Genomic DNA, 110,192 nt, shown 5'->3' with positions numbered 1-110,192 from the left:
CACCGCGACGAAACCGGCCCGGCCGCCGCTCGCCCGGCGCCTGCGCCGGACCGTCGGCAGGCTCGTACGACCACTGCGCCGCCAGCCGGCGCCTCCGCGTGAGAAGAAGGTCCTCAAGGACATCGTCGTCCGCAAACCGCTGCGTCCGCTCGCCTCCTGTCGCGTCAACTCCGAGGGAGACATCGTCGTTTCGGTGGACCCGAGGGGCGTCAGCGGGGAGAACCTCTCCCTGACCGTCACACGACGCAAGGAGAACAAGCCGGCCACGGCACCCCTGACGCCGCCTGCCGAGGCGGGCGCCCCCTGGACCGCCGTCCTGAAACGGTCCGAACTCCGCCTGGGCGAGGGCCGCTGGGACCTCCACGTGGTCCGCGCCGACGACCGCGCCCGACGACGGGTGACCGCCCATCTCCCCGAAGGCCGCCGCCTGTTGGCCCTCGAACCGCTCCCGGGCGCGCCCTTCACCTGGTGGATCCCCTACTCCACCGTCGACGGCTACCTCGCGCTGCGCGCCTGGCACCGCGACGGCCACGCGGAGGCGCGCGCGCTGAAGACGACGGAGGACACGCTCACGGTCGAAGGCACCCTGTACGGCGCGGAGTTCACCGGCGGTACGCCCCTGCTCGTCGGCACCCCGCGCGGCGAGACGGCATCGGAGGTGACAGCGGAAATCGAGGTCCTGGACGCCACGGCGTTCAGGGCGACGCTGCCGTACCAGCGGTTGCGCGAGGCGCGTGCCGGAGAGGAAGCCGCCACGTGGGACCTGGCGCTACGGACGGCCCCCGACGCGGCACCGATCCGGATCGGCCGCCTCGTGGGGGACATCGTCGACCGCAACAAGACGGACATCTATCCGGTGGTGGCGGGGGTGCGGCCGTACTTCACGGTGACGAGTGATCTGGCGGTGAATCTCCCCTGACCTCGAACGCCGGAGGGGCTGAGAATCAGCCCCTCCGGCGTTCGAGGAGTGGGTTACCCCGCTCTAACAGCAACCCGCCCCGGGCAGCGACCTCTTGTTCCGCGCCGCGAGATTCCGCGCCGCGAGCTCCGAGTCCGCCGGATACCCGACCTCCTCCAGCGTCAGCCCGTGCGGCCGCACCACATGCACCGCCGAATCCCGCACACCCGCCGCGAGCACCTGCCCCGGCCAGTCCACACCCCGGTGGCCGTCGCCGACGAACAGCAGCGCGCCCACCAGCGACCGCACCATGTTGTGGCAGAAGGCGTCCGCCCGCACGGTCGCCGTCACGACACCCGACGCGTCCCGCTCCCAGCTCAGCTGCTGAAGCGTACGGATGGTCGTCGCACCCTCGCGCTTCTTGCAGTACGCGGCGAAGTCGTGCTCACCCAGCAGCACGCGGGACGCCGCGTTCATCGCGTCCACGTCCAACGGCCAGTCGTGCCACAGCACATGCCCCCGCAACAGCGGGTCCACCCCACCGACGTGGTCGACGACCCGGTAGGCGTACCGCCGCCAGATCGCGGAGAACCGCGCGTTGAACCCGGCCGGGGCCTCGGCCACACGCCAGACCCGTACGTCGTGCGACAGCCGTCCGGCCAGCCGGCGCAACAGTTTGTCCTCGTGCTCGGCCCAAACCTCCGCCGGAAGATCGACATGCGCGACCTGGCCCCGGGCGTGGACGCCCGAGTCGGTACGGCCGGCGACCGTCAGCTCGTACGTCTCCTTGGACCGGGTCACGGTCCGGATCGCGGCCTCGAGCTCACCCTGCACGGTGCGCTGGCCCTCGCGCTGCTTGGCCCAGCCGGAGAAGTCCTTGCCGTCGTACGACAGGTCCAGCCGCACCCGTACGAAACCGGGCTCAACCTCGTCACTCACCGAGTGTTTCCTCTCAGAATGCGGGACGGGCCCGCCCCCGAAAAAGGGGCGGGCCCGTCACTGACACGTCAGACGCGTCAGGCGTCCTTCGACTCCTCGGCCGGAGCCTCGGCGGCGGCCTCGGACTCCTTGACCGCACGCTTGGTGGCGGCCTCGGCCTCGGCGACGGTCGCCTTCTTGGCGATCTCACCCTCGACCAGCTCGATCACAGCCATCGGGGCGTTGTCGCCACGACGGTTGCCGATCTTGGTGATACGGGTGTAACCACCCGGACGCTCGGCGAAGCGCGGAGCGATCTCGGTGAAGAGGGTGTGGACGATGCCCTTGTCGGTGATCGTCTGCAGCACCTGGCGACGGTTGTGGATGTCGCCCTTCTTCGCCTTGGTGATCAGGCGCTCGGCGACCGGACGCAGGCGGCGGGCCTTGGCCTCGGTCGTCGTGATGCGGCCGTGCTCGAAGAGCGACTTGGCGAGGTTCGCCAGCAGCAGACGCTCGTGCGCGGCGCTGCCGCCCAGACGGGCACCCTTGGTGGGACGCGGCATGGTGTTTCTCCTTGGTGTCTGCCCCGGCCGTATCAGGTACCGGAGTCAGTATCCGAGCAGGCGGTCGCCTGTCGGAGACCCGCGCCCCCGAAGGGGCGCGGGGAACTGCGCGATCGACCGAAGTCGACCCGCAGCCAAGATCGAGCCGTCAGGCCCGAGCTCTTAGTACTGCTCGGTCTCGACGAAACCCGCGTCCGCGTCGTCGTCCGCCCCAAAGGCGTCCGCGGCGGCGGTCGGGTCGAATCCGGGCGGGCTGTCCTTGAGGGCCAGGCCCATGCCGGCCAGCTTCGCCTTGACCTCGTCGATCGACTTCGCACCGAAGTTGCGGATGTCGAGCAGGTCGGCCTCGGAACGGGCGACGAGCTCACCCACGGAGTGGATGCCCTCGCGCTTGAGGCAGTTGTAGGAGCGAACGGTGAGCTCGAGCTCCTCGATCGGCAGCGCCAGGTCGGCGGCCAGGGCGGCGTCCGTCGGGGACGGGCCCATGTCGATGCCCTCGGCGTCGATGTTGAGCTCGCGGGCCAGACCGAACAGCTCGACCAGGGTCTTACCGGCGGACGCCATGGCGTCGCGCGGGCGCATGGCCTGCTTGGTCTCGACGTCGACGATCAGCTTGTCGAAGTCGGTGCGCTGCTCGACACGGGTGGCCTCGACCTTGTAGGTCACCTTGAGAACCGGCGAGTAGATGGAGTCGACCGGGATACGGCCGATCTCCTGGCCCACCTGCTTGTTCTGGACGGCGGAGACGTAGCCGCGACCGCGCTCGACGGTCAGCTCCATCTCCAGCTTGCCCTTGGCGTTCAGGGTCGCCAGGACCAGGTCGGGGTTGTGCACCTCGACGCCGGCCGGCGGGGCGATGTCCGCGGCGGTGACCAGACCCGGGCCCTGCTTGCGCAGGTACATCACGACCGGCTCGTCGTGCTCCGAGGAGACGACCAGCTGCTTGATGTTCAGGATGAGGTCGGTGACGTCCTCCTTGACGCCCGGCACGGTGGTGAACTCGTGCAGGACACCGTCGATGCGGATGGACGTGACCGCCGCACCCGGGATCGAGGAGAGGAGCGTACGACGCAGGGAGTTGCCGAGGGTGTAGCCGAAGCCCGGCTCCAGCGGCTCGATCACGAACCGCGAGCGGAACTCGTCGACGACCTCTTCGGTCAGCGAGGGGCGCTGAGCGATCAGCATGCGATGAATCCTTCAGTCATGGACACCCACTATTTGATGTCCTCTGCTACTGCAAGGGTACGGGCGGCACGGCCCCCGAGAGAGGAGCCGTACCGCCCGAACACCTACGAACAACCGTGCGAAACGGCGCAGCGTCAGACGCGGCGGCGCTTCGGGGGACGGCAGCCGTTGTGCGGGGTCGGGGTGACGTCCTGGATGGAGCCAACCTCGAGGCCGGTCGCCTGGAGCGAACGGATGGCGGTCTCACGACCGGAGCCCGGGCCCTTGACGAAGACGTCAACCTTGCGCATGCCGTGCTCCTGCGCGCGGCGGGCGGCCGACTCGGCGGCCATCTGCGCGGCGAACGGGGTGGACTTGCGCGAGCCCTTGAAGCCGACGTGGCCGGCGGAGGCCCAGGAGATCACGTTGCCCGTGGGGTCGGTGATCGAAACGATGGTGTTGTTGAACGTGCTCTTGATGTGCGCGTGGCCGTGAGCGACGTTCTTCTTTTCCTTGCGGCGCACCTTCTTGGCAGCGCCCTGACGACCCTTGGGGGGCATGTCTTACTCCTGAATGGAGAGGGAGGTGGTCGGTCCTACAGCGAAGACCGCTGATGAGCGTCCGCTGTGGACTACTTCTTGCCCGGCTTCTTCTTACCGGCGATGGCGCGACGCGGGCCCTTGCGGGTACGAGCGTTCGTGCTGGTGCGCTGACCGTGGACCGGCAGACCGCGACGGTGACGCAGACCCTGGTAGCAGCCGATCTCGACCTTGCGGCGGATGTCGGCCTGAACCTCACGACGGAGGTCACCCTCGGTCTTGATGTTGGCGTCCACGTACTCGCGGATCTTGACCAGGTCCTCCTCGACCAGGTCGCGAACGCGGGTGTTCGGGTTGACACCGGTGGCGGCGAGGGTCTCCTTCGCCAGCGTGCGGCCGATGCCGAAGACGTAGGTGAGTGCGACCTCCACACGCTTTTCGCGCGGGATGTCAACACCGGAAACGCGTGCCATTGAATGGCTCCTGTTTGGTGTTGGGGGTCTTCCGCAGGGTCATTCCCGGCCGCCGTACCAGGTACGTTCCGGGTCCCCGGCCCCCGCCGGAGGTGTCGCCGACCCCATCAGGGCCGGACGGACTCTGCGTATGTACATGTACTGCTCGCGTCGCGCGAAGAAACTGCGGAGTGCAGGTTCTGCGATCAGCCCTGGCGCTGCTTGTGGCGCAGGTTGTCGCAGATGACCATGACCCGACCGTGGCGGCGGATCACCTTGCACTTGTCGCAGATCTTCTTGACGCTCGGCTTGACCTTCATGGGATGTGAGGTTCTCCGGGTCAGTGCCGTCGCCCCACCGGAAGCGGGGACGTCGACAAGATCTACTTGTAGCGGTAGACGATCCGGCCACGCGTCAGGTCGTAGGGAGAAAGCTCCACGACGACCCGGTCATCCGGGAGGATACGGATGTAGTGCATCCGCATCTTGCCGCTGATGTGCGCGAGGACCTTGTGACCGTTCTGGAGCTCTACCTTGAACATGGCGTTCGGCAGAGACTCGATCACGGTGCCCTCGATCTCGATGGCACCTTGCTTCTTGGCCACGCTTCGCCTTTCGAATCGGCTACCTTGATCGACTCCCCCATATGCACGCAGGCATGCGGATACACGAGAGCCGACGCATCAGTCTACGTCAGGGCAAACGAAAAGCCTAATCCAGGGTGCTTGCCCGACCACGGAGATCCTTACGCCAGCGGGTCGGGTGCGGCAGTCACGCCGTACTCCGCCAGCTTCGCCCGGCCGCCGTCCACGGCCGTCAGGACCAGCGGGCCCTGCTCCGTCAGGGCGACGGAGTGCTCCCAGTGGGAGGACCAGCTCTTGTCGTCCGTGAGGACCGTCCAGTCGTCCGCCAGGACGTGCGTCCTCGCCGTGCCCAGGCTCACCATGGGCTCGATCGCGATGCAGAAGCCCGGGACCAGCTTCGGGCCCTTGCCGCGCTTGCGGGAGACGTAGTTCAGCAGGTGGGGGTCCATGTGCATCTCGGAGCCGATGCCGTGCCCGCCGTAGTCCTCGATGATCCCGTACTTGCCGGAGGACGGACGGGGCTGGCGGCGGATGTAGCCCTCGATCGCCTTGGAGATGTCCACGAGCCGGTTGCCGTTGCGCACGGCCGCGATACCGGCCCACATGGACTCCTCGGTCACCCGGGAGAGCTCGATCAGCTCCGGAGCGTGACCGGTGCCCACGAAGGCCGTGAAGGCCGCGTCACCGTGCCAGCCGTCCACGATCGCGCCGGCGTCGATGGAGATGATGTCGCCGTCCTTGAGGACGGTCTTGTCGTCCGGGATGCCATGGACGACGACCTCGTTCACCGAGGTGCAGATCGTGGCGGGGAAACCGCCGTAACCGAGGAAGTTCGACTTGGCGCCGTGCTCGGCGATCACCTTGCGGGCGACCTCGTCCAGGTCCTTGGTGGTGGCACCGGGCACCGCGGCCTCCCGGGTGGCCGCGTGGATGGCGGCGACGACCAGCCCCGCCTCGCGCATCTTCGCGATCTGCTCGGGGGTCTTGATCTCGACCATGACGACGCCTTCCTGGCTGTTCCATCGAAACACTGCATCGAAAACTGCATCGAAATACTGCTCGGACAAACACTACGGCCGCGACGCCCCGAGGGGCATCGCGGCCGTGGCGAGAGGAATCACGCCTCCCGGGACGGGAGGGCCTCCATCGCGCGCTGAGTGACCTCGGCGACCTTGCCGAGGGCCGAGATCGTCACCACCAGGCCCTGGGCCTTGTAGTAGTCGATGATCGGCTCGGTCTCGCTGTGGTAGACCTCGAGGCGCTTGCGGACCGTGTCCTCGGAGTCGTCCTCACGCTGGTACAGCTCGCCGCCGCAGGCGTCGCAGACGCCCTCCGCGGCCGGCGGGTTGTAGATCACGTGGAAGATGTGGCTGCTGTCCTTGCGGCACATCCGGCGGCCGGCGATGCGCTTGACGACCTCGTCCTCCGGGACCTCCAGGTCCAGGACGGCGTCGAGCTTCAGCCCGTCCGCCTTGAGGACGGTGTCCAGCGCCTCGGCCTGGGCGAGGTTGCGCGGGAAGCCGTCGAGCAGGAAGCCCTCGGCGGCGTCCTCCTGCTGCATCCGGTCCTTGGCCATCCCGATGGTGACCTCGTCCGGCACGAGCTGGCCGGCGCGCATGTACTCCTGGGCCTTCTGGCCGAGGGGCGTGCCCTGGCTGATGTTCGCCCGGAAGAGGTCGCCCGTCGAGATGTGCGGGATCGCGAGATTCTTGGCGAGGTACGCGGCCTGCGTACCCTTGCCGGCGCCGGGCGGCCCGACGAGGACGATTCGCATCAGCGGAGGAACCCTTCGTAGTTGCGCTGCTGAAGCTGGCTCTCGATCTGCTTCACAGTCTCCAGACCGACACCCACGATGATCAGGATGCTGGTTCCACCGAACGGGAAGTTCTGGTTTGCGTTGAGTGTGACCAGTGCCACGGTCGGCACCAGCGCGATCAGACCCAGGTACAGCGACCCCGGCCACGTGATGCGGTTCAGCACGTAGCTCAAATACTCCGCGGTGGGACGGCCAGCCCGGATCCCCGGGATGAAACCACCATACTTCTTCATATTGTCGGCAACTTCTTCGGGGTTGAAGGAGATGGCGACGTAGAAGAACGCGAAGAACACGATCAGCAGGAAGTACGTGACCATGTAAACGGGGTGGTCACCCTTGACCAGGTTGGCCTGCACCCACTGGGCCCAGTCCGCCTTGGAGCCGGTGAACTGCACCAGCAGCGCCGGGATGTAGAGCAGCGACGAGGCGAAGATGACGGGAATCACACCCGCCTGGTTCACCTTCAGCGGGATGTAAGTGGACGTACCGCCGTAGGAACGGCGGCCGATCATGCGCTTCGCGTACTGGACCGGAATACGGCGCTGAGCCTGCTCGACGAAGACCACCAGCGCGACCATCGCGAGGCCGCACAGGATCACCAGGCTGAACTCCAGCCAGCCACCGAGCAGCTTGCCCTGCATCTTGATGGCCCACAGCGCGCCCGGGAAGCCGGCGGCGATGGACGTGAACATCAGGATGGACATGCCGTTGCCGATACCGCGGTCGGTGATCAGCTCACCGAGCCACATGATCAGCGAGGTGCCGGCGGTCATGGTGATGACCATGACGACCGTGGTGAAGATGGACTGGTTGGGGACGATCTGGTTCCCGACGGTGCAGTTGCCGAAGAGCGCACCGCTACGGGCCGTGGCCACAAGACCGGTGCCCTGGAGCACGGCGAGCGCGACGGTCAGATAGCGCGTGTACTGCGTGATCTTGGTCTGTCCGGACTGGCCCTCCTTCTTGAGGGCTTCGAGTCGCGGAATGACCACGGTGAGCAGTTGGAGGATGATACTGGCCGTGATGTACGGCATGATCCCGAGCGCGAAGATCGTGATCTGCAGCAGCGCACCACCGCTGAACATGTTCACGAGGCCGAAAAGGCCCTGCCCACTCTTGGCCTGGTCCATACACGTCTGGACATTGCGGTAGTCGACACCCGGTACGGGGATGTGTGCCCCGAGCCGGAAGAGGACCATGATGCCCAGCGTGAAGAGCAGCTTCTTGCGCAGGTCGGGCGTCTTGAACGCCCGGGCGAACGCGGTGAGCACGGTGCCTCCTGCGCCTCTCACGTGGCTGCGTGAGAGGTGACGGTCTTGAGGTTCGACGAATACGTAGAGTCAGTCAAAATCCGCGCGGGCAGAGTCCGCGCGGAAGCTAACAGTGCACGCCACCTTACCGGCGACCATGCCCCCCTTGGAACGACCAACCGGGGATGCCCCTATTGGGACATCCCCGGTTGTCAGATCAACGAACTCAGATGAGCTCGGTGACGGTGCCGCCGGCGGCGGCGATCTTCTCCTGGGCGGAGGCGGAGACGGCGTCGACCGTCACCTGCAGCGCCACGGAGATCTCGCCCTGGCCAAGGACCTTGACGAGCTCGTTCTTGCGAACAGCGCCCTTGGCGACCAGGTCGGCCACCGTGACCTCGCCACCCTGCGGGTAGAGCGCGGCCAGCTTGTCCAGGTTCACGACCTGGAACTGCTTGTGGGCGGGGTTCTTGAAGCCCTTCAGCTTCGGGAGGCGCATGTGGAGGGGCATCTGGCCACCCTCGAAGCGCTCCGGAACCTGGTAACGGGCCTTCGTACCCTTGGTACCGCGACCAGCCGTCTTACCCTTCGACGCCTCACCACGACCGACACGGGTCTTGGCGGTCTTGGCGCCCGGGGCGGGACGGAGGTTGTGGACCTTCAGCGGGTTCTGCTCCGCCATGTCAGTCGACCTCCTCGACCGTCACGAGGTGGCGGACGGTCTGCACCATGCCGCGGATCTCGGGGCGGTCCTCCTTGACAACCACGTCGTTCAGGCGCTTGAGCCCGAGCGAACGCAGGGTGTCGCGGTGGTTCTGCTTGCTACCGATGTAGGACTTGACCTGCGTGACCTTGAGGCGAGCCATTACGCACCCGCCCCTGCACGCGCCCGCAGCAGAGCGGCGGGGGCGACGTCCTCCAGCGGCAGACCACGACGGGCGGCGATCTCCTCGGGACGGGACAGTCCCTTGAGGGCCTCCACCGTGGCGTGCACGATGTTGATCGGGTTCGAAGAACCGAGCGACTTCGACAGGATGTCGTGGATGCCCGCGCACTCGAGCACCGCTCGCACCGGGCCACCGGCGATAACACCGGTACCGGGGGAAGCGGGCTTGAGCATGACGACGCCGGCCGCCTTCTCGCCCTGGATCGGGTGCGGCACGGTGCCCTGGATACGGGGGACCTTGAAGAAGTTCTTCTTGGCCTCTTCCACGCCCTTGGCGATGGCAGCCGGAACTTCCTTGGCCTTGCCGTAACCGACACCGACCGTGCCGTCACCGTCGCCCACCACGACCAGCGCGGTGAAGCTGAAGCGGCGACCACCCTTGACAACCTTGGCGACGCGGTTGATCGCGACTACGCGCTCAACGTACGCGGTCTTCTCGGCGGCAGCGCCACCGTCGCGACCCTTCCGGTCCCGCCGCTCGCCGCCACCGGCACCGCTTCCGCGGCGCTGGGGTCCAGCCATTGGAATTACCTCTCTCTGTTACGTCCGCTAGCTCCGGAACCGGGGCTTAGAACTTCAGCCCGGCTTCGCGGGCGGCGTCCGCCAGAGCGGCAATGCGCCCGGCGTACTGGTTGCCACCGCGGTCGAACACGACGGCCTCGACACCGGCGGCCTTGGCACGCTCGGCGACCAGGGCGCCAACCTTCTTGGCCTGGGCGCTCTTGTCGCCCTCGCCACCACGGATCGAAGCGTCCAGGTGCGACGCCGACGCCAGGGTGTGACCCTTGATGTCGTCGATGACCTGAGCGGTGATGCCACGGTTGGAACGCGTCACGACGAGGCGCGGGCGCTCGGCCGTACCCGAAAGGTTCTTCCGGATGCGGATGTGGCGACGGGCCTTGGCGGCGCGCTTGTACGCGTCACCCTTGGCAATCTTCACACCGTATGCCATGGCTTACTTACCCGCCTTTCCGACCTTGCGGCGGATGACTTCGCCCTCGTACTTGACACCCTTGGCCTTGTACGGGTCGGGCTTCCGCAGCTTGCGGATCTTCGCGGCGACCTCGCCGACCTTCTGCTTGTCGATGCCCTCGACCGAGAACTTGGTCGGGGACTCCACCTTGAAGGTGATGCCCTCGGGGGCCTCGATCAGGATCGGGTGGCTGTAGCCAAGGGAGAACTCCAGGTTGGAGCCCTTGGCGACGACGCGGTAACCGACACCGCTGATCTCGAGCTTCTTCACGTAGCCCTGGGTCACGCCGGTGATCATGTTCGCCACCAGCGTGCGGGACAGGCCGTGGAGGGCCTTGTTCTGACGCTCGTCGTTGGGACGGATCACCGAGAGGGTGCCGTCCTCGCCCTTGACGATCTCGATGGGGGCGGACAGGGCGATGTTCAGGGCGCCCTTGGGGCCCTTCACCTGCACGTCACGGCCATCGATGGTGACGTCCACACCAGCGGGAACCTGGATGGGCAGCTTGCCAATACGCGACATTAGCTATTCCTCCGTTCCCGATTACCAGACGTAGGCGAGGACTTCCCCACCCACGCCCTTCTTGCTGGCCTGCTGACCGGTCAGGAGACCGTGGGACGTGGAGATGATCGCCACGCCCAGGCCGCCGAGGACCTTCGGCAGGTTGGTGGACTTTGCGTAGACCCGGAGGCCCGGCTTCGAGATCCGCTTGATGCCCGCGATGGAGCGCTCACGGTTCGGACCGAACTTCAGGTCCAGGACGAGGGACTTGCCGACCTCGGCGTCCTCGACCTTCCAGCCGGCGATGTAGCCCTCCTGCTGCAGGATCTCGGCGATGTGCGCCTTGATCTTGCTGTGGGGCATAGCCACGGTGTCGTGGTAAGCCGAGTTCGCGTTCCGCAGACGGGTCAGCATGTCTGCGATCGGATCGGTCATGGTCATGTTTGGCCTTCGGCCTCTCTCGCCGTGGTTTCCTATCTGCGCCATCCCTCTCCCCGAACTGAAGTCGGGACGGGTGCGGCGCGGGGACCTACGGCGTAGTAAGACGGTCATGGGCGGCGGGCGCCCAACCCTTCAACTCTACGCGAGTGACGGGCTGGGCCCCGCCGTCCTTGATGCTTACCGAGAGCCCTGGTCAACCCAAGTGGGTTGTTACCAGGAGCTCTTGGTCACGCCCGGCAGCTCGCCACGGTGAGCCATCTCACGAAGGCACACGCGGCAGAGGCCGAACTTGCGGTACACGGAGTGCGGGCGGCCGCAGCGGTTGCAGCGGGTGTACGCGCGAACCGCGAACTTCGGCTTGCGCGCGGCCTTCGCGATCAGAGACTTCTTCGCCATCTCGGTCACGCCTCCTTGAAGGGGAAGCCGAGGTGACGGAGGAGGGCGCGGCCCTCGTCGTCGTTGGTCGCCGTGGTGACCACGGTGATGTCCATACCCCGGACGCGGTCGATCTTGTCCTGGTCGATCTCGTGGAACATGACCTGCTCCGTGAGACCGAAGGTGTAGTTGCCCCGACCGTCGAACTGCTTCGGGGACAGACCACGGAAGTCGCGGATGCGCGGCAGCGCGAGCGACAGGGTGCGGTCCAGGAACTCCCACATGCGGTCGCCACGGAGGGTGACGTGGGCGCCGATCGGCTGGCCCTCACGCAGCTTGAACTGCGCGATGGACTTACGAGCCTTGGTGACGGCGGGCTTCTGGCCCGTGATCGTGGTGAGGTCGCGGATGGCGCCCTCGATCAGCTTGGAGTCGCGGGCGGCGTCGCCCACACCCATGTTGACCACGATCTTGGTGAGGCCGGGAACCTGCATGACGTTCTCGAAGGAGAACTCCTCACGCAGCTTGCCCGCGATCTCCTCGCGGTACTTCGTCTTGAGACGCGGAGTGGTAGCCATCAGATGTCCTCACCCGTCCGCTTGGCAACGCGGATCTTGTTGCCGTTCTCATCGAAGCGGTAGCCGACGCGCGTGACGACCTTCTTGCCGTCCTTCTCCACGACGAGCTGAACGTTGCTCACGTGGATCGGGGCCTCGGTCGTGACGATGCCGCCGGTCTGGGCACCACGGGCGGTCTGGCCGGCCTTGGTGTGCTTCTTGACCCGGTTGACACCCTCGACGAGGACGCGGTTCTCGCTGGGCATGGCCACGATGACCTTGCCCTGCTTGCCCTTGTCCTTACCGGTGATGACCTGGACCAGGTCGCCCTTCTTGATCTTCATCGGTTACAGCACCTCCGGCGCGAGCGAGACGATCTTCATGAACTTCTTCTCGCGCAGCTCTCGGCCCACGGGGCCGAAGATACGGGTGCCGCGGGGGTCGCCGTCGTTCTTGAGAACGACAGCGGCGTTCTCGTCGAAGCGGATGTACGAGCCATCCGGACGGCGGCGCTCCTTGACGGTGCGAACGATGACGGCCTTGACGACGTCACCCTTCTTCACGTTGCCACCGGGGATCGCGTCCTTGACGGTGGCGACGATGACGTCACCGATGCCCGCGTAGCGGCGACCCGAACCACCGAGAACACGGATGCAAAGGATCTCCTTGGCACCAGTGTTGTCGGCGACCCGAAGTCGCGACTCCTGCTGGATCACGTCTATCTCCTGATCGTCTGCCGGTTCCCGGCAGGGGCTCCGAGGAGCCCCTGCCGAGCCTGGCGGAACTTATCTGAGGGAGATTCCCTCAGAAATTACTTGGCCTTCTCGAGGATCTCGACGACGCGCCAGCGCTTGGTCGCCGACAGCGGACGCGTCTCCATCAGGAGGACGCGGTCGCCGACGCCGGCAGCGTTCTGCTCGTCGTGCGCCTTGAGCTTGTTCGTACGGCGGATGACCTTGCCGTACAGCGCGTGCTTGACACGGTCCTCGACGGCGACGACGACGGTCTTGTCCATCTTGTCGCTGACGACGAGACCCTCACGGGTCTTGCGGAAACCGCGCTCGTTCGTCTCAGTCACATTCTTCTCGCTCATCAGGCGCTCTCCACCGTCTCGATGCCCAGCTCACGCTCGCGCATCAGGGTGTAGATCCGGGCGATGTCCTTACGGACGGACTTGAGCCGACCGTGGTTCTCGAGCTGCCCGGTCGCCGCCTGGAAGCGGAGGTTGAACAGCTCTTCCTTGGCCTCACGGAGCTTCGCGACGAGGTCCTCGTCGTTGAGCTCGCGCAGCTCGGTCGCCTTGATACCAGCGGCCATCACGACTCACCTGCCTCGCGCCGAACAATGCGGCACTTCATCGGAAGCTTGTGGGCGGCGCGGGTGAGCGCCTCCTTGGCAACCTTTTCGTTCGGGAAAGACAGCTCGAACATCACCCGACCGGGCTTGACGTTCGCGATCCACCACTCCGGGGAACCCTTACCGGAACCCATGCGGGTCTCGGCCGGCTTCTTCGTCAGCGGACGGTCCGGGTAGATGTTGATCCACACCTTGCCGCCACGCTTGATGTGACGGGTCATGGCGATACGAGCGGACTCGATCTGCCGGTTCGTCACATAGGCCGGGGTCAGGGCCTGGATGCCGTACTCACCGAAAGCGAGCTCGGTGCCGCCCTTGGCCATACCGTTGCGCTTCGGGTGGTGCTGCTTGCGGTGCTTGACCCTGCGAGGGATCAGCATGTCGGTCAGGCCTCCGTTCCGGTGGACTCAGCCGGAGCAGCGGCAGCGGCCTCGGCCTTGGGGGCCTCGGCAGCGGCGTTCTGCTGCGGCTTGCGGCCGCGGCCGCCACGCTCGCCACCACGGCCACCACGGGCCGGGCGGTCCTGAGCGCCACCACGGGACGGGCGGTTGCCCGCACGCGCGGCGGCGTTCTCGGCGCGGACCTCGGCGATGTTCTTGACGTCGCCCTTGTAGATCCAGACCTTCACGCCGATGCGGCCGAAGGTGGTCTTGGCCTCGAAGAAGCCGTAGTCGACGTTCGCGCGGAGCGTGTGCAGGGGCACACGGCCCTCGCGGTAGAACTCCGAGCGGGACATCTCGGCGCCGCCGAGACGGCCACCGCACTGGATCTTGATGCCCTTGGCGCCGGCCTTCATCGTCGACTGCATGCTCTTGCGCATGGCGCGACGGAAGGAGACGCGGGAGGACAGCTGCTCGGCGACGGCCTGGGCCACCAGCTGAGCGTCCACCTCGGGGTTCTTGACCTCGAGGATGTTCAGCTGAACCTGCTTGCCGGTCAGCTTCTCCAGCTCGCCACGGATGCGGTCGGCCTCGGCGCCACGGCGACCGATGACGATGCCCGGGCGGGCGGTGTGGATGTCAACGCGGACGCGGTCGCGGGTGCGCTCGATCTCAACCTTCGAGATACCGGCGCGCTCCATGCCCTTCGTCATCATGCGACGAATGGCGACGTCTTCCTTGACGTAGTCCTTGTACAGCTTGTCGGCGTACCAGCGGGACTTGAAGTCCGTGGTGATGCCGAGCCGGAACCCGTGCGGGTTAACCTTCTGGCCCATTACCGGGTTCCTTCCTTGCTGCTGACGACCACGGTGATGTGGCTGGTCCGCTTGCGGATCCGGTAGGCACGGCCCTGGGCGCGCGGACGGAACCGCTTCAGGGTCGGGCCCTCGTCCACGAACGCCTCGCTGATGTACAGCGACGAAGCGTCCGTGTGGTCGTAGTTGTGCGCGGCGTTGGCAATGGCGCTGTCCAGCACCTTGCCCACCGGCACGCTCGCGGCCTGCGGGGCGAAACGCAGGACCGCCTGAGCCTCCGTGGCGTCCATGCCACGGATGAGGTCCACCACGCGGCGGGCCTTCATGGGCGTGACGCGGATGTACCGCGCCTGGGCCCTGGCTTCCATGGTTGTCCCTTCGGTGTCAGTCATAGTCGTTCACACCCCGCCTTTAGCGGCGCTTCGACTTGCGGTCGTCCTTGACGTGGCCGCGGAAGGTGCGGGTCGGCGAGAACTCGCCGAGCTTGTGGCCGACCATCGACTCGGTGACGAACACCGGGACGTGCGTCTTGCCGTTGTGCACCGCGAGCGTGTGGCCGAGCATGGCCGGCACGATCATGGAGCGACGGGACCAGGTCTTGATGACGTTCTTGGTACCGGCTTCGTTCTGAGCGTCCACCTTCTTGATGAGGTGTCCGTCGACGAAGGGTCCCTTCTTGAGACTACGCGGCATCTAAACCCGCTCCTAGCGCTTCTTGTTCGTCTTGCGGCGGCGGACGATGTACTTGTTGCTCGCCTTCTTGGGAGAACGAGTACGACCCTCCTTCTGACCCCACGGGGAGACCGGGTGGCGACCACCGGAGGTCTTGCCCTCACCACCACCGTGCGGGTGGTCAACCGGGTTCATCGCGACACCGCGGACGGTCGGGCGAACGCCCTTCCAGCGCATACGGCCGGCCTTGCCCCAGTTGATGTTCGACTGCTCGGCGTTGCCGACCTCGCCGACCGTGGCGCGGCAGCGGACGTCGACCAGGCGGACCTCGCCGGACGGCATACGCAGGTGGGCGTACTGGCCCTCCTTCGCCAGCAGCTGCACGGAGGAACCGGCAGAGCGGGCGAACTTGGCGCCACCACCGGGACGGAGCTCGATCGCGTGGATCGTGGTACCGACCGGGATGTTGCGGAGCGGGAGGTTGTTGCCCGGCTTGATGTCGGCCGTGGGGCCGTTCTCAATCCGGTCGCCCTGGTTCAGCTTGGCCGGGGCGATGATGTAGCGCTTCTCGCCGTCTGCGTAGTGCAGGAGCGCGATGCGCGCGGTGCGGTTCGGGTCGTACTCGATGTGAGCGACCTTGGCCGGCACGCCGTCCTTGTCGTGACGACGGAAGTCGATCACACGGTAGGCGCGCTTGTGGCCACCGCCCTGGTGACGGACGGTCACACGACCGGTGTTGTTACGGCCGCCCTTGCTGTGCAGGGGGCGGACCAGCGACTTCTCCGGCGTGGACCGCGTGATCTCGACAAAGTCGGCGACGCTGGAGCCACGACGGCCCGGGGTCGTCGGCTTGTACTTGCGGATACCCATTTCTCAGTCCTCGTCCGATTCCGGACGATCCAGACCGCCCTTAGGCGGTCGGACCGCCGAAGATGTCGATACGGTCGCCCTCGGCGAGGGTCACGATGGCGCGCTTGGTGTTGGCGCGCTTGCCGAAACCGGTCTTGGTGCGCTTGCGCTTACCCTGACGGTTGATCGTGTTGACCCCGGTGACCTTGACCGAGAAGACCGCCTCGACGGCCTGCTTGATCTGGGTCTTGTTGGCGCGCGGGTCGACGATGAACGTGTACTTGTTCTCGTCCAGCAGCGCGTAGCTCTTCTCGGAGACGACCGGCTTGACCAGGAGGTCGCGCGGGTCCGAGAACGTCTTGCTGGTGACGACGGCCTCAGTCATCAGGCCTCGCTCCCTTCGGTCTCAACGGCCTTGGGGCCAGACACGAAGGACTCGAAGGCGGCCTGGGTGAAGACCACGTCGTCGGAGACGAGCACGTCGTACGTGTTCAGCTGGCCCGGCTCCAGGATGTGAACCTGGGGCAGGTTGCGGGCGGACAGCCACGCGGCCTCGTCGGACCGGTCGGCGACCAGGAGCAGGTTCTTGCGCTCCGAGATCTTGCCGAACAGGGTCTTGGCGGCCTTGGTGGAAGCCGTGCCCTCGACCACGCCGGAGACGACGTGGATGCGGGAGTGACGCGCGCGGTCCGAGAGGGCGCCACGCAGGGCGGCGGCCTTCATCTTCTTGGGCGTCCGCTGCGAGTAGTCACGCGGCACGGGACCGTGCACGACGCCACCACCGGCGAACTGCGGCGCGCGGGTCGAACCCTGACGGGCGCGACCGGTGCCCTTCTGGCGGTAAGGCTTGCGCCCACCACCGCGGACCTCGCCACGGGTCTTGGTCTTGTGCGTGCCCTGACGGGCAGCGGCCAGCTGCGCGACGACGACCTGGTGGATCAGCGGAACGCTGACCTTGGCGTCGAAGATCTCCGCGGGGAGCTCGACGGTCCCGGCCTTGTCGCCTGCCGGCGAAAGGATGTCAATGGTGCTCATCGGTTACCTCAGGCCCCCTTGGCCGCGGTACGGACCAGGACGAGGCCGCCGTTCGGACCAGGAACCGCGCCCTTGATGAGGAGCAGGCCCTTCTCCGCGTCAACGGCGTGGACGGTCAGGTTCTGGGTGGTGACCCGCTCGTTGCCCATGCGGCCCGCCATGCGGAGGCCCTTGAACACACGGCCCGGGGTGGCGCAGCCACCGATGGAACCGGGGGAGCGGTGCTTGCGCTGGGTGCCGTGCCCGGCGCCGAGGCCACGGAAGTTGTGGCGCTTCATGACACCGGCGAAGCCCTTGCCCTTGCTCTTGCCGGTGACGTCAACCTTGACGCCCGACTCGAACACGGCCGCGGTGATCTCCTGACCGAGGGTGTACTCGGAAGCGTCGGAGGTGCGGAGCTCCACCAGGTGGCGGCGGGGGGTCACGTCGGCCTTGGCGAAGTGGCCCTTGAGGGGCTTGTTCACCTTGCGCGGGTCGATCTCGCCGAAGGCGATCTGGACCGACTCGTAGCCGTCGGCGTCGTTGGTGCGGACCTGCGTCACGACGCAGGGGCCGGCCTTGACAACGGTGACCGGGACGACACGGTTGTTCTCGTCCCAGACCTGCGTCATGCCGAGCTTCTCGCCCAGGACGCCCTTGATCTGCTTAGCCATCTCGCGCGTCACCTCAGAGCTTGATCTCGATGTCGACGCCCGCCGGCAGGTCGAGACGCATAAGCGAGTCAACCGTCTTCGGCGTGGGGTCGAGGATGTCGATGAGGCGCTTGTGCGTGCGCATCTCGAAGTGCTCGCGCGAGTCCTTGTACTTGTGCGGCGACTTGATGACGCAGTACACGTTCTTCTCAGTGGGCAGCGGCACCGGGCCCGCGACCGACGCACCAGTGCGGGTCACCGTCTCGACGATCTTCTTCGCCGAGGAGTCGATGACCTCGTGGTCGTAGGCCTTGAGCCGGATGCGGATCTTCTGTCCCGCCATGGCTACTTCGTAGTCCTGTCTCTCGTAACGCTCTGGGACTCGGTCGGCTGCCTCCGGAGGCCTTCCGGATGCCGCCCTTCCTCACTCCACCTCCGACCCACGCGGTCGGGCGTGTCGCGCCCCTTCCAGCAGAATCCCCAAAGGGGATTCCCTGCTCAAGGGGTTTGTGGGGGAAGAACACCCACCGAGCGCCTGATTGGTACCCCGCTGACACTTCCCGGAAGATTCCCGTACTTCCGCCCCTGAGAAGGGACGACGAGTACTGCGGGACTCGCTTCCAGTCCTCCCGGCGGGAGGCGCGCAGCATCGGCACTCAACCGAGCAACCTGAACAGTGTGCCATACGGTCGCGAAGAGGCGCCAATCGAAGCCGAAGACCGTACCCCGAGCGGCGCACTTGTCAAACCACCCCGCCGACATACGGGACACTATGGTCGCGAAACGCCCGGGCCGTCCGCCTGGCGGGCCCCACGTCGCCCGGCGGGATGCTTTGTCGGGCCCCGGGCAACCTCCCGGGAGCCCGGGTCGTCCCCTATCACGTATCACGCCGGGGCACGGCCGGGACGGCGCGCCGGACGACGGGACGGAGTCATCCAGTTGAACATCTCACCGCGCAAGGGGCCCGCACGACGATCCGTACTCACCGGTATCGCCGTGGCCACGGCCGCCGCGGCCACCGGTTGCAGCAGCGGCGGCGGCTCCAGCCGGGTGGCCTCCTCCCCCGACGCCCTCCAGTCCGCCGGCGCCGGCGCCGGCGCCACGGGATCGTTCAACAACGGCGGCGACGCGCTGCTCCTCCAGGTCATGGCGCACCCCGACGACGACCTGTACTTCATGAACCCCGACGCCCGGCACATGGTCGAGGCGGGCGCCCCCGTGGTCTCCGTCTATGTGACCGCCGGCGAGTCCGTGGGGCAGAACTGGATCGAGGGCATGCCCAAGCGCAGGCCCGACAGAGCCGCCTACTCCTCCGCCCGCCACCAGGGCCTGCGCCAGGCCTACGCCGAGCTCCTCGGCAGGGACAAATTCACTCCTTGGAAGAAGTCCGTCATGGACCTTCCGGGTGGTTGCCGGGCCGAGGTGAACGAGCTCGGCGAGGGCCGGCGCGCGGTACGGCTGATCTTCCTCAACATCGCCATGTTCTCCGCCGGCGAGACCCGGCTGCCCCTGCTGTGGGACCGGCCGTACGCGGTGATGCAGACCCTGACGGCCACCGGCTCCCCGTGCCGCTCCGTCTCCACCTACCACCACCAGACCCTGGTGGACGTACTGGCCGCGATCATGGAGAAGTACCGGCCCACGGTCGTCCACACCATGGACCCCGACCCCGACTACCAGGTCCACGACGCCACCCACCCCAAGGACAACGACTACGGGGCGTGCTCGGACCACCGGGACCACACCCCCACCGCGCTCTTCACCTGGAAGGCGCTGGCGCAGTGGGTCTCCCGGCACACCCGGCGCGAGGGCCACCCGCCGCGCTTCACCACCCTCGCCTTCCGCGGCTACTACAACCAGCGCTGGCCCTACAATCTCCCCTCCGAGATCGTGGACGAGAAGTACCGCCTCATCGCGGCCTACGGCGGCGACCCCGGCTGGGCCTGCAACAACCAGGGCGGCTGCGGCGACTACGGCCAGGGCGGCGAGCGCCCCCTGAAGAACCGCAAGGGCTGGATCCGCTCCACCCACTACCGCTACCCGGGCGCCACCGCCGTCGCCGACAGCGACCGCTCGGGGCGCCTGGAGGCGTACGGCGTGCTCGGCCTCCAGGCCGTGCGCTGGCAGGAGACCTCCCCCGGCAGCGGCCGCTGGGGCGCCCCGGCGGGCCTCGGCGGCGGCCCGCTGGCCCCCGCCCTGGCCTCGGTCAAGGACGCCAAGGGGCACCGGCTGCTGTTCGCCCTGCGCTTCTCCTCCCTGGAGGGCCAGGGCCGCGGCAACTCCCGCGAGATCACCGTCCTGGAGCAGCACAGCCCGGGCGGCGCCTTCAAGGCCTGGAAGAGCCTCGGCAACCCCGAGCACAAGTCCGAGCGCGGCCGCCGCGTCGGCGTGCCCGCCGCCGTCGCCACCCCGGACGGCCGGGTCCACCTCTTCGTCCGCAACGCCGGCAAGGGCCTCTCCAGCCGGGTGCGCGAGCCCGACGGCACCTGGGGGAAGTGGCAGAGCCTCCACGGCCAGGAGATCCAGGAGGGCCTCTCCGCCGCCCTCGACCGGCAGGGCCGCGTCCATGTCTTCGGCATCGGCCGGGACACCGTGCACCACTGGGGCCAGGAGGCCCCCGGCAAGCCCGTCCGCGCCATGCCGCTGCACGGCCTGCCCGGCCCCGGCGGCAACCAGATGGGCGCCGCCCTCGACAAGGACGGCGCGCTCACCGTCGTCTACCGCACCCCGACCGCCGCCGAGCCCGTCGGCTACGGCCTGGGCCAGGACGGCACGAGCACCGAGCGGACCGGCGGCTCCGGGCTGCGCTCCTTCAGCGGCTACGGCCCGCTCGCCGCCACCACCGTCCCCCGCCGGGGCGGCCGGGACTCCCTGATGGTGCTGGGCCGCGCCCTGAACGGCGAGATACAGCTCGTGGACGCCGAGGCCGGCGACGGGCCCGTCCGCGCGCCCCGGGGCATCACCCCGGTGGGCGCCTCCGGGCTCGTCACCGACTCCGGCCACCGGGTGTGCGCCGTGGGCCTCGGCCCCGACGCCACCCCCTGGGTCTGGCGCCCGGCCCCCGGCTCGGGCGTCTGACCCCTCCTTCGTACGCGTGGCCGAGGAGACCGCCTCGCGCGCTCCCCCGGCCCCCGCGTACGTTCAACCCGCGCGAGAAGGGGCAGAGGCAAGGGGTGCGCATTCACTTCACCGGGGTCGACCTGGGCCGTGTACGGCTGGACGCCGAGCCCGATCTGTTGTGGGAGACGCTGCTGGCCGCCCATATGCTCCAGACCGGCCAGGGCCCGCTGATCTTCGACGGCTGGCGCGAGCTGGTCCGGGGCCGGCTCAGCGATCCGATGCGGCGCGTCCTCGCCCTGGCCCCGCCCCGCGGCTACTCCCCCGACTTCCTCACCCCTCCCGAGGCCACCGGGGGCCTCGCCACCGGCCTCGACGCCATGCTCTCGCTGCCCAGGACGACGCTCCGCCGCGATCTGGAGCTGCTCGCCCCCGACCGCCGCGACCTCCCCTTCGTCCGCCACCTCGCCGAGGGCCGGACCGAGGCCCTCAAAGCCCTGGGCGAAGGCCTCACGGCCTTCCACGACACGGCGGTGCGGCCGTATCTGGCCAAGGTGCGCGAGCACATCGCCGCCGACCGGGCCACCCGCTCCCAGACCCTCCTGCGCAGCGGAGTCGAACAACTGCTCTCCAGCATCCATCCGCAGGTGCGCTGGAACCCACCGGTACTGGAAGTGCTCGTAGCGGGCACGGGCGAGAACGTCTACCTCGAGGGGCGCGGGCTTCGGCTCGTGCCCTCCTTCTTTTGCTGGCGCGCCCCCACCGTGCTCCGCGATCCGGAGCTGCCGCCCGTGCTCGTCTACCCGATCGTCCACGACCCCGCCTGGCTGGGCGAGCTCCGGGGCGGCCGGCGCGAGGGCGCCGAGCCACCGCTGGCCGCCCTGCTCGGCCACACCCGGGCCGAGGTGCTGGAGGCCACCGCCCGGGGCTGCACCACCAGCGAGCTGGCCCGCCGGGTGGGGATCGCCATGGCCACCGCCAGCCACCACGCCACCGTGCTGCGCGAGTCCGGGCTGATCACCACCCACCGCACGGGCGGCCGGGCGTACCACACCCTCAGCGTCCTGGGCCGGGACCTGCTCAACGGCAACCGTCTCGTCTCGACCGGCCCCGGAAGGTAGCCGCCTACCGTAGATCCATGCAGCAGCCAATAACGCCCAGCGCGGGTCGCCGGCTCCTCGCCGTCAGCGACCTGCACACCGGTATGGCCGACAACGTGGCCATCGCCGAGTCACTGCGCCCCACCACCGACGAGGACTGGCTGATCGTGGCCGGTGACGTCGCCGAACGCTTCGACGACGTCGAACGCACCCTGCGGCTCCTGGCCCGCAACTTCCCCAAGGTCGTCTGGTCCCCGGGCAACCACGAGCTGTGGACGCCGACGGGCGACCCCGTGGAGCTGCGCGGCGAGGCCCGCTACGCGCGCCTGGTCGAGCTGTGCCGGAGCCTCGGTATCAGCACGCCCGAGGACCCCTGGCCCGTCTGGGAGGGCGAGGGCGGCCCGGTGGCGGTGGCCCCGCTGTTCACGCTCTACGACTACACCTTCCGCACTCCCACGGCCGCCACCAAGGAGGAGTCGCTGGCCCAGGCCCATGAGGCGGGCATCGTGTGCACGGACGAGTACCTGCTGCACCCCGAGCCCCACCGGGGCATCGACGACTGGTGCCGGGCCCGGGTCGCGGCCACCGAGGCCCGGCTGGCCGCCCATGACCCCGAGCTGCCGCTGGTGCTGGTCAACCACTGGCCGCTGGACCGCCGGCCCACGGACGTCCTGACCTACCCGGAGTTCGCCCAGTGGTGCGGCACGGAGCTCACGGCCGGCTGGCACACCCGCTTCAACGTCGCGGCGGTGGTCTACGGCCATCTCCACATCCCCCGGACCACCTGGTACGAGGGGGTGCGCTTCGAGGAGGTCTCCATCGGCTACCCCCGCGAGTGGCGGCGCCGGGGCCACCCCAAGGGGCTGCTGCGGCAGATCCTGCCGTACCCGACCCCTTGAGAACGACCCCTTGAGAATGCGAGAGGGCCCGCACACCTCGCGGTGTGCGGGCCCTCTTGTCGACCGTTCAGGTCAGACCGTCAAGCAAGCGAACTTACTTGTTGATCTTGGTGACCTGGCCGGCGCCGACGGTGCGGCCGCCCTCACGGATGGTGAAGCGCAGGCCCTCCTCCATGGCGACGGGCTGGATCAGGTTGACGGTCATCTCGGCGTTGTCGCCGGGCATAACCATCTCCGTGCCCTCCTTGAGGGTCACGACACCGGTCACGTCAGTCGTACGGAAGTAGAACTGCGGACGGTAGTTGTTGAAGAACGGGGTGTGACGGCCACCCTCGTCCTTCGACAGGATGTAGGCCGTGGCCTCGAACTCGGTGTGCGGGGTGACCGAACCCGGCTTGATGATGCACTGGCCGCGCTCGACGTCCTCGCGCTTGATGCCACGGAGGAGCAGACCGACGTTCTCACCGGCCTGGCCCTCGTCGAGCAGCTTGCGGAACATCTCGATACCGGTGACCGTGGTGGTGGTCTTCTCGGTCTTGATGCCGATGATGTCGACGGTCTCGTTGACCTTCAGGACACCACGCTCGATACGACCGGTGACGACGGTGCCACGACCGGTGATCGTGAAGACGTCCTCGATCGGCATCAGGAACGGCTTGTCGACGTCACGCTCGGGCTGCGGGATGTTCTCGTCGACAGCGGCCATCAGGCCGAGGAGCTTCTCGCCCCACTCCTTGTCGCCCTCCAGCGCCTTCAGCGCGGAGACGCGGACGACCGGAGCGTTGTCGCCGTCGAACTCGTACTCGGAGAGGAGCTCACGGACCTCGAGCTCGACGAGCTCCAGGATCTCCTCGTCGTCCACCATGTCGGCCTTGTTCAGGGCGACGACGATGTACGGAACGCCGGACTGGCGGGCCAGGAGCACGTGCTCCTTGGTCTGCGGCATCGGACCGTCGGTCGCGGCGACCACGAGGATCGCGCCGTCCATCTGGGCGGCACCGGTGATCATGTTCTTGATGTAGTCCGCGTGACCCGGGCAGTCGACGTGGGCGTAGTGACGCGCCTCGGTCTGGTACTCGACGTGCGCGATGGAGATGGTGATACCGCGCTGACGCTCCTCCGGGGCCTTGTCGATCTCGTCGAAAGGCGTGAAGGGGTTCAGGTCCGGGTACGCGTCGTGCAGCACCTTGGTGATCGCCGCGGTAAGAGTGGTCTTACCGTGGTCGACGTGACCGATGGTGCCGATGTTGACGTGCGGCTTAGTCCGCTCGAACTTCGCCTTCGCCACTGGGGTCCTCCTGTGGAGTGGTTCTGTACGCCTGGATTGGGTCGGCGCCAGGGATCTTTGCTGGGAAGCCGCCCGCCGGGGCAGTCCGCCATGGTTTGTGACGGAATGCCCCGACAGCCGGTGTCAAGCCTAAAGCGTGTATCACGCCCGTAGAGACGGGAGTGGGTTACTCGCCCTTGGCCTTCGCGATGATCTCCTCGGCGACGTTCCGCGGAACCTCGGCGTAGGAGTCGAACTGCATCGAGTAGCTTGCGCGACCCGAGGTCTTGCTGCGGAGGTCTCCGACGTAGCCGAACATCTCCGACAGCGGAACCAGGCCCTTGACGAGCTTGGCGCCGTGACGGTCCTCCATGGCCTGGATCTGGCCACGGCGGGAGTTGATGTCGCCGATGACGTCACCCATGTAGTCCTCGGGGGTGGTGACCTCGACGGACATCATCGGCTCGAGGAGAGCCGGGGACGCCTTGCGAGCACCCTCCTTGAACGCCATGGAACCGGCGATCTTGAACGCGAGCTCGGAGGAGTCGACGTCGTGGTAGGCACCGTCGAGCAGCGTCACCTTGACGCCGGTCAGCGGGTAGCCGGCCAGAACACCGAACTCCATGGCCTCCTGGCAACCCGCGTCCACGGACGGGATGTACTCCCGCGGGATGCGGCCACCGGTGACCTTGTTCTCGAACTCGTAGCCGTCGCCCTCGAGGGGCTCGATCGCGATCTGCACCTTGGCGAACTGGCCGGAACCACCAGTCTGCTTCTTGTGGGTGTAGTCGATCCGCTCGACGGCCTTGCGGATCGTCTCGCGGTACGCGACCTGCGGCTTGCCGACGTTGGCCTCGACCTTGAACTCACGCTTCATACGGTCGACCAGCACGTCGAGGTGCAGCTCGCCCATACCCGCGATGATGGTCTGGCCCGTCTCCTCGTCCGTGTGGACCTGGAAGGACGGGTCCTCCTCGGCGAGGCGCTGGATGGCGACACCCAGCTTCTCCTGGTCGCCCTTGGACTTGGGCTCAATGGCGACCTGGATGACCGGAGCCGGGAAGTCCATCGACTCGAGGATCACCGGGTTGCCCGCGTCGCAGAGGGTCTCACCGGTGGTGGTCTGCTTCAGACCCATGACGGCGACGATGTCGCCGGCACCCACCGAGTCGATCTCCTCACGCTTGTTCGCGTGCATCCGGTAGATCTTGCCGATGCGCTCCTTCTTGCCCTTCACGGAGTTCTGCACCTGGGTGCCGGCCTCCATGCGGCCCGAGTAAACCCGGACGAAGGTGAGCTTGCCGAGGTGCGGGTCGCTCATGATCTTGAAGGCAAGACCGGAGAACGGCTCCTCGTCGGAGGGCTTGCGCTTCACGACCGCGTCGGGGTCGTTGACCGCGTGGCCCTCGATCGCCTCGACGTCGAGCGGCGACGGCAGGAAGCGGACCACGGCGTCGAGCAGGGGCTGAACGCCCTTGTTCTTGAACGCGGTGCCACAGAACACGGGGGTGACGGTGGTGCCGCCGCCCTTGCCGGAGTTGATGGTGATGCGGCGGATGGCCGCGTACAGCTGCTCCACGGTCGGCTCCTCGCCGCCCAGGTACAGCTCCATCATCTCGTCGTCGTTCTCGGCGACGGCCTCAAGCAGCTTGCCGCGCCACTCGTCGGCGGCCTCGAGGTGCGTCTCCGGGATGTCGACGACGTCGTACATCTCGCCCTTGGCGGCCTCGGCCGACCAGACGAACGCCTTCATCGTGACGAGGTCGACGACGCCCTTGAAGTCGGCCTCGGTGCCGATCGGCAGCTGCATCACGATCGGGGTGGCGCCGAGGCGGTCCACGATCATGTCGACACAGCGGTGGAACTCGGCACCGGTGCGGTCGAGCTTGTTGACGAAGCAGATGCGCGGCACGCCGTAACGGTCGGCCTGACGCCACACCGTCTCGGACTGCGGCTCGACACCGGCGACACCGTCGAACACGGTCACGGCACCGTCGAGCACACGCAGGGAACGCTCCACCTCGACGGTGAAGTCGACGTGGCCCGGGGTGTCGATGATGTTGATCGTGTGATCGACGTTCTCGAGCGGCCAGTGGCAGGTCGTCGCGGCAGACGTGATCGTGATGCCGCGCTCCTGCTCCTGCTCCATCCAGTCCATCGTGGCAGCGCCGTCGTGGACCTCACCGATCTTGTACGAAACACCGGTGTAGAAGAGGATGCGCTCGGTGGTGGTCGTCTTGCCCGCGTCGATGTGGGCCATGATCCCGATGTTGCGGACCTTGGCCAGGTCAAGCGAAGTGGTGGCCATATGGCTCAGTCTTCTCTCGGTTCTCGATGGGGTTTGCGACTACCAGCGGTAGTGCGCGAAGGCCTTGTTGGACTCGGCCATCTTGTGCGTGTCCTCACGCTTCTTGACCGAGGCGCCGAGACCGTTCGAGGCGTCCAGCAGCTCGTTCATGAGGCGCTCGGTCATGGTCTTCTCGCGACGGGCGCGGGAGTAACCGACCAGCCAGCGCAGCGCCAGGGTGGAGGCGCGGCCCGGACGGACCTCGACCGGCACCTGGTAGGTGGCGCCACCGACACGGCGGGACTTGACCTCGAGAGCCGGCTTGACGTTCTCGAGAGCGCGCTTGAGGGTGATGACCGGGTCGTTGCCGGTCTTCTCGCGCAGACCCTCCATGGCGCCGTACACGATGCGCTCGGCGGTGGAGCGCTTGCCGTGCAGGAGGATCTTGTTGATCAGCGACGTCACCAGAGGGGAGCCGTAAACCGGGTCGATGATGACCGGGCGCTTCGGGGCGGGGCCCTTACGAGGCATTCTTACTTCTCCTTCTTGGCGCCGTAGCGGCTGCGAGCCTGCTTACGGTTCTTGACGCCCTGCGTGTCGAGGGAACCGCGGATGATCTTGTAGCGAACACCCGGCAGGTCCTTCACACGGCCACCGCGCACGAGCACGATGGAGTGCTCCTGCAGGTTGTGACCCTCACCCGGAATGTAAGCGGTGACCTCGATGCCGGAGGTCAGGCGCACACGCGCGACCTTACGGAGCGCCGAGTTCGGCTTCTTCGGGGTGGTCGTGAACACACGCGTGCAGACGCCACGACGCTGGGGCGAACCCTCGAGTGCGGGCGTCTTGTTCTTCTCGACCTTGTCCTGCCGGCCCTTCCGGACCAGCTGCTGGATCGTAGGCACCGTTTCTCCGGTTTCTGTGATCTCGATAAAACTAACCCGGGAGCGTCACCGCCGACCCACGCGGTCGGGCGTGTCGAAGCCTGCACACCCCGCCGCGAGGGCGGAATCAACGCAGATTTCGGTGTTTCCGGCCGCTGGGTCCGTCCGGCTCCGGGCCTCTCGCACGGTCTGAAGGCACGCACGAGAGCCCAGGGACACCCCAGGCACAAGGTCAGAGCGTACCTACAGCATGGGCTGCGGTCAAAACAAATGCACACGCGGAGGACACCCCGATGTGCTGCATATGTCGCAGATCAGAGCGGCCGGCCCGGTCCCGCCGGGCCCCTCCCGGCGGGACCTGGAGGCCGGCCGATACACCCCGATGGGCGCCCCACGTGCCCTCCGTACGGGCCTCTGCCCTGCTGCCACCCCGCCGGGGCAGGGCGAATCCGTTCCGCCTGGAGGACGTCTTCGCGGTCGCTGGAGGGCTCGCCCGGGTCATGGCCCTGCCCGCCGTCCTGGGCCTGCTCCAGGCCCGGCTGGACACCCTGGAGCGCGCCGCCGGCCGCCGGCGAGCGTGGCGGCGCTGACGGCCGTCGGCGGGGTGGTCCTCGCCGGGCTCCGGCTCACCGGCCGCCGAAAACGCCGCAGGGCGGCCACCCCGCGTGCGCGGGGCGGCCGCCCTGACGAGCGAACCAGAGGCTTACTGGTTGTACGGACCGTAGTCGTAGTCCTCCAGCGGGACCGCCTGGCCGGAGCCGGTGCCGAAGGGCGAGTAGTCGATGTCGTCGTAACCGACGGCCGAGTACATCGCGGCCTTGGCCTCCTCGGTGGGCTCCACCCGGATGTTGCGGTAGCGGGACAGACCCGTACCGGCCGGGATGAGCTTACCGATGATGACGTTCTCCTTGAGGCCGATGAGCGAGTCGGACTTGGCGTTGATCGCCGCGTCCGTCAGCACTCGGGTCGTCTCCTGGAAGGAGGCGGCCGACAGCCAGGACTCCGTCGCCAGCGAGGCCTTGGTGATACCCATCAGCTGCGGACGGCCGGAGGCGGGGTGACCGCCCTCGGTGACCACACGACGGTTCTCGGACTCGAAGCGCGAACGCTCCACGAGCTCGCCCGGCAGCAGCTCCGCGTCGCCGGACTCGATGATCGTCACGCGGCGGAGCATCTGCCGGATGATGATCTCGATGTGCTTGTCGTGGATCGACACACCCTGCGAGTTGTAGACCTTCTGGACCTCGCCGACCAGGTGGACCTGGACGGCGCGCTGGCCGAGGATCCGCAGGACGTCGTGCGGGTTGGTGGCACCCACGGTGAGCTTCTGGCCCACCTCGACGTGCTCGCCCTCGCTGACCAGCAGACGGGCACGCTTCGAGATCGGGAACGCCGTCTCGTCGCTGCCGTCGTCCGGGGTGACGACGAGCTTCTTGGTCTTCTCGGTCTCCTCGATACGGACGCGGCCGGCCGCCTCCGAGATCGGGGCGACACCCTTGGGCGTACGGGCCTCGAAGAGCTCGACGACACGGGGCAGACCCTGGGTGATGTCGTCACCGGCCACACCACCGGTGTGGAAGGTACGCATCGTCAGCTGGGTACCGGGCTCACCGATGGACTGGGCGGCGATGATGCCGACCGCCTCACCGATGTCCACCAGCTTGCCGGTCGCCAGCGAGCGGCCGTAGCAGAAGGCACAGGTGCCGACCGCGGACTCACAGGTGAGGACCGAACGGGTCTTGACCGTCTCGACGCCGTGGGCGACGAGCTGGCCGATGAGCACGTCACCGAGGTCGACGTTGGCCGGCGCGATGACCTTGCCGTCGACGACGACGTCCTCGGCGAGCATACGGGCGTACACGCTGGTCTCGACGTCGTCCGTCTTGCGCAGGACGCCGTCCTCGCCGCGGACGGCGATCGCCAGCTTGAGGCCGCGCTCGGTGCCGCAGTCCTCCTCGCGGATGATCACGTCCTGGGAGACGTCGACCAGACGACGGGTGAGGTAACCCGAGTCGGCGGTACGGAGGGCGGTGTCCGCGAGACCCTTACGGGCACCGTGGGTGGAGATGAAGTACTCCAGCACGGAGAGACCCTCACGGAACGACGCCTTAATGGGTCGCGGGATGGTCTCGTTCTTCGCGTTCGACACCAGACCACGCATACCGGCGATCTGCCGCATCTGCATCATGTTTCCTCGGGCACCCGAGTCAACCATCATGAAGATGGGGTTCGTCTTGGGGAAGTTCGCGTTCATCGCCTCGGCGACCTCGTTGGTCGCCTTGGTCCAGATCGCGATGAGCTCCTGCGTGCGCTCGTCCTTGGTGATCAGACCGCGCTCGTACTGCTTCTGGACCTTCTCGTCCTGCGCCTCGTAGCCCTTGACGATCTCCTTCTTCGCCTCGGGAACGACGACGTCGGAGATGGCCACGGTGACGCCGGAACGGGTCGCCCAGTGGAAGCCGGCCGCCTTCAGGTTGTCGAGCGTCGCCGCCACGATGACCTTGGGGTAGCGCTCGGCCAGGTCGTTGACGATCTCGGAGAGCTGCTTCTTGCCCACCGAGTAGTCGACGAACGGGTAGTCCTCGGGCAGCAGCTCGTTGAAGAGCGCGCGGCCCAGGGTGGTGCGCAGGCGGAACGAGTCGCCCTGCTGCCACTCCGGCTCGCCCTCTTCACGGACCGGCGGGGTCCAGCCACGCGGCGGGACGGTGCCGATCGGGAAGCGGATGTCGACCTTCGCCTGGAGCGAGAGCTCCCGGGCGTCGAACGCCATGATCGCCTCGGCGACCGAGCCGAAGGACCGGCCCTCACCGATGACCTTGCGCTCTTCCTCGTCGGTGGTGAGGAAGAACAGGCCCAGCACCATGTCCTGGGTCGGCATGGTGACCGGACGGCCGTCGGCCGGCTTGAGGATGTTGTTCGAGGACAGCATCAGGATGCGGGCCTCGGCCTGCGCCTCCGCGGAGAGCGGCAGGTGGACGGCCATCTGGTCACCGTCGAAGTCCGCGTTGAACGCGGTGCAGACGAGCGGGTGGATCTGGATGGCCTTGCCCTCGACCAGCTGCGGCTCGAAGGCCTGGATGCCGAGGCGGTGCAGCGTGGGCGCACGGTTCAGCAGCACCGGGTGCTCGGCGATGACCTCTTCGAGGACGTCGTACACCACGGTGCGGCCGCGCTCGACCATGCGCTTGGCCGACTTGATGTTCTGCGCGTGGTTCAGGTCGACCAGGCGCTTCATCACGAACGGCTTGAAGAGCTCCAGCGCCATGGCCTTGGGCAGACCACACTGGTGCAGCTTCAGCTGCGGACCGACGACGATGACGGAACGGGCCGAGTAGTCGACACGCTTACCGAGCAGGTTCTGACGGAATCGACCCTGCTTACCCTTCAGCATGTCGCTGAGGGACTTCAGCGGACGGTTGCCGGGGCCCGTGACCGGGCGACCACGACGGCCGTTGTCGAAGAGGGCGTCGACCGCCTCCTGGAGCATCCGCTTCTCGTTGTTCACGATGATCTCGGGGGCACCGAGGTCGAGCAGACGCTTCAGACGGTTGTTGCGGTTGATCACACGGCGGTACAGGTCGTTCAGGTCGGAGGTCGCGAAGCGGCCACCGTCCAGCTGCACCATCGGACGCAGGTCCGGCGGGATCACGGGGATGCAGTCCAGCACCATGCCGCTGGGGCTGTTGCGGGTCTGCAGGAAGGCGGAGACGACCTTGAGGCGCTTGAGCGCACGGGTCTTCTTCTGGCCCTTGCCGGTCCGGATGATCTCGCGGAGGCGCTCGGCCTCCTCGTCGAGGTCGAAGGACTCCAGGCGCTTCTGCAGCGCGGCGGCGCCCATCGCACCCATGAAGTAGGTGCCGAAGCGGTCGCGCAGCTCGCGGTAGAGCAGCTCGTCGCCCTCGAGGTCCTGGACCTTGAGGTTCTTGAAGCGGCTCCACACCTCGTCGAGGCGGTCGATCTCGCGCTGCGCACGGTCGCGCAGCTGCTTCATCTCACGCTCGGCGCCCTCGCGCACCTTGCGGCGCACATCGGCCTTGGCACCCTCGGCCTCGAGCTCGGCCAGGTCGGACTCGAGCTTCTTGGCGCGGGCCTCGAGGTCGGCGTCGCGACGCTGCTCGATCTGCTGACGCTCGACGGAGACGTGGGCCTCCAGCGAGGGCAGGTCGCGCGTACGGCGCTCCTCGTCCACCCACGTGATCATGTAGGCGGCGAAGTAGATGACCTTCTCGAGGTCCTTCGGGGCCAGGTCGAGCAGGTAGCCCAGGCGCGACGGGACGCCCTTGAAGTACCAGATGTGGGTGACGGGAGCGGCGAGCTCGATGTGGCCCATCCGCTCACGACGCACCTTGGCGCGCGTGACCTCGACGCCACAGCGCTCACAAATGATGCCCTTGAAGCGGACACGCTTGTACTTGCCGCAGTAGCACTCCCAGTCCCGGGTCGGACCGAAGATCTTCTCGCAGAAGAGTCCGTCCTTTTCGGGCTTCAGGGTGCGGTAGTTGATGGTCTCCGGCTTCTTGACCTCGCCGTGCGACCAGGTCCGGATGTCGTCCGCGGTCGCCAGGCCGATCCGCAGCTCGTCGAAGAAGTTGACGTCGAGCACTGTTCGTCAATCCCTCTTTCAGGGTCGTGCCCCTCGCGTTAGCGATTTATGGGCTCTACATCAGTGGTCTGGGGGTCCGGATGGGGGTCCCACCCATGCCCGTTCAGGGCTATGGGGGAGGTGGGGGCCTCCTACGAGGCCCCCACCAGACCCGTCAGACCTCTTCGACGCTGCTCGGCTCGCGCCGGGACAGGTCGATACCGAGCTCCTCCGCCGCGCGGAAGACGTCCTCGTCGGTGTCCCGCATCTCGATGGACATGCCGTCCGAGGACAGCACCTCCACGTTGAGGCAGAGGGACTGCATCTCCTTGATGAGCACCTTGAAGGACTCGGGGATGCCGGGCTCGGGGATGTTCTCGCCCTTGACGATCGCCTCGTAGACCTTCACTCGGCCGGTGACGTCGTCGGACTTGATGGTCAGCAGCTCCTGGAGGGCGTACGCGGCGCCATAAGCCTCCAGCGCCCACACCTCCATCTCACCGAAGCGCTGGCCACCGAACTGAGCCTTACCACCCAGCGGCTGCTGGGTGATCATGGAGTACGGACCGGTCGAACGGGCGTGGAGCTTGTCGTCGACCAGGTGGTGCAGCTTGAGGATGTACATGTACCCGACCGAGATCGGGTCCGGGAACGGCTCGCCGGAGCGGCCGTCGAACATCCGGGCCTTGCCGGACGGGAGCACCAGGCGCTCGCCGTCGCGGTTGGGGATCGTGGACTCGAAGAGACCGGCGATCTCGTCCTCGCGGGCGCCGTCGAAGACCGGGGTCGCGACGTTGGTGCCGGCGGCGACGTCGTCGGCGCCGATCGCCTGGAGGCGCTTCATCCAGTCCTCGTCGCCCTCGACCTTCCAGCCGCGGCTGGCGAGCCAGCCGAGGTGGATCTCGAGGACCTGTCCCGGGTTCATTCGGGACGGGACACCGAGCGGGTTGAGGATGATGTCGACCGGGGTGCCGTCCTCGAGGAAGGGCATGTCCTCGACCGGGAGGATCTTGGAGATGACACCCTTGTTGCCGTGGCGGCCGGCGAGCTTGTCACCGTCGGTGATCTTGCGCTTCTGGGCCACGTAGACGCGGACCAGCTGGTTCACGCCCGGGGGCAGCTCGTCGCCCTCTTCGCGGTCGAAGACGCGGACGCCGATGACCTTGCCGATCTCACCGTGGGGGACCTTCAGCGAGGTGTCACGGACCTCACGGGCCTTCTCACCGAAGATCGCGCGGAGCAGGCGCTCCTCGGGGGTCAGCTCGGTCTCACCCTTCGGGGTGACCTTGCCGACGAGGATGTCGCCGGCGACGACCTCGGCACCGATGCGGATGATGCCGCGCTCGTCGAGGTCGGCGAGGACCTCCTCGGAGACGTTCGGGATGTCCCGGGTGATCTCCTCGGGGCCCAGCTTGGTGTCACGGGCGTCGACCTCGTGCTCCTCGATGTGGATCGAGGAGAGGACGTCGTCCTGGACGAGGCGCTGCGACAGGATGATCGCGTCCTCGTAGTTGTGGCCCTCCCACGGCATGAACGCCACGAGGAGGTTCTTGCCGAGCGCCATCTCGCCCTCGTCCGTGGACGGACCGTCGGCGAGCACCTGGCCGGTGACCACGCGGGCGCCCTCGTCCACGACGACCTTCTGGTTGAAGGACGTGCCCTGGTTGGAGCGGGAGAACTTGGCGACCCGGTACGTGTTGTACGTGCCGTCGTCGTTGGCCACCGTGACGTAGTCGGCGGAGACCTCCTGGACGACACCGTCCTTCTCGGCCTTGATGACGTCACCGGCGTCGACCGCGCAGCGGTACTCCATGCCGGTGCCGACCAGCGGCGCCTCGGCCTTGATCAGCGGAACGGCCTGGCGCATCATGTTCGATCCCATGAGCGCGCGGTTGGCATCGTCGTGCTCGAGGAACGGGATCATGGCGGTCGCGACCGACACCATCTGGCGCGGGGAGACGTCCATGTAGTCGACGTCGTCGCCGGCGATGTAGTCGATTTCGCCACCACGGCGGCGGACCAGGACGCGCGACTCGGCGTAACGCATGTCCTCGGTGAGGGGGGCGTTCGCCTGGGCGATGACGAAGCGGTCTTCCTCGTCGGCCGTCAGGTAGTCGACCTCGTCGGTGACGACACCGTCGACGACCTTGCGGTACGGGGTCTCGACGAAACCGAACGCGTTGACGCGACCGTAGGAGGCGAGCGAGCCGATCAGACCGATGTTCGGGCCTTCGGGCGTCTCGATCGGGCACATACGGCCGTAGTGCGACGGGTGGACGTCTCGGACCTCGAAGCCGGCCCGCTCACGGGAGAGACCACCCGGACCCAGCGCCGACAGACGACGCTTGTGGGTCAGACCCGACAGCGGGTTGGTCTGGTCCATGAACTGGGACAGCTGGCTGGTGCCGAAGAACTCCTTGATGGAGGCGACGACCGGCCGGATGTTGATCAGGGTCTGCGGCGTGATCGCCTCGACGTCCTGGGTGGTCATCCGCTCGCGGACGACGCGCTCCATACGGGCCAGACCGGTGCGGACCTGGTTCTGGATGAGCTCGCCGACGTTGCGCAGACGACGGTTGCCGAAGTGGTCGATGTCGTCGGTCTCGACGACGATGTCCGTGCCGTTCTCGCCGACCGTCTCCAGCTCACCGGCGTGGAGCTTCACCAGGTACTTGATCGTCGCGATGACGTCGTCGACCGTGAGCACACCGGCGTCGAGCGGGGCGTCCGCGCCCAGCTTCTTGTTGACCTTGTAGCGGCCGACCTTCGCGAGGTCGTAGCGCTTCGGGTTGAAGTAGAGGTTCTCGAGCAGCGTCTGCGCGGCCTCACGGGTCGGCGGCTCGCCCGGGCGCAGCTTGCGGTAGATGTCGAGCAGCGCGTCGTCCTGGCCCTGGGTGTGGTCCTTCTCCAGGGTGGCGCGCATGGACTCGTACTCGCCGAACTCCTCGAGGATCTGCTCGGTGGTCCAGCCGAGAGCCTTCAGGAGGACGGTGACGGACTGCTTGCGCTTGCGGTCGATGCGGACGCCGACCATGTCACGCTTGTCGACCTCCATCTCCAGCCAGGCACCCCGGGACGGGATGATCTTGGCCGTGAAGATGTCCTTGTCGGACGTCTTGTCGATGGAGGAGTCGAAGTAGACACCCGGCGAACGGACCAGCTGCGAGACGACGACACGCTCGGTGCCGTTGATGCAGAAGGTGCCCTTCGGCGTCATGAGCGGGAAGTCGCCCATGAAGACCGTCTGGGACTTGATCTCGCCGGTCTCGTTGTTGGTGAACTCGGCGGTGACGAAGAGCGGGGCCGCGTACGTGAAGTCGCGCTCCTTGCACTCGTCGATCGAGTTCTTCGGGGGCTCGAAGCGGTGGTCACGGAAGGTCAGCGACATCGACCCGCTGAAGTCCTCGATCGGGGAGATCTCCTCGAAGATCTCCTCCAGACCGGACTTGGTGGGGACGTCCTGACCACTTTCCAGCGCAGCCTCGACGCGAGCCTTCCAGGCGGCGTTGCCGAGCAGCCAGTCGAAGCTCTCGGTCTGAAGCGCAAGAAGGTTCGGAACCTCGAGGGGCTCCTTGATCTTCGCAAAAGAGATGCGCAGCGGGGCGGTGCTGGCGCCGGTGTTCGTATTGGCGGTCGAGGCGTTGCGCGAGGCGGCCAAGAGGGGGTCCTTCCGAGGGCTCGGACTCACTACGCGCGTACCGGTCCCACTCGTCGCGTACGAGAGAAATCCCAGCTCAGGGGGTTTCCATCAGCTGTGCTCGAGAGTGGGCATGCCCCTGGTGACGGGCAGGGAGCAGCTAACAGGCAGCGCAAAGGGTCAGTGTAGCCACTTGGCCCACTGATGTCCAGAGCGGATTTCCGGAGACCGGTGCGATACCAATCTCTCCCTCCGGGATCCTGTTGTTCCGCATCGCCTGGCGTCCTGCCCGACGCAAGCCATGCGCGGGAAGCGCATGACGTTACTTCCCGCTCCGCCTTCGATCCATGCCTCGGACGGAGGATCGATGTGGCGGCGCGCCCGTAGGACGCGTCCTGAGAATCGCGCGCGGCGTGCCGTTCGTCAAGGCCCCTCGGCCCCCGGCGGCCGCTCGGGGCGCCTTCCCGCCCTGCTGGGAGCGGGTCGCCGCCTCGGCGAGGCGGCGAAGATCACCATACTCGTCTCCGGGCCGCCGTGCGCGCATCCGTCCCGGGAACGCCCAAGGGCGACCACCCGTGCGGGTGATCGCCCTTGGTTGATTCCGGCCGTGAAGGCCGGAGGGAGAGTCGGCAGACTCCCGAGGTACTTACTTGACCTCGACGGAGGCGCCGGCGCCCTTGAGGGCCTCGGCGGCCTTCTCCGCGGCGTCCTTGGCGACCTTCTCGAGGACCGGCTTCGGGGTGCCGTCGACGAGGTCCTTGGCCTCCTTCAGACCCAGGGAGGTCAGCTCGCGCACGACCTTGATGACCTGGATCTTCTTGTCACCGGCGGCGGTGAGGATGACGTCGAACTCGTCCTTCTCCTCGACCTCGGCGGCAGCGGCGCCACCGGCGGCACCGGCCATGACGACCGGCGCGGCGGCGGCGGCGGTGACGTCGAACTTCTCCTCGAAGGCGGAGACGAACTCGGAGAGCTCGATGAGGGTCATCTCCTCGAACTGCGCGAGCAGCTCGTCCTTGGTGAGCTTCGCCATGATGGCGGTCCTTCCACTAAGTCGGCAGGTGCCGGATGTACATGTCGGCGGGCGTACGGCCCGCTGCGATCAGCGCCGAGTGGCGCCGATCAATGCGCGAGCCGAATTACTCGGCACCGCCCTGCTCGGCGAGCTTGGCGCGCAGCGCGTCCGCGGTGCGGACGAGCTTCGTCGGCAGCGCCTGGAAGAGCGAGGCAGCCTGGGACTGCTTGCCCTTCATGGCACCGGCCAGCTTGCTGAGCAGAACCTCGCGGGACTCGAGGTCCGCAAGCTTCTTGATCTCATCGGCGGACAGCGCCTTGCCATCAAGGACACCGCCCTTGATGATCAGGTTCGGGTTCTCCTTGGCGAAGTCACGAAGACCCTTCGCCGACTCCACCGGGTCACCGGTGACGAAGGCGACAGCCGTCGGACCAGCGAAAAGCTGGGCGTCGAGCTGGTACCCGGCCTCTGCGGCCGCGATCTTGGTCAGCGTGTTCTTCACCACGGCGTACTGCGCGTTCTCACCGAGCGAACGGCGCAGCGTCTTGAGCTGCGCCACGGTGAGCCCGCGGTACTCGGTCAGCACAGCGGCGTTGGAGCTGCGGAACTTGTCCGTCAGCTCGGCAACCGCGGCGGCCTTGGCGGACGTCGCCATGAGCCTCGGCCTCCTTCCGGGTGATTCGGACCGCTTAGGCGCGAGAAGGGGGCTTGGGCAAAACGAAACGCCCCGGCGCAGGCGCTCGGGGCGTGACTCGACCGCGGGGACGTAATCCTCTTACGTCTCGGCGGGAGTGCAATCCTCTTGACACCTGCGCAGGTCGCCCGCAGCTAGCGGATCCTTCGGCCGCCACACCCCCGGATGGAGGCGCGACAACGACCAGCGGTCTTTGGCTTCTCCAGGAGATTACGCGATAGGTGCGTATGGATGCAAATCGAGCCGGGCCCCGCACCTTGGAATCAGGTGCGGGGCCCGGCCCGTACTGCTCAGAGCGCCACTACGCGCCCGCGGGAGGCCGTCCTCAGATGGCCTCGTCCTCGACGAGGAGGTTGCGGGTGCGGTTCGGGTCCAGGGCGATGCCCGGGCCCATCGTGGTGGTCAGGGTCGCCTTCTTGATGTAGCGGCCCTTCGCGGCGGACGGCTTGAGACGGGTGATCTCCTCAAGCGCGGCGGCGTAGTTCTCCACCAGCTTGGTCTCGTCGAAGGAGACCTTGCCGATGATGAAGTGGAGGTTCGAGTGCTTGTCCACTCGGAACTCGATCTTGCCGCCCTTGATCTCGGTCACGGCCTTGGCCGTGTCCGGGGTGACCGTGCCGGTCTTCGGGTTCGGCATCAGACCACGCGGACCGAGCACGCGGCCGAGGCGGCCGACCTTGCCCATGAGGTCCGGGGTGGCGACGACGGCGTCGAAGTCCAGACGGCCCTTGGCGACCTCGTCGATGAGCTCGTCGGCACCGACGATGTCGGCGCCCGCGGCACGCGCGGCCTCGGCACGGTCACCGGTCGCGAAGACCAGGACCCGGGCGGTCTTACCGGTGCCGTGCGGAAGGTTCACGGTGCCACGGACCATCTGGTCGGCCTTGCGCGGGTCGACACCCAGGCGGAAGGCAACCTCGACGGTCGCGTCGAACTTGATGGAGGAGGTCTCCTTGGCGAGACGGACGGCCTCGAGCGGGGCGTACAGGCGCTCCGCATCGATCTTGGCGTCCGCAGCGCGGAGAGTCTTGCTGCGCTTCACTTCTGCTCCTGAAAGGTTGAGCGTGGAGTCGTGGTCCGGGCCAGCGCTTGGCCCTGCCACTGAGGGGTCAGCGGGAGCTGATCAGCCCTCGACCGTGACGCCCATGGAACGGGCGGTGCCGGCGATGATCTTCTCGGCGGCGTCCAGGTCGTTGGCGTTCAGGTCGGGCATCTTGGTGGTGGCGATCTCGCGGACCTGCTCGCGCGTCAGCTTCGCGACCTTGGTCTTGTGCGGCTCGCCGGAGCCCTTGTCCACGCCCGCGGCCTTGAGGATCAGCTTCGCGGCCGGCGGAGTCTTGGTGACGAAGGTGAAGGAACGGTCCTCGTAGACCGTGATCTCCACCGGCACGACCATGCCACGCTGCGACTCGGTCGCGGCGTTGTAGGCCTTGCAGAACTCCATGATGTTGACGCCGTGCTGACCCAGCGCGGGGCCGACCGGCGGGGCCGGGTTGGCGGCACCGGCGCTGATCTGGAGCTTGATAAGCCCCGTGATCTTCTTCTTCTTGGGAGGCATTGCTCTCTCCGGGTCCTAGTGAGAGTTTTTTTGCCTGCGCACAGTGCGCGCAGGCATACCGCACCACGATAACGGGTAACATGCTGCGGCCAAAAACCGAGCAGGTCAGACGGGCTATGAGCAGCCGGTCTGACCTGTTCGGAAGCGTATGTCCCAGAGGGAACCAGTTCTGAACTAGTTCTTCTGGATCTGGTCGAAGCTGAGCTCGACCGGGGTCTCGCGACCGAAGATCTCGACGAGGCCCTTGACCTTCTTCGAGTCGGCGTTGATCTCGTTGATCGTGGCCTGGAGGGTCGCGAACGGACCGTCCGTGACCGTGACCGAGTCGCCGACCTCGAAGTCCAGCACCTGGACCTCGACCTTGCGGGACGGGGCCGGACGGCCCTCGGCCTCGGCGGCCTCCTTGGCGGCCTTCGCCTCGGCCTCCGGGGCGAGCATCTTGACGATCTCGTCCAGGGTCAGCGGGTACGGGTCGTAGGCGTTGCCGACGAAGCCGGTGACGCCCGGGGTGTTGCGGACGACGCCCCAGGACTCGTTCGTCAGGTCCATGCGCACCAGGACATAGCCGGGGAGCTTGTTCTGGCGGACGGTGCGGCGGTCGCCGTTCTTGATCTGGACGACCTCTTCCTGCGGCACCTCGGCCTGGAAGATGTAGTCCTCGACGTTCAGCGAGACGGCGCGCTGCTCGAGGTTGGTCTTCACGCGGTTCTCGTAGCCCGCGTAGGTGTGGATGACGTACCACTCGCCGGGCAGGCCACGGAGCTCGTCGCGGAGCGCGGCGACCGGGTCGACCGGAGCGGCGTCCTCCACGGACTCCGCCTCCTCGGACTCGGCGTCGGCCTCGGCGGCCTCCGCGTCGGCCTCGGACTCGACGTGCAGCGCGGCCTCCTCGGCCGGCTCGCCCGCGGCGGCGTCCTCGGCGTCGAGCTCGTCGACGTTGTCGGCGTTCTCGACGATCTCCTGCGGGGTGTCGTCGCCCTGCACCTCGGCCGAGACAGCCTCGTCAACGTTGGCCTCGGCCGCGACGGGCTCGCCGGCGTCGTTCAGGTTCGGGTCAGACACGTGGCTGCTTCTTCCTGGCTACAAGGGGTGGAACGAGCGAAGAGGCGGCTCTCTACGAGGGCCGCCTTGCGCACGGGGGCCGGCTCAGCCGAAGACGTACTTGACGGCCTGCTCAAACCCATAGTCAATCACGGTCACCAGTCCAATGACGATGACAACGAAGACGATCACCACAGTGGTGTACGTCGACAGCTGGCTCTTGGAGGGCCAGACAACCTTGCGGAGCTCGGCGACTACCTGCCGGTAAAACAGCGCGAGGCGGCCCAGAGGGCCCTTCTTCCCGCGCTTCCCGCCGCGGCGCTTGGTGGGCGCCTCGTCCTCGGGACGACCGCTCTCAGGCGTCGCGGTGGAGCCAAGGGCTTCCGTCACTACGTCCTCACCTGAATCCCGGTCGTGGCCGTGCCGCGCCCGGGTGAGCCGCACGGCGGTGCATTTCAGTACGTACGCATGCACGCAACCTGGCGGTGCGTGTAGCAGGGCCGAAGGGACTTGAACCCCCAACCGCTGGTTTTGGAGACCAGTGCTCTACCAATTGAGCTACGACCCTTTGTGGTTCCCCCAACGTACCGCATCCGCCCGGAAGCACGGTGTGCCCGGGAGCGGATTCGCCGGTGGAGGCCAACGAGGCATGAGTGTACGTGCTGAAGCGGCCGACGTCGAACAGCTATCAGCGACGACGCGCGTGGGGGCCTCCCGGGGACGCGCGCGGGGGCCTCCCGGCGAGGGGCCGGCGGGGGGCCCGGACGGCCGGTAACCCCTTGGCGGTACCACCTGCCGGAATCGGCGCGCACGCGTTCCCACGGGTCTGGGACGATGCCCCTATGACCGCTGCGACTCCTCCCCAGTCCCCCACCGAGCGCCGGGTCTCCGCCCGCGTCGGTGCCATCTCCGAGTCCGCCACCCTGGCCGTGGACGCCAAGGCCAAGGCCCTCAAGGCCGCCGGGCGCCCGGTCATCGGCTTCGGCGCCGGCGAGCCCGACTTCCCGACCCCCGGCTACATCGTCGAGGCGGCGGTGGAGGCCTGCCGTGACCCCAAGTACCACCGCTACACCCCGGCCGGCGGCCTCCCCGAGCTGAAGGCCGCCATCGCCGCCAAGACCCTGCGCGACTCGGGCTACGAGATCGACGCCTCCCAGGTGCTCGTCACCAACGGCGGCAAGCAGGCCATCTACGAGGCGTTCGCCGCGATCCTCGACCCGGGCGACGAGGTCATCGTCCCCGCCCCGTACTGGACCACCTACCCGGAGTCGATCCGTCTCGCCGGCGGTGTGCCGGTGGAGGTCGTGGCCGACGAGACCACCGGCTACCGGGTGTCGGTCGAGCAGCTGGAGGCGGCCCGTACGGAGCGCACGAAGGTGCTGCTCTTCGTCTCCCCGTCCAACCCGACCGGCGCCGTCTACACGCGCGAGCAGGTCGAGGCCGTCGGCCGCTGGGCCGCCGAGCACGGCCTGTGGGTGCTGACGGACGAGATCTACGAGCACCTGGTCTACGGCGACGCGGAGTTCTCCTCGCTGCCGGTCGTCGTGCCGGAGCTGCGCGACAAGTGCGTCGTGGTCAACGGCGTCGCCAAGACCTACGCCATGACGGGCTGGCGCGTGGGCTGGGTCATCGGCCCGAAGGACGTCGTCAAGGCGGCCACCAACCTGCAGTCGCACGCCACGTCGAACGTGTCGAACGTCGCGCAGGTCGCGGCGCTGGCCGCCGTGTCGGGCGACCTGACGGCCGTCGAGGAGATGAAGGTCGCCTTCGACCGCCGCCGCCGCAAGATCGTCGCGATGCTGAACGAGATCGACGGCGTCTTCTGCCCGGAGCCGGAGGGCGCGTTCTACGTCTACCCGTCGGTCAAGGAGCTCCTCGGCAAGGAGATCCGCGGCAAGCGGCCGCAGACGTCGGTGGAGCTGGCCGCGCTGATCCTGGACGAGGCCGAGGTGGCCGTGGTGCCGGGTGAGGCGTTCGGCACGCAGGGCTATCTGCGGCTTTCCTACGCGCTGGGTGACGAGGACCTGGTGGAGGGTGTCTCGCGGATCCAGAAGCTGCTGGCGGAGGCGAAGTAGCCTGCTGCTCGCTCGCGCGAGCTGTTCGGGGTTCCGGCCGGTGCGGCCGGAACCCCGTATTCGTTTTCGGGTCGGTCCCCGATCAGGGAAAACACCTTCCGGTCCGGTGGCGCTTGAGGCAGGATCGGGCAATGGAACGCTCGCGTGACCTCCGTCTGCTGCCCAAGGCCCATCTGCACCTGCACTTCACCGGGTCCATGCGCCCCTCGACCCTGCTGGAGCTGGCCGACAAGTACGGCGTGCACCTGCCCGAGGCGCTGAGCAGCGGCCGGCCGCCGAAGCTGCGGGCCACGGACGAGCGGGGCTGGTTCCGCTTCCAGCGGCTCTACGACATCGCGCGCTCCTGCCTGCGGTCCGAGGAGGACATCCGGCGGCTGGTGCGCGAGGCCGCGGAGGAGGACGTCCGGGACGGTTCGGGCTGGCTGGAGATCCAGGTCGACCCCACCTCGTACGCGCCCCGGCTGGGCGGCCTGATCCCCGCCCTGGAGATCATCCTGGACGCGGTGGAGGACGCGTCGAAGGAGACCGGGCTGGGGATACGGGTCCTCGTCGCCGCCAACCGGATGAAGCACCCTCTGGACGCCCGTACGCTCGCCCGGCTCGCGGTGCGCTACGCCGACCAGGGCGTGGTCGGCTTCGGGCTCTCCAACGACGAGCGGCGCGGGCTCGCCCGGGACTTCGACCGCGCCTTCGAGATCGCCAGGGAGGGCGGTCTGCTGGCCGCTCCGCACGGCGGCGAGCTCGCGGGGCCGAGCAGCGTCCGCGACTGCCTGGACGACCTCCACGCGGCCCGGGTGGGGCACGGCGTACGGGCCGCGGAGGACCCGCGGCTGCTGCGGAAGCTCGCGGAGCGGGGGGTGACGTGCGAGGTCTGCCCGGCGTCGAACGTCGCCCTGGGCGTCTACGACAAGCCGGCCGACGTCCCGCTGCGGACGCTGTGGGACGCGGGCGTGCCGATGGCGCTGGGCGCGGACGACCCACTGCTGTTCGGCTCGCGGCTCGCCGCCCAGTACGAGCTGGCGCGGGAGCACCACGGCTTCACCGACGCCGAGCTGGCGGAGCTGGCGCGGCAGTCGGTACGGGCGTCGGCTGCGCCGGCCGCCGTCCGGAAGGGGCTGCTGGACGGCATCGACGACTGGGTCGCTCACCCCAGCCCGTCCGGCGTTTGAGGACCGGGGGTCCGGGGGCGGAGCCCCCGGGAAACGGTGAAAGGGCGGGACTGGGGCCCAGCCCGCCGCAGGCGCCCCCCTACAGCGCCACGCCCACCGTCACCGGCTCGTTCACCAGCGTCACCCCGAACGCGGCGTGAACGCCGTCCCGCACTTCGCGGGCGAGGGCCAGGAGGTCCTCCGTCGTGGCCGAGCCCCGGTTCGTGAGGGCGAGCGTGTGCTTGCCGGAGATCCGGGCGCGCCCCTCGCCGTAGCCCTTGGTGAAGCCCGCCTTGTCGATGAGCCACGCGGCCGACGTCTTGACCGTGCCGTCGCCCGCCGGGAAGGCGGGCGGCATGACGTCCGGCCCGAGCCGCTCGGCGACACGGGCGAGGAACGCCTCGTGCTCGGCGGTGGTGAGGATCGGGTTGGTGAAGAAGGAGCCCGCCGACCAGGTGTCGTGGTCCTCGGGGTCGAGCACCATGCCCTTGCCGGCGCGCAGCTTGAGCACGGTCTCCCGGGCCTGGAGGGCCGGTACGCGGTCGCCCTGCTCGACGCCGAGGGTGCGCGCGGTCTCGGCGTAGCGGATGGGGGCGGAGAGCCCGCCCGCGTCCTCCAGCTCGAAGCGGACGCGCAGGACGACGTAGCGCGAGGGGTCCTGCTTGAAGCGGCTGTGGCGGTAGGAGAAGGCGCACTCGGCGTTGGTGAGGGTGACCGTCTCGTCGGTGCGGCGGTCGTAGGCCACGACCTCGGTGATCGTCTGGGAGACGTCCTGGCCGTAGGCGCCGACGTTCTGGATGGGGGTGGCGCCGGCGGAGCCGGGGATGCCGGCCAGGCACTCGACGCCGGCGAGGCCGGCGTCGACGGTGCGGGCGACGGCGTCGGACCAGTTCTCGCCGGCGGCGAGCTCGAGGCGGGTGCCCTGGAGGTCGAAGCCGGTGGTGGCGATGCGCAGGGCCGTGCCGTCGAAGCCCTTGTCGGAGATGACCAGGTTGCTGCCGCCGCCGATGATCAGCAGCGGGGTGCCGGTGCGGTCGGCCTCGCGGACGGCCTCGACGACCTCGGCGTCGGTGACGGCCGTGATGAGTCGGGTCGCGGGGCCACCGAGACGGAAGGTGGTCAGGGGGGCGAGGGGGGCGTCGTGTCGTTCCTGCACGGGCACCAGGGTACGGGGGCGCCGGCGCTGGGCCTTCCGGGTGCCGCCGGTTTGCGGGTCGGGGGCGGGGCGGGTGGGGCAGAACCGCGCCGGAGGCACGGAAAAACCCCGGCGGCCGAGTGGGAGCAAGAGGGAGAGTAAGGGGCGTCCGCCAATTGCGGGCGCCCCTTACGGAAGGCTCAGGAGAGCGCGACCACCGCGCGGGCCATGCCGAGGACCTTCTGGCCGTCGCAGACGGCCGTGAGGTCCACGCGGACCGTGCGGGCCTCGTCGTCGAGCTTGGCCGCGACCTTGGCGGAGACCTCGATGACCGCGCCCTTGTCGTCGTTCGGCACGACGACCGGCTTGGTGAAGCGCACCCCGTAGTCGACCACCGCGGCCGGGTCGCCGGCCCAGTCGGTCACCACTCGGATCGCCTCGGCCATGGTGAACATGCCGTGTGCGATGACGTCCGGCAGGCCCACCTCCTTGGCGAACTTCTCGTTCCAGTGGATCGGGTTGAAGTCGCCGGAGGCACCCGCGTAGCGGACGAGCGTGGCGCGTGTCACAGGGAAGGACGCGGCGGGCAGCTCGGTGCCGACCTCGACCTCGTCGTACGAAACCGTGGCCGCCATCACGCCTCCTCGGCGGCGCGCGCCACCAGCTTCGTGTGCGCGGTCACGACGTGCTCGCCGGCCGCGTCGTGGACCTCGCCGCGGACCATCAGCACGTCGTTGCCCGCCAGCGACTTGATCGACTCGATCGTGGACGTGACCGTCAGCCGGTCGCCCGCCCGCACCGGGCGGGTGTACGCGAACTTCTGGTCGCCGTGCACCACTCGGGAGTAGTCCAGCCCCAGCTGCGGATCCTGGATGACCAGTCCGGCGGCCTGGAAAGTGATCGCGAACACAAAAGTGGGCGGAGCGATCACATCGGGGTGGCCGAGCGCCTTGGCGGCCTCGGGGTCGGTGTACGCCGGATTGGCGTCGCCGATGGCCTCGGCGAATTCGCGGATCTTCTCCCGGCCGACCTCATAGGGGTCGGTGGCCGGATAGGTCCGTCCGACGTAGGACTGGTCGAGCGCCATGGCCCGGCACCTCCTGAGTGGACTGGTCCTTTGAGGGGACTGGAATCTCTTTACACGGGTCGGAATATGCCATGAGGCCGCCCCCAGAAGCTGGGGACGGCCTCATGAACGACCTGTGCGCTGTTAGCGCGTCTCGCGGTGCGCCGTGTGGGCGTTGCAACGCGGGCAGTGCTTCTTCATCTCAAGTCGGTCCGGGTCGTTACGCCGGTTCTTCTTGGTGATGTAGTTCCGCTCCTTGCACTCCACGCAGGCCAGCGTGATCTTCGGGCGGACGTCGGTGGCAGCCACGTGAGTGCTCCTTGACGGAATGGACGGATACAACGCATAAAAGAGTAGCCGATCGGAGGACCGACCCCACAATCGGCTACTGTGTGTAGCGGCGACCGGACTTGAACCGGTGACACAGCGATTATGAGCCGCTTGCTCTACCGACTGAGCTACGCCGCTTTGATGAGGTCGACTCCCCCGTCCGAAGACGGGGGAACCTTCCACACCAGAGCCCCAAAACGGAATCGAACCGTTGACCTTCTCCTTACCATGGAGACGCTCTGCCGACTGAGCTATTGGGGCGAGCGAGGAAGACATTACACGGTCTGCGGCCGAAGGTGAAATCCGTATGCGGCCGCCCCCGCCAGGGCGTTCTCCCAGGCCGTCACCGGCGTGGCCGCCGGCGCCCTCCCGGCCTTCCCGAGGGCCACACCAGTACGACTATTCGGCGGTTCCGCCGACCGGCTCCGTACGCGGCCTACGCTCGAAGCGCTGCGTGATCATGCCCGCCCCGGCCTACCGGAGGATCGTGATGCCCGACAGTCAGCCGCAGCCCGCGAGAAGCCCCGACGGCGACGCCGCCGCCCCGCCACCGGGCGAGGGCGCGCTGGTGCTCTGCGGCGCCCGGCTCGCCGACGGGCGCGTGGTGGACGTACGCCTCAGCGGCGGACGCATCGAGGCCGTCGGCACGGCGGGCAGCCTGGCCCCCGGCCCGCGCGTCGACCTCACCGGCTATGTGCTGCTGCCCGCGCCCGCCGATCCCCACGCCCACCTGGACACCGCGCTCACGGCCGACTTGGGCGGCCCGGTGCCGCACGGCGTCGAGGACGTCCAGCGCCGTACGACGGAGGCCGCCCTGCTGCAACTGGGCCACGGCGCCACCGCCGTGCGCACCCACGTCCGTATCGGCGACGTGGCGGGGCTGCGCGCCCTGGAGGGCGTCCTGGCGGCGCGGCGCTCGCTGCGGGGGCTCACGGAGCTCAGCGCGGTGGCCGTGCCCCGGCTGCTGACCGGCGCCGCCGGGGCCGACGGGCTCGCCATGCTGCGGGACGCCGTCGGGATGGGCGCCACCGTCATCGGCGGCTGCCCCGACCTCGACCCCGACCCGACCGGCTACGCCGAGACCGTCCTCGCGCTGGCCGCCGAGCACGGCTGCGCCGTCGACCTCCACACGGACGGCGCCGAACCGGCCCGGCTGGCCCGGCTGGCCGCCATGGCGGGCGGGCTGCGCCCCGGCGTGGCCGTCGGCCCGTGCGGGGCCCTCGCCCGGCTCCCCCGCGACCAGGCCGCCCGCGCGGGCCAGCAACTGGCGGCGGCCGGGGTGACGGTGGTCTGCCTGCCCCAGGGCGACTGCGGGGTCTCGGGCGGGGCCCGGGGCGGCGGCGCGTGGTGCGCGCCCGTACGGCTGCTGCGCGCGGCGGGCGTCAGAGTCGCGGCGGGCAGCGGTGCCCTGCGCGACGCCGCCAACCCCGTGGGCCGCGGCGACCCCCTGGAGGCCGCCTACCTGCTCGCCTCGCACGGCGAGCTCGCCCCCGAGCAGGCCTACGAGGCCGTCAGCGGGTGGGCCCGCGCGACGATGGGCCTGCCCGAGGTCCGGGTGGAGGCCGGCTTCCCGGCGGAGCTGCTGGCCGTCCGGGGCCAGGCCGTCGCGGGCGTCCTGTCCCTCGGCTACAGCCGGCTCGTCGTGCACCGTGCCCGGGTCGTCGCCCGGACCAGCGCGGTCCGCGAGTACGGCGACGTCCAGGCCACGGTGGCCCTGGACCTGCCCCGGCAGGCGCCGCGCGGCGGCGATCCCTCGTGAGGGGCCGCGGCGTACGGTCGGATCATGCGCATTGTCATCGCTGGAGGACATGGTCGGATCGCGCTGCGGCTGGAGCGGTTGCTCGCCGCGCGCGGTGACGAGGTGGCGGGGATGATCCGCCGCCCCGGGCAGGCCGGGGACCTGCTGGCGGCGGGCGCCGAGCCCGTCGTGTGCGATCTGGAGACGGCGGCCGTGGCGGACGTCGCCCGCCATCTGGAGGGCGCCGACGCGGTCGTCTTCGCGGCCGGCGCGGGCCCGGGCAGCGGGGCCGCCCGCAAGGAGACCGTGGACCGGGCCGCCGCGGTCCTCTTCGCCGACGCGGCGGAGGCGGCGGGCGTACGGCGCTTCGTCGTCGTCTCGTCCATGGGCGCCGACCGCGAGCCGCCGGAGGGCACGGACCCGGTCTTCGCCGCCTATCTGCGGGCCAAGGGCGCCGCCGACGCGGACGTCCGCTCCCGGGCCGGGCTCGACTGGACGATCCTGCGCCCGGGCCGGCTGACGGACGAACCGGGCACGGGCCGGGTGACGCTGGCGGCGGGCACGACGGGCCGGGGCGATGTGCCCCGGGACGACGTGGCGGCGGTGCTGGCGGAGCTGCTGGCCGAGGACGAGCGGGGGGCCGTCGGCCTGACGCTGGAGCTGATCGGCGGCGACACGCCGGTGTCCGAGGCCGTGAAGGCGCTGGGCGGGGCCTCCTGAAACGAAAGAAGCCCCTGATCTTCGCAGATCAGGGGCCTCGTTCCGTGGCGGCGCCAGGATTCGAACCTGGGTAGGCTAAGCCGACGGATTTACAGTCCGCTCCCATTGGCCACTCGGGCACACCGCCATGGGTCGTCACCTCGGTCGCTCTTTCGAGCGCTCCGTGGCAACGACGTAAACAATACCCGATGACCTGGGGTGCTCCGCCACTCGGTTCACAGCCCCTCGTCCGGGCCCCGGGTGACTAGGCTGGCCACGCGGCCCTCGGGCCGCGTCCCCTGACGGATCTACGCACGAGGAGCCAACTCAATATGGCCGACTCCAGTTTCGACATCGTCTCGAAGGTCGAGCGGCAGGAGGTCGACAACGCCCTCAACCAGGCCGCCAAGGAGATCTCGACGCGCTACGACTTCAAGGGCGTCGGCGCCTCGATCGCCTGGTCGGGCGAGAAGATCGAGATGCGTGCCAACTCCGAGGAGCGAGTGAAGGCCGTTCTCGACATCTTCGAGACCAAGCTGGTCAAGCGCGGCATCTCCCTGAAGTCCCTGGACGCGGGCGAGCCGCAGGCGTCCGGCAAGGAATACAAGCTTTTCGCGTCCATCGAGGAGGGCATCTCCCAGGAGAACGCGAAGAAGGTCGCGAAGATCATCCGCGATGAGGGCCCCAAGGGCGTCAAGGCCCAGGTCCAGGGTGACGAGCTGCGCGTCTCCTCCAAGAGCCGCGACGACCTCCAGACCATCATCGCCCTCCTCAAGGGCAAGGACCTGGACTTCGCGATCCAGTTTGTGAACTACCGCTAGCGCGCACCCGGAAGGGGCGCGTCAGGAGCGGCGGCGAAGCCGCTCCTGACGCGCCCCTTCCGTCTTTCCGGAGCTTTCCTGCGAGCTTTCCTGCGAGCGATCAGCGCGTCGCGAAGGGCGCGTCCGTCGGGACGATCTCCCGGCCCAGCGGCATCAGCGAGATCGGGATCAGCTTGAAGTTGGCGATGCCCAGCGGGATGCCGATGATCGTGCAGCACATGGCGATACCGGTGACGATGTGCCCCAGCGCCAGCCACCATCCGGCGAAAATGAACCAGATGACGTTCCCGATCAGCGAGCCCGCGCCCGCGTCCCGGCGTTCGACCGTCGTCCGGCCGAACGGCCACAGCGCGTAGCCGGCGATCCGGAAGCTCGCGATGCCGAAGGGAATCGTGACGATGAGGACGCAACAGATCAGACCGGCGACGACGTAGCCGAGCGCCATCCACAGTCCACAGAGGACCAGCCAGATGACATTCAGGATGAACCTCATGATTTATAGCCTCCCACGCGACCGGTTCTCCAGCGAATGAGACGCCGGAAGGGCCGCGTACGGTTGCCGCTTCCGCAGGTGGGAGGCCCTGAGCGGACCCCTAGGGGGTGAGTCGGGGGCATCCGGAGGAGATGCCCCCGCATGGGCGTCAGTCGCCGTCGCCCCCGCAGATGAGGACGCTGAGTCCGCTGTCGTCGCTGGCGCCCAGGTCCAGCCTTCGCGCTTCGCTCATCTCGGGTTCCATGCCTTGCAGATCGAGGAGAACCATCCCCCGCCACCTCCCGCCTCCGGGCCTGACCGCACTTCTACTCCCTTCTGGGATTACGGCGTTGTGCGTAGCGCTGTCAACTGACCCGTTGTACCGGCAACTTGAGGGCGACGTGAGCCGTATGGGGGATGCCCGGCACCCCGACGGCCGTGTCGTGACCCTTCCGGCGCAGCCCAGCGCGCCGTGGCGTCCGGGGCGTGGTCATGTGGCTGGACCGGGCCGCACCACGCGGACGTACGGACAGGACGACAGGACGAGGAGTCGGAGTCCCATGCACACGTACCGAATCGCAGGACTGGCGGTCGCGGCGGTGGCGGTCGTCGCCGTCAGCGCGCCCAGCAGCGCCCGAGCCGCCGCTCCTGCCGCCCCTGCCGCTCCCGCCGATGTCGACATCCTGGGGTGCGTCACCGGGGGCGGTTGGCCCAGCTACCCCGGCAACGACGACGGGCTCGGAGTCCTCGACGACGACAACAACTCGATGGTGTGCCAGGGCGGTTCGCACAACGGCGAGACGATCACCCTGGCCAGCAGCGGCGGACGGGGCGACCGGCCGTACCCCGGCCACCGGCCGCCCGGTGGTCACCGGCCGACTCCCGGGCACCTGCCGGGGCTCGGCGACCGGCCGTCCGGCGGGGACCGGCCGACCAGCGGACATCTGCCGGGCCTCGGCGAGCGGCCGTCCGGTGGTCACCGGCCGACTCCCGGGCATCTGCCGGGCCTCGGCGAGCGGCCGTCCGGCGGCCACCACCGCCACTAGGCGCTCCGCTGGGAGTCCGGTACGTCATCTGCTGGTGCGTCGTGGCTGGTCGCGCCCACGCGGCGGTAGCCGCATATCGACGCTGCCCCGCGCCCCTTCGGGGCGCCGTTCCCGACGACGGGCGCGTAGCCGCTGTCAGGCGCCGAGCCGGCCGCCCGGGCCCGCCATCCGCTCCAGTCGCGCGATGCGCTCCCCCATCGGCGGGTGCGTCGAGAAGAGCTTGGACATGCCCTCGCCCGGGCGGAACGGGTTCGCGATCATCATGTGGCTGGCCGTCTCCAGGCGGGGCTCCGGCGGCAGCGGCAGCCGCTGGGTGCCGAGCTCCAGCTTGCGGAGGGCGGCGGCCAGGGCCAGGGGGTCGCCGGTGAGGCGGGCGCCGGAGGCGTCGGCCTCGTACTCGCGGGAGCGGCTGACGGCGAGCTGGATGAGGGAGGCCGCGATGGGGCCCAGCAGCATGATCATGATCATGCCGACGATGCCGGGGCCCTCGTCGTCGTCGGAGCGCCCGATGGGGATCAGCCAGGCGAAGTTCACCAGGAACATCACCACCGAGGCGAGGGCGCCGGCCACCGAGGAGATGAGGATGTCGCGGTTGTAGACGTGGCTGAGCTCGTGGCCGATGACGCCGCGCAGCTCGCGCTCGTCCAGGAGGCGCATGATGCCCTCGGTGCAACAGACGGCGGCGTTGCGCGGGTTGCGGCCGGTGGCGAAGGCGTTGGGGGCCTCGGTCGGGGAGATGTACAGCCGGGGCATCGGCTGGCGGGCGGCCGTGGAGAGTTCGCGGACCATGCGGTAGAGGTGCGGGGCCTCGAACTCGCTGACCGGCCGGGCCCGCATCGCACGCAGGGCGAGCTTGTCGCTGTTCCAGTAGGCGTAGGCATTGGTGCCGAGGGCCACGAGGACGGCGACGATCAGACCGCCACGCCCGAACATGCTGCCGATGACGATGATGAGCGCGGACAGGCCCCCGAGGAGCGCGGCTGTCCTGAGCCCGTTGTGCCGGCGGTGCACGGTACGCCCTCCAAATGGTGCGGCAGGGGAACCCTTGAACCAGTGGAACCTTTCGAACTGGTCAACGCCAGACGAGGGCCGCTAGTTCCCTTGTGCACCCCGCAGGGGCCGCGGGAGGCCGCGCCATTCGGGTGAAAGACGGTGATACCGCTACAGGAGTGCCTGCGAGGCGAAGCGCAGGACCAGCTGGGGCGCGCCGGAGAGGGCCACTCCGAGGGCCGTGGCCAGGGCGATGGCCGCCCCGAGGGTGGCCGGAACGCGCACCACCGGTTCGGCCACCGGGGCGGCTGTCGAATCGGCCGCCGAACCGGTCGGCAGCGTTTCCCCCGCCTCCTCGCGGCCGCCCTTGAAGAGGACCGCTGTCCACTGGAGGTAGTAGTACAGCGCGATCACGACGTTGACGGCCATGACGACCGCCAGCCAGCCCAGCCCCGCGTCGACTGCCGCCGAGAAGACGGTGACCTTGGCGAAGAGCCCGATGACGCCCGGCGGCAGCCCGGCGAGGCACAGCAGGAAGAAGGCGTGCGCGAGGGCGGCGAGCGGGTTGCGGGCGTACAGGCCGCGGTAGTCGGTGATCCGGTTGCCGGGGCGGGTGCGGGCCACGAGGGCGGCGACGGCGAAGGCGCCGAGGTTCACGGCCGCGTACATCAGGGCGTACGCGACGGTGGAGCCGATGGCCCGCGAGGGGTCGTCGGCGTAGCCGGCGGCGGCGAGCGGGACGAGCAGATAGCCCGCCTGACCGACGGAGGACCAGGCCAGCAGGCGTACGGCGCTGTGCTCGCGGTCGGGGCGCTGGCGCAGCGCGGCGACGTTGCCGGCGGTCATGGTGACCGCGGCGAGCACGGCCAGGGCCGGGCCCCAGACGTCGGCGTACGAGGGGAGGGCGACGACCGTCACCAGGGCGATGCCGGTGAAGCCGACCGCCTTGCCGACCACCGACAGGTACGCGGCGACGGGCAGCGGCGCGCCCACGTAGGTGTCGGGCACCCAGAAGTGGAAGGGGACGGCGGCGGTCTTGAAGGCGAAGCCGACGAGGGTCAGGGCGACGCCCGCCTTGGCGAGGACGGCCAGGCGCGGGTCGATGTGGCCGAGGCCGTCGGCGATCTCCGTGAGGTGGAGGGTGCCGGTCGCGGCGTAGAGGAAGGACACGCCGAGGAGGGTGACGGCGGTGGCGGTCACGGACGACAGGAAGAACTTCAGGGCCGCCTCGGAGGAGCGGCGGTCGCCGCGGCGCAGGCCGACGAGGGCGAAGGCGGGCAGCGAGGCCACTTCCAGGGCCACGACGAGGGTCGCCAGGTCACGGGAGGCGGGCAGCAGCGCGGCGCCGGCGGCCGACGACAGCAGCAGGAACCAGTACTCCCCCGCGGGAAGTTTGGAATCGGCGATCGTGCCAACGGACAGCAGGGCCGTCAGCAGGGCGCCGCCCAGTACCAGCAGCTGGATGACGAGGGTGAAGCGGTCGGCCGTGTAGCTGCACGCCGTGACGGCGACGTCGGGTCCGGTGAGGCAGAAGGTCGAGCGGTCGCCGCGCAGCAGCGGGAGGAGGGAGAGCCCGGCCAGGGCGAGACCGCCGAGGGCGATCCGGCCGAGGAGGGCTTTGCGGTCCTCCGGGAGGAAGAGGTCGACGACGAGGACGACCAGCGCCACGGCGGCCGTGACGGTGGGCGGGGCGATGGCGAGCCAGTCGACGGACTGGACCAGGGAGCCCATCACTTGCCTCCTGCGAGGAGCTGCTGAACGGCCGGGTCGGTGAGGCCGAGGAGGGCCGCGGGCCAGAGTCCGGCGAGGACGGTGAGGGCGACGAGCGGGGACCAGGCGGCGAACTCGTGGCGGCGGACGTCGGGGAGGGCCGGGCCGTCGGGCATCTCGCCGGCCCGCTCGGCCGCCGGGTCCACGTCGCCGCCCATGCACACGCGGCGCACGACGACCAGCAGATAGGCCGCGGTGAGCAGGGTGCCGAGGCCGGCCAGGGCCATGAAGACGAGGAACGCGGGGCGGCCGAGCCCGTCGGCGGGGCGGAAGGAGGCGAACATCGCCAGCATCTCGCCCCAGAACCCGGCGAGGCCGGGGAGCCCGAGGGAGGCCACGGCGCCGAAGGCGAGCAGGCCGCCGAGGCGCGGGGCGCGGCCGTAGAGCGCGGCGCCGGTGGTGCCGGCGAGGCTGTCGAGGTCGCTGGTGCCGTAGCGGTCCTTGATGGCGCCGACGAGGAAGAAGAGGAGGCCGGTGATGAGGCCGTGGGCGATGTTGGCGAAGAGGGCGCCGTTGACCCCGGTGGGGGTGAGGGTGGCGATGCCCAGGAGGACGAAGCCCATGTGGCCGACGGACGAGTAGGCGATCAGCCGCTTGAGGTCGCCCTTGGCGCCCTTGCGGGCGAGGGCGAGGCAGACCAGGGAGCCGTAGACGATGCCGACGGCCGCGAAGGCGCCGAGGTAGGGCGCGAAGGTGTGGGCGCCGTCCGGGGCGATCGGCAGGACGATGCGCACGAACCCGTACGTGCCCATCTTCAGCAGGACGCCCGCGAGGAGCACCGAGCCGACCGTGGGGGCGGAGGTGTGGGCGTCGGGCAGCCAGCTGTGCAGCGGCCACATGGGGGCCTTGACGGCCAGTCCGACGCCGATGGCCAGAACCGCGATGACCTGCGTGGTGTGGCTCAGCGAGGACCCGTTGTCAGTGGCGAGTGCCACCATGTCGAACGTGCCGCCGTCGATGCCCACGAGGAGGAGGCCCAGCAGCATCACGACCGAGCCGAGCAGCGTGTAGAGGATGAAGCGCCACGCGGAGCGCTCCCGGCCCTCGCCGCCCCAGCGGGCGATGAGGAAGTACATCGGGACGAGCACCGTCTCGAAGGCCAGGAAGAACAGCATCAGGTCGAGGACGGCGAAGGACGCCAGGGTGCCGGCCTCGAGCACGAGGAGCAGCGCGACGAACGCCTTGGGGGACGGGCCCACGGGCGGCTTGAAGTAGCTGTACAGCGCGCAGAGGAAGGTCAGCAGCGCGGTCAGGACGAGGAGGGGGAGCGAGATGCCGTCGACGCCGAGGTGGATCCGGATGCCGAGGGCGGGGATCCAGGGGAGGTCGGTGGTGGCCTGCATCCGCGCCGGGTGGCCGTGGTCGAAGCCGGCGGCGAGGGCGACGGACAGCGCGAGGACGACGCCCGTGACGGTCACGCCGTGGCGGAGCACGGCCTGCTCGGGGCTCTTCCCCTTGAGGCCGGGCGGGGCGGGGAGCAGGGCGGCGACGGCGCCCAGGAGGGGGAGGACGACGGTCGCGGCGAGGAGGAGCTGCATGACGGTGTGACTCATGGATCAGGCTCCGGTGGCGACGAGGACGGCGGCGACGGCCAGGACGACGGAGCCGGCGAGCAGGGCGCCGAGATAGGTCTGCACATTGCCGGTCTGGGCGCGGCGGACGGCCGCGCCGAGCAGCCCGGGCGCGGTGGCGGCGCCGCGCACGTACGCGTCGACGACCTCGCGGTCGAGGAAGCGGGCGAGGCGGGCGGCGGCGCGCGTGGGCCGGACGAACAGTGTGGAGTACACGGCGTCGAGGTGGAATCCGGTGACGGCGTGGCGGTGGAGGGGGCCGAGGAGCAGCCTGCCCGGGTCGGCCGGGTCGGGGGCGGCGGCGATGGTGCCGTAGGCGGGCTCGTGGCTGGCGATGGCCTCGATCTCGGAGACGGCGGGGGCCGCTTCCGGGTCGGCGGCCACGGCACCGAGGGGGGTACGGGCGGTGAGCGCGGCGGTGCGGCGCCAGGCGGCGTACATGACGAGCGCGCCGGCGGCGGCGCAGCCGGTGGAGAGGACGGAGGTGGCGAGGCCGGGGGTGAGCGAGCGGCCGTCGAACCAGTCGGGCAGCTTCCAGGCGGCCAGGCCGAGGGCGGCGGTGGGCAGGAAGAGGACCCAGAGCACACCGTTCATCGCGGCGGGCTCGCGGCCGTGGTCGGGGGCCTCGGCGCCCTTGCCGTGGAAGGCGAGCAGCCACAGGCGGGTGGCGTAGCCGGCGGTGAGGACGGCGGTGAGCAGGCCCGCGATCAGGACGGTCCAGCCGGCCGGGCCGGCCGCGGCGGCGGGGATGCCGTGGGCGGTGCCGGTGGCGGCGTGCTCGGCGGCGCCGAGGACGGCCTCCTTGGAGAAGAAGCCGCTGAACGGGGGGATCGCGGCGAGCGCCAGGAGGGCGACGGTCATCGTCCAGTAGGCGTCGGGGATCCGCTTGGCCAGGCCGTTCATCCGGGCCATGGCGGCCAGCGAGTTGGTGCCGGCGGCGTGGATGATCACGCCTGCCCCGAGGAAGAGGAGGGCCTTGAACGCGCCGTGCGAGATGAGGTGGAAGACGGCCGCGCCGCGGTCGCCGACGGCCAGGGCGCCGGTCATATAGCCGAGCTGGCCGACGGTGGAGTAGGCGAGGACACGTTTGATGTCGTCCTGGGCGAGCGCGGCCAGGGCCGAGCCGACCATGGTCACCGCGGCCATCACGGCGAGCACGACGAGCGCCGCCGCGGAGGCGGCGAAGACGGGGAGGAGCCGGGCGATGAGGTAGACACCGGCCGCGACCATCGTCGCGGCGTGGATCAGCGCGGAGACGGGCGTCGGGCCGGCCATCGCGTCGGGCAGCCAGGTGTGCAGGGGGAACTGCGCGGACTTGCCCGCGACGCCCGCCAGGAGCAGCAGCGCGACGAGGGTGGGGTGGTCCAGCCCGCCGGAGGCGGCGGTGCCGACGATGCCGTTGATGCGGAACGTTCCGGCGTCGGCGGCCAGCGCGAAGATGCCGATCAGGAAGGGGACGTCGCCGAGCTTGGTGACCAGGAAGGCCTTGAGGGAGGCGGACCGGGCGGCCTCGGTCTCCCAGTAGTGGCCGACCAGGAAGTACGAGCAGATGCCCATGATCTCCCAGCCGACCAGCAGCACCATCAGGTCGCCGGTGTAGACGACGAGCAGCATCGCGGAGGTGAAGAGGGAGACGAGGGCCGCGTACGAGGGGTAGCGGGGGTCGTCGCGCAGATAGGCCGTCGAGTACAGCTGGACGCAGGCGGCCACGACCCCGACGAGCACGGCCACGAGGACGGCGAAGCCGTCGAGGTGGAGGGCGAGGTCGATGGGGAGGGAGCCGGTGGGCGTGAGCCGGGTGGCGGCGTCGAGCGACGCTCCGCCGCCCTGCCGGCAGGCGACGACGATCGCGAGCACGGCGGCGGCGAGCGTCGGCAGCACGGCGAGCGGGCGGACGAGCCCGGGGACGCGGCGGCCCGTGAGGAAGCCCGCGAGGGCGGCGAGGAAGGGCAGCAGGGGGACGAGGACGGCGGTGGTCGTGGTGCTCACGCGGCGGCCTCGGCCTTCTCCTCGCGGTGCTCATGGGCGGTGTCGGGGGCGTCCTCGGCGAGGTCGCGGAGCCGGTCGACGTCGGCGGTGCCGCGGTTGCGGTGGACCTGGAGGACGATCGCCAGGCCGATGCCGATCTCGGCGGCGGCGATGGCGATGGTGAAGAGGGTGAGCGCCTGGCCCGCGTGGAGCGTGTCGCGCAGCCACACGTCGAAGGCGACGAGGTTGAGGTTGACGGCGTTGAGCATCAGCTCGACGGACATCAGGACCAGGATCGCGTTGCGCCGGGCGAGGACGCCGTAGAGGCCCACGCAGAAGAGGAGGGCGGCGAGGACGGCCGGGTAGACGAGATGCATCAGCGCTCCTCCTTCTTCGCGTCGGGCTTCCGTCGGGAGAGGACGATCGCGCCGACGAGCGCGGCGAGCAGCAGGACGGACAGCGCCTCGAACGGCAGCACCCAGTGCCGGAAGAGGATCTCTCCGGAGACCTCGGTGGAGCCCTGCGGCGCGCCGCCCAGATCGATCCACGTCGTACGGAAGGCGTCCACGACCACCCAGACGAGGGCGGCCGCGGCGGCGCCGGCGACCCCGAGGGCGACCCACCGGTTGCCGGAGTCGGCGTCCGGGGAACGGCCGATGGGGGCCCTGGTGAGCATGAGCCCGAAGAGGAGGAGGACCACGACGGAACCGACGTAGATCAGCACCTGCACCCAGGCGATGAACTCCGCCGTCAGCAGCAGGTACTCCACGGCGAGCCCGCCGAGCGCCACGACCAGCCAGAGGGCGGCGTGCACCAGCTGCCGGGTGGTGACGGTAATGACGGCCGCGCCGAGGGTGACGAGGCCGACCAGGAGGAAGACGATCTCGACACCGGAGGTGGAGAGGAAGCCGTGCGTGACCGCCTGCGCGGCTGTGCTGATCCCGGTGCCGGTCACGCCTCTCCCTCCTTCCCCTGCTGCTCCGCTTCGGCCGCCTGCTGGGCGGCCAGTTTCTCGGCCGTCTTGCGGGCCGCCGCGATCTCCTTGGGCTCCTCGGCCGCCGGGTCGAGCGCGGGCGGCTCGGGCACGGTCCACATCCACTCGCGCAGCTTGTCGCGCTCATGGGTGAGCTCGTGGATGTCCGTCTCGGCGTACTCGAACTCCGGCGACCAGAACAGCGCGTCGAAGGGGCACACCTCGATGCAGATGCCGCAGTACATGCACAGCGCGAAGTCGATCGCGAAGCGGTCGAGGACGTTCCGGCTGCGCTCGCGGCCGCCCGGGGCGGCCGGGGGCACGGTCTCCTTGTGGGAGTCGATGTAGATGCACCAGTCCGGGCACTCCCGGGCGCACAGCATGCAGACCGTGCAGTTCTCCTCGAACAGCCCGATCACGCCGCGCGTCCGGGGCGGCAGCTCGGGCTGGGCGTCCGGGTACTGCGCGGTGACCGAGCGCCGGGTCATGGTGCGAAGGGTGACGGCGAGGCCCTTGGCCAGGCCGGAACCGGGGATGCCCATGGTTACTGGATCACCACCTTGACGACGCCGGTGACGGCGATCTGCGCGAGGGCGAGCGGGATGAGGACGGTCCAGGCCAGCTTCTGGAGCTGGTCCTCGCGAAGGCGCGGATAGCTCACGCGGAGCCAGATCACGACGAAGGCGAGGACGAGGGTCTTCAGCAGCGTCCACAGCCAGCCCAGCCCGTCGGCCCCGAACGGGCCGTGCCAGCCGCCCAGGAACAGCACGGTCGTCAGACCGCACAGGACGACGATGCCCGCGTACTCGGCGAGCAGGAACATCGCGAACCGCAGACCGGTGTACTCGGTGTACGCACCGAAGATGATCTCCGAGTCGGCGACGGGCATGTCGAACGGCGGCCGCTGGAGCTCGGCCAGACCCGCCGTGAAGAAGACCAGGCCGCCGACGATCTGCCACGGCACCCACCACCAGTGGAAGGCGTCGACGATCCCCGGGAGCGACACGGTGCCCGCCGCCATCGCGACGGACGCCGCCGCGAGCAGCATCGGCAGCTCGTACGCGAGCAGCTGCGCGGCGGTGCGCAGGCCCCCGAGCAGCGAGAACTTGTTGGCCGACGCCCAGCCGGCCATCAGCGACCCCAGGACGCCCACGCCCATCACGGCGAGCACGAAGAAGATGCCCGCGTCGACGGCCTGCCCGACGGCGTTGCCGGGACCGACCGGGATCACGAGCAGCACGAGGAGGTACGGCAGCAGCGCCACGGCGGGGGCGAGCTGGAAGATCCGCCGGTCCGCGTCGGCCGGGACGACGTCCTCCTTCTGCGCGAACTTCACACCGTCCGCGACGAGCTGCGCCCAGCCGTGGAACCCACCGGCGTACATGGGGCCGAGGCGGCCCTGCATATGGGCCATCACCTTGTGCTCGGTCTGACCGATGACCAGGGGCAGCACGAGGAAGCAGACGAAGACGGCGAGGAGCCGCAGCACGACGTCGAGAGTGTCGCTGCTCATGCGGGGTCGCCTCCGGCGGGGTTCTGATCGTTCTCGGGCTCGCCCGTACGGGGTTCGGCTGCGCCGGGCTCGGGTGCGGTCGGGCTCGCGCCCGTGCCGCCCGCGCCGCCCGTGCCGGGGGCTTCGGGTGCGGGTGAGTCCGGCACCGCCGGGCTACGACGTTCGGGCCGGGCGCCGTCGCGGCGGGGAGACACGGGCTCGCCCGTGCGGGCCGGGGTCGCGGACTCGTCGGCCGGGGCGGCGGGCTGCGCCGGGGCGGAGCTCGCGGCCTCGCCTGCGGCCGCCTCATCCGGCACCGCCGGGCCGCCGCGCTCGGGCTCGGCGCCGTCGCGGCGGGGAGACACGGGCTCGCCCGTGTGACCCGGGGTCGCGGGCTCCTCGGCCGGGGTCGCGGGGGTCGTGCCCTTGCCGGTGATCTTCTCGTCCGGGGTTTCCCGGGGCGTGGAGTCCGACGGCGTTTCGTCGAAGGCCGGGCGGGCGTGGTGCCAGGGGGCGTCCGAGGAGCGGGTGGGCTGAGCGGCGGCGTCCTGCTGCCGGCTCGCCGAGCCGTCCGCCGAGCCGCGGGCCTCCGCGCCCGCCTGGCTCGCGGAACCTTCCGCCGCACTGCGGGTGCGGCGAGGCGTCGCCTCCGCGCCCGCCTGGCTTGCCGAGCCGTCCGACGCGCTCCGGGTACGGCGCGGGGCCGGGGTCGCGCTCTCGGGTGTCTGGCTCGCGGAGCCGTCCGCCACGCTACGGGTACGGCGGGACGCCGCCTCCGCGCCCGGCTGGCTCGCCGAGCCGTCAGCGGCACTGCGGGTGCGGCGCGGGGCCGCTTCGGCACCTGCCTGGCTCGCCGAGCCGTCCGCCACGCTACGGGCGCGGCGGACCGGGCGGTCCGTGCCGGCGCCTGCGGCGGCCGCGCGAGGGGTGCGGGCCGGGCGGGTGGGGGCCGGGGGGAGCTGGCCCTTGAGGGGGCCCCATTCGTTGGGGTCGGGGACGCCCGGGGGAAGCATCTGGCGGCGCTTGGGGCCGCCCTCCGCCGCCTCGCCGGGCTCCTTCGCGCCCGGCCAGGCCTTCACCACCCGTGCCGCGAGGACGAAGTCCTTGCGCAGCGGGTGGCCCTCGAAGCCCTCGGGCAGCAGGAGCGGCACGAGATGGGGGTGGCCCGGGAAGTCGATGCCGAACATCTCGTGCGTCTCGCGCTCGTGCCACGCCGCGCCCGCGTAGACGCCCACCGCGCTGGGCAGCGCGGGGGCCTCGTGCGGCACGGTCGTACGCAGGAGCAGCCGGCGCGTCGCGCTGTCCGCGCCGCCCGGCAGCGCCGCCACGTGCGCGCAGACGCGGAAGCCCGTGCCGGGCTCGTCGACGGCGCTCAGCCAGTCGAAGAACGTGCAGCCCAGCACATCGCGCGCGGTCTCCAGCGCGGTCAGCCACTGCTCCGCCGGGACGTCGACCGTCAGCAGGTCGTACGCCTCCTCGGCGGTCGCGTCCGCGCCGAAGAGGTCCGTCACGGCGCCCGGGAGCCAGGCGACAGGCTCGCTCATCGGTCCGTCTCCTCGGAAGCCGACGCCGCAGCCCCCGCGGGAGGAGGCGGCGGCGTCACCAGGCCGCTGCGCAGCGCCGCCGTGGACGCCCGCCCCCCGCCGGAGGCGTACCGCTCGCCCAGCGACTCCTTGGCGATCTTCTCCTGAAGCTTGATGATCCCCTGGAGCAGCGCCTCCGGCCGCGGCGGGCAGCCCGGCACATAGACGTCCACGGGGATGATCTGGTCGACGCCCTTGGTCACCGAGTACGAGTCCCAGTAGGGCCCGCCGCAGTTGGAGCAGGCGCCGAAGGAGATCACGTACTTGGGCTCGGGCATCTGCTCGTACAGCCGCTTCACGGCCGGGGCCATCTTGTCCGTGACCGTGCCCGAGACGATCATCAGGTCGGCCTGGCGCGGGCCGGGCGCGAAGGGGATCACGCCCAGGCGGATGAAGTCGTGCCGCGCCATGGACGCCGCGATGAACTCGATCGCGCAGCAGGCGAGCCCGAAGTTGAAGACCCACAGGCTGTAGCGGCGGCCCCAGTTCAGGACGACCTTCATGGGCTCGGGGGCCAGGCGCGCCAGCGGGCCGAGCCGACGGGGCTCGGGCAGGTCGACCGGGGGTGTCACGTCCATTCCAGGACGCCCTTCTTCCATGCGTACAACAGGCCCACGGCGAGGAAGCCGAGGAAGACGAACATCTCCACGAGCGTCGCCCCGCCGAAGCCCGGCGCGGCGAACACCGTGGCCCAGGGGAACAGGAAGATCGAGTCCACTGCGAAGATCACGTACAGAAACGCATAGACGTAATAGCGGACCTGTGTGTGCGCCCAGCCCTCGCCGACCGGGTCCACGCCGCACTCGTACGTGAGCAGCTTCTCGGGCGTCGGCACCACCGGTCGCAGCAGCCGTCCGGCTCCGAAGGCCACGGCGACGAAGAGCACGCCGATGACGGCGAGCAGTCCGACGACCGAATAGGCGTGGAAGTAGTCCGCCGCGAGCTGGACATCGGCGCCACTGGTGCGCACGGTCGCCTCCGGCACGTCCGCCCCTCGCTCCCTGTCCTGTTTGTTCGACGATCTGTACGCACGCGAGTCTAGGCCCTATGGCGCCCCGGATGAGCCGCCCCGGCAGCCGTGGGGTGGGGTTATCCCCACCCCACGGCTGCCACGGCCCCCATGGCGGCAGCGGCCCTGACCAGGGCACGCTTGCCGTATGACCGCCCGTACCCACGCCCGTTCCCGCGCCGTCCCGGTCGCCGCCGAGGACGACGACCGGCTGCCTCCCGCGCGCTTCGCCTTCGGCTCCGCGACGTGGAAGGAGATCGCGCACCTCCTCCTCAATCTGCTGGAGGGGATCCTCGGTTTCGTCTACGTCTCCCTCTGGCTCTACGCGGGCGCGCTGCTGTCGGTGACGGTCGTCGGGCTGCCGCTGCTGGCGGCCGGCCTGATGGGCGCGCGGGTGCTGGGCAGGGCCGAGCGGTGGCGGGCGCGGGTGCTGCTGGGCGTACGGATCGAGGAGCCGAGCCCGTTCCCCCGGCACCGCGCCGGTGGCTTCCTCGGCCCGATGTGGATGACGCTGAAGGACCCGGTGGCGTGGCGCGGCACGCTGTACGCGTTCATACGACTGCCATGGGGCGTTCTCACGTTCGGCATCACGCTGGCGTCCCTCTTCGTCGCGTGGCCCGTACTGGGTCACATCGCGCGCGGGCTGACCAATGTGGACCGGGCGATGGTGCGCGGGCTGCTGTCGCCGTCGAGCGAGCTGGAGCGGCGGATCGCCGAGCTGGAGGAGGACCGGGGGGTGGTCGTGGACACGGCCGCCGCCGATCTGCGCCGTATCGAGCGCGATCTCCACGACGGCGCCCAGGCCCGTCTCGTCGCCCTGGCCATGGGGCTCGGTCTGGCGAAGGAGCGGCTGCTGGAGGACCCGGAGGCGGGCGCGCGGATGGTCGGCGAGGCGCACGGCGAGGTGAAGCTGGCCCTGCAGGAGCTGCGCGACCTCGCCCGCGGCATCCACCCGGCGATCCTCACCGACCGCGGTCTCGGCCCGGCGCTGACATCGGTGGCCGGGCGCTGCACGGTGCCGGTGGACGTGGCCGTCGACCTGGACTCCCGTCCGGCGCCCGCGATCGAGGGCATCGCCTACTTCACCGTCTCCGAGCTCCTCCAGAACGTCAGCAAGCACAGCCGGGCGCGGACGGCGGAGGTCGAGCTGTGGCGCGCGGAGGACCGGCTGCTGATCCGGGTCGTCGACGACGGGCAGGGCGGTGCCTCGACCGCCCGGGGCAGCGGGCTGGCCGGGCTCGCCGAGCGGCTGGGCTCGGTGGACGGGCTGTTCGTCGTGGACTCCCCCGCCGGCGGCCCGACGGTCGTCACGGCCGAGCTGCCCTGGCGGAGCCGCGCGGACGGCCCCAAGGACGGGCGTACGGACGGGCGTCCCTAGCCGGAGGGTGGGGCTTTCCCCACCCCCAGGACACCCACCCGCCTCATGGTCCCCGGGCCCCCGGCCGGAGAGCCTTGCAGGGACAAGCGACACGGACAGGACGGCAAGGACAGGACCCCCATGGCCATCGACCACGCAACCCGGCTCCACCGGGTGCCCGCCGCGCTGCGCGCCCCGCTGGAGGGCCGCACCTGGCGGGAGTTCCTCTACCTGCTGACGAGCCTGCCGATCGCGGCCGTCGCCTTCTCGTTCGCCATCACCCTGACCGCCGCGGGCGTCGGCACCCTGGTCACCTTCATCGGGGTGCCCCTGCTGGCCGCCACCCTCGCCGCCGCGCGCGGGCTGGGCGTCCTGGAGCGGGCGCGGGCGCGGGGGCTGCTGCGGCTGGAGATCGCCGAGCCCGAGCCGGTCCGCCCCCGGCGGCGCCGCGACGGGCGGGGCGCCGGCCCGATGGCCTGGGTGGGCGCGCTGTTCAAGAGCGGCACGTCCTGGCGTCACCTGCTCTACGCGGTGGTGCACTTCCCGTGGGCGCTGTTCACGTTCGTCACGTCGCTGGTGCTGTGGTCGGTCGGCTGGCCCCTCTTCCTCTACCCGCTCTGGCAGTGGACGCTGCCCACGTTCGCGCACCAGCCCGGGATCCAGATCTACGGCGAGACCGGCGGCCGGCACTTCTACGTCGACAGCCCGTTCACGATCGGCATCACCTGCGGCATCGGGCTGCTGCTCGTCCTGTTCACGCCGTGGGTGATCCGGGGCCTGGCCCATGTCGACCGGCTGCTGGTGCGCGGGCTGCTGGGGCCGTCGCGGCTGGCGGAGCGTGTCTGGGAGCTGGAGGAGGACCGGGGCGTGGTCGTGGACACCGCCGCCGCCGACCTCCGCCGTATCGAGCGCGATCTCCACGACGGCGCCCAGGCCCGGCTCGTCTCCCTCGCCATGGAGCTGGGCCTGGCGAAGGAGCTGGTGGAACGGGACCCCGAGAAGGCCGCCCGCATGGTCGACGAGGCCCACGGCGAGGTGAAGCTCGCCCTCCAGGAGCTGCGCGACCTCGCCCGCGGCATCCACCCCGCGATCCTCACCGACCGCGGCCTCGGCCCCGCGCTCGCCTCGCTGGCCGGGCGCTGCACCGTCCCGGTGGCGACCGAGGTGGACCTGGACTCCCGTCCGGCGCCCGCCATCGAGGGCATCGCCTACTTCACCGTCTCCGAACTCCTCCAGAACGTCAGCAAGCACAGCCGGGCGCGCTCCGCCCAGGTGGACGTCTGGCGCGCGGGCGACCGGCTGATGCTGCGGGTGTGGGACGACGGGCGCGGCGGCGCCGGGACCACGAGCGGCAGCGGACTGGCCGGGCTCGCCGAGCGGCTGGACTCGGTGGACGGGCTCCTGGTGATCGACTCCCCCGCCGGCGGCCCCACGACCGTCACCGCCGGGCTGCCCTGGCGCGACCGGGGCTAGCGCCCCTCGACGTCGCCCGGCGCCGCACCCCGCCCCGGCCGCCCTGGCCGCGCGCCGCAGGCGCCACCCCCGGATGCTGCGATGCTGACGCGGTACGAACCACGTCGGCAAACGCCAGGGGGCAGGAGAAAACGTGATCGTGGACGACAGGGTGCGGGTGGTCATCGCCGAGGACTCGGTGCTGCTCAGGGAGGGCCTGACCCGGCTGCTCACCGATCTGGGGCACGAGGTCGTGGCGGGCGTGGGCGACGCGGAGGGGCTGCTCAAGACGATCGCCGAGCTCTCCGCGGCCGACGCCCTCCCCGATGTGGTCGTCGCGGACGTCCGGATGCCCCCGACCCACACCGACGAGGGCGTCCGGGCGGCGGTGCGGCTGCGCCGCGACCACCCGGAGCTGGGGGTGCTGGTCTTCTCGCAGTACGTGGAGGAGCAGTACGCGACGGAGCTGCTGGCCGGCAGCACCCGGGGCGTCGGCTATCTGCTGAAGGACCGGGTCGCCGAGGTGCGCGAGTTCGTGGACGCGGTGGTCCGCGTGGCGCGCGGCGGGACCGCGCTGGACCCCGAGGTCGTCGCCCAGCTGCTGGGCCGCAGCCGCAAGCAGGACGTACTGGCCGGGCTCACCCCGCGCGAGCGGGAGGTCCTCGGCCTGATGGCGGAGGGCCGGACGAACTCCGCCATCGCCAAGCAGCTCGTGGTCAGCGACGGCGCGGTGGAGAAGCACGTCAGCAACATCTTCCTGAAGCTGGGGCTCTCCCCGAGCGAGGGCGACCACCGCCGGGTGCTGGCGGTACTCACGTATCTGCGGTCCTGACGATCCGAACAGGCCGGGGATCTCGAACAGTCCGAACAGTCCGCTGTTGATTCGTTGATCCCCCCGGGGAAGGCTGCCCTTGCCCACGTACGATGGCCGTGGGATCGCCGGTCGGCGCCATCGTCCGGCCGGCGCCGCCACGAGGGAGGTCCGAAGCAGTGACCAGCCAGGTCAGCAGCCCGGCCGAACAGGCCGCATCAGACGGTCCGGGCGGCGAGGCCGACGCCCGTGAACGCCTCGCCGGACAACGCGGCCCGACCGAGGGCCCGGACACCGGCGGCCCGGACGGCGCCAAGGAAGTCCGGCGTCTGGACCGGGTGATCATCCGTTTCGCGGGTGACTCGGGTGACGGCATGCAGCTCACGGGAGATCGTTTCACTTCCGAGACGGCGTCGTTCGGCAACGACCTCTCCACCCTGCCGAACTTCCCGGCCGAGATCCGGGCTCCCGCCGGCACCCTTCCGGGCGTGTCCTCGTTCCAGCTCCACTTCGCCGACCACGACATCCTCACCCCCGGCGACGCGCCGAACGTGCTGGTCGCGATGAACCCGGCCGCGCTCAAGGCCAATATCGCGGACGTGCCGCCCGGCGCGGAGATCATCGTCAACACGGACGAGTTCACCAAACGCCCCATGGCCAAGGTGGGTTACGACAGCAACCCGCTGGAGGACGGCTCCCTGGACGCCTACAACGTCCACCCGGTGCCGCTGACGACGCTGACCATCGAGGCGCTCAAGGAGTACGGCCTCTCCCGCAAGGAGGCGGAGCGCAGCAAGAACATGTTCGCGCTCGGCCTGTTGTCGTGGATGTACCACCGGCCGACGGAGAGCACCGAGGCGTTCCTGCGGAAGAAGTTCGCCAAGAAGCCTCAGATCGCGGAGGCCAATGTCACCGCCTTCCGGGCGGGGTGGAACTTCGGTGAGACGACGGAGGACTTCGCGGTCTCCTACGAGGTCGCCCCGGCCACCGCCGCGTTCCCGCCCGGCACCTACCGCAACATCTCCGGCAACCTCGCTCTGTCCTATGGTCTGATCGCCGCCGCCCGACAGGCGGACCTGCCGCTCTATCTGGGCTCGTACCCGATCACCCCGGCCTCGGACATCCTCCACGAGCTGTCGAAGCACAAGAACTTCGGCGTGCGCACCTTCCAGGCCGAGGACGAGATCGCGGGCATCGGCGCGGCGCTGGGCGCGGCCTTCGGCGGCGCGCTCGCCGTGACCACCACCTCCGGCCCGGGCGTGGCCCTGAAGTCCGAGGCCATCGGCCTGGCCGTGTCGCTGGAACTGCCGCTGCTGATCGTCGACATCCAGCGCGGCGGCCCCTCCACCGGTCTGCCCACCAAGACCGAGCAGGCCGATCTGCTCCAGGCGATGTACGGGCGCAACGGCGAGGCGCCCGTACCGATCGTGGCCCCCCGGACGCCCGGCGACTGCTTCGCCGCCGCCCTGGACGCGGCCCGGATCGCGCTCACCTACCGGACGCCGGTGTTCCTGCTGAGCGACGGCTATCTGGCCAACGGCTCCGAGCCCTGGCGGGTCCCCGAGCCGGACGAGCTGCCCGACCTGCGGGTGCAGTTCGCCTCCGGGCCCAACCACGAACTGGCCGACGGCACCGAGGTCTTCTGGCCGTACAAGCGCGACCCCCGCACGCTGGCCCGCCCCTGGGCCGTGCCCGGCACCCCCGGCCTGGAGCACCGCATCGGCGGCATCGAGAAGCAGGACGGCACGGGCAACATCTCCTACGACCCGGCCAACCACGACTTCATGGTCCGCACCCGCCAGGCCAAGGTCGACGGCATCGACGTCCCCGGCGTCGAGGTCGACGACCCCACCGGCGAGGCGCGTGTCCTGGTCCTCGGCTGGGGCTCGACGTACGGGCCGGTCACGGCGGCGGTACGGCGCGTACGGGCGGGCGGGGGTGCCATCGCCCAGGCCCATCTGCGCCACCTCAACCCCTTCCCCGGGAATCTGGGAGAGGTCCTCGGGCGTTACGAGAAGGTGGTCGTACCGGAGATGAACCTCGGTCAGCTCGCCACTCTGCTGCGGGCGAAGTACCTCGTCGACATCCGCTCGTACACCCAGGTGAGCGGAATGCCGTTCAAGGCCGAGCAACTCGCCACCGTGCTCAAGGAGGCCATCGATGACTGAGGCGCTGAAGCTGGTGCCCAAGGCCGAAGCCCGGCAGACGATGAAGGACTTCAAGTCCGACCAGGAGGTGCGCTGGTGCCCCGGCTGCGGTGACTACGCCATCCTCGCCGCCGTGCAGGGCTTCATGCCCGAGCTGGGGCTGGCGAAGGAGAACATCGTCTTCGTCTCCGGCATCGGCTGCTCCTCCCGCTTCCCGTACTACATGAACACCTACGGGATGCACTCCATCCACGGCCGCGCCCCGGCCATCGCCACCGGCCTGGCCACCTCCCGCCGCGATCTGTCGGTGTGGGTCGTCACGGGCGACGGCGACGCGCTGTCCATCGGCGGCAACCACCTGATCCACGCCCTGCGGCGGAACGTCAACCTGAAGATCCTGCTGTTCAACAACCGGATCTACGGGCTGACCAAGGGCCAGTACAGCCCGACCTCCGAGGTCGGCAAGATCACCAAGTCCACGCCCATGGGCTCCCTGGACGCGCCCTTCAACCCCGTGTCACTGGCGCTCGGCGCCGAGGCCTCCTTCGTCGCCCGCACGGTCGACTCCGACCGCAAGCACCTCACCGAGGTCCTGCGACAGGCCGCCGACCACCCGGGCACCGCGCTCGTGGAGATCTACCAGAACTGCAACATCTTCAACGACGGCGCGTTCGAGGCCCTCAAGGACAAACAGCAGGCCGAGGAGGCGGTGATCCGCCTGGAGCACGGGCAGCCGATCCGCTTCGGCGTGGACGGCGCGAAGGGCGTCGTACGGGACGCGGCCACGGGCGATCTGAAGGTCGTCGCGGTGACGCCGGAGAACGAGGCGTCGGTGCTGGTCCACGACGCCCACACCGCGTCCCCGACCACGGCCTTCGCCCTCTCGCGCCTCGCCGACCCCGACACCCTCCACCACACGCCCATCGGCGTCTTCCGCAGCGTGGACCGGCCGGTCTACGACACGCTCATGGCGGACCAGCTGGAGGCCGCGGTCGAGCAGAAGGGCAAGGGCGACCTGGCCGCCCTGCTCGGCGGGAACGACACCTGGACGGTCGTCGGGTAGCTCCGCCAGATCCGCGCCAAACGCCGGACGGGCTGTTTTCGGCCCGTCCGGCGGGGCGTCTGACGCCCCGGCGGCTGGGCAGCCGCTCTCATATGAACATGGCCGAGCCCGAACCACCCGTCGTCCGCGACCGCCTCGCCTACCGCCTCAAGCGCGCGTTCCTCGGCCCGCCCCTGGTCACCGAGCGGCTCTCCCAGGAGAAGCTGTCCAATCCGATGGCGCTGGGCGTGCTCGCCTCCGACTGCATGTCCTCGACCGCGTACGGCAGCGAGGAGATACTGCGGATCCTCGTCCCCGTCGTCGGGGCCGCCGCGTTCACCCTGCTGATGCCGGTGACCGGCGCGATCCTGTTCGTCCTGCTGCTGGTGACCCTCGCCTACCGCGACGTCGTCTCCCTCTACACCCGCGCCGGCGGCTCGTACGTCGTCGCGCGCGAGAACTTCGGGCCGCGCGTCGCGCAGATCGCGGCCGTGGCACTGCTCGTCGACTACATCGTCACGGTCGCCGTACAGACCTCCGCCGGCACCGACGCCCTCATCTCCCTCGCCCACCTCGCCGGCAACGGCTACACCGGCCTCGACCACCTCAAGCTCCCCATCACAGCGGGAGTGGTGGTGCTGCTGATGTACGGGAATCTGCGCGGGGTACGGGAGGCGGGACGGGCATTCGCCGCGCCCGCGTATCTCTTTATGCTCGCCGTGGCGGCCATGCTGGTCGTGGGGCTGCTCCGGGCGCTGGACGGCGGGCTGCCGCACGCGGACATCCACGCCCACGGCGCCGTCCCCCTCGGCGAGCCCGGGCACGGCTGGCTGTACGGGGCGTCGCTCTTCATGGTGCTGCGCGCCTTCGCCAACGGCGGCTCCTCCCTGACCGGCCTGGAGGCCATCTCCAACGGGGTCTCCGCCTTCCGCCGCCCCCAGGGCGCCAACGCCCGGCGGACGCTCACGACGATGAGCTGCGTCCTGGGCGTCATGGTCTTCGGCGTCTCCGCGCTCGCCCACTTCACCCACGCCACCCCCTACACCGACGGCAACCCCACCGTCATCGCCCAGGAGGCCCATCTGGTCTTCGGCGACAGCTGGGCGGGCACCGCCGGGCTCGTCTACGTCCAGCTCGCGACGGCGCTCATCCTCTACACGGGTGCCAACACGCCCTTCACCGGCTTCCCCTTCCTCGCCAGCTTCGTCGCCGAGGACCGCTTCCTGCCCCGGCAGCTGATGCGGCGCGGACACCGGCTCGCCTTCTCCAACGGGATCATCTGCCTCACCGTCGTCTCGATGGCGCTGCTGCTGGTGACGCGCGCCAGCGTCGACAAGCTGGTCGCCCTGTACGCCATCGGCGTCTTCACCGGCTTCACGATGGCGGCGGCCGGGATGACGGCCCACCACTGGCGACGCCGGCAGTCCCACTGGAAGACGGCGGTGAACCTCGCCGCGGCGGTGGTCTCCGCGCTGGTGGTCGCGATCTTCGCGATCACCAAGTTCACGGAGGGCGCCTGGCTGGTCGTGGTGGTCTTCCCGCTCGGGGTCTGGGCGCTGATCCGTATCAACCGCCAGTACCGGGAGGAGGCCGTGGCCCTGGAGAACATCCCCGCCCTCACCTCGGACCGCCCCCACTGGCGGCGGCACGTGGTGCACGTCCTCGTCGACAGCCTCGACCTGGCCACGATGAAGGCCCTGCGGTACGCCCACGAGCTGCGCCCCGACGAGGTGCGCGCCCTCCACTTCGTCATCGACGAGCCCCGGGCGCGGCGGCTGGTGGCCCGCTGGGACGAGTCGTCCGGCACGACCGTCCCGCTGGAGCTCGTGGACTGCCCCGACCGGCGGCTGCGGCACACCGTGGCCGCGCTCGCCGCCCGGACGACGGCCGACGGCACGACCGCGCTCACCCTGCTGATCCCCCGCCGCACCTACTCCTCGCCGCTCGGCCGGCTGCTGCACCGCGGCACGGCGGAGGAGATGGCCCGGGTCCTGGGGCAGCTGCCGAACGTCGCGGTGACGATCCTGCCCTTCCACGTCACCACCGCGATGCAACATGTCCGTGAGGAGCACGCACCACGACCGTAATGCGATACGGGCATGACAGTGCCGCGCGCCGGGGTCTACCGTCGCAAGGTCGCCGTCGCCGTACCCCAGGGAGGGACCCCGTGTCATCCGAGCCAGCACGAACCGAAACCCGGGCAGGACTGCTCTACGGGGTGGCCGCCTATGGGATCTGGGGGCTGTTCCCCCTCTTCTGGCCGCTGCTGGAACCCGCGGGGGCGATCGAGATCCTCGCGCACCGCATGGTGTGGTCGCTGGTCACGGTCGGGGCCGTACTGGCCCTGACCAAGCGCTGGGGCTGGATACGCCCGCTGCTGCGGCAGCCGAAACGACTGGCGATGGCGGCGGTGGGCGCGGCCGTCATCTCCGCGAACTGGTGGGTCTACATCTGGGCCGTGAACTCCGGCCATGTCGTGGAGACCTCCCTGGGGTACTTCATCAACCCCCTCGCCACCATCGCCCTGGGCGTCTTCGCACTGCGCGAGCGGCTGCGCCCGGCGCAGTGGACGGCGGTGGGCGTGGGCGTCGCCGCCGTGATCGTGCTGGCCGTGGGCTACGGCAAGCCGCCGTGGGTCGCGCTCGCCATCGCGGCGACCTTCAGCACCTACAGCCTGGTCAAGAAGAAGGTGGGGCTGGGCGGCCTGGAGTCGATGGCCGTCGAGACGGCCGTGCAGTTCCTGCCGGCGCTCGTGGTGCTGATCGTGCTCGGCGCCCAGGGGCACTCGACCTTCGCCTCCGAGGGCGGCGGGCATGCCGCGCTCCTGCTGTGCACCGGTGTGATCACCGCGATTCCGCTGGTCTCCTTCGGCGCGGCCGCGGTGCGGCTGCCGCTGTCGGTGCTCGGGATGATGCAGTACTTCGCACCGGTCTTCCAGTTCGCGCTGGGGCTCTTCGTCTTCCACGAGGCGATGCCCGCGGAGCGCTGGGCGGGCTTCGCGCTCGTCTGGCTCGCGCTGGCCGTGCTCACCTGGGACGGACTGCGGACGGCCCGGCAGGCCCGGGTGGAGCTGAAGCAGGCCAAGGAGCGGGCGACCGCAACTGGCAACACAGAAAACACAATTGCCCCTGAGGCCTCTCAGGCCACAGAAACCACAGCTCAGCGCGGGTGAGCGGACGACCGATATCCGGAAACCGGTGATCGGTGTCCGAAAAGCGCTCTTGACGCACCTTCGGGGGGCCCTGAACATCATGGCCACGTCAAACAGAGTTGGAGCCCCCCATGCTTGCACTCAACGGACCAGCCCTGCCCGCGCCCCGAAGAGCACGTACCGCCGCCGCTCTGCTCGCCTCGGGCGCGGCCGTCACAGCGGCCCTTCTGGGCGTCTCCTCCGTCCCGGCGACCGCGGCTCCCACCACCGCGGCCGCCGGGCGGACCACCACCGCCAAGTCCGTGGCGGTGCCCGACATATCCGGGGCCAACGTCAAGGCCCATCTGAACCAGCTCCAGTCGATCGCCACCGCCAACGGCGGCAACCGCGCCCACGGCCGCGCCGGCTACAAGGCGTCCCTCGACTATGTGAAGGGCAAGCTGGACGCGGCCGGCTTCACCACCACCGTCCAGCAGTTCACCTCCTCGGGCTCGACCGGCTACAACCTCATCGCCGACTGGCCCGGCGGGGACGCCAACCACGTGGTCTTCGCCGGCTCCCACCTCGACTCCGTCACCCGGGGCCCCGGCATCAACGACAACGGCTCCGGCTCGGCGGGCATCCTCGAGGTCGCCCTCACCGTCGCCAAGCAGAACTACAAGCCCGACAAGCACCTCCGCTTCGCCTGGTGGGGCGCGGAGGAGCTGGGCATGGTCGGGTCGAAGAGCTACGTCAACAACCTGCCCGCGGCCGAGCGCGCGAAGATCGACGGCTATCTGAACTTCGACATGATCGGCTCGCCCAACCCGGGCTACTTCGTCTACGACGACGACACGCGGCTCGAAGGCGTCTTCAAGGACTTCTTCGCCACCCGCAACATCCCCACCGAGATAGAGACCGAGGGCGACGGCCGCTCCGACCACGCGCCCTTCAAGAACGCGGGGATAGCCGTCGGCGGCCTCTTCAGCGGCGCGGACTACATCAAGACCGCCGAGCAGGCCCAGAAGTGGGGCGGCACGTCCGGCCTGGCGTTCGACCGCTGCTACCACGCCTCGTGCGACACCATCTCCAACATCGACGACAAGGCGCTCGACAACAACAGCGACGCGATCGCCTACGCCATCTGGAACCTGAGCGGCGGCTCCACCACCCCGCCCGGCGGCGGCACCGTCTTCGAGAGCAAGTCGCGGGTCGCCATCCCCGACGCGGGCCCGGCCGTGGAGTCCCCGCTCACCGTCTCCGGCGTCACCGGCAACGCGCCCGCCGCGCTCAAGGTCGGCGTCGACATCAAGCACACCTACCGGGGCGACCTGGCGATCGACCTCGTCGGCCCGAGCGGGCGCGCCTACCGGCTGAAGGACTCCAGCAACTCCGACTCGGCCGCGGACGTCACCGAGACCTACACCGTCAACGCGTCCACGGAAACCGCGAACGGCACGTGGAAGCTGCGCGTGCAGGACGTCGCCGCGCAGGACGAGGGGTACGTGGCGGGCTGGAAGCTCACGTTCTGACCCGGGGCTCCGCCCCGGACCCCGGTCCGGGGCGGAGGCTCACACCGTCACGTCCCGCGACGTGAACCGCGCCCACGCCGCCGAGCCGAACACGGCCACGTACAGCCCCTGCAACCCCAGGTTGCGCAGGATCTGATCCCAATAGACGGGCTCCCGCAACAGGTCCGCGAAACTCAGCCAGTAGTGCGGGAACAGATACGGCTGAACAGCCGCCAGCTGCGGAAACTGATCCAGGATCTGCACCGTGATCAGCAGCCCCACCGTCGTGGCCATCGCCGCGATCCCACTGTTGGTGAGCGTCGAGACGAACAGGCCCAGCGCCGCGAGCCCGGTCAGCGACAGGGCGACCACCCCGGCGATCGCCAGCGCGCGCAGCAGCCCCTCGCCGAACGACACCGTCGTCCCGCTGATCAGCGTCACCTCGCCGACCGGGAAGAGCAGCGCGCCCACCGCCAGCGCCGAGGCGGCGACGACGAGCGTGGCGGCGAAGGCGAAGAGAACGGTCGTCGTGAACTTGGCGAGCAGCAGCCGGGTCCGCCCGGCCGGGGCGACCAGCAGATACCGCAGCGTGCCCGCGGAGGCCTCGCCCGCCACGGCGTCGCCCGCGATCACCCCGATCGCCATCGGCAGGAAGAACGGCAGGGTCGCGGCGAGCGAGGCGAAGACGAGGAAGAGGCCGTTGCCGGCGACCTGCCCGATGAACGCCGGGCCGCCACCACCATCACGTCCGCCCGACCCGCCGCGTCCCGTCTCGATCCGCACCGCGATACCGACGAGAACCGGCACGGCCGCCAGCACGCCCAGCAGGGCGAGCGTGCGCCAGCGCCGGAAGGTCGTCGTCACCTCGCTGCGGTACAGGGACAGCGACAGCGACGGCCTCCCGAACGGCAGTGTCTCAGCCCGCGACATCGAAACCCTCCCCGGTCAGTGCGACGAACGCGTCCTCCAGTGAGGCCCGCTCGGTGCCGAAGGACCGTACGCGCACCTCCGCCCGGACGAGCGCGGTGTTGAGGTCGGCGAGATCCACCGCCGGGCCGCCGGGCGGGAGTTCGCCGGTGACGCGGTCGTCGGTGACCGTGAGGTCGTGCACTCCGTGCTCCTTGAGGACCCGTACGGCCTCCGCCGTGTCGGGAGTGGTGACGGCCAGCCGGCCGCGGGCCGAGGCGGCCAGTTCCCGGACCGTGCCCTGGGTGAGGAGCCGGCCCTGGGCCATGACGGCGGCGTGGGTGCAGACCTGCTCGATCTCGTCGAGGAGGTGGGAGGAGAGGAAGACCGTGGTGCCCTCCGCCGCCAGCCCGCGCACCAGGGCACGGATCTCGCGCATGCCCTGCGGGTCGAGGCCGTTGGTGGGCTCGTCCAGGACGAGGAGTTCGCGCGGCCGGAGCAGGGCGGCGGCCAGGCCGAGCCGCTGTTTCATGCCGAGGGAGTAGGCGCGGGCCTTCTTGCCCGCCGCGCTCGTCAGCCCCACCCGTTCCAGCGCGGCGGCGACCCGCGCGGCGCGGGTGCGGGGGTCGGCGGTGGGGTCGGCGGCGTCGAACCGTACGAGGTTGTCGCGGCCGGAGAGGAAGCCGTAGAGCGCGGGGCCCTCGATCAGGGCCCCCACCTTGGGCAGGACGCGCCGCCCGGCGCGCGGCATCTCCTGGCCGAGCACCCGGGCGGCACCGGAGGTGGGCTCGATGAGGCCCATGAGCATCCGGATGGTGGTGGTCTTCCCGGAGCCGTTGGGGCCGAGGAAGCCGAAGACGCTGCCGCGCGGCACGACGAGGTCGAGCCGGTCGACGGCGAGCTGGCCGCCGAAGCGCTTCGTCAGCGCGACCGTCTCGATCACGGCGCCCTCCACGGTGTCTCCTCTCGCCCTGCGCCCCAGGGCCACTTGGCGGCCCGGAGGCGCCGTGTGCACGCGCGTTCCGGGCCTCGGCCGGGGCGGCAGCCCGCCTACTTCGCGTGCTGCTTCGCGTTCGCGGCCTTGACCAGCGCGTCCTTGGTGACCGCGCCGGCGTAGACCTTGCCGTCGTCCGTCATCAGGACGTTGACGATCCGGGTGCTGTAGACCCGACCGGAGCCGAAGTCGCCCGAGACCTTGGTGCCGAAGCCGTCCAGCAGCGTCTGGGCGTCCGCGCCGCCCTTGCCGCCGGCCTTCTTCTTCCCGGCGCCGGCGTCCTTGCCGTTCAGCGCGGCCGAGGCGTCCTTGCCGGCGTCGAACTCGGCGATGGAGCTCCAGCCCTTGCCGATGACCTTCGACTTGCCGGCGGCGGCGCCGTCGGCGCCGGGCATGCCCAGCATCCCGGGGAGACCGCCCTGGTGGTCGGCCTTGTGGTCGGCCTTGGGCTTCTCCGCGTCGCCCTCGGTCACCTTGGCGCCCTTGGGCGGGGTGAAGTCGAACGTGCCGGCACCCGGCTTGCCGAAGTCGACCTTGGTGAAGGCCGCGTCGACGACCGCCTTGCCGCCGCCCTTGGGCGCGAGGGTGAACTTCAGCGGCACACCGTTCTTCGCGTCGACCGCGATCCGGATCGAGCCGACCGTCGTGTCGTCCGCCTTGGGCTTGATCAGCAGCTGGTAGGCGTCCCGGCCGGCCACCTTGGCCGTGCCGTCGACGGTGACGGCCGTCGTCCCGTCGGCGGCGGCGAGGACCTTCTTGGCCAGCTCCTGCGGCGAGGCGCCGCCCAGGTCCTTCGGCAGCACGTCGCCCTTGGCGTCCTTGGCGTCCTTGCCGTGGTCGCGCTGTGCCTCGGGCGCCTTGGAGTGGTGCACCGTGTTGCCGGCGCTGTCGTACGCCCAGACGTCGGCGCCGTTGCGGACGACGCTGTACTCGGCGGCGCGCTCGACGATCGACACCCGCTGCTTGTCGGGTCCGTCCACGGCCAGCCGGAGCGTGTGCGAACCGGCGGCGAGCTCGGTGAGCTTGGATTGCGGGGACGGCGCGGAACCGTCCTTCTTGCCCTCGCCCTTCTTGTCCCCGTCACCGAAGGAGAGGCCCGACGGCAGCGAGGGCAGACCCAGATCCGTGTTGATCTTGATGGATCCGGACATCCGCTGGGTGTCCGACTGGGCCATCTTGGCTATGAGGTCCTGCGCGCTGATCTTCGGCAGATCCGGGTCACCGGTGCTGGCGAGGGCCGACCCGATGCCGATCGTGGCCGCCGCGACGCCCGCCACCGCGACCGGCACGGCGTAACGGACGGCCTTGCGACGGCGCCGGGCCGGTCCCTCGAAGTCCTGCGCCTCTGGTGTCGGCTGGTTCTCTGCCATGTGCTCTACCCTCCGTCGTCGGCAGCGGCCTTACCCTTCGATTCCATCAGGGCGGCGGCTTCCCGTCGTCAGCCGACGGGATCAACTGCCCGTACGCCTTGGGTATGACGCGCCGGCCGCGTGGCGGAGTTCCCCGGGCCGTCAGGGCAGGTCGCTAGCCCGCGCGGTGGACCACGGCGTCGCACAGCTCTTCGAGCGCCGTCTTCGCGAAGCACTCGGGCAGCGGGGCCAGGGTCGCGCGCGCCTCCTCGGCGTAGCGGATGGTGTCGCGGCGGGCCTGCTCCAGCGCCGGGTGGGTGCGCAGCCGGCGGAGCACCTCGGCGTGGAGGGCGTCGTCGGCGAGGTCGCCCTCGAGCATCCGGCACAGCTCCAGGTCCTCGGGGTCGCCGGTGGCGGCGGCCCGGGCCCGCAGGTGGAGGACGGGCAGGGTGGGGATGCCCTCGCGGAGGTCGGTGCCCGGGGTCTTGCCGGACTCGTGGGAGTCGCTGGCGATGTCCAGCACGTCGTCGGCGAGCTGGAAGGCGATGCCCAGGCGCTCGCCGTAGTGGGTGAGGATCTCGACGACGCGCTCGTCGGCGCCGGACATCATGGCGCCGTAGCGGCCGGCGACGGCGACCAGGGAGCCGGTCTTGCCGGCGAGGACGTCGAGGTAGTGCTCGATGGGGTCGCGGCCGTTCTGGGGGCCGGCCGTCTCCAGGATCTGGCCGGTGACCAGGCGCTCGAAGGCCTCGGCCTGGATGCGCACGGCCTCGGGGCCGAGGTCGGCGAGGATCCGCGAGGCGCGGGAGAAGAGGAAGTCGCCGGTGAGGACGGCCACGGAGTTACCCCAGTTCACATTGGCGCTGGGCACGCCGCGGCGGACGTCGGCCTCGTCCATGACGTCGTCGTGGTAGAGGGTGGCCAGGTGGGTGAGCTCGACGACGACGGCCGAGGGCACCACACCGGGGGCGTAGGGGTCGCCGAACTGCGCGGCGAGCGTCACCAGCAGGGGGCGGAACCGCTTGCCTCCGGCCTTGACCAGGTGCTGGGCGGCCTCGGTGATGAAGGGGACGCCGCTCTTGGTGGCCTCGATGAGGCCCTCCTCGACAGCGGCCAACCCGGCCTGGACATCGGCTTCAAGAGCCTGGTCCCGCACGCTCAGCCCAAAGAAAGGCCCGACGACGGTCACGAGGGTTACTCCTGTCTGCCTGCGAACACGGGGATTGTCGATGTGTCGCTGTCTTCACCAAAAGTCAGCGTATCCGGTCGGCTGTCGATCACCGTGGGCACCCTCAGTCCCCACAGCAGGACAGTGGCCCCGGCGCTGCCGTGCGGCAGCGCCGGGGCCACTGTCTTTTTTCCGGCCATAATCCCCTAAAAGGCACAGCCCCCTAGAACACAGCCCCTCACTCCTGTCCCACCACCGCCCTGGCCAGCCGCGGAGAGGCGTACTCGGTGCCGCAGACAAAGCGCATGACGGGCCCGTAGCTGGCGGCGGAGGGCAGTCCGGTGAAGTACAGGCCGGGTACGGAGGAGTGATATCCGGCCATCAGCCGGGGGCCTCCGGCGCTCACCAGGAGGCGGGTGCGCAGCCCGGCGCCGAGGAAGTCCATGGCCGCCACATCCATCCGGTAGCCGGTGGCGGCGATGACATGGTCGGCGCGGAGCTCGCTCTCGGCGCCGTCCCGGTCGGGGCCGTCGCCCGACGCTGTCAGCGTAAGAACTGGACGGCCCGATTCCACTCGGGCGCGGACGATCCGCTTCCCCTCGGTGACCTGCACCCGGCCCACAAAGCGCTCGCGCAGCCACCACGCGCCCAGCGGCCCCAGCACCCGGCGCACCAGATACTGCCGGGTGGGCGCGGGCAGCCGGCGGAAGCCGTCCGCGTAGTACGAGAAGGCGTACAGCGACCAGGCCCGTCCGAAGGGGGTGTCGGGCTTGAGCAGCGACTGCCCGTCGGGCGCCGCGCCGAAGCGGACCGCGCCCCGGCGCCGCGCCAGCACCCGCACCGACGCCGCGCCCGCCTCGGCCAGCAGCACGGCGCTCTCCAGCGCCGACTGCCCTGCGCCCACGACCACCACGTCCTTGCCCGCGAGGAGGGAGAGGTCACGGTGCTGGGAGCTGTGCGAGACCGGCCCGCTCGCCGAGGGCCCGCCCGGGACGGCCGCCGCGAGCTCGGGCGGCAGCTGGGCCAGCCCGCTCAGCCCCGTGGCGACGACCACGGCCCGCGCCGCGAACTGCTCCCCCGAGTCCAGCTTCAGCTCGAAGCCCCCGCCGGGGCCGCGCCGGTCGACCGACACCACCCGCTCCCGCTCCAGCTGGGGCACCAGCCGCTGCTGGAACCACATCCCGTATCCGGCGAAGGTCTCCACCGGAATGGCGTCCCAGTCGGACTCAAAACGGCGTTCGCCGACGTCCTGGCAGTAGTCGAAGAGGGTGTGCCCGGGTTGGGGGGCGTCGATGTCGGAGGCCGCGGGAGTGGATTTCAGCAGCATCCCGGCGGGCATGTGCTCCCGCCAGCTCACCATCGGCGAGCCGAAGACGCGCGTCGGCACGGCACGCGCTTTGAGGTGGGCTGCGGTCGAGAGGCCGTACGGACCGGCCCCGATGACGGCTACGGGAAGTGTCACGGATCCCCTCCCAGGGCACGCGGGGTGTTCGGCGTGGCGAATACGGGCGTTATCGGTACGGGCGTTATCGGTGGTGCGGGGCGGCCGAGGCGGCGCGGCGCCGGGTGCGCCACAGCTGCCACAGATGCCGGGCGCCCGGCCGTACAAGCCGGGCGAGCATGGTGAAAAAGGGCTTCATGTCGTCGCGGGCGGCCCACGCCAGCTCGGTGCCGCTGGCCCGGGCGGGGGCGTGCGGGGTGGTGTAGCCGCTGCGCCGGTAGGCGGCGAAGGCGGGCAGGTCGATGTTCTCGACGATGAAACGGCGGCCCGTGAGCTGCTCGGCCTCCGGAACGGGACGGCCGGTGAGGTCCAGGTGCTGGGCCCGGACGACGTCGATGCCGGCCTCGTTCTCGAAGAGCCGGAACTGGGCGCCCATGCGGGGGTTGAAGTCCAGCAGCTTGTACCGGCCGTCACGCCGGTCGAAGCGCCAGTCCAGGTCGATGATCCCGCAGAAGCCGATCTGTTTGATGAACTGCGCCGCCATGGCGGCCAGTTCCGGATTGTCGACGACATAGGCGTTGGCGGTCATGCCCGCGTGCGGCGGCCAGGAGCGCACCTTGACGCCCGTGAACATCGCCAGCGGGGTGGACTCCGCGTCGAAGTAGGCGTGGACGATCCAGTCCTCGGCGTGCTCGCGCGGCAGGTACTCCTGGAGGATCACCCCCGGGGAGGGCCCCCAGCCGCGCGCCAGCTCCAGCAGCTCCCGGGGCCCGCCGATCCGGGTGGTGCCGAGCACCGCGGGACGCCGCCGCCGCTCGAACGCCTCCCGGTTCTTGGCGACGACCGGGAACGCGGCGACCGAGGCGTACTTCTCGATCTCCTCGAACGACGCGGGGAACAGCGTCGCCGGGGCGGGCACCCCGTGCTCCACGCACAGCTCATGGAGCCCCTGCTTGCTGGCCAGCCGGCGCGGCAGCGTGCGCTCCACCGGCGGGAAGAGGAAGGAGCCCGCGAGCGACTCGGCGTTCTCGGCGATCAGGACCGCCGCCTCCTCGTCGGTGGGGATCAGCACGGCCGGGCGCCCGATCCGCCGCCCGATCCCCAGCAGGCCCGCCACCAGCTCCTCCGCCCGCTCCGTGCCGGTCGTCGGCCAGACGAACCCGGAGCGCAGATAGCGGGAGACGGCGGCGGGGGTCCATCTGTCCTCGGTGACGGCGTACATCGGAACGCCCAGCCTGCCGAGGCTGCGGATGGCGCCGACGCCGCCATGGTGCAGGGGATAGTCGCCGATCTTCACCATCAGCCCGGGTACGGACCGGTCCGCCGCCACGGGCGCGATCCTGCTCGCCACCAGCACCCCCCTCGGCCACCCAGCCTCAGCGGCCCCCCACTGTGTGTGACCCGACTTAGGACGCTACTTCGGAATCGACCCCTCCAGCAAGGAGTTACCGGACATTGCCCTCCCTTTAGCCAGCGGTCGGACACCTGTCGGACACCTCTTGCCCGGACGGCTTCACCCTTGCTGTGTCTTCCGGGGGACAACCCCCGGACCCCCGGCCGGAACCGCAGGCCCACGGGGGCTGCCGAACCTATATCGCGGAGAGAAACGTAAGTACTGTGTGGATCAGGTCACCGGGCCCATCAGGCCCCCTGAGCTCACCGGAAGGCGAGGCAGCGTCCCATGCCCCAGAACCGCCCCGAGCTGCCCGAAGGCGACCCCTTCGGCGCGGACACCCTCCCCTACGGCGTCTTCACCACCGCGGACGCTCCCGACCGCCCCCGGATCGGCGTGCGCTACGGCGCGTACGTCCTGGACGCCGCCGCGGCCGCCGCCGCCCACGGCTCCGCCTACGCCGGGCTGCTGGAGGCGCCCACCCTCAACCCCCTGCTGGCCGCCGGCCGCCCCACCTGGCAGGCCGTGCGCGCGGAGCTCCGCGGCTGGCTGGACGGGCCGCACTTCCACCCGCTGGAGGAGGTCACGCTGCGGCTGCCCTTCGAGGTCGCCGACTACGTCGACTTCTACGCCAGCGAGCACCACGCCTCCAACGTGGGCCGCATCTTCCGCCCCGACGCGCCGGAGCCGCTCACCCCGAACTGGAAGCACCTGCCCATCGGTTACCACGGGCGCGCCGGCACGATCGTCGTCTCGGGCACCGACGTCGTACGCCCCCAGGGCCAGCGCAAGGCTCCCACCGACACCACCCCCACCTTCGGCCCCTCCCTGCGCCTCGACATCGAGGCCGAGGTCGGCTTCGTCGTCGGCACCCCCGCCCCCGAGAACACCCCCGTGCCGCTCGACGCCTTCCGCGAGCACGTGTTCGGCGTCTGCCTCGTCAACGACTGGTCGGCCCGCGACCTCCAGGCCTGGGAGTACGTGCCGCTGGGCCCCTTCCTCGGCAAGTCGTTCGCCACCTCCGTCTCCGCGTGGATCACCCCGCTGGACGCCTTCGACACGGCCCGCACGCCCGCGCCGGAGCGCACCCACCCGCTGCTCCCCTATCTGGACGACGCGACGGCCGAGCCCGGCGGCATCGACCTGCGCATCGAGGTGCGGATCAACGGCGAGGTCGTCTCCCGGCCGCCCTTCTCCGCCATGTACTGGACGGCCGCCCAGCAGCTTGCCCATATGACCGTCAACGGCGCCTCGCTGCGCACCGGCGACTTCTACGCCTCCGGCACGGTCAGCGGCCCCGAGCCGGACCAGCTGGGCTGCCTGCTGGAGCTCACCCAGGGCAAGGGCCCCTGGCTGGCGGACGGCGACGTGGTGACCATCACCGCGTGGGCGCCCGGCGCGAACGGCGCGCGCGTCGGCCTGGGCGAGGTCACGGGGCGGATCGCACCGGCGCGCGAGGTGGTACCAGGGCCATGAGCGGTGAAGAGGCCGCCGGCCTCACCCTGCCCGAGGAGCTGTTACTCCTCTCCCACTCGCCGTCGTACGGCGTGCGGCTGTGCCCCACGCGGCATCTGGCGTACGGCCTGGCCGGGGCCGTCCTGGCCGAACTGGAGCTGCGCGGGCTCGTGGCGGAGGACCGCGGCGGGCCCGTCAGGGTCGCCGGCATCCCTCCGGCGGACCAGCGGCTCGCCCTGCCGCTGGCGAGCCTCCCCGAGCTCGGCAAGCCCTCCTCGAAGGGGCGTTCGCGGCTCTTCCGGGTGGGCACCTCGACGCACCGGTGGATCCGGACGGCCTCCCGGCATGTCGAGGAGCCCTGGATCGTCGGCCTGGTGGAGCGCCGGATCCTCACCGCGAAGGCGCCCGAGCGGTTCTCCGTGGACCGGCAGCTGCGCTACCCCGTCGGGCCGAACGATCTGACCACCGCGACCCGGCAGCGCTTCGAGGAGGCCCGGGCGGCCGGCTTCCCCGGCCGACGGGACCGGATGCTCGCCGGGCTGATATCCGCGACGGGCGTCGCCAAGGACCTGTATCCGGACTGGAAACGCCGACACGACCGCAAGGAGCTGCGGCGGCACATGCGCAACGAGTGGACCGCCTACGGCGTGTACCGCAACGTCTCGCAGGACTCCTCCTCCGACGGGAGCGGCGCCACCGCCGGTGGTGACGGCGGTGGGCACGGCTCCGGCGGCCACAGCTGCGGGGGCGGCGCCTGTGGAGGCGGCTGCGGAGGCGGGTGACGCGCGAGCGTGCTGCTAGCTTGTCGTGCCCGGCCCCACCGGGTCGGGACATGACAAAGGAAAGGGCGCACGTGCGCAAGGCAGTACAGATCACGGGGGCGGCCGCGGTGGCCGCTGTGCTGATGACCGGCTGTGGCAGCAGCAGCGACAAGGGCGGCGACAAGAGCAAGGAGACCGGGGCCACGGCCCCGGCGACCGCCGACAGCGGGAAGCCGACGCCGGGCGGCGCCGCGTCGAGCGCCCCCGCGCAGCGCGTCTCGGCCGCCGACCTCAAGGGCGGCTGGTCGAAGGGCAAGCTGACCGACCAGAGCCTGCTGATCCTGTCGTTCGCCGGCAGCAAGGTGATGCTCAGCGGGAAGACGGCGTGCTCCGGCAATGTCGTCGACAACGCGCAGCCCGTCACGCTGGAGATCACCCACTGCCAGGACGGCAGCACCGACTACAGCAAGGGCACCGTCAAGAGCTTCGACGGCAAGTCGCTGACGATCGCCTGGGCCTCCGGCAAGGAGGACACCCTCACCAAGGCCGTGGGCGCCGACGGCAAGCCCGCGGGCCTGCCCGCCGGGCTGCCGGCCGGCATCCCCGCCAAGCCCGCCGGCTGACGCGCGCACGACGGCGCCCGGCACCCCTGCCGAGGGGTGCCGGGCGCCGTCCGTACCGCGGGTGGGGCTACCGGACGAAGACGCCCGCCTGCCCGGCCAGTTCCAGGAAGTACTGCGGGGCCAGACCGAGGACGAGGGTGACCACGACGCCGATGGCGATGGCCGAGGACGTCAGCGGGCTGGGCACCGCGACGGTGGGGCCCTCGGCCTTGGGCTCGCTGAAGAACATCAGCACGATCACCCGGATGTAGAAGAACGCGGCGATCGCCGAGGACAGCACACCGACGATGACCAGCGGCGCCGCCCCGCCCTGCGCGGCCGCCTTGAACACCGCGAACTTCCCCGCGAAGCCGCTGGTGAGCGGGATGCCCGCGAAGGCCAGCAGGAAGACCGCGAAGACCGCCGCGACCAGCGGTGAACGCCGCCCGAGCCCCGCCCACTTCGACAGGTGCGTCGCCTCGCCGCCCGCGTCCCGCACCAGCGTCACCACCGCGAACGCGCCCAGCGTGACGAAGGAGTAGGCGGCCAGATAGAAGAGGACCGAGGAGACGCCTTCGGGGGTGGCCGCGATGACACCGGCGAGGATGAAGCCCGCGTGGGCGATGGAGGAGTAGGCCAGCAGCCGCTTCACATCCGTCTGGGTGACGGCCACGATCGCGCCGACGAGCATCGTGACGATCGCGACGCCCCACATCACGGGCCGCCAGTCCCAGCGCATGCCCGGCAGGACCACATAGAGCAGCCGCAGCAGCGCGCCGAAGGCCGCGACCTTGGTCGCCGCCGCCATGAAGCCGGTGACCGGTGTGGGGGCGCCCTGGTAGACGTCGGGCGTCCACATGTGGAAGGGCACCGCGCCGACCTTGAACAGCAGCCCCATCAGCACCATCGCCCCGCCGACCAGCAGCAGCGCGTCATTGGCCGTGCTCCCTGCGAGCGCCGGGTCCATGACCCGCGTGGTGCCGCCGACGACGTCGGCGATGCCCGCGTAGGTGACGGTGCCCGCGTAGCCGTAGAGCAGCGCGATCCCGAAGAGGAGGAACGCGGAGGAGAAGGCGCCCAGCAGGAAGTACTTGACGGCCGACTCCTGCGACAGCAGCCGCTGGCGGCGGGCCAGGCCGCACAGGATGTACAGCGGGAGGGAGAACACCTCCAGGGCGATGAACAGCGTCAGCAGGTCGTCCGCGGCGGGGAAGACGAGCATGCCGCCGACGGCGAAGAGCACCAGCGGGAAGACCTCGGTGGTGACCAGGCCCGCCGCCACCGCCTCCCGCTCGGCTTCCCCGCCCGGCACGGCCGCGGCCTGCGCGGCGAAGGAGTCGACGGGCCGGCCGTCGGCCGCGGGGTCGAGCCGGCGCTCGGCGAAGGTGAACACGGCCACCAGGGCGACGAGGAGAATGGTGCCCTGGAGGAACAGCGCGGGCCCGTCGACGGCGACGGCGCCCATGGCCGCCACATGGGACTTGTCCGACGCGTAGCCGCCCGCCGCCAGCGCGACGACGGCGGCGAAGGCCGCGGCCAGACCGAGGGCCGTCAGCGCCAGCTGGGCGGGATGGCGGACCCGGCGCGGCAGGAAGGCCTCGGCGAGGACGCCCAGGATCGCGGCGCCGAGCACGATCAGCGTCGGGGAGAGCTGGGCGTACTCGATGTGCGGGCCGGGGATCTTCTTCGGCGCCTCGGCCGCCGCCAGTGTCCACAGGCTGTGGACAATTTCCGCGTGACTCACTTGGCGGCCTCCACATCGTTCACATGCGTGTCGGGCTGGGGATCGCTCTTGTGGACCTGCGACATGGTGTGCGCGACCGCCGGGTCCAGCAACTGCGTCACGGGCTTGGGATAGACGCCCAGGAACAGCAGCAGCGCGATCAGCGGCGCGACCACGGCCAGCTCCCGCGCCCGCAGGTCGGGCATCTCCCGTACGGACTCGGACACCGGGCCGGTCATCGTCCGCTGGTAGAGCACGAGGACGTAGAGCGCGGCGAGCACGATGCCGACGGTGGCGATGACACCTGCGGCCGGATAGCGGCTGAAGGTGCCCACCAGGACCAGGAATTCGGAGACGAAGGGCGCGAGCCCCGGCAGCGACAGGGTGGCCAGACCGCCGACCAGGAAGGTGCCGGCGAGCAGGGGGGCCACCTTCTGCACCCCGCCGTAGTCGCCGATGAGCCGGGAGCCGCGCCGGGAGATCAGGAAGCCCGCGACCAGCATCAGCGCGGCGGTGGAGATCCCGTGGTTGACCATGTAGAGCGTCGCGCCGCTCTGGCCCTGGGTGGTCATCGCGAAGATGCCCAGGACGATGAAGCCGAAGTGCGAGATCGAGGCGTAGGCGACCAGGCGCTTGATGTCCCGCTGCCCGACGGCCAGCAGCGCCCCGTAGAGGATGCTGATCAGCGACAGCACCAGGATCACCGGGGTCGCCCACTTCGACGCCTCGGGGAAGAGCTGAAGGCAGAAGCGGAGCATCGCGAACGTGCCGACCTTGTCGACCACCGCGGTGATCAGCACGGCGACGGGCGCGGTGGCCTCGCCCATGGCGTTGGGCAGCCAGGTGTGCAGCGGCCACAGCGGCGCCTTGACGGCGAAGGCGAAGAAGAAGCCGAGGAACAGCGCCCGTTCGGTGGTGGTGGCGAAGTCCAGCTTCCCGGCGGCGCGAGCCTGGACGATCTCCGTCAGGGAGAAGGTGCCGTGCCCCAGCTGGTCGGCGGTGACCGCGTAGAGCCCGATGACCGCGGCGAGCATGATCAGGCCGCCGACGAGGTTGTAGAGCAGGAACTTCACCGCCGCGTACGAGCGCTGGGTGGCGCTCTCGGCCTCGCCGCGCTCCCCCGCCCGGTCGCCGAAGCCGCCGATGAGGAAGTACATCGGGATGAGCATGGCTTCGAAGAAGATGTAGAAGAGGAAGACGTCGGTGGCCTCGAAGGCGATCACCACCATCGCCTCGACCATCAGGATCAGCGCGAAGAAGCCCTGGGTGGGCCGCCAGCGCGAGGAGCGGGTCTCCAGGGGGTCGGCGTCGTGCCAGCCGGCGAGCACGATGAAGGGGATCAGCAGCGCGGTCAGCCCGATCAGCACGACCGAGATGCCGTCGACGCCCAGCTCGTAGCGGACCCCGAAGTCGGCGATCCAAGCGTGCGATTCGGTGAGCTGGAACGGGCCCTTCGCGTCCGGGTCGAAGCGCACGAGCTGCACGGCCGCCAGCACCAGGGTGACCAGCGAGACGGCCAGCGCGAGCCACTTGGCGGCCGCGCGCCGCTCGGCCGGGACGGCGGCCGTGGCGACCGCGCCCAGCGCGGGCACCACCGCCGTGGCCGTCAGCAGGGGAAATGACATGACTAGACCGCCCTCATCAGCAGGGTCGCGGCGATGAGCACCGCCGCACCGCCGAACATCGAGACCGCGTACGACCGCGCGAAGCCGTTCTGGAGCCTGCGCATCCGGCCCGACAGCCCGCCGACGGCGGCGGCGGTGCCGTTGACGACGCCGTCCACCAGCGTGTGGTCGACGTAGACCAGGCTCCGGGTCAGGTGCTCGCCGCCCCGGACCAGCACGATGTGGTTGATGTCGTCCTGGAGCAGATCGCGGCGGGCGATCCGCACCGGCAGGCTCCCGGCCGGCGCCGTGACCGGCACGGGCCGGCGCCCGTACTGCGACCAGGCGACCGCCACACCGATGAAGAGGACCACCAAGGTGGCCGTGGTGACCTGCACGGCGGTGACGGGCGAGTGGCCCTCCTCATGGCCGGTGACGGGCTCCAGCCACTTCAGGAAGGCGTCGTTGACGCTGAACAGGCCGCCCGCGAGGACCGAGCCGACGGCGAGCACGATCATCGGGATCGTCATCGTCTTCGGCGACTCGTGCGGATGCGGCAACTCGCCCTGTGCGTCCGGCTGCCAGCGCTTCTCGCCGAAGAAGGTCAGCAGCATCACGCGCGTCATGTAGTACGCCGTGATGGCCGCGCCCAGCAGGGCCGCGCCGCCCAGGATCCAGCCCTCGGTGCCGCCCCTGGCGAAGGCCGCCTCGATGATCTTGTCCTTGGAGAAGAAGCCGGACAGCCCGGGGAAGCCGATGATGGCGAGATAGCCGAGGCCGAAGGTGACGAAGGTGACGGGCATATAGCGGCGCAGCCCGCCGTAACGCCGCATGTCGACCTCGTCGTTCATCCCGTGCATCACCGAGCCCGCCCCGAGGAAGAGGCCGGCCTTGAAGAAGCCGTGGGTGACCAGGTGCATGATCGCGAAGGGGTAGCCGATCGGGCCCAGCCCGGCGGCCAGGATCATGTAGCCGATCTGGGACATCGTCGAGCCCGCGAGGGCCTTCTTGATGTCGTCCTTGGCGCAACCGACGATCGCACCAAAGAGGAGTGTCACCGCGCCGACCGTGACGACGGCCGTCTGGGCGTCCGGCGCCCCGTCGAAGATCGGCCCGGAGCGGGTGATCAGATACACCCCGGCGGTGACCATCGTCGCCGCGTGGATGAGCGCGGAGACCGGCGTGGGGCCCTCCATCGCGTCCCCGAGCCAGGACTGCAGCGGCACCTGGGCCGACTTGCCGCAGGCGGCCAGCAGCAGCACCAGCCCAATGGCCGTCAGCTTGCCCTCGCCCGCCTTGCCGGCGTTCTCCAGCACCGGCCCGAAGGCGAAGGTCCCGAAGGTGGTGAACATCAGCATCACGGCGATGGACAGGCCCATGTCGCCGACGCGGTTGACGAGGAACGCCTTCTTCGCCGCCGTGGCCGCGCTGGGCTTGTGCTGCCAGAAGCCGATCAGCAGGTACGACGCGAGGCCGACGCCCTCCCAGCCGACGTACAGCAGAAGGTAGTTGTCGGCGAGGACGAGCAGCAGCATCGCGGCGAGGAAGAGGTTGAGATAGCCGAAGAAGCGCCGCCGCCGCTCGTCGTGGGCCATATAGCCGACCGAGTAGAGGTGGATCAGCGAGCCCACACCCGTGATCAGCAGGACGAAGGTCATCGACAGCTGATCGAGCTGGAAGCCCACGTCCGCGCGGAAGCCGCCGACGGGCACCCAGCTGAACACGGTCGCGGCCAGCTCGCGGTCCTCGCCGCCGCGGCCCAGCATGTCGGCGAAGAGCACCACGCCGATGACGAACGACAGGGCGGCGGCGAGCGTGCCGATCCAGTGGCCCGCGCGGTCGAGCCGCCGCCCGCCGCACAGCAGCACGCCCGCGCCCAGCAGGGGCACCAGGACGAGCGTTCCGATGAGGTTCTCCACCGTCAGTGTCCCCTTACAGCTTCAGCAGGCCGGCGTCGTCGACCGAGGCGGAGTGGCGGGACCGGAAGATCGTCACGATGATCGCCAGGCCCACCACGACTTCGGCGGCGGCCACGACCATCGTGAAGAACGCGATGATCTGGCCGTCGAGATTGCCGTGCATCCGGGAGAAGGTGACGAACGCCAGATTGCAGGCGTTCAGCATCAGCTCGACGCACATGAAGATGACGATCGCGTTCCGCCGGATGAGCACACCGGTGGCCCCGATGGTGAACAACAGGGCCGCCAGATAGAGGTAGTTCACGGGATTCACTTGGCCCCCTCCTCGGTGCGCTCCGCGGCGCGGCCCTTGTCCCGCTCCAGCCATTCCCCGGAGCGCTGCTCCAGCGCCGCCAGCTCCGCGAGCGCCTCCTCGGACACGTCGCGGATCTGGCCCCGCGCGCGCAGCGTGGGGTTGACGGTGAGCTCGGAGGGCGTGCCGTCGGGCAGCAGGCCGGGGATGTCGACCGCGTTGTGCCGGGCGTAGACGCCGGGGGCGGGCAGGGGCGGCAGCTGCCTGCCGGCGCGCACGCGCCGCTCGGCCAGCTCGCGCTGGGTGGCGGGAGGCTCGGCGCGCTCGCGGTGGGTCATCACCATCGCCCCGACGGCGGCGGTGATGAGCAACGCGCCGGTGATCTCGAAGGCGAAGACGTACTTGGTGAACAGGAGCGCGGCGAGCCCCTGGACATTGCCGCCGGCGTTGGCCCGGCCCAGCCCGTCGAAGTCGCGCAGCGCGGCGTTGGCGATGCCGGCGGCCAGCAGGACGCCGAAGCCCAGCGCGCACAGCCCGGCGAGCACCCGCTGGCCCTTGATGGTCTCCTTCAGCGAGTCCGCGGCGGTGACGCCCACGAGCATCACCACGAACAGGAACAGCATCATGATCGCGCCGGTGTAGACGACGATCTGCACGACGCCCAGGAAGTAGGCGCCGTTGGCGAGGTAGAACACCGCCAGGACGATCATCGTCCCGGCGAGGCAGAGCGCGCTGTGCACGGCCTTCTTCATCAGCACCGCGCCGAGCGCGCCGGCCACGGCGACGACCGCCAGGATCCAGAACTGGACGGCCTCGCCCGTCGACGTCAGATACGGGGCGGCGGCGACGGGGCTCATGCCTCCACCCCCTCGTCCTGGGGACGCTCCCCCTTGGAGAGCGCGACCTGCCGGGTCGTGCCCGGGGCGGCGCCCGTCACCAGGCCCCGGTAGTAGTCCTGTTCGGTCATCCCGGGGAAGATCGCGTGCGGGGTGTCGACCATGCGGTCCTCGAGGCCCGCGAGCAGCTGCTCCTTGGTGTAGATCAGCGACTCGCGGCTGGCGTCGGCCAGTTCGTACTCGTTCGTCATCGTCAGGGCGCGGGTCGGGCACGCCTCGACGCACAGGCCGCACAGGATGCAGCGGAGGTAATTGATCTGGTAGACGCGGCCGTAGCGCTCGCCGGGCGAGTAGCGCTCCTCGTCGGTGTTGTCCGCGCCCTCGACGTAGATCGCGTCCGCCGGGCAGGCCCAGGCGCACAGCTCGCAGCCGATGCACTTCTCCAGGCCGTCGGGGTGGCGGTTGAGCTGGTGACGGCCGTGGAAGCGCGGCGCGGTGTGCTTCTTCTCCTCCGGGTACTGCTCGGTCAGCCGCTTCTTGAACATGGCCTTGAAGGTCACGCCGAAGCCGGCCACGGGATTCTGGAAGTCGGAAGACACCTCACCCCTCCTTTCGGTCACTCTGAGTATCCACCCCGCCACTGACAATGAGCTCCCCGCCGTGGCGGGACCTCCGTCGCGGCACGGGCGGCAGGCTCTGGCCGGGCAGCGGCGGCACGGGGAACCCGCCCGCCATGGGGTCGAAGACGGGCGCCGGCCCCTCGGCCCCCTCCCCCGCCTTCCCGCCGTCGGCCCCGCCCTTGCCCCCGCTTCCGTGGAACAGGTCGAAGAGCAGCGACAGCAGCAGGAGTCCGAGGACCCCGCCCCCGACGTAGAGCACGATGTCCTGGAAGGCGTAGTTCTCGTTCCGCAGCGCCCGCACGGTCGCGACGAGCATCAGCCAGACCACCGAGACCGGGATGAGCACCTTCCAGCCCAGCTTCATCAGCTGGTCGTAGCGCACCCGGGGCAGCGTGCCGCGCAGCCAGATGAAGAAGAACAGCAGCAGCTGCACCTTGATGACGAACCACAGCATCGGCCACCAGCCGTGGTTCGCGCCCTCCCAGAACGCGGAGAGCGGATACGGGGCCCGCCAGCCACCCAGGAAGAGCGTGGTCGCGACCGCCGAGACCGTCACCATGTTCACGTACTCGGCGAGCATGAACATCGCGAACTTGATGGACGAGTACTCGGTGTTGAAGCCGCCGACCAGGTCGCCCTCGGACTCCGGCATGTCGAAGGGGGCCCGGTTGGTCTCGCCGACCATCGTGGCGATGTAGATGACGAAGGAGACCGGCAGCAGCAGGATGTACCAGCGGTCGTGCTGCGCCTCGACGATCGCCGAGGTCGACATCGAGCCGGAGTAGAGGAAGACCGACGCGAAGGCCGCGCCCATCGCGATCTCGTACGAGATCATCTGCGCGCACGAGCGGAGCCCGCCGAGCAGCGGATACGTCGAGCCCGACGACCAGCCGGCCAGCACGATGCCGTAGATGCCGACCGAGGCGACCGCGAGGATGTACAGGATCGCGATCGGCAGGTCGGTGAGCTGCATCGTCGTGCGGTGCCCGAGGATCGAGACCTCGTTGCCGGACGGGCCGAAGGGGATCACCGCGATGGCCATGAACGCGGGAATGGCGGCGACGACCGGCGCGAGGACGTAGACGACCTTGTCGGCGCGCCGGACGATCACGTCCTCCTTGAGCATCAGCTTGATGCCGTCCGCCAGCGACTGCAACAGCCCCCACGGACCGTGCCGGTTGGGGCCGATGCGCAGCTGCATCCAGGCGACGACCTTGCGCTCCCAGACGATGGAGAAGAGCACGGTCACCATCAGGAACGCGAAGCAGAAGACGGCCTTGATCACCACCAGCCACCAGGGGTCCCTGCCGAACATCGACAGGTCCTCGACCGCCAGTTGACTCAGCGCAGGTTGACTCATCGCAGGACTCACGACCGCACCTCCGGCCTCTTCGCTCCACCCTCGTCACCGGTATCCGCGCCGATGCGCACCAGCTCGCCCGGCCGTGCCCCGGTGCCGGAGGCGACGCCGCCGCCGACGGAGTTCAGCGGGAGCCAGACCACCCGGTCGGGCATGGGCGTGATCCGCAGCGGCAGCCGCACCGAGCCGTACGGGCCGGTCACGGCGAGGAGTTCGCCGTCGCGCACCCCCGCCTCGGCCGCCGTCGCCGCCGACACCCGGGCGAGGGCCGGGTGGCGGGTGCCGGCCAGCGCCTCGTCCCCGTCCTGGAGCCGGCCCCGGTCCAGCAGCATCCGGTGGCCCGCGAGCACCGCCTCGCCGCGCTCGGGCCGGATCGGCGGCCGCCCGGATTCCGCCGGGCCGGCCGGCCGCTCGCCGTCCCAGGTGCCCAGCCGCGTCAGCTCGGCCCGTACGGCCGGGAGGGCGTCCAGGGCGAGCGGCACGTCCATGGCGTCGGCCAGCATGTGCAGCACCCGGAAGTCCGGCAGATTGTGCCGCCGCCCGAGCTGGTCCGGCTTGAGCGCCGCCTCGAACGGCCGTGCCCGGCCCTCCCAGTTGAGGAACGTCCCGGACTTCTCCGCGACGGCCGCGACCGGCAGCACCACGTCCGCCCGGTCCGACACCTCACTGGGCCGCTGCTCCAGGCTGACGAGGAAGCCCACCGCGTCCAGCGCCTCGCGGGCCCGCGCCGGATCGGGCAGGTCCGCGACCTCCACGCCGCCCACCAGCAGCGCGGCCAGCTCGCCCGTGGCCGCCGCCTCCACGATCTGGCCGGTGTCCCGGCCGGCGCCGCGCGGCAGTTCGGCCACGCGCCACACCTCCGCCGTCTCCTGGCGCGCCCGCGGGTCGGTGACGGGCCGGCCGCCCGGCAGCAGCCCCGGCAGGGCCCCCGCCTCCAGCGCGCCCCGCTCGCCCGCCCGGCGCGGCAGCCACACCAGCCGCGCGCCCGTCGCCGCGGCCGCCGCCACGGCGGCCGTCAGCCCGCCGGGCACCCCGGCCAGCCGCTCGCCGACGAGGATCAGCGCGCCCGGCGCGCGCAGCGCGTCCGACGCCGCCCGTCCGGCCGCCTCCAGGCCCGACGCGTCCGCCAGCGCCCGCAGCCACTCCGGCTCCGTGCCCGGCGCGGCCGGCAGCAGCGTGCCGCCCGCCTTCGTCAGGCCCGGGGTCGCGTAGGGGGCCAGCGCGAACACGCGCTGGCCGCGCTTGCGCCACGCCTTGCGCAGCCGCAGGAAGACGCCGGGCGCCTCCTCCTCGGCCTCCAGCCCCACGAGCAGCGCGGCGGGCGCCTGTTCCAGGAGCGTGTACGTCACCCCGGTGCCGTCCAGGTCCCTGCCCCGTCCGGCGACGTGGGCGGCGAGGAAGTCGGCCTCCTCACCGCTGTGCGTCCGCGCCCGGAAGTCGACGTCGTGGGTACCGAGGGCGACGCGGGTGAACTTGGCGTAGGCGTAGGCGTCCTCCACCGTCAGCCGGCCGCCGGTCAGCACCCCGGCCCGGCCGCGCGCGGCCGCGAGGCCCCGGGCCGCGGTCTCCAGCGCCTCCGGCCAGCTCGCGGGCGTGAGGACGCCGTCCGCGCCCCGGACCAGCGGGGTGTCGAAGCGCTCCGGCCGCTGCGCGTAGCGGAAGGCGAAGCGGCCCTTGTCGCACACCCATTCCTCATTGACTTCGGGGTCCTCCGCGGCCAGCCGGCGCATCACCTTGCCGCGTCGGTGGTCGGTGCGCAGCGCGCAGCCGCCCGCGCAGTGCTCGCACACCGACGGGGAGGAGACCAGGTCGAAGGGGCGGGCGCGGAATCGGTACGCCGCCGAGGTGAGCGCGCCCACCGGGCAGATCTGGATGGTGTTGCCGGAGAAGTACGACTGGAAGGGGTCGCCCTCGCCCGTGCCGACCTGCTCCAGCGCGCCGCGCTCCAGCAGCTCGATCATCGGGTCGCCCGCGATCTCGTTGGAGAAGCGGGTGCAGCGCGCGCACAGCACACAGCGTTCGCGGTCCAGCAGGATCTGCGTGGAGATGGGGATCGGCTTCTCGTAGGTGCGCTTGCGGCCCTCGAAGCGGCTGTCCGCCTGGCCCGCCGACATGGCCTGGTTCTGCAGGGGGCACTCGCCGCCCTTGTCGCAGACGGGGCAGTCCAGCGGGTGGTTGATGAGCAGCAGCTCCATCACGCCACGCTGTGCCTTCTCGGCGACGGGCGAGGTGAGCTGGGTCTTCACCACCATGCCGTCCGTGCAGGTGATGGTGCAGGACGCCATGGGCTTGCGCTGGCCCTCGACCTCGACGATGCACTGTCTGCACGCGCCCGCCGGATCCAGCAGCGGGTGGTCGCAGAACCGCGGGATCTCGATGCCCAGCAGCTCGGCCGCCCGGATGACGAGGGTGCCCTTCGGCACGGAGAGCTGGATGCCGTCGATGGTGACGGACACCAGGTCCTCCGGCGGGACGGCCGCGTTCCCTCCTCCGGAGGGGGCGGACGTGGTCACTGTCATGCGTTCACCCCCAGGTGAGCGTGCTGGTTGGTGGCGGGGCCGTCGGCCCACACCGTCGACTTCGCCGGGTCGAAGGGGCAGCCCTTGCCCTTGATGTGCTGCTCGTACTCCTCGCGGAAGTACTTCAGCGAGGAGAAGATCGGGCTGGCGGCGCCGTCGCCCAGCGCGCAGAAGGACTTTCCGTTGATGTTGTCGGCGATGTCGGCGAGCTTGTCGAGGTCGGCCATCCGCCCCTTGCCCGCCTCGATGTCGCGGAGCAACTGCACGAGCCAGTAGGTGCCTTCACGACAGGGCGTGCACTTGCCGCAGGACTCGTGGGCGTAGAACTCGGTCCAGCGGGTGACGGCCCGGACGACGCAGGTCGTCTCGTCGAAGCACTGGAGCGCCTTGGTGCCGAGCATCGACCCGGCGGCGCCCACCCCCTCGTAGTCCAGGGGGACGTCGAGGTGTTCGTCGGTCAGCAGCGGGGTCGAGGAGCCGCCCGGCGTCCAGAACTTCAGCCGGTGGCCGGGTCGCATCCCGCCGCTCATGCCGAGCAGTTGGCCCAGCGTGATGCCCAACGGCCCCTCGTACTGGCCTGGGTTGGCGACGTGGCCGCTGAGGGAGTACAGCGTGAAGCCGGGCGACTTCTCGCTGCCCATCGAACGGAACCACTCCTTGCCCCGGTTGAAGATTGCGGGAACCGAGGCGATGGATTCGACGTTGTTCACGACAGTGGGGCAGGCGTAGAGGCCCGCGACCGCGGGGAAGGGGGGCCGGAGCCGGGGCTGGCCGCGGCGGCCCTCCAGAGAGTCGAGCAGGGCGGTCTCCTCGCCGCAGATATAGGCGCCCGCCCCCGCGTGCACGGTGACTTCGAGGTCGAGTCCGCTGCCCAGGACGTTCCGGCCGAGGAAGCCCGCCGCGTACGCCTCGCGCACGGCCTCGTGCAGCCTGCGGAGCACGGGGACGGTCTCGCCGCGCAGATAGATGAAGGCGCGGTCGGAGCGGATCGCCCAGCAGGCGATCACCATGCCCTCGATGAGGGCGTGGGGGTTGGCGAAGAGGAGGGGGATGTCCTTGCAGGTGCCGGGCTCGGACTCGTCGGCGTTGACGACGAGATAGTGCGGCTTGCCGTCGCCCTGGGGGATGAACTGCCACTTCATCCCGGTGGGGAAGCCGGCGCCGCCGCGGCCGCGCAGCCCGGAGTCCTTCACATACGCGATGACGTCGTCGGGGGTCATCGCGAGGGCCTTGCGCGCGCCCTCGTAGCCCTCGTGCCGGAGATAGGTCTCCAGCGTCCAGGAACGCGGCTCGTCCCAGAAGGCGCTGAGGACGGGTGCGAGCAGTTTCTCGGGGCTGGTCTCGAAGATCTCGGGCGCCATGGTCATCCCTCCCCCTCCTCGGATGTCTGCCGCTGCCCGGGGCCGCCGTCCGTGGGGCCGCCGTCCGTGGGGGCCGTCCGCGGCGGGCCCACGCGGTGCGCGCCCTCGCCCCTGGCCAGCCGGAGCCCGGCCAGCGAGGCGGGCCCGGCACCGCCGCTCGCCTCGACGGCACCCGGCCGCCGGTCGGGGAAGCCGGCCAGGATGCGGGCCGTCTCCTTGTACGTGCACAGCGGCGCCCCGCGCGTGGGCTCGACGGGACGGCCGGCGCGGAGGTCGTCGACGAGCGCCCTGGCGCTCTCGGGCGTCTGGTTGTCGAAGAACTCCCAGTTGACCATCATCACGGGCGCGTAGTCGCAGGCCGCGTTGCACTCGATGTGCTCCAGGGTGACCTTGCCGTCGGCGGTGGTCTCACCGTTGCCGACGCCGAGGTGCCGCTTGAGCTCGTCGAAGATGGCGTCCCCGCCCAGCACCGCGCACAGGGTGTTGGTGCACACCCCGACCTGGTAATCGCCCCCGGGCGCGCGCCGGTACATGGTGTAGAAGGTCGAGACCGCCGTGACCTCGGCCGTGGTGAGCCCGAGCCGCTCGGCGCAGAACCGGATGCCGGTGCGGGTGACGTGCCCGTCCTCGGCCTGCACGAGGTGCAGCAGCGGCAGCAGCGCGCTGCGGCTGTCGGGATAGCGGGCGATCACCTCGTCGGCGTCCGCGTCCAGCCGGGCGCGGACGTCGGCGGGATAGTCGGGGGCGGGGAGCGAGGGCATCCCCAGGCTGACGTCACTCACTGCGCCTCCTTGTTCGCTTCTCCGCCCACGCGGCGCAGAGGTGCGGGATCGTGGATGTCTGCGGCCCGGCGGCCGCGCGTGCGTCGCTCACCGATCGACCCCTCCCATCACGGGATCGATGGACGCCACCGCCACGATGACGTCGGCGACCATGCCGCCCTCGCACATCGCCGCCATGGCCTGGAGGTTGGTGAAGGAGGGGTCCCGGAAGTGGACCCGGTAGGGGCGGGTGCCGCCGTCGCTGACGACGTGCACGCCCAGTTCCCCCTTGGGGGACTCCACGGCGACGTACGTCTGCCCCGGCGGCACCCGGAAGCCCTCCGTCACCAGCTTGAAGTGGTGGATCAGGGCCTCCATCGAGGTGCCCATGATCTTCTTGATGTGGTCGAGGGAGTTGCCCAGCCCGTCCGGCCCGAGGGCAAGCTGCGCGGGCCAGGCGATCTTCTTGTCGGCGACCATCACCGGGCCCGGCTGGAGCCGGTCCAGGCACTGCTCGACGATCCGCAGCGACTGCCGCATCTCCTCCAGCCGGATCAGGAAGCGGCCGTAGGCGTCGCAGGTGTCGGCGGTCGCCACGTCGAAGTCGTAGTTCTCGTAGCCGCAGTAGGGCTGGGCCTTGCGCAGGTCGTGCGGGAGCCCGGCGGAGCGCAGGATCGGCCCGGTGGCGCCCAGCGCCATGCAGCCGGTGAGGTCGAGGTGGCCGATGCCCTCCATCCGGCCCTTGAAGATGGGGTTGCCGGTGGCGAGCTTGTCGTACTCGGGCAGGTTCCGCCGCATCTTCTTGACGAACTCGCGGACCTGGTCGACCGCGCCGGGCGGCAGGTCCTGGGCGAGGCCGCCGGGGCGGACGTACGCGTGGTTCATCCGCAGGCCGGTGATGAGCTCGAAGACGTCGAGGACCATCTCACGGTCACGGAAGCCGTAGATCATGATCGTGGTGGCGCCGAGCTCCATGCCGCCGGTGGCGATGGCCACCAGGTGGGAGGAGATTCGGTTCAGCTCCATGAGCATCACCCGGATGACGGAGGCCCGGTCGGGGACCTGCTCCTCGATGCCGAGCAGCCGCTCCACACCCAGGCAGTACGCCGTCTCGTTGAAGAACGGCGTGAGGTAGTCCATGCGCGTCACAAAGGTGGTGCCCTGGGTCCAGTTGCGGAACTCCAGGTTCTTCTCGATGCCGGTGTGGAGGTAGCCGATGCCGCAGCGGGCCTCGGTGACGGTCTCGCCGTCGATCTCCAGGATCAGCCGGAGCACCCCATGGGTGGAGGGGTGCTGGGGACCCATGTTGACGACGATGCGCTCGTCGTCGGCCCGCTTGGCGGCAGCGGCGATCTCGTTCCAGTCGCCGCCGGTGACCGTGTAGACGGTCCCCTCGGTGGTCTCGCGCGCGCCGGCGGGGGTGCTGTCGCCAGGGGCGGTGCCGTTGGGGGCGGTGCCGTTGGACGTGGACATCACGAGTACGACCTCCGCTGGTCGGGAGCCGGGATCCGGGCGCCCTTGTACTCGACGGGGATGCCGCCGAGGGGGTAGTCCTTGCGCTGCGGAAAGCCCTGCCAGTCGTCCGGCATCATGATCCGCGTGAGCGCCGGGTGGCCGTCGAAGACCAGGCCGAAGAAGTCGTACGTCTCGCGCTCGTGCCAGTCGTTGGTCGGATAGACGTCGACGATCGACGGGATGTGGGGATCGGCGTCGGGGACGCTCACCTCCAGCCGGATCAGCCGGTTGTGGGTGATCGAGCGCAGGTGGTAGACGGCGTGGAGCTCACGCCCCTTGTCCCCGGGGAGGTGCACCCCGCTGACCCCGGTGCACAGCTCGAAGCGGAGCGCCGGGTCGTCGCGCAGGGTCCGGGCGACGCGCGGCAGGTGCTCACGGGCGATGTGGAAGGTGAGCTCGTCCCGGTCGACCACGGTCTTCTCGATCGCGTTCTCCGGGACCAGCCCCTGCTCCTCCAGGGCCCCTTCCAGCTCGTCCGCCACCTCGTCGAACCAACCCCCGTAAGGACGGGTGGCCTCGCCCGGCAGCCGTACGGTCCGGACGAGCCGGCCGTAGCCGGTGGTGTCGCCGCCGTTGTTCGCGCCGAACATGCCGTGCCGGACGCCGATGACCTCGCCGTGGTCCAGGCGCTGGCCGGGCAGGTTCTGGGCGCCGAGGTCCTTGTCGGGATTGACGCCATTGGGGGGCTTGGGGCCCTCGGTGGGCTTGGGGTCGCTCATCGCAGCAGCCCCTTCATGTCGATGAGGGGCAGGGCTTTGAGGGCCGTCTTCTCCGCCTCGGCCTCCGCCTCCGCGCGCTGCGCGCCGAGCTTCTCGGCCTGGATCTTCTTGTGCAGCTTGAGGATCGAGTCCATGAGCATCTCGGGCCGGGGCGGGCAGCCGGGCAGATAGATGTCGACCGGCACGATGTGGTCGACGCCCTGCACGATCGCGTAGTTGTTGAACATGCCGCCGCTGGACGCGCAGACCCCCATGGAGATCACCCACTTGGGGTTGGGCATCTGGTCGTAGACCTGACGCAGCACGGGCGCCATCTTCTGGCTCACCCGGCCCGCCACGATCATCAGATCGGCCTGGCGGGGCGAGCCCCGGAAGACCTCCATGCCGAAGCGGGCGAGGTCATAGCGCCCCGCTCCGGTCGTCATCATCTCGATGGCACAGCAGGCCAGGCCGAAGGTGGCCGGGAAGACGGACGCCTTGCGCACCCATCCCGCGGCCTGTTCGACGGATGTCAGCAGAAAGCCGCTCGGCAGCTTCTCCTCGAGTCCCATGCGACGAGCCCCCTAGTCCCATTCCAGGCCGCCGCGCCGCCATACATAGGCGTAGGCGACGAAGACGGTGAGCACGAAGAGGAGCATCTCCACGAGCCCGAACAGCCCCAGGGAGTCGAAGGTGACCGCCCAGGGATAAAGGAAGACGACCTCGATGTCGAAGACGATGAAGAGCATCGCCGTCAGGTAGTACTTGATCGGGAAGCGGCCGCCGCCGGCCGGGTGCGGGGTCGGCTCGATGCCGCATTCGTACGCCTCGAGCTTGGCGCGGTTGTAGCGCTTGGGCCCCACGAGCGAGCCCACGACCACGGAGAAGATCGCGAAGCCCGCACCTAGGGCTCCCAGTACGAGGATGGGCGCATAGGCGTTCACCGCTCCTCGCTCCTTCCAGTCTGTCGACGCTGACTGCTGGCTGACCGGACCCGGTGGACGGAGGCTCTCCGAAGATCACCGCCATGTGAGGCAGTTCACAAGCCCGAGTCGCCTGCATCCTATGCCCGCCGGTCTGTGATCTGCGACACGGCGTACACGACCGCGTTTGTGATCTCCACCACCTGACGAACGATCATTAAGTCGGATGAGCGGTGATCTTCATACGCGAAGCGGTTGAGTGATCACCAGAGGTGACATTCGGGGGCTCCAGCGCTGGTGGGAGCAGGTGAGCCATTATCAAGCCATGGCGCGATAGGGCAAATTGGCATGGGGGTCGGTCAACTGATATAGGAGCGTCGCCCCCTGAGGGGGCAACGGGCGGGGCACCGCCCTCTGCGGTGGCCGGCCCGGGGTGGCCGTCGGATGCCCGACGAACGGTCACCGAACCGACACCCGCACCCCCGCCCACACCCCCGCTCGGACACCCGGTACGCGCACCTCTTCACAAGCCGCCTCGAGAGAGCGTTCAAGAGACCGGACGGACGCGCGATACGTGAGTTGCGCCACGCGGCGGGGGGTTCGGCGGCCGGATTTCATGGGTAGCCTCGACGCCCGAGCCGTAAAGGTGATAAGACGCCCGGCGGTCGTCGCCGATGGCCAAATGCCATGCTGAGGCGCTTGATCGCCCGTTCGGGCCCACCTCGCGCCGTAACCTCTCCGTGATCAAAAGGCTCGATTTCCAAGCGCGTACACGTCAACTGTGGCGCAGGTCACTTATCTTGAACTCAACCTGTGCGGACTGATAGTCCGTTGTCCCATGTCCCCGAACGCGCATATAACCAGCCACCGAAAGCACCGTCGCCCCGCGACCCAGTCCTGGGTCGTCCGCACGGGTGTGGCCGGTGGCGTCCTCAGCACGCTGGCCGTGGCCGGCACCGCGTCCGCCGCGACCGCCACCGCCGAGAAGCCGGCCGAGGCGACCCAGGAGATCCCCGCGTTCAACGCGGCCCTCTCCACCTCCATCGCGCAGAGCGCGGTCGCCACGCAGCAGGCGGCCATGGACACCCAGATCCGCGCCCAGGTGGACGAGGCCGTCGACGTCGCCAAGGCCCAGGCCAAGAAGGTCAAGGACGAGGCGGAGCGCAAGGCCGAGGCCGAGCGCAAGGCCGCCGAGGCCGAGGCCAAGCGCGCCGAGCAGGACCGCGCCTCGCGCGACAGCGACCGCTCGGACCTGGGCACGAAGTCCACCTCCGGCTCCAGCACCGGCTCCCACGCCAGCGGCAACGCCGCCACCCTGGTCTCCTTCCTGGAGGCCCAGGTCGGCAAGGCGTACATCATGGGCGCCACCGGCTCCTCCGCGTACGACTGCTCCGGCCTGGTCCAGGCCGCGTACAACCAGATCGGCATCGACCTGCCGCGCGTCTCGCAGGACCAGTCGACCGCCGGTACCCAGGTGGGCCTCGACAACCTCCAGGTCGGCGACGTCCTCTACTGGGGCTCCGCGGGCAGCGCGTACCACGTCGCCGTCTACATCGGTGGTGGCAAGTTCATCGGCGCGCAGAACCCGAGCACGGGTGTCGTCGAGCGCAGCCTGAGCTACTCCCCGCCGACGGGCGCCGTCCGCGTCATGTAGTCACGCGGGTTCGCAGACTCCAGCAGACTCCAGAAGGGCCGCCGCTCCCCCCGCTCGGGACGGCGGCCCTTCGGCGCGTCCGGGATCCGGGGACCCCAGGGATCCGGGGACCGGGTGCCCACCCCCGTTACCCTCGGGCACCCGGCCCCCGCGCCGATGGTTGGAGTCTGGGACGGTCACGGTCCGCTCGGCAAACCCCTTCGGGTGGGATCGAAACCGGGCCGCCTCGCGGCGGGGCTTGGGGTCGGGGGTTCGCAGGTGGGGGCGCCTTCGGCGGTCAGGGGAGGGTTTCGAGGTCGTGGAGCGCCTCGGCGGGGATGAGATGGCCTCTGGACTGGTCCGAGCGCAGGTGCCCACGTACCAGGCCGATCAGGTCGCCCGTTTCCACGTGGAAAGCCGGCGCCCCGACCAACCCCCGCTCGAGCTCTCCCTCGACGCGTACCCACTCGGCGGACCGCCCCTTCACTTCGAGCAGGCAGGAGTGCGGCTGGGCCAGCCCCCCCATCGCCGAACGCGTAGCCGTTGACGAGCACACGGGATCCCGGGGCGGGCCGTTGCCCCAGGGTGAACGACGGCACCGGGCCCTGCAGGGGCTCGGCCAATCGCAGGACCGCCAGCCCGAACGGGGAAGGAGAGCTCTCGATGACTTTCGCGAGGACCCGTTCACCGGCCTTCGGATACACCCTGCATGCGGCCCCGGTGGTTACGGGTGCGGCTTGCGGTACGACCACCGTGCTCGCATCGACGAGCAGTCCGCTGCTGGTCTTCCATATCCGCTTGTCGCCGTCCCCCCGATATGACTGCCTGACCAGCACCGTCAGAGAGGCGACGAACGCTTCGTCGATCGCCCACCGGTTCGATTCATTGACGTATATGTGGCGGCCGTTGAAGACGTTCTGCACTCCGGGACGCTCATGGGCGCCGACGACCAGCTCACCCCTGGGATCGGCACGCCGCTCCGCGTCGGCCAGCCTCCGTTCGAGCCGCTCGCACCGTTCCTCCGCCTGGCGATGCGCTTCGCGCGTCTCCTCCAGCTCATCCTTCAACTGCTGGATCTCGGCGAACAGTCGTGACCGATCGGCGTCGACATCGGGACCGGCCCGAAACCCTCCGAGCTGCAACTGCAGCTCCCGGACGCGGTGTTCGCGATCGCGGAGGGTGTCCTCCAGCCACCGTTCGCGCTGGGCGGCGCGGCGGGCGTCCTCGTCCGCCACGGCGAGCTGCTGCTGCAACAACTGCACCTTGTGCGTGGGGCTCTTGCCCGCCTTGAGCGCGGCGTGGTGCAGGGCACGCAGCATCTCCGTCGTCTCCGGCGTCGGCACTGTGCCACGCGTTTCCGCGACGTCGTTCAGCAAGTTGAGTGCGAATTCCCATGGCGGAAGGCGCTGTCCGCTCAGGTAACGGGAGACCGTGGACGAGTCATAGCTGCGACGGGCCGCATAGCGCCGCTCGGAGATCTCCAGCCCCGCGAAGAGATCGCGCAGCGCCTGCGCCAGCGCGCGCATCTCCGGCGAGAGCCCCTCCCCGAACGCCTGTAGTTCACTCACGCTGCCACCCGCCTGTCAGCACCGCTGCGGCTGCCGCAGCGCATCCGTCCCCATCGACCCTGAGTCGTACCACCACCGACCACGGGAAGGGGCCTCAATGGCCAACGACGGCAAGCGGGTTCATGATCTGATCGTTTTCCTAGCCGTTCTGGCAGCAGGGATCCTGCTCGTGCTGCTGGGCGTCTCGCCCGGCGCGCTGGCGACCGTCACCGCGTCCCTGTCCGGGCTGTACGCGACCTGGCGTGGCGGTGGCGGTCGCCCGACGCCGTGATCACCGTTCCCGCAGCTCGAACCACACGCGCTTGCCGACGACGTGCAGCCCGTCCCAGACGAGGTTCACGCCGAAGGCGTGCGAAAGCTTGTTCATGAGGACGAGGCCCCGGCCGCGCTCATCGCCCGCCTTCGCGGCGAGCCGGCCGTACGGGCGCCGGACCGGGTCGTCGTCCCGCACGGCGACGACCACCCGGTAGGGCCTGACGGTCACTTCGACGGACAGCGCGGACACGCGGGCGTGCTGGACGACGTTCGCGACGGCGTCCGAGACGCAGACGCACGCGTCGTCGATGAGGGCGGGGTGGCTGGTCACCTGCAACGTTCCGCGTACGAACTGGCGGGCGAGGCGGGCGGTTGTCGCCGTCGCCGGTGCGGCTAGCTCGTAGAACGTTCCGGGGTTGTAGTGGGGGCCGGTTCGTGGGTCGTTGAGCACGGTTGCGCTCATGGGGCGCCTCCCTATTCGGGTTGCCGATGCGTTTTCGCTTTCGCGCGCCGCCGTCGTCCGTGGCCCGGCCACCAGCTTTGGCCTCAACTTGCTTGCCGATGGCTGCACTTCGGACCTTCCCGGCCGCATTGCGCGGTGCGGACGAACGTAGGGCACAAAGCTGTACCGGTGCAACGCTGAGACACGAATAGGTGACAGACGGTGGACCTGTGGGATGGTGGCGCGCGAGACTCGAAGCACCGGACGGAGGGCGATCCATGCCGCCGAGAAGCAATCCGACAGCCCGCCAGGCACGGCTGGGCGCCGAGCTACGGAAGCTCCGAGAAGCGGCAGGCTTGTCCGCACGAGAGGCCGGCGCCCTGCTCGGCGGTGGGGCAGCGCAGATCAGCCATATCGAGGCCGGGCGATGGGGGGTTAGCGCTGACAGAATCCGCCAGCTCGCCTCCTACTACAAGGCGAGCAACGTCAGGCTCATCAACGAGCTGTGCGCCATGACGGACGAGCGCGTGCGCGGATGGTGGGAGCAGTACCGGGGACTCCTCACGCCGGGGTTCCTCGATGTATCGGAGCTGGAACACCACGCCCGAGCGCTCCACTTGCTGCAGATCACCTACGTCCCGGGGATCTTTCAGACCGAGGATTACGCGCGTGCGCTGTTCGGCAGCGCGATCCCCGCGTTGCCGGGAGCCCAACTCAACGCGCGCGTCGAGCATCGCACCCGCCGGCGGCAAATCTACGACCGGAAGACGCCTCCGGACACTGTGGCGATCGTGCACGAAGCCGCGCTACGCATGCGGTACGGAGGCCGAGCTGTGCAGCGAGCGCAACTGGAGTTCCTGGCGGAGGTGGCGGAGTGGCCAAGTGTGAAGCTGCTGGTGATCCCCTTCGATGCCGACGGCCTGACCGGGACAGCCCAGTCGATGTTCTACGCTCTCGGCCCCATCCCTGAGCTCGACACCGTGCAGATCGACGCTGCCTTCGGCGGTAGCTTCATCAGCGCCAACGCGCTGCTGTCCGTGTTCCGCAACATGTTCGCCACGCTGACGCAGACAGCACTAAGCGTCGACGGTTCACGGCAGTTCATCCACAAACTGATCCAGGAAACGTGAGATCAAGGCCATGAATACATCCCGCGCATGGCAGAAGTCCTCGTATTCGGGCGGGGGCCCGGACAATAGTTGCGTGGAGCTGAGACCTCTCGACGGCTCGGTGGCCATACGTGAGAGCGACGCCCCCACGGCCGTCATCGCAGCAGCCCGCGCGGAGGTGCGTGCGCTGATCACGCGCATCAAGGAAAGGCCGTTGCAGTGAGCCCAGAGCCCGCGTGGCAGCGCTCGTCCGCCTGCGGCGGAGGTGGCAACAACTGCCTGGAGGTACAGGCAATGATCGCGCTGGTACTGCTGCGCGAAAGCGACGCGCCCGGCATCGTGATCGCCACGCCCCGCGCACGGATGGCAGCGCTCATCACGCGCATCAAGGCCAACGGGCGAAGGTAACCGCTGCCTAGCAACCGGCGGTTTGAACGGACCCGGGGCGGAAAGTCAGGACATCGGACGAACTCGCCCGGGACGAGGAGCCGCCATGTCCACCGCCTACGTCGTCGTGACCGTCCTCGCCGCCGCCATGGCGGCCGTCTCCGCCGGGACGTTCATATTCCGCGCCCCGGCTATCGTGCGGTCGCTCACCGCGTACGGCGTGCCCGAAGCGTGGCTGCCCTGGCTGGGGGCGGCCAAGGCCGCAGGGGCCGTGGGCCTGCTGGTAGGGCTGGCCGTGCCGGCGATCGGCGTGCTGGCCGGGGTCGGGCTGGTGCTGTACTTCGCCGGGGCCGTCGTCACCGTGGTCCGGGCGCGCTCGTACGCGCACGTGCCCATGCCGCTGCTGTACGCGGCGCCCGTGGTCGCATCCCTGGTGCTGCGGGCGAACGCCTGACGACCGACCGGGGATTGTCAGTGGTGTCACTTACCGTGGAGGCATGACCACACGGGGACCGTTCGACGCGCGGCACCCTGTCGAAGGGGAGGAATCATGGGGACGCGCCTGAGAGAGACCGCCAGTGAAGTGGCCGTCTTACTGTGGCGTGAGCACGTCGTGTACCGCGAGCGGGGCGGGGGCGTGGTCATCCGGGGCGAGCACGTGCGGCGGTGGATCAGCATGGCCCCGAGCGGCGGCCGGGACGAGATTCTGCTGCGAGCCGGACGAATACTCGACGGGGGCACGACCGCCCCCGCCCGTTCGGAGGCTGTCGCGAGCCTCAGCGCGGGCACGAACGAACTCGCCGCGATATGCCGGCGCCTCCTCGCCGAGGCCGCCACCGAGGCGGCTCCGCCCACGCGCTCCGCGCGGCACGCGCCGTCCCGGCGGGTCGGGAAGCGGAACCGACGGATCCGACAAGGTCGGCGCACAGGCCTCGGCTCGTGGGTGGTCATCGTGTGCGTGATCGGCCTCGTCGCCCTGTACGCGTATAACGCCGCTGTGGCGCACCGATAGCCCACAGCGGAATCCCGCCCCCACTTGGCTATCCAGGTTGAGGAAGGCGCTGCCTCGCCGGGGCGGTCGGGCGTCCTCCCTATCCTCGGCTAAGTGAAATCTCGACGTGGCCTTTTAACGGCTCTGCCTGCTGTCGCAGCCATACTCGCTTCCGTCGGCTGCTCGGCTGATGACGAAGCGACGAACTCCCTGCCGGCTCCAACGCCCTCCGGGCGGCAGAGCGAGCGCTGTCATGCGCTGCGCAGAGAGCTTCCCGGAAGCTTGGACGACAGGAAGCGCACCAGCGACCCCAAGGGCTCGGACTTCATGGCCGCCTGGGGCAAACCGGCGATCGTCCTGCGTTGTGGGGTGCAGCGGCCCCTCGTCCTGACGCCGGGGTACAAGCGCTACAACCCCTATGCGCCTACGGTCGAGATCAACGGTGTGGAGTGGATGCCTGAAGAGCAGCCGGACGGCAGCGTCCGTTGTACGACATCGAAGCGCGAAGCGTGGGTGGAAGTGACTCTGCCCAAGTCGTACGCGGAGAACGGCGGTCAGTTCGGCGTGCTCGCCGACCTGTCCGGTGCGGTGGCCAAGAGCATCCCGTTCGGAATCGTCTGAGCGCTACGGAGTCAGTAGCTCCGGGCGCTCGCGACGTGCGCGTTCACCACTTGATGGCGTCCTGAAGGTCCGACTGCCAGTAGGTGACGGCGGCCGAGTCGTCGATGTGCGTGTCCTTGGGGAGGGCGAGGTGGGCCGGGGTGCCCGTGGAGTCGTTGCCCGAGCGGCCGGAGAAGTAGACCGTCAGGTCGTGGGCGGTGCGGCCGTGGGCGCCGCTGCCGTCGGCGGACGAGAGGCGGATACCCGCGTAGGCGGACTGCCCCGGCTCCAGCATGACGACGGACTGCGGCACGCTCTCCCGCATGGCCTGGATGGCGGCCTGGGCGTCGTCGAAGATCAGGGCGGGGGAGCTGTACGCGGCGCAGCGCTTGCCGCTGGTGTTGGTGACGGTGAGGGCCAGGTGGTTGATGGGGCGGCTGATGGCGTTGACCGTCACCTTGGAGTTGGCGGCCGAGCAGGCGACGATGCGGTCGGCGGCCTTGCCCTTGTTGGCAGCCGGAGTGGTGGCGGCGGGCTTGGCAGCCGGGGTGCCCGGACGGGCCGCGCTGCCGGAACCGGGGGTCGCGGTCGAGGACGCGAGCTCCTTGGCGGCGGAGGTGGCGGGCGCGGGGCTGACCTGGTTCGAGGCGACACTCTGGCCCTGGCAAGCGGTGAGGGTGACGACGGCGGCGGCCACGAAGGCGGCGGCGGTGATACGGCCGGCGGTGGGCATGAGTGTCTCCTGTGCGAATGGACGCGGGTGCGGTGTGGTGAGTCGAGGGCGAGATCCGGCGGCCGACCGAAGGGCGGTCCGCTCGTCGCCCTCACAGCCTGCGGCGCCCGGCGAGTCGACCGCAATGGCGTTCGAACCATCCGGGAAAATGGAATGGTCGAACGCGTTCTGACCTGGGGAAATGCCATTCCCCTGGAACGCGGTCCTGGGATGGGGAGGGGCACGGCCGATGGCCGAGGAGACCGAGGAATTCGCCGAACTGCTCCGTGAGCTCAAGGCCCGCTCCGGGCAGAGCTACGCGGGACTGGCCAAGCGGCTGCACATGAGCACGTCGACGGTTCACCGCTACTGCAACGGGGACGCCGTGCCGGCGGAGTACGCCCCCGTGGAACGTTTCGCCAGGGTGTGCGGGGCGAAGCCCGAGGAGCTCGTCGAGCTCCACCGCCATTGGATTCTCGCGGATGCGGCCCGCCGCCGGAAGGCGGCGACGAGCCGGGCGGTGGCGGCCCCGGCGGCCACCGCCGAAGGCACGGCCGAGGGCGCGGCCGAGGCCGACGCCTCCCCGGTACCGGGCGCGCCCGCGCAAGGCGCCGCCGCCACGGCCGTTTCGTCGGCGACTACCGGCACGTCGTCGGGTGGTGCCCACCCGTCCCGCCCTGCGGGACGATTGCCCACCACCAGGCTCGCCCTCCTCGGGGCCGCCGTCGTGGCCATCGCCGCCACCTCGGCCGTCATGGTGGGTTACGCGGCCTCCCCGGACCGTGGCAGCGGCGTCCACCACGACGACGCCCGCCGTCCCGGACAGGCGTACTCCCCCGCCGCGCCCGGCCGGGCGAGCACACCGAAGCCGCTCACCGCATCGCCCCCTTCGGCCTTGCCCCTGCCCCCCTCCCCCTCCCTCTCCGGCAGCACCGCCGCCCCTGCGCCGGGGATACCGAGCGAGGCCCCCACCCCCAGCACCGGGCCCAAAAAGCCGGACGGAGGCGGCGGTGGCGGCTCCGCCGCCGGCATCCCCCTCACCGTCGCCACCCGCCCGTACGTCTGGCAGGACCACTGCGACCAGTACTACCTGACGGACCGGCAGCCGGCGTTCATGCCCCCGCCCCCGGAGGAGCAGGACGCGCCCGGCTGGGCGGCCAACCTGCGGGCCGTGGCGGGTGGCCGGACGGACGTCGAGCTCTCCGTACAGGGCAAGGGCCGTGAGGCCGTCGTGCTGCACGCCCTGCGGGTCCGGGTCGTCGAGCGGTCGGCGCCGCTCTCCTGGACCGCGTACGCGATGGGCAGCGGCTGCGGCGGCGGTCTCACGCCCGCCTTCCACGACGTCGACCTCGACGCCGGGCAGCCGCAGGCCCGGGCGAAGGGCGGGATGCAGGGCGACATCGCGATCCCGGCCACCGACTTCCCCTACAAGGTCAGCTCGACCGACCCCCAGGTGCTCAAGGTGACCGCGCACACCAAGGGCCATGACGTCAGCTGGTACCTGGAGCTGGAGTGGAGCAGCGGGGACCGGCACGGCACCGTCCGCGTCGACGACCACGGGCGCCCGTTCCGGACCAGTGCCATCAAGGACCGTCCGCAGTACTTCTACTGGCTGGGGAAGAACGTCTGGTCGCCGGTGGAGGGCGAGAACCGCTCCGAGTGAGAGCTCACGGGCAGTTCAGGGGCTGATTCCCGCTGTCGACCGTACACACGTCCGTGCCGTCGCCACCGTCCACCTCGCCCTGGTTGACGTGGACGTGGAGGGTGTCGTCCCCGTCGTCGCCGTGCACCTTGCCCGTGGGGGCCACGGTGCCGTTGATGTCGATGAAGTCGTTCCCGTCGACGCCTTCCACGAGGCCGCGGATGGTGACGGCGCCGTCGGCGAGGATGACGTCCGCGCCCCGCGCGCCGCGGATGCGGCTGGCTTCGCCGGTCGTGGCGGTCTTGAAGAGGAGGATCAGGTCGTCGTCCTGGCCGCCGCGGACCGTGCCGAGGACCGCGCCCCTGAGGTCGATCTCGTCCCTCCCGGCCTGGCCGTCGATGACGCCCTTCTCCGTCAGCCGGGCGCCCTCCGCGAGGACGATGTGGTCCGCGCCGTCGCCACCGAGAACGGTGCCGGACACCTCCCCGTTGAGAGTGATCGTGTCGGCGCCGCCCTTGGCGTCGACGGTTGCGCCCACGTCCAGGCCGGTGCAGACGATGACGTCGTCCCCGTCGGTACCGGTGATCTCGGGGCCCGGCGCGGGCGTGCCGTTGACGGTGCAGGAGGTCGCGGCCCGGGCGGGCGTCGCGAGGAAGGCGACGGGGAGGAGGAGAGCCGCCGCCGTGACGGCGGCGACCTGGGCGGCTCGAGCGGCTCGGCGAAGGCGGTTCGTACGCGTCATGGCGAGCACATCCCCCTCACAACGGGATTCCGGCTCTCCCCCATTACCTTCCGTCGAGCCGACTCGCCGAAACGGCGCGAAAGCCCCACGAAAGGATGAACCGCTGTGAGCGGGAAGGCTCCTACGACCTCGGGGCCACCTTGCTCAGGCCGTTGATGATGCGGTCCATCGCGTCGCCGCCCGTCGGGTCGGTCAGGTTCGCCAGCATCTTCAGCGTGAACTTCATCAGCAGCGGATGCGTCAGGCCGCGCTCCGTCGCCATCTTCATGACCTTCGGGTTGCCGATGAGCTTCACGAAGGCCCGGCCGAGCGTGTAGTAGCCGCCGTAAGTGTCCTTGAGGACCTTCGGGTAGCGCTGGAGGGCCAGTTCCCGCTGCGCGTACGAGGCACGGGCGTGCGCCTGGACGATGACGTCGGCGACGATCTGGCCCGACTCCATGGCGTAGGCGATGCCCTCGCCGTTGAAGGGGTTGACCAGGCCGCCCGCGTCGCCGACGAGCAGCAGGCCACGGGTGTAGTGCGGCTGGCGGTTGAAGGCCATGGGGAGGGCGGCGCCGCGGATGGGGCCGGTCATGTTCTCGGGGGTGTAACCCCACTCCTCGGGCATCGAGGCGCACCACGCCTTGAGCACCTCGCGCCAGTCCAGCTCCTTGAAGGAGTCGGAGGTGTTGAGGACGCCGAGGCCGACGTTGCTCGTGCCGTCGCCCATGCCGAAGATCCAGCCGTAGCCGGGCAGCAGCCGGTCCGGGCCGGGACCGCGGCGGTCCCAGAGCTCCAGCCAGGACTCCAGGTAGTCGTCGTCGTGGCGCGGGGAGGTGAAGTACGTGCGGACGGCGACG

General features: G+C 70.0%; 116 protein-coding genes and 4 tRNA genes (2 of these 120 only partly in view). 31 read left to right on the top strand and 89 right to left on the bottom strand.

The features are described from left to right. On the top strand, window positions 1-919 hold the end of the coding sequence (locus ACFYZR_RS15050; protein ID WP_391910126.1) for a glycosyltransferase family 4 protein. It extends 1,166 nt beyond the left edge of the window; only the last 919 of its 2,085 coding nucleotides appear in the window; the start codon falls outside the window, past its left edge; it ends in the stop codon at window positions 917-919. 63 nt (window positions 920-982) lie between these two features. On the opposite strand, the gene truA is transcribed toward ACFYZR_RS15050, so the two are convergent. The 31 genes from truA to rpsJ form a co-directional block, all read right to left on the bottom strand. Continuing rightward, on the bottom strand, window positions 983-1,837 hold the full coding sequence (truA, locus tag ACFYZR_RS15045) for a tRNA pseudouridine(38-40) synthase TruA (RefSeq protein WP_391910124.1): 855 nt from the start codon (window positions 1,835-1,837) through the stop codon (window positions 983-985). A gap of 77 nt (window positions 1,838-1,914) precedes the next feature. Next, window positions 1,915-2,379, bottom strand: coding sequence for a 50S ribosomal protein L17 (gene rplQ, locus ACFYZR_RS15040; RefSeq protein WP_361701880.1), 465 nt, complete (start codon window positions 2,377-2,379; stop codon window positions 1,915-1,917). Window positions 2,380-2,541: 162 nt separating this feature from the next. After that, window positions 2,542-3,564, bottom strand: a complete 1,023-nt coding sequence (locus tag ACFYZR_RS15035) for a DNA-directed RNA polymerase subunit alpha (protein ID WP_004946635.1) — start codon at window positions 3,562-3,564, stop codon at window positions 2,542-2,544. A 134-nt stretch (window positions 3,565-3,698) separates the two neighbouring features. Beyond that, on the bottom strand, window positions 3,699-4,103 hold the full coding sequence (gene rpsK / locus ACFYZR_RS15030) for a 30S ribosomal protein S11 (protein ID WP_003948617.1): 405 nt from the start codon (window positions 4,101-4,103) through the stop codon (window positions 3,699-3,701). A 71-nt stretch (window positions 4,104-4,174) separates the two neighbouring features. Next, window positions 4,175-4,555, bottom strand: a complete 381-nt coding sequence (rpsM, locus tag ACFYZR_RS15025; protein ID WP_229348552.1) for a 30S ribosomal protein S13 — start codon at window positions 4,553-4,555, stop codon at window positions 4,175-4,177. Window positions 4,556-4,740: 185 nt separating this feature from the next. Further along, on the bottom strand, window positions 4,741-4,854 hold the full coding sequence (gene rpmJ / locus ACFYZR_RS15020; RefSeq protein ID WP_003956441.1) for a 50S ribosomal protein L36: 114 nt from the start codon (window positions 4,852-4,854) through the stop codon (window positions 4,741-4,743). Between the two features lie 62 nt (window positions 4,855-4,916). Next, window positions 4,917-5,138, bottom strand: a complete 222-nt coding sequence (infA, locus tag ACFYZR_RS15015) for a translation initiation factor IF-1 (RefSeq protein ID WP_003956442.1) — start codon at window positions 5,136-5,138, stop codon at window positions 4,917-4,919. Window positions 5,139-5,278: 140 nt separating this feature from the next. Further along, window positions 5,279-6,115, bottom strand: coding sequence for a type I methionyl aminopeptidase (gene map, locus ACFYZR_RS15010; RefSeq protein ID WP_391910121.1), 837 nt, complete (start codon window positions 6,113-6,115; stop codon window positions 5,279-5,281). A 119-nt stretch (window positions 6,116-6,234) separates the two neighbouring features. Next, on the bottom strand, window positions 6,235-6,891 hold the full coding sequence (locus ACFYZR_RS15005; RefSeq protein ID WP_391910119.1) for an adenylate kinase: 657 nt from the start codon (window positions 6,889-6,891) through the stop codon (window positions 6,235-6,237). Continuing rightward, window positions 6,891-8,204, bottom strand: a complete 1,314-nt coding sequence (gene secY / locus ACFYZR_RS15000) for a preprotein translocase subunit SecY (protein ID WP_189454752.1) — start codon at window positions 8,202-8,204, stop codon at window positions 6,891-6,893. Before secY ends, ACFYZR_RS15005 begins: the two co-directional genes overlap by 1 nt. Before the next feature lie 205 nt (window positions 8,205-8,409). Then, on the bottom strand, window positions 8,410-8,865 hold the full coding sequence (gene rplO / locus ACFYZR_RS14995) for a 50S ribosomal protein L15 (protein WP_189454756.1): 456 nt from the start codon (window positions 8,863-8,865) through the stop codon (window positions 8,410-8,412). 1 nt (window position 8,866) lies between these two features. Beyond that, the gene (gene rpmD / locus ACFYZR_RS14990; RefSeq protein ID WP_087927574.1) at window positions 8,867-9,049 is read right to left on the bottom strand and encodes a 50S ribosomal protein L30; all 183 of its coding nucleotides are present in this window, start codon (window positions 9,047-9,049) and stop codon (window positions 8,867-8,869) included. Then, complete coding sequence (gene rpsE / locus ACFYZR_RS14985) at window positions 9,049-9,651, bottom strand: 30S ribosomal protein S5 (protein ID WP_126914681.1); 603 nt, start codon at window positions 9,649-9,651, stop codon at window positions 9,049-9,051. The genes rpmD and rpsE overlap by 1 nt, the downstream gene beginning before the upstream one ends. Window positions 9,652-9,697: 46 nt before the next feature. Beyond that, entirely contained in the window at window positions 9,698-10,081 is a 384-nt protein-coding gene (gene rplR / locus ACFYZR_RS14980; RefSeq protein WP_391910116.1) for a 50S ribosomal protein L18, read from the bottom strand. A 3-nt stretch (window positions 10,082-10,084) separates the two neighbouring features. Further along, window positions 10,085-10,624: a 50S ribosomal protein L6 gene (gene rplF, locus ACFYZR_RS14975; RefSeq protein WP_391910114.1), complete on the bottom strand. Its 540-nt coding sequence runs from the start codon at window positions 10,622-10,624 to the stop codon at window positions 10,085-10,087. 21 nt (window positions 10,625-10,645) lie between these two features. After that, complete coding sequence (gene rpsH / locus ACFYZR_RS14970; RefSeq protein ID WP_311608928.1) at window positions 10,646-11,044, bottom strand: 30S ribosomal protein S8; 399 nt, start codon at window positions 11,042-11,044, stop codon at window positions 10,646-10,648. A gap of 210 nt (window positions 11,045-11,254) precedes the next feature. Continuing rightward, window positions 11,255-11,440: a type Z 30S ribosomal protein S14 gene (locus ACFYZR_RS14965; RefSeq protein WP_071964550.1), complete on the bottom strand. Its 186-nt coding sequence runs from the start codon at window positions 11,438-11,440 to the stop codon at window positions 11,255-11,257. Window positions 11,441-11,445: 5 nt separating this feature from the next. After that, window positions 11,446-11,997 carry a 50S ribosomal protein L5 gene (gene rplE, locus ACFYZR_RS14960; RefSeq protein WP_391910111.1) on the bottom strand — a complete coding sequence of 184 codons (552 nt, stop codon included), beginning with the start codon at window positions 11,995-11,997 and terminating at the stop codon, window positions 11,446-11,448. Further along, window positions 11,997-12,320 (bottom strand): 50S ribosomal protein L24, encoded by a 324-nt coding sequence (rplX, locus tag ACFYZR_RS14955; protein ID WP_229348559.1) that lies wholly within the window; start codon window positions 12,318-12,320, stop codon window positions 11,997-11,999. Before rplX ends, rplE begins: the two co-directional genes overlap by 1 nt. A gap of 3 nt (window positions 12,321-12,323) precedes the next feature. Then, on the bottom strand, window positions 12,324-12,692 hold the full coding sequence (gene rplN, locus ACFYZR_RS14950; RefSeq protein WP_099199421.1) for a 50S ribosomal protein L14: 369 nt from the start codon (window positions 12,690-12,692) through the stop codon (window positions 12,324-12,326). Between the two features lie 95 nt (window positions 12,693-12,787). Next, window positions 12,788-13,069: a 30S ribosomal protein S17 gene (rpsQ, locus tag ACFYZR_RS14945; RefSeq protein ID WP_019888756.1), complete on the bottom strand. Its 282-nt coding sequence runs from the start codon at window positions 13,067-13,069 to the stop codon at window positions 12,788-12,790. Then, window positions 13,069-13,293: a 50S ribosomal protein L29 gene (gene rpmC, locus ACFYZR_RS14940; RefSeq protein WP_030368408.1), complete on the bottom strand. Its 225-nt coding sequence runs from the start codon at window positions 13,291-13,293 to the stop codon at window positions 13,069-13,071. Before rpmC ends, rpsQ begins: the two co-directional genes overlap by 1 nt. Further along, complete coding sequence (gene rplP / locus ACFYZR_RS14935) at window positions 13,293-13,712, bottom strand: 50S ribosomal protein L16 (RefSeq protein WP_030368409.1); 420 nt, start codon at window positions 13,710-13,712, stop codon at window positions 13,293-13,295. Before rplP ends, rpmC begins: the two co-directional genes overlap by 1 nt. Window positions 13,713-13,717: 5 nt before the next feature. After that, complete coding sequence (rpsC, locus tag ACFYZR_RS14930) at window positions 13,718-14,548, bottom strand: 30S ribosomal protein S3 (protein ID WP_095580665.1); 831 nt, start codon at window positions 14,546-14,548, stop codon at window positions 13,718-13,720. After that, window positions 14,548-14,895 carry a 50S ribosomal protein L22 gene (gene rplV, locus ACFYZR_RS14925; RefSeq protein WP_031012097.1) on the bottom strand — a complete coding sequence of 116 codons (348 nt, stop codon included), beginning with the start codon at window positions 14,893-14,895 and terminating at the stop codon, window positions 14,548-14,550. Before rplV ends, rpsC begins: the two co-directional genes overlap by 1 nt. Before the next feature lie 43 nt (window positions 14,896-14,938). After that, window positions 14,939-15,220 (bottom strand): 30S ribosomal protein S19, encoded by a 282-nt coding sequence (rpsS, locus tag ACFYZR_RS14920; protein ID WP_004950443.1) that lies wholly within the window; start codon window positions 15,218-15,220, stop codon window positions 14,939-14,941. 12 nt (window positions 15,221-15,232) lie between these two features. Further along, window positions 15,233-16,069, bottom strand: coding sequence for a 50S ribosomal protein L2 (rplB, locus tag ACFYZR_RS14915; protein WP_106677950.1), 837 nt, complete (start codon window positions 16,067-16,069; stop codon window positions 15,233-15,235). 40 nt (window positions 16,070-16,109) lie between these two features. After that, window positions 16,110-16,433, bottom strand: a complete 324-nt coding sequence (gene rplW, locus ACFYZR_RS14910) for a 50S ribosomal protein L23 (RefSeq protein ID WP_030368414.1) — start codon at window positions 16,431-16,433, stop codon at window positions 16,110-16,112. Further along, on the bottom strand, window positions 16,433-17,083 hold the full coding sequence (gene rplD / locus ACFYZR_RS14905) for a 50S ribosomal protein L4 (protein ID WP_229348561.1): 651 nt from the start codon (window positions 17,081-17,083) through the stop codon (window positions 16,433-16,435). Before rplD ends, rplW begins: the two co-directional genes overlap by 1 nt. An 8-nt stretch (window positions 17,084-17,091) precedes the next feature. After that, window positions 17,092-17,736 carry a 50S ribosomal protein L3 gene (gene rplC, locus ACFYZR_RS14900; protein WP_391910105.1) on the bottom strand — a complete coding sequence of 215 codons (645 nt, stop codon included), beginning with the start codon at window positions 17,734-17,736 and terminating at the stop codon, window positions 17,092-17,094. A gap of 13 nt (window positions 17,737-17,749) precedes the next feature. Next, window positions 17,750-18,058, bottom strand: coding sequence for a 30S ribosomal protein S10 (gene rpsJ / locus ACFYZR_RS14895; RefSeq protein WP_003948644.1), 309 nt, complete (start codon window positions 18,056-18,058; stop codon window positions 17,750-17,752). Window positions 18,059-18,654: 596 nt separating this feature from the next. Between rpsJ and ACFYZR_RS14890 the strand changes: the two genes are divergently transcribed. The 3 genes from ACFYZR_RS14890 to ACFYZR_RS14880 all read left to right on the top strand — a co-directional run bounded on the left by ACFYZR_RS14890 (window position 18,655) and on the right by ACFYZR_RS14880 (window position 22,771). Beyond that, window positions 18,655-20,793, top strand: a complete 2,139-nt coding sequence (locus ACFYZR_RS14890) for a PIG-L family deacetylase (protein ID WP_391910103.1) — start codon at window positions 18,655-18,657, stop codon at window positions 20,791-20,793. 95 nt (window positions 20,794-20,888) lie between these two features. Then, the gene (locus ACFYZR_RS14885) at window positions 20,889-21,893 is read left to right on the top strand and encodes an ArsR/SmtB family transcription factor (protein ID WP_391910101.1); all 1,005 of its coding nucleotides are present in this window, start codon (window positions 20,889-20,891) and stop codon (window positions 21,891-21,893) included. Window positions 21,894-21,910: 17 nt separating this feature from the next. Continuing rightward, window positions 21,911-22,771: a metallophosphoesterase family protein gene (locus ACFYZR_RS14880; protein WP_391910099.1), complete on the top strand. Its 861-nt coding sequence runs from the start codon at window positions 21,911-21,913 to the stop codon at window positions 22,769-22,771. 94 nt (window positions 22,772-22,865) lie between these two features. Here ACFYZR_RS14880 and tuf read toward each other — a convergent pair whose 3' ends face one another. The 4 genes from tuf to rpsL all read right to left on the bottom strand — a co-directional run bounded on the left by tuf (window position 22,866) and on the right by rpsL (window position 27,230). Continuing rightward, a complete protein-coding gene (tuf, locus tag ACFYZR_RS14875; RefSeq protein WP_391910097.1) occupies window positions 22,866-24,059 on the bottom strand; it encodes an elongation factor Tu in 1,194 nt (397 codons plus the stop codon). A 166-nt stretch (window positions 24,060-24,225) separates the two neighbouring features. Further along, complete coding sequence (gene fusA, locus ACFYZR_RS14870; RefSeq protein WP_391910095.1) at window positions 24,226-26,346, bottom strand: elongation factor G; 2,121 nt, start codon at window positions 26,344-26,346, stop codon at window positions 24,226-24,228. Window positions 26,347-26,385: 39 nt separating this feature from the next. Continuing rightward, window positions 26,386-26,856 (bottom strand): 30S ribosomal protein S7, encoded by a 471-nt coding sequence (gene rpsG, locus ACFYZR_RS14865; protein WP_004950419.1) that lies wholly within the window; start codon window positions 26,854-26,856, stop codon window positions 26,386-26,388. A gap of 2 nt (window positions 26,857-26,858) precedes the next feature. Beyond that, the gene (gene rpsL, locus ACFYZR_RS14860) at window positions 26,859-27,230 is read right to left on the bottom strand and encodes a 30S ribosomal protein S12 (RefSeq protein WP_003948652.1); all 372 of its coding nucleotides are present in this window, start codon (window positions 27,228-27,230) and stop codon (window positions 26,859-26,861) included. 374 nt (window positions 27,231-27,604) lie between these two features. Here rpsL and ACFYZR_RS14855 point away from each other — a divergent pair, with 374 nt between their 5' ends. Next, window positions 27,605-27,799 (top strand): hypothetical protein, encoded by a 195-nt coding sequence (locus ACFYZR_RS14855; RefSeq protein ID WP_391910093.1) that lies wholly within the window; start codon window positions 27,605-27,607, stop codon window positions 27,797-27,799. Between the two features lie 113 nt (window positions 27,800-27,912). Here the strand turns inward: ACFYZR_RS14855 and ACFYZR_RS14850 are convergent, their stop codons facing one another. From ACFYZR_RS14850 to ACFYZR_RS14810, 9 genes are all read right to left on the bottom strand, one after another. After that, window positions 27,913-31,812: a DNA-directed RNA polymerase subunit beta' gene (locus ACFYZR_RS14850; protein WP_391910091.1), complete on the bottom strand. Its 3,900-nt coding sequence runs from the start codon at window positions 31,810-31,812 to the stop codon at window positions 27,913-27,915. A gap of 154 nt (window positions 31,813-31,966) precedes the next feature. Further along, window positions 31,967-35,449, bottom strand: a complete 3,483-nt coding sequence (gene rpoB, locus ACFYZR_RS14845; RefSeq protein WP_229352336.1) for a DNA-directed RNA polymerase subunit beta — start codon at window positions 35,447-35,449, stop codon at window positions 31,967-31,969. A 625-nt stretch (window positions 35,450-36,074) separates the two neighbouring features. Continuing rightward, window positions 36,075-36,461 (bottom strand): 50S ribosomal protein L7/L12, encoded by a 387-nt coding sequence (gene rplL, locus ACFYZR_RS14840; RefSeq protein WP_391910089.1) that lies wholly within the window; start codon window positions 36,459-36,461, stop codon window positions 36,075-36,077. 106 nt (window positions 36,462-36,567) lie between these two features. After that, window positions 36,568-37,098, bottom strand: coding sequence for a 50S ribosomal protein L10 (rplJ, locus tag ACFYZR_RS14835; RefSeq protein WP_229352344.1), 531 nt, complete (start codon window positions 37,096-37,098; stop codon window positions 36,568-36,570). A gap of 364 nt (window positions 37,099-37,462) precedes the next feature. Continuing rightward, the gene (gene rplA, locus ACFYZR_RS14830; RefSeq protein ID WP_391910086.1) at window positions 37,463-38,179 is read right to left on the bottom strand and encodes a 50S ribosomal protein L1; all 717 of its coding nucleotides are present in this window, start codon (window positions 38,177-38,179) and stop codon (window positions 37,463-37,465) included. A gap of 81 nt (window positions 38,180-38,260) precedes the next feature. Further along, the gene (rplK, locus tag ACFYZR_RS14825; protein ID WP_391910084.1) at window positions 38,261-38,695 is read right to left on the bottom strand and encodes a 50S ribosomal protein L11; all 435 of its coding nucleotides are present in this window, start codon (window positions 38,693-38,695) and stop codon (window positions 38,261-38,263) included. Window positions 38,696-38,869: 174 nt separating this feature from the next. Continuing rightward, the gene (gene nusG / locus ACFYZR_RS14820; RefSeq protein WP_391910082.1) at window positions 38,870-39,757 is read right to left on the bottom strand and encodes a transcription termination/antitermination protein NusG; all 888 of its coding nucleotides are present in this window, start codon (window positions 39,755-39,757) and stop codon (window positions 38,870-38,872) included. Window positions 39,758-39,841: 84 nt separating this feature from the next. After that, a complete protein-coding gene (secE, locus tag ACFYZR_RS14815) occupies window positions 39,842-40,126 on the bottom strand; it encodes a preprotein translocase subunit SecE (protein WP_311609153.1) in 285 nt (94 codons plus the stop codon). Between the two features lie 105 nt (window positions 40,127-40,231). Then, window positions 40,232-40,304, bottom strand: a tRNA-Trp gene (locus tag ACFYZR_RS14810). Window positions 40,305-40,578: 274 nt separating this feature from the next. Here ACFYZR_RS14810 and ACFYZR_RS14805 point away from each other — a divergent pair. After that, the gene (locus tag ACFYZR_RS14805; protein WP_391910080.1) at window positions 40,579-41,811 is read left to right on the top strand and encodes a pyridoxal phosphate-dependent aminotransferase; all 1,233 of its coding nucleotides are present in this window, start codon (window positions 40,579-40,581) and stop codon (window positions 41,809-41,811) included. Between the two features lie 131 nt (window positions 41,812-41,942). Continuing rightward, window positions 41,943-42,980 carry an adenosine deaminase gene (locus ACFYZR_RS14800; RefSeq protein ID WP_391910078.1) on the top strand — a complete coding sequence of 346 codons (1,038 nt, stop codon included), beginning with the start codon at window positions 41,943-41,945 and terminating at the stop codon, window positions 42,978-42,980. A 79-nt stretch (window positions 42,981-43,059) separates the two neighbouring features. Here ACFYZR_RS14800 and ACFYZR_RS14795 read toward each other — a convergent pair whose 3' ends face one another. The 6 genes from ACFYZR_RS14795 to ACFYZR_RS14770 all read right to left on the bottom strand — a co-directional run bounded on the left by ACFYZR_RS14795 (window position 43,060) and on the right by ACFYZR_RS14770 (window position 45,751). Beyond that, window positions 43,060-44,115, bottom strand: a complete 1,056-nt coding sequence (locus ACFYZR_RS14795) for a UDP-N-acetylmuramate dehydrogenase (RefSeq protein ID WP_391910076.1) — start codon at window positions 44,113-44,115, stop codon at window positions 43,060-43,062. A gap of 179 nt (window positions 44,116-44,294) precedes the next feature. Further along, window positions 44,295-44,729 carry a MaoC family dehydratase gene (locus ACFYZR_RS14790; protein ID WP_391910074.1) on the bottom strand — a complete coding sequence of 145 codons (435 nt, stop codon included), beginning with the start codon at window positions 44,727-44,729 and terminating at the stop codon, window positions 44,295-44,297. Further along, complete coding sequence (locus ACFYZR_RS14785) at window positions 44,729-45,181, bottom strand: MaoC family dehydratase N-terminal domain-containing protein (RefSeq protein ID WP_391910072.1); 453 nt, start codon at window positions 45,179-45,181, stop codon at window positions 44,729-44,731. The genes ACFYZR_RS14790 and ACFYZR_RS14785 overlap by 1 nt, the downstream gene beginning before the upstream one ends. 123 nt (window positions 45,182-45,304) lie before the next feature. Then, a complete protein-coding gene (gene rpmG / locus ACFYZR_RS14780; protein ID WP_004571794.1) occupies window positions 45,305-45,469 on the bottom strand; it encodes a 50S ribosomal protein L33 in 165 nt (54 codons plus the stop codon). Between the two features lie 86 nt (window positions 45,470-45,555). Beyond that, window positions 45,556-45,628 (bottom strand) — tRNA-Met (locus tag ACFYZR_RS14775). Between the two features lie 50 nt (window positions 45,629-45,678). Next, a tRNA-Thr gene (locus ACFYZR_RS14770) sits at window positions 45,679-45,751 on the bottom strand. A 229-nt stretch (window positions 45,752-45,980) separates the two neighbouring features. Here ACFYZR_RS14770 and ACFYZR_RS14765 point away from each other — a divergent pair. After that, a complete protein-coding gene (locus ACFYZR_RS14765; protein WP_391910070.1) occupies window positions 45,981-47,249 on the top strand; it encodes an amidohydrolase family protein in 1,269 nt (422 codons plus the stop codon). A 24-nt stretch (window positions 47,250-47,273) separates the two neighbouring features. After that, a complete protein-coding gene (locus ACFYZR_RS14760) occupies window positions 47,274-47,948 on the top strand; it encodes an SDR family oxidoreductase (RefSeq protein ID WP_391910067.1) in 675 nt (224 codons plus the stop codon). 45 nt (window positions 47,949-47,993) lie between these two features. On the opposite strand, the gene ACFYZR_RS14755 is transcribed toward ACFYZR_RS14760, so the two are convergent. Further along, window positions 47,994-48,075, bottom strand: a tRNA-Tyr gene (locus ACFYZR_RS14755). A gap of 184 nt (window positions 48,076-48,259) precedes the next feature. On the opposite strand from ACFYZR_RS14755, the gene ACFYZR_RS14750 reads away from it, so the two are divergent. Next, on the top strand, window positions 48,260-48,748 hold the full coding sequence (locus ACFYZR_RS14750) for a YajQ family cyclic di-GMP-binding protein (RefSeq protein WP_189456515.1): 489 nt from the start codon (window positions 48,260-48,262) through the stop codon (window positions 48,746-48,748). A gap of 100 nt (window positions 48,749-48,848) precedes the next feature. On the opposite strand, the gene ACFYZR_RS14745 is transcribed toward ACFYZR_RS14750, so the two are convergent. Then, the gene (locus ACFYZR_RS14745; protein ID WP_391910065.1) at window positions 48,849-49,241 is read right to left on the bottom strand and encodes a YccF domain-containing protein; all 393 of its coding nucleotides are present in this window, start codon (window positions 49,239-49,241) and stop codon (window positions 48,849-48,851) included. A 148-nt stretch (window positions 49,242-49,389) separates the two neighbouring features. Next, window positions 49,390-49,509, bottom strand: a complete 120-nt coding sequence (locus ACFYZR_RS14740; RefSeq protein ID WP_391910063.1) for a SapB/AmfS family lanthipeptide — start codon at window positions 49,507-49,509, stop codon at window positions 49,390-49,392. 271 nt (window positions 49,510-49,780) lie between these two features. Here ACFYZR_RS14740 and ACFYZR_RS14735 point away from each other — a divergent pair, with 271 nt between their 5' ends. Next, a complete protein-coding gene (locus ACFYZR_RS14735; protein WP_391910061.1) occupies window positions 49,781-50,266 on the top strand; it encodes a hypothetical protein in 486 nt (161 codons plus the stop codon). 135 nt (window positions 50,267-50,401) lie between these two features. On the opposite strand, the gene htpX is transcribed toward ACFYZR_RS14735, so the two are convergent. From htpX to ACFYZR_RS14680, 11 genes are all read right to left on the bottom strand, one after another. Further along, complete coding sequence (gene htpX / locus ACFYZR_RS14730; protein WP_391910059.1) at window positions 50,402-51,277, bottom strand: zinc metalloprotease HtpX; 876 nt, start codon at window positions 51,275-51,277, stop codon at window positions 50,402-50,404. A gap of 150 nt (window positions 51,278-51,427) precedes the next feature. Then, window positions 51,428-52,987: an NADH-quinone oxidoreductase subunit N gene (locus tag ACFYZR_RS14725; RefSeq protein ID WP_391910057.1), complete on the bottom strand. Its 1,560-nt coding sequence runs from the start codon at window positions 52,985-52,987 to the stop codon at window positions 51,428-51,430. Continuing rightward, window positions 52,987-54,579, bottom strand: coding sequence for a NuoM family protein (locus tag ACFYZR_RS14720; RefSeq protein WP_391910055.1), 1,593 nt, complete (start codon window positions 54,577-54,579; stop codon window positions 52,987-52,989). Before ACFYZR_RS14720 ends, ACFYZR_RS14725 begins: the two co-directional genes overlap by 1 nt. A gap of 3 nt (window positions 54,580-54,582) precedes the next feature. Continuing rightward, on the bottom strand, window positions 54,583-56,586 hold the full coding sequence (locus tag ACFYZR_RS14715; protein ID WP_391910053.1) for an NADH-quinone oxidoreductase subunit L: 2,004 nt from the start codon (window positions 56,584-56,586) through the stop codon (window positions 54,583-54,585). Beyond that, entirely contained in the window at window positions 56,583-56,942 is a 360-nt protein-coding gene (gene nuoK / locus ACFYZR_RS14710; protein ID WP_311608979.1) for an NADH-quinone oxidoreductase subunit NuoK, read from the bottom strand. Before nuoK (ACFYZR_RS14710) ends, ACFYZR_RS14715 begins: the two co-directional genes overlap by 4 nt. Beyond that, entirely contained in the window at window positions 56,942-57,520 is a 579-nt protein-coding gene (locus ACFYZR_RS14705; protein WP_391910050.1) for an NADH-quinone oxidoreductase subunit J, read from the bottom strand. The genes nuoK (ACFYZR_RS14710) and ACFYZR_RS14705 overlap by 1 nt, the downstream gene beginning before the upstream one ends. Further along, window positions 57,517-58,080 (bottom strand): NuoI/complex I 23 kDa subunit family protein, encoded by a 564-nt coding sequence (locus ACFYZR_RS14700; RefSeq protein WP_391910048.1) that lies wholly within the window; start codon window positions 58,078-58,080, stop codon window positions 57,517-57,519. Before ACFYZR_RS14700 ends, ACFYZR_RS14705 begins: the two co-directional genes overlap by 4 nt. A 2-nt stretch (window positions 58,081-58,082) precedes the next feature. Next, the gene (locus ACFYZR_RS14695; protein WP_391910046.1) at window positions 58,083-59,051 is read right to left on the bottom strand and encodes an NADH-quinone oxidoreductase subunit H; all 969 of its coding nucleotides are present in this window, start codon (window positions 59,049-59,051) and stop codon (window positions 58,083-58,085) included. Next, window positions 59,048-60,574 (bottom strand): NADH-quinone oxidoreductase subunit C, encoded by a 1,527-nt coding sequence (locus ACFYZR_RS14690; RefSeq protein WP_391910044.1) that lies wholly within the window; start codon window positions 60,572-60,574, stop codon window positions 59,048-59,050. Before ACFYZR_RS14690 ends, ACFYZR_RS14695 begins: the two co-directional genes overlap by 4 nt. Next, window positions 60,571-61,191 (bottom strand): NADH-quinone oxidoreductase subunit B, encoded by a 621-nt coding sequence (locus ACFYZR_RS14685; RefSeq protein ID WP_391910042.1) that lies wholly within the window; start codon window positions 61,189-61,191, stop codon window positions 60,571-60,573. The genes ACFYZR_RS14690 and ACFYZR_RS14685 overlap by 4 nt, the downstream gene beginning before the upstream one ends. Next, on the bottom strand, window positions 61,182-61,598 hold the full coding sequence (locus ACFYZR_RS14680; protein ID WP_126914744.1) for an NADH-quinone oxidoreductase subunit A: 417 nt from the start codon (window positions 61,596-61,598) through the stop codon (window positions 61,182-61,184). The genes ACFYZR_RS14685 and ACFYZR_RS14680 overlap by 10 nt, the downstream gene beginning before the upstream one ends. A 172-nt stretch (window positions 61,599-61,770) precedes the next feature. Here ACFYZR_RS14680 and ACFYZR_RS14675 point away from each other — a divergent pair, with 172 nt between their 5' ends. The 8 genes from ACFYZR_RS14675 to ACFYZR_RS14640 all read left to right on the top strand — a co-directional run bounded on the left by ACFYZR_RS14675 (window position 61,771) and on the right by ACFYZR_RS14640 (window position 73,093). Beyond that, on the top strand, window positions 61,771-63,000 hold the full coding sequence (locus tag ACFYZR_RS14675) for a sensor histidine kinase (RefSeq protein ID WP_391910039.1): 1,230 nt from the start codon (window positions 61,771-61,773) through the stop codon (window positions 62,998-63,000). 120 nt (window positions 63,001-63,120) lie between these two features. Then, complete coding sequence (locus tag ACFYZR_RS14670) at window positions 63,121-64,452, top strand: sensor histidine kinase (RefSeq protein WP_391910037.1); 1,332 nt, start codon at window positions 63,121-63,123, stop codon at window positions 64,450-64,452. A gap of 151 nt (window positions 64,453-64,603) precedes the next feature. After that, on the top strand, window positions 64,604-65,263 hold the full coding sequence (locus tag ACFYZR_RS14665) for a response regulator transcription factor (protein WP_189456702.1): 660 nt from the start codon (window positions 64,604-64,606) through the stop codon (window positions 65,261-65,263). A gap of 158 nt (window positions 65,264-65,421) precedes the next feature. Continuing rightward, the gene (locus ACFYZR_RS14660; RefSeq protein ID WP_391910035.1) at window positions 65,422-67,410 is read left to right on the top strand and encodes a 2-oxoacid:acceptor oxidoreductase subunit alpha; all 1,989 of its coding nucleotides are present in this window, start codon (window positions 65,422-65,424) and stop codon (window positions 67,408-67,410) included. Further along, window positions 67,403-68,452 (top strand): 2-oxoacid:ferredoxin oxidoreductase subunit beta, encoded by a 1,050-nt coding sequence (locus ACFYZR_RS14655; protein WP_391910033.1) that lies wholly within the window; start codon window positions 67,403-67,405, stop codon window positions 68,450-68,452. The genes ACFYZR_RS14660 and ACFYZR_RS14655 overlap by 8 nt, the downstream gene beginning before the upstream one ends. A 98-nt stretch (window positions 68,453-68,550) precedes the next feature. Next, entirely contained in the window at window positions 68,551-70,518 is a 1,968-nt protein-coding gene (locus ACFYZR_RS14650) for an APC family permease (RefSeq protein WP_391910031.1), read from the top strand. Window positions 70,519-70,598: 80 nt separating this feature from the next. Continuing rightward, the gene (rarD, locus tag ACFYZR_RS14645; protein ID WP_391910029.1) at window positions 70,599-71,603 is read left to right on the top strand and encodes an EamA family transporter RarD; all 1,005 of its coding nucleotides are present in this window, start codon (window positions 70,599-70,601) and stop codon (window positions 71,601-71,603) included. 110 nt (window positions 71,604-71,713) lie between these two features. Further along, on the top strand, window positions 71,714-73,093 hold the full coding sequence (locus tag ACFYZR_RS14640; protein ID WP_391910027.1) for a M20/M25/M40 family metallo-hydrolase: 1,380 nt from the start codon (window positions 71,714-71,716) through the stop codon (window positions 73,091-73,093). Window positions 73,094-73,132: 39 nt separating this feature from the next. Here ACFYZR_RS14640 and ACFYZR_RS14635 read toward each other — a convergent pair whose 3' ends face one another. The 6 genes from ACFYZR_RS14635 to ACFYZR_RS14610 form a co-directional block, all read right to left on the bottom strand. Next, a complete protein-coding gene (locus ACFYZR_RS14635; protein WP_391910025.1) occupies window positions 73,133-74,002 on the bottom strand; it encodes an ABC transporter permease in 870 nt (289 codons plus the stop codon). After that, window positions 73,989-74,933 carry an ATP-binding cassette domain-containing protein gene (locus tag ACFYZR_RS14630; protein WP_391910023.1) on the bottom strand — a complete coding sequence of 315 codons (945 nt, stop codon included), beginning with the start codon at window positions 74,931-74,933 and terminating at the stop codon, window positions 73,989-73,991. The genes ACFYZR_RS14635 and ACFYZR_RS14630 overlap by 14 nt, the downstream gene beginning before the upstream one ends. Window positions 74,934-75,028: 95 nt before the next feature. Next, window positions 75,029-76,342 (bottom strand): outer membrane lipoprotein carrier protein LolA, encoded by a 1,314-nt coding sequence (locus ACFYZR_RS14625; RefSeq protein WP_391910021.1) that lies wholly within the window; start codon window positions 76,340-76,342, stop codon window positions 75,029-75,031. 154 nt (window positions 76,343-76,496) lie between these two features. Then, window positions 76,497-77,510 (bottom strand): polyprenyl synthetase family protein, encoded by a 1,014-nt coding sequence (locus tag ACFYZR_RS14620; protein ID WP_391910019.1) that lies wholly within the window; start codon window positions 77,508-77,510, stop codon window positions 76,497-76,499. A 217-nt stretch (window positions 77,511-77,727) separates the two neighbouring features. Then, a complete protein-coding gene (locus tag ACFYZR_RS14615) occupies window positions 77,728-78,951 on the bottom strand; it encodes an NAD(P)-binding domain-containing protein (protein WP_391910017.1) in 1,224 nt (407 codons plus the stop codon). Between the two features lie 64 nt (window positions 78,952-79,015). Then, on the bottom strand, window positions 79,016-80,230 hold the full coding sequence (locus ACFYZR_RS14610; RefSeq protein ID WP_391910687.1) for an ATP-grasp domain-containing protein: 1,215 nt from the start codon (window positions 80,228-80,230) through the stop codon (window positions 79,016-79,018). Window positions 80,231-80,611: 381 nt separating this feature from the next. On the opposite strand from ACFYZR_RS14610, the gene ACFYZR_RS14605 reads away from it, so the two are divergent. The 3 genes from ACFYZR_RS14605 to ACFYZR_RS14595 all read left to right on the top strand — a co-directional run bounded on the left by ACFYZR_RS14605 (window position 80,612) and on the right by ACFYZR_RS14595 (window position 83,162). Further along, window positions 80,612-81,799 (top strand): fumarylacetoacetate hydrolase family protein, encoded by a 1,188-nt coding sequence (locus tag ACFYZR_RS14605; protein ID WP_391910015.1) that lies wholly within the window; start codon window positions 80,612-80,614, stop codon window positions 81,797-81,799. Next, complete coding sequence (locus tag ACFYZR_RS14600; RefSeq protein WP_391910013.1) at window positions 81,796-82,560, top strand: GPP34 family phosphoprotein; 765 nt, start codon at window positions 81,796-81,798, stop codon at window positions 82,558-82,560. The genes ACFYZR_RS14605 and ACFYZR_RS14600 overlap by 4 nt, the downstream gene beginning before the upstream one ends. A 71-nt stretch (window positions 82,561-82,631) precedes the next feature. Then, window positions 82,632-83,162 (top strand): hypothetical protein, encoded by a 531-nt coding sequence (locus ACFYZR_RS14595; RefSeq protein WP_391910011.1) that lies wholly within the window; start codon window positions 82,632-82,634, stop codon window positions 83,160-83,162. A gap of 67 nt (window positions 83,163-83,229) precedes the next feature. Here the strand turns inward: ACFYZR_RS14595 and nuoN are convergent, their stop codons facing one another. The 14 genes from nuoN to ACFYZR_RS14525 form a co-directional block, all read right to left on the bottom strand. Continuing rightward, window positions 83,230-84,885: an NADH-quinone oxidoreductase subunit NuoN gene (gene nuoN / locus ACFYZR_RS14590; RefSeq protein ID WP_391910009.1), complete on the bottom strand. Its 1,656-nt coding sequence runs from the start codon at window positions 84,883-84,885 to the stop codon at window positions 83,230-83,232. Next, window positions 84,882-86,489 carry an NADH-quinone oxidoreductase subunit M gene (locus ACFYZR_RS14585; RefSeq protein ID WP_391910007.1) on the bottom strand — a complete coding sequence of 536 codons (1,608 nt, stop codon included), beginning with the start codon at window positions 86,487-86,489 and terminating at the stop codon, window positions 84,882-84,884. The genes nuoN and ACFYZR_RS14585 overlap by 4 nt, the downstream gene beginning before the upstream one ends. 2 nt (window positions 86,490-86,491) lie before the next feature. After that, window positions 86,492-88,387 (bottom strand): NADH-quinone oxidoreductase subunit L, encoded by a 1,896-nt coding sequence (gene nuoL, locus ACFYZR_RS14580; protein WP_391910005.1) that lies wholly within the window; start codon window positions 88,385-88,387, stop codon window positions 86,492-86,494. A 13-nt stretch (window positions 88,388-88,400) separates the two neighbouring features. Continuing rightward, window positions 88,401-88,700, bottom strand: coding sequence for an NADH-quinone oxidoreductase subunit NuoK (gene nuoK, locus ACFYZR_RS14575; protein ID WP_126914763.1), 300 nt, complete (start codon window positions 88,698-88,700; stop codon window positions 88,401-88,403). Further along, window positions 88,697-89,536 carry an NADH-quinone oxidoreductase subunit J gene (locus ACFYZR_RS14570; protein WP_391910003.1) on the bottom strand — a complete coding sequence of 280 codons (840 nt, stop codon included), beginning with the start codon at window positions 89,534-89,536 and terminating at the stop codon, window positions 88,697-88,699. The genes nuoK (ACFYZR_RS14575) and ACFYZR_RS14570 overlap by 4 nt, the downstream gene beginning before the upstream one ends. Next, window positions 89,533-90,114, bottom strand: a complete 582-nt coding sequence (nuoI, locus tag ACFYZR_RS14565) for an NADH-quinone oxidoreductase subunit NuoI (protein ID WP_391910001.1) — start codon at window positions 90,112-90,114, stop codon at window positions 89,533-89,535. The genes ACFYZR_RS14570 and nuoI overlap by 4 nt, the downstream gene beginning before the upstream one ends. Before the next feature lies 1 nt (window position 90,115). Further along, the gene (gene nuoH, locus ACFYZR_RS14560; protein WP_391909999.1) at window positions 90,116-91,495 is read right to left on the bottom strand and encodes an NADH-quinone oxidoreductase subunit NuoH; all 1,380 of its coding nucleotides are present in this window, start codon (window positions 91,493-91,495) and stop codon (window positions 90,116-90,118) included. Window positions 91,496-91,503: 8 nt separating this feature from the next. Further along, on the bottom strand, window positions 91,504-94,014 hold the full coding sequence (locus ACFYZR_RS14555) for an NADH-quinone oxidoreductase subunit G (RefSeq protein WP_391909997.1): 2,511 nt from the start codon (window positions 94,012-94,014) through the stop codon (window positions 91,504-91,506). Further along, window positions 94,011-95,381 (bottom strand): NADH-quinone oxidoreductase subunit NuoF, encoded by a 1,371-nt coding sequence (gene nuoF, locus ACFYZR_RS14550; protein ID WP_391909995.1) that lies wholly within the window; start codon window positions 95,379-95,381, stop codon window positions 94,011-94,013. The genes ACFYZR_RS14555 and nuoF overlap by 4 nt, the downstream gene beginning before the upstream one ends. After that, a complete protein-coding gene (gene nuoE / locus ACFYZR_RS14545) occupies window positions 95,378-96,157 on the bottom strand; it encodes an NADH-quinone oxidoreductase subunit NuoE (RefSeq protein ID WP_391909993.1) in 780 nt (259 codons plus the stop codon). The genes nuoF and nuoE overlap by 4 nt, the downstream gene beginning before the upstream one ends. 87 nt (window positions 96,158-96,244) lie before the next feature. Next, on the bottom strand, window positions 96,245-97,609 hold the full coding sequence (locus ACFYZR_RS14540; protein ID WP_391909991.1) for an NADH-quinone oxidoreductase subunit D: 1,365 nt from the start codon (window positions 97,607-97,609) through the stop codon (window positions 96,245-96,247). Next, a complete protein-coding gene (locus ACFYZR_RS14535) occupies window positions 97,609-98,370 on the bottom strand; it encodes an NADH-quinone oxidoreductase subunit C (protein WP_391909989.1) in 762 nt (253 codons plus the stop codon). Before ACFYZR_RS14535 ends, ACFYZR_RS14540 begins: the two co-directional genes overlap by 1 nt. Next, a complete protein-coding gene (locus ACFYZR_RS14530) occupies window positions 98,367-98,921 on the bottom strand; it encodes a NuoB/complex I 20 kDa subunit family protein (protein WP_391909987.1) in 555 nt (184 codons plus the stop codon). The genes ACFYZR_RS14535 and ACFYZR_RS14530 overlap by 4 nt, the downstream gene beginning before the upstream one ends. 12 nt (window positions 98,922-98,933) lie before the next feature. After that, the gene (locus ACFYZR_RS14525) at window positions 98,934-99,293 is read right to left on the bottom strand and encodes an NADH-quinone oxidoreductase subunit A (RefSeq protein WP_126914770.1); all 360 of its coding nucleotides are present in this window, start codon (window positions 99,291-99,293) and stop codon (window positions 98,934-98,936) included. A gap of 817 nt (window positions 99,294-100,110) precedes the next feature. On the opposite strand from ACFYZR_RS14525, the gene ACFYZR_RS14520 reads away from it, so the two are divergent. Continuing rightward, window positions 100,111-100,926 carry a C40 family peptidase gene (locus ACFYZR_RS14520; RefSeq protein WP_391909984.1) on the top strand — a complete coding sequence of 272 codons (816 nt, stop codon included), beginning with the start codon at window positions 100,111-100,113 and terminating at the stop codon, window positions 100,924-100,926. 176 nt (window positions 100,927-101,102) lie between these two features. Here the strand turns inward: ACFYZR_RS14520 and ACFYZR_RS14515 are convergent, their stop codons facing one another. After that, the gene (locus ACFYZR_RS14515; RefSeq protein WP_391909982.1) at window positions 101,103-102,473 is read right to left on the bottom strand and encodes a hypothetical protein; all 1,371 of its coding nucleotides are present in this window, start codon (window positions 102,471-102,473) and stop codon (window positions 101,103-101,105) included. A 97-nt stretch (window positions 102,474-102,570) separates the two neighbouring features. On the opposite strand from ACFYZR_RS14515, the gene ACFYZR_RS14510 reads away from it, so the two are divergent. Beyond that, window positions 102,571-102,744, top strand: coding sequence for a hypothetical protein (locus ACFYZR_RS14510; RefSeq protein WP_387569225.1), 174 nt, complete (start codon window positions 102,571-102,573; stop codon window positions 102,742-102,744). Here ACFYZR_RS14510 and ACFYZR_RS14505 read toward each other — a convergent pair whose 3' ends face one another. Beyond that, the gene (locus ACFYZR_RS14505) at window positions 102,745-103,191 is read right to left on the bottom strand and encodes an ATP-binding protein (protein ID WP_391909979.1); all 447 of its coding nucleotides are present in this window, start codon (window positions 103,189-103,191) and stop codon (window positions 102,745-102,747) included. A 257-nt stretch (window positions 103,192-103,448) separates the two neighbouring features. On the opposite strand from ACFYZR_RS14505, the gene ACFYZR_RS14500 reads away from it, so the two are divergent. From ACFYZR_RS14500 to ACFYZR_RS14475, 6 genes are all read left to right on the top strand, one after another. Further along, window positions 103,449-104,300, top strand: coding sequence for a helix-turn-helix domain-containing protein (locus ACFYZR_RS14500; protein WP_391909977.1), 852 nt, complete (start codon window positions 103,449-103,451; stop codon window positions 104,298-104,300). A 10-nt stretch (window positions 104,301-104,310) separates the two neighbouring features. After that, entirely contained in the window at window positions 104,311-104,502 is a 192-nt protein-coding gene (locus ACFYZR_RS14495; protein ID WP_391909975.1) for a DUF397 domain-containing protein, read from the top strand. After that, window positions 104,499-104,687 (top strand): DUF397 domain-containing protein, encoded by a 189-nt coding sequence (locus ACFYZR_RS14490; RefSeq protein WP_391909973.1) that lies wholly within the window; start codon window positions 104,499-104,501, stop codon window positions 104,685-104,687. The genes ACFYZR_RS14495 and ACFYZR_RS14490 overlap by 4 nt, the downstream gene beginning before the upstream one ends. A gap of 85 nt (window positions 104,688-104,772) precedes the next feature. Beyond that, window positions 104,773-105,120, top strand: coding sequence for a DoxX family protein (locus ACFYZR_RS14485; protein ID WP_391909971.1), 348 nt, complete (start codon window positions 104,773-104,775; stop codon window positions 105,118-105,120). A 96-nt stretch (window positions 105,121-105,216) separates the two neighbouring features. Then, the gene (locus tag ACFYZR_RS14480; RefSeq protein WP_391909969.1) at window positions 105,217-105,678 is read left to right on the top strand and encodes a hypothetical protein; all 462 of its coding nucleotides are present in this window, start codon (window positions 105,217-105,219) and stop codon (window positions 105,676-105,678) included. Window positions 105,679-105,771: 93 nt separating this feature from the next. Further along, window positions 105,772-106,278 (top strand): DUF3515 domain-containing protein, encoded by a 507-nt coding sequence (locus ACFYZR_RS14475; protein WP_391909967.1) that lies wholly within the window; start codon window positions 105,772-105,774, stop codon window positions 106,276-106,278. 43 nt (window positions 106,279-106,321) lie between these two features. On the opposite strand, the gene ACFYZR_RS14470 is transcribed toward ACFYZR_RS14475, so the two are convergent. Further along, on the bottom strand, window positions 106,322-106,990 hold the full coding sequence (locus ACFYZR_RS14470) for a DUF4232 domain-containing protein (protein ID WP_391909965.1): 669 nt from the start codon (window positions 106,988-106,990) through the stop codon (window positions 106,322-106,324). Between the two features lie 229 nt (window positions 106,991-107,219). On the opposite strand from ACFYZR_RS14470, the gene ACFYZR_RS14465 reads away from it, so the two are divergent. Continuing rightward, window positions 107,220-108,632 (top strand): helix-turn-helix domain-containing protein, encoded by a 1,413-nt coding sequence (locus ACFYZR_RS14465; protein WP_391909963.1) that lies wholly within the window; start codon window positions 107,220-107,222, stop codon window positions 108,630-108,632. Window positions 108,633-108,636: 4 nt separating this feature from the next. On the opposite strand, the gene ACFYZR_RS14460 is transcribed toward ACFYZR_RS14465, so the two are convergent. Both ACFYZR_RS14460 and ACFYZR_RS14455 read right to left on the bottom strand, forming a co-directional pair. Then, window positions 108,637-109,353: a hypothetical protein gene (locus ACFYZR_RS14460; RefSeq protein WP_391909960.1), complete on the bottom strand. Its 717-nt coding sequence runs from the start codon at window positions 109,351-109,353 to the stop codon at window positions 108,637-108,639. Between the two features lie 121 nt (window positions 109,354-109,474). Next, window positions 109,475-110,192, bottom strand: partial view of a geranylgeranyl reductase family protein gene (locus ACFYZR_RS14455; RefSeq protein WP_391909957.1) — the 3' portion only. It continues 569 nt past the right edge of the window; only the last 718 of its 1,287 coding nucleotides appear in the window; its start codon lies off the right edge, out of view; its stop codon occupies window positions 109,475-109,477.

The sequence above is a fragment of the Streptomyces sp. NPDC001678 genome (assembly GCF_042892945.1).
Classification (GTDB): domain Bacteria; phylum Actinomycetota; class Actinomycetes; order Streptomycetales; family Streptomycetaceae; genus Streptomyces.
Note: the sequence above shows the minus strand (reverse complement) of the source record. Positions and strands in the feature narration are given on the sequence as shown.

Bases quoted from the DNA above. Each gene is read 5' to 3' on its own strand.
- rplQ (WP_361701880.1), bottom strand. From the start codon at position 2,379: ATGCCGCGTCCCACCAAGGGTGCCCGTCTGGGCGGCAGCGCCGCGCAC.
- ACFYZR_RS15035 (WP_004946635.1), bottom strand. From the start codon at position 3,564: ATGCTGATCGCTCAGCGCCCCTCGCTGACCGAAGAGGTCGTCGACGAG.
- rpsK (WP_003948617.1), bottom strand. From the start codon at position 4,103: ATGCCCCCCAAGGGTCGTCAGGGCGCTGCCAAGAAGGTGCGCCGCAAG.
- rpsM (WP_229348552.1), bottom strand. From the start codon at position 4,555: ATGGCACGCGTTTCCGGTGTTGACATCCCGCGCGAAAAGCGTGTGGAG.
- rpmJ (WP_003956441.1), bottom strand. From the start codon at position 4,854: ATGAAGGTCAAGCCGAGCGTCAAGAAGATCTGCGACAAGTGCAAGGTG.
- map (WP_391910121.1), bottom strand. From the start codon at position 6,115: ATGGTCGAGATCAAGACCCCCGAGCAGATCGCGAAGATGCGCGAGGCG.
- ACFYZR_RS15005 (WP_391910119.1), bottom strand. From the start codon at position 6,891: ATGCGAATCGTCCTCGTCGGGCCGCCCGGCGCCGGCAAGGGTACGCAG.
- rplO (WP_189454756.1), bottom strand. From the start codon at position 8,865: ATGGCGGAGCAGAACCCGCTGAAGGTCCACAACCTCCGTCCCGCCCCG.
- rpmD (WP_087927574.1), bottom strand. From the start codon at position 9,049: ATGGCTCGCCTCAAGGTCACGCAGGTCAAGTCCTACATCGGTAGCAAG.
- rpsE (WP_126914681.1), bottom strand. From the start codon at position 9,651: ATGGCTGGACCCCAGCGCCGCGGAAGCGGTGCCGGTGGCGGCGAGCGG.
- rplR (WP_391910116.1), bottom strand. From the start codon at position 10,081: ATGGCATACGGTGTGAAGATTGCCAAGGGTGACGCGTACAAGCGCGCC.
- rplF (WP_391910114.1), bottom strand. From the start codon at position 10,624: ATGTCGCGTATTGGCAAGCTGCCCATCCAGGTTCCCGCTGGTGTGGAC.
- rpsH (WP_311608928.1), bottom strand. From the start codon at position 11,044: ATGACCATGACCGATCCGATCGCAGACATGCTGACCCGTCTGCGGAAC.
- ACFYZR_RS14965 (WP_071964550.1), bottom strand. From the start codon at position 11,440: ATGGCGAAGAAGTCTCTGATCGCGAAGGCCGCGCGCAAGCCGAAGTTC.
- rplE (WP_391910111.1), bottom strand. From the start codon at position 11,997: ATGGCTACCACTCCGCGTCTCAAGACGAAGTACCGCGAGGAGATCGCG.
- rplX (WP_229348559.1), bottom strand. From the start codon at position 12,320: ATGAAGATCAAGAAGGGCGACCTGGTCCAGGTCATCACCGGTAAGGAC.
- rpsQ (WP_019888756.1), bottom strand. From the start codon at position 13,069: ATGAGCGAGAAGAATGTGACTGAGACGAACGAGCGCGGTTTCCGCAAG.
- rpmC (WP_030368408.1), bottom strand. From the start codon at position 13,293: ATGGCCGCTGGTATCAAGGCGACCGAGCTGCGCGAGCTCAACGACGAG.
- rplP (WP_030368409.1), bottom strand. From the start codon at position 13,712: ATGCTGATCCCTCGCAGGGTCAAGCACCGCAAGCAGCACCACCCGAAG.
- rpsC (WP_095580665.1), bottom strand. From the start codon at position 14,548: ATGGGCCAGAAGGTTAACCCGCACGGGTTCCGGCTCGGCATCACCACG.
- rplV (WP_031012097.1), bottom strand. From the start codon at position 14,895: ATGGAAGCCAGGGCCCAGGCGCGGTACATCCGCGTCACGCCCATGAAG.
- rpsS (WP_004950443.1), bottom strand. From the start codon at position 15,220: ATGCCGCGTAGTCTCAAGAAGGGACCCTTCGTCGACGGACACCTCATC.
- rplB (WP_106677950.1), bottom strand. From the start codon at position 16,069: ATGGGTATCCGCAAGTACAAGCCGACGACCCCGGGCCGTCGTGGCTCC.
- rplW (WP_030368414.1), bottom strand. From the start codon at position 16,433: ATGACTGAGGCCGTCGTCACCAGCAAGACGTTCTCGGACCCGCGCGAC.
- rplD (WP_229348561.1), bottom strand. From the start codon at position 17,083: ATGAGCACCATTGACATCCTTTCGCCGGCAGGCGACAAGGCCGGGACC.
- rplC (WP_391910105.1), bottom strand. From the start codon at position 17,736: ATGGCTAAGCAGATCAAGGGCGTCCTGGGCGAGAAGCTCGGCATGACG.
- rpsJ (WP_003948644.1), bottom strand. From the start codon at position 18,058: ATGGCGGGACAGAAGATCCGCATCCGGCTCAAGGCCTACGACCACGAG.
- ACFYZR_RS14880 (WP_391910099.1), top strand. From the start codon at position 21,911: ATGCAGCAGCCAATAACGCCCAGCGCGGGTCGCCGGCTCCTCGCCGTC.
- fusA (WP_391910095.1), bottom strand. From the start codon at position 26,346: ATGGCCACCACTTCGCTTGACCTGGCCAAGGTCCGCAACATCGGGATC.
- rpsG (WP_004950419.1), bottom strand. From the start codon at position 26,856: ATGCCTCGTAAGGGCCCCGCCCCGAAGCGCCCGGTCATCATCGACCCG.
- rplL (WP_391910089.1), bottom strand. From the start codon at position 36,461: ATGGCGAAGCTCACCAAGGACGAGCTGCTCGCGCAGTTCGAGGAGATG.
- rplJ (WP_229352344.1), bottom strand. From the start codon at position 37,098: ATGGCGACGTCCGCCAAGGCCGCCGCGGTTGCCGAGCTGACGGACAAG.
- rplK (WP_391910084.1), bottom strand. From the start codon at position 38,695: ATGCCTCCCAAGAAGAAGAAGATCACGGGGCTTATCAAGCTCCAGATC.
- ACFYZR_RS14805 (WP_391910080.1), top strand. From the start codon at position 40,579: ATGACCGCTGCGACTCCTCCCCAGTCCCCCACCGAGCGCCGGGTCTCC.
- ACFYZR_RS14800 (WP_391910078.1), top strand. From the start codon at position 41,943: ATGGAACGCTCGCGTGACCTCCGTCTGCTGCCCAAGGCCCATCTGCAC.
- ACFYZR_RS14790 (WP_391910074.1), bottom strand. From the start codon at position 44,729: ATGGCGGCCACGGTTTCGTACGACGAGGTCGAGGTCGGCACCGAGCTG.
- ACFYZR_RS14785 (WP_391910072.1), bottom strand. From the start codon at position 45,181: ATGGCGCTCGACCAGTCCTACGTCGGACGGACCTATCCGGCCACCGAC.
- ACFYZR_RS14765 (WP_391910070.1), top strand. From the start codon at position 45,981: ATGCCCGACAGTCAGCCGCAGCCCGCGAGAAGCCCCGACGGCGACGCC.
- ACFYZR_RS14760 (WP_391910067.1), top strand. From the start codon at position 47,274: ATGCGCATTGTCATCGCTGGAGGACATGGTCGGATCGCGCTGCGGCTG.
- ACFYZR_RS14750 (WP_189456515.1), top strand. From the start codon at position 48,260: ATGGCCGACTCCAGTTTCGACATCGTCTCGAAGGTCGAGCGGCAGGAG.
- ACFYZR_RS14745 (WP_391910065.1), bottom strand. From the start codon at position 49,241: ATGAGGTTCATCCTGAATGTCATCTGGCTGGTCCTCTGTGGACTGTGG.
- ACFYZR_RS14740 (WP_391910063.1), bottom strand. From the start codon at position 49,509: ATGGTTCTCCTCGATCTGCAAGGCATGGAACCCGAGATGAGCGAAGCG.
- ACFYZR_RS14735 (WP_391910061.1), top strand. From the start codon at position 49,781: ATGCACACGTACCGAATCGCAGGACTGGCGGTCGCGGCGGTGGCGGTC.
- ACFYZR_RS14725 (WP_391910057.1), bottom strand. From the start codon at position 52,987: ATGGGCTCCCTGGTCCAGTCCGTCGACTGGCTCGCCATCGCCCCGCCC.
- ACFYZR_RS14720 (WP_391910055.1), bottom strand. From the start codon at position 54,579: ATGAGTCACACCGTCATGCAGCTCCTCCTCGCCGCGACCGTCGTCCTC.
- nuoK (WP_311608979.1), bottom strand. From the start codon at position 56,942: ATGCATCTCGTCTACCCGGCCGTCCTCGCCGCCCTCCTCTTCTGCGTG.
- ACFYZR_RS14700 (WP_391910048.1), bottom strand. From the start codon at position 58,080: ATGGGCATCCCCGGTTCCGGCCTGGCCAAGGGCCTCGCCGTCACCCTT.
- ACFYZR_RS14695 (WP_391910046.1), bottom strand. From the start codon at position 59,051: ATGAGCAGCGACACTCTCGACGTCGTGCTGCGGCTCCTCGCCGTCTTC.
- ACFYZR_RS14690 (WP_391910044.1), bottom strand. From the start codon at position 60,574: ATGAGCGAGCCTGTCGCCTGGCTCCCGGGCGCCGTGACGGACCTCTTC.
- ACFYZR_RS14685 (WP_391910042.1), bottom strand. From the start codon at position 61,191: ATGGACGTGACACCCCCGGTCGACCTGCCCGAGCCCCGTCGGCTCGGC.
- ACFYZR_RS14675 (WP_391910039.1), top strand. From the start codon at position 61,771: ATGACCGCCCGTACCCACGCCCGTTCCCGCGCCGTCCCGGTCGCCGCC.
- ACFYZR_RS14670 (WP_391910037.1), top strand. From the start codon at position 63,121: ATGGCCATCGACCACGCAACCCGGCTCCACCGGGTGCCCGCCGCGCTG.
- ACFYZR_RS14655 (WP_391910033.1), top strand. From the start codon at position 67,403: ATGACTGAGGCGCTGAAGCTGGTGCCCAAGGCCGAAGCCCGGCAGACG.
- ACFYZR_RS14650 (WP_391910031.1), top strand. From the start codon at position 68,551: ATGGCCGAGCCCGAACCACCCGTCGTCCGCGACCGCCTCGCCTACCGC.
- ACFYZR_RS14640 (WP_391910027.1), top strand. From the start codon at position 71,714: ATGCTTGCACTCAACGGACCAGCCCTGCCCGCGCCCCGAAGAGCACGT.
- ACFYZR_RS14635 (WP_391910025.1), bottom strand. From the start codon at position 74,002: ATGTCGCGGGCTGAGACACTGCCGTTCGGGAGGCCGTCGCTGTCGCTG.
- ACFYZR_RS14625 (WP_391910021.1), bottom strand. From the start codon at position 76,342: ATGGCAGAGAACCAGCCGACACCAGAGGCGCAGGACTTCGAGGGACCG.
- ACFYZR_RS14610 (WP_391910687.1), bottom strand. From the start codon at position 80,230: ATGGTGAAGATCGGCGACTATCCCCTGCACCATGGCGGCGTCGGCGCC.
- ACFYZR_RS14605 (WP_391910015.1), top strand. From the start codon at position 80,612: ATGCCCCAGAACCGCCCCGAGCTGCCCGAAGGCGACCCCTTCGGCGCG.
- ACFYZR_RS14600 (WP_391910013.1), top strand. From the start codon at position 81,796: ATGAGCGGTGAAGAGGCCGCCGGCCTCACCCTGCCCGAGGAGCTGTTA.
- ACFYZR_RS14585 (WP_391910007.1), bottom strand. From the start codon at position 86,489: ATGTCATTTCCCCTGCTGACGGCCACGGCGGTGGTGCCCGCGCTGGGC.
- ACFYZR_RS14570 (WP_391910003.1), bottom strand. From the start codon at position 89,536: ATGAGCCCCGTCGCCGCCGCCCCGTATCTGACGTCGACGGGCGAGGCC.
- nuoH (WP_391909999.1), bottom strand. From the start codon at position 91,495: ATGAGTCAACCTGCGCTGAGTCAACTGGCGGTCGAGGACCTGTCGATG.
- ACFYZR_RS14555 (WP_391909997.1), bottom strand. From the start codon at position 94,014: ATGACAGTGACCACGTCCGCCCCCTCCGGAGGAGGGAACGCGGCCGTC.
- nuoF (WP_391909995.1), bottom strand. From the start codon at position 95,381: ATGACCATGGCGCCCGAGATCTTCGAGACCAGCCCCGAGAAACTGCTC.
- ACFYZR_RS14540 (WP_391909991.1), bottom strand. From the start codon at position 97,609: ATGTCCACGTCCAACGGCACCGCCCCCAACGGCACCGCCCCTGGCGAC.
- ACFYZR_RS14535 (WP_391909989.1), bottom strand. From the start codon at position 98,370: ATGAGCGACCCCAAGCCCACCGAGGGCCCCAAGCCCCCCAATGGCGTC.
- ACFYZR_RS14530 (WP_391909987.1), bottom strand. From the start codon at position 98,921: ATGGGACTCGAGGAGAAGCTGCCGAGCGGCTTTCTGCTGACATCCGTC.
- ACFYZR_RS14520 (WP_391909984.1), top strand. From the start codon at position 100,111: ATGTCCCCGAACGCGCATATAACCAGCCACCGAAAGCACCGTCGCCCC.
- ACFYZR_RS14510 (WP_387569225.1), top strand. From the start codon at position 102,571: ATGGCCAACGACGGCAAGCGGGTTCATGATCTGATCGTTTTCCTAGCC.
- ACFYZR_RS14505 (WP_391909979.1), bottom strand. From the start codon at position 103,191: ATGAGCGCAACCGTGCTCAACGACCCACGAACCGGCCCCCACTACAAC.
- ACFYZR_RS14500 (WP_391909977.1), top strand. From the start codon at position 103,449: ATGCCGCCGAGAAGCAATCCGACAGCCCGCCAGGCACGGCTGGGCGCC.
- ACFYZR_RS14495 (WP_391909975.1), top strand. From the start codon at position 104,311: ATGAATACATCCCGCGCATGGCAGAAGTCCTCGTATTCGGGCGGGGGC.
- ACFYZR_RS14485 (WP_391909971.1), top strand. From the start codon at position 104,773: ATGTCCACCGCCTACGTCGTCGTGACCGTCCTCGCCGCCGCCATGGCG.
- ACFYZR_RS14480 (WP_391909969.1), top strand. From the start codon at position 105,217: ATGGGGACGCGCCTGAGAGAGACCGCCAGTGAAGTGGCCGTCTTACTG.
- ACFYZR_RS14470 (WP_391909965.1), bottom strand. From the start codon at position 106,990: ATGCCCACCGCCGGCCGTATCACCGCCGCCGCCTTCGTGGCCGCCGCC.
- ACFYZR_RS14465 (WP_391909963.1), top strand. From the start codon at position 107,220: ATGGCCGAGGAGACCGAGGAATTCGCCGAACTGCTCCGTGAGCTCAAG.
- ACFYZR_RS14460 (WP_391909960.1), bottom strand. From the start codon at position 109,353: ATGACGCGTACGAACCGCCTTCGCCGAGCCGCTCGAGCCGCCCAGGTC.